This window comes from Nocardiopsis akebiae (assembly GCF_018316795.1).
GTDB lineage: Bacteria > Actinomycetota > Actinomycetes > Streptosporangiales > Streptosporangiaceae > Nocardiopsis > Nocardiopsis dassonvillei.
This window is the reverse complement of the sequence record NZ_CP074132.1, coordinates 3,610,336-3,724,954: the sequence shown is the minus strand read 5'-3', so window position 1 is coordinate 3,724,954 and position 114,619 is coordinate 3,610,336. Positions and strand designations below refer to the sequence as shown.

Genomic DNA, 114,619 nt, shown 5'->3' with positions numbered 1-114,619 from the left:
TCCCCGCGAGGAATCAGGAAATGAGAATTGCTACGGACCTGCTGGATTCTGGCTTCCCGCCGGACAGGGTCGCGTTCCCCGGAAAAAACCCGATTACTGGAGAAGACCTTGACGTGGCTGTGAGAGGAGATGACGGTAGGGTTGAGTATGGTTACCAGGCGAAGGTAGTCGAAAATCCGGAGGGAATCAGGAGTGCGCTCCGGAAGATCAGGAAGCAATTCCCGGCGACGACCGAGGCGTCCCACCGGGGCGGAATCATTGAGGCTAACTTCGAGATGAATGAACTCCTAGACAGGGACCTGAGGAGCCTTCATGAAGCAGCCAAGGCTGAGAACATATCCTTCCATGTCCATTTCCAGGACGGAACTCTCGATTTCCCGCCTGGCGCTCCCCTCTACCCGACAAAATAGGGAGAACTGATGTCAAAACTCCTGCGTGCACCCAGCGAAGTCGGATCATGGCTGTGGTATATCGAAGCACCAGAGAAGCCCGACATCAGCGACAGTCTCACGGTCGTCGCGAAGTTGGCAGGCGTTCTGGGAAAGCACGAACTTCTCAAGTCGGATATTATGGAAGTCTGCTGGAGTCAATACGGAAAAGGAAAAATTGGGATCTGGACGAGGATCTCCCCGGGGGTCGCCTTCGCTGATTCCCGGTATGCGGACTTCGTGCAGCAGAGTCGACCCTCTGGTTTTCCTGACGCGTATGCCGCTCATATCGAAACAGTGAGTACCGGGATATGGATCGACGCGGACGGCAGGAGGCATCGGGAGCGCCAACTTGTCAGCCTGGTAGTCTCTCCGGAGCCTGGCGAGATCCAGGTAGAAATCAGTGTTCACCATGATATCTGGTCTTGGTATGACTTCGCAGGCCATCCTCACCCCGAGATTTACGACCAGAACGCACCACGCCTGGCTGCGGCCCTTGAAAATGTGGAGAAAGTGCTCCAAGTCGAGACTGAGAACGGGGAGGGTACGTATTTCGGTGTCTCGGAGGGTTTCTGGATTAAGCGCCCGGATGCTGAGGACCTTGTGGACGGCCTAGCCATGGACTCCACTGACAGGTTGTGATCCCCCTCGAAAACGCTGACTTGCGAAGCGCAACCTTCAGGGGCTGATCACGACCTTGGTGATCAACGACGATGAAAGGGAGCATGTCCCTGTTGATGAGGTCGCCGAAGGCCACCGCCACATGGACGTGGGTGGTTGAGCACGACGAAGGCTTGAACGGTCTGGAGTCGGGCTGTACGACGGCGATGACGGTGGCAAAGGCCCTGCAGGAGCACGATCTGCTGTACCTCGACAGCGTCGATGTGGACTGGTTCCAGTACGCATCCGGCCACACCGGCTTCCGATCCCGGGTTTTGCACTGCCGTGGCCTCACAACCGCTGCCCTGGCGAACCGGGTTCGCGACTCGCGGCCAGCAGGCCGACCAGAAGCCTACCCGGAGACGCTGTTTCTCATCGGCCCCGGAAACTGGATCGCGCCCGGCGGACGAAAGAGAGGCGAGCCCGAGCTCGTCGGTGTTTCCGTTGATATCGCCGCCGAGGACACGATGGTCGAGGTGAGCGTCTACCACGACATCTGGGCGGAGAACGACTTCTTCGGCCGCCCTCATTCGGAGGTTCATGACGGCAACGCCCCTCGCCTGAGCCAGGCTCTGAGAGGACTTGCGGCGGTGCTGGGGGGTGAGGCCGAGGCGGGCGAGCCCACCTACTTCGGTACGGCCATCAACTACGGCGTGGCGGCGCCTCGTGGCGGGGTGGCCGATGGAGGACTCGACGTGACTGATCGTCTCTAGAACGAGAGTTGGCTCATGTCGTGTGTGAGGGAGGCTGGGGAGTGCCGGGGGCCTCTTCCATGTATCCGGTAATCCTCAGGACTGCTGAGGGAGTGGTTCGACCAGCTCTGTTCCGCGCTGGCTGCTCCTGAGCTCCTCTCGGGGAAGACTGGTTTCAGGGGTGTTGGTCATGCCTGGATCGGGTTCGGTGTACAAGCGGTGCGGGTGCCGCGGCACCAAGGGGGCGAAGGCCGAAGAAGGTCGGTGTCCTGGGCTGCGGCGGCGGGGGCATGGGAGCTGGTATTTCTCTGTGGAGATGGAGCACGCTCCGGGCGGGAGGCACCGGGTGCGTCGGGGTGGGTTCGCCTCCCGGGGCGCCGCTCGTGAAGGGTTGCGTCAGGCTCGGGAGCTGGACGGAGCCGGGGTGGATCCGTCGACGGTGACGGTGTGGTTGGAGCGCTGGCTGGCCACCCGGACCCGGCTGCGTCCCTTGACCCGGATCAGCTACGCCGAGCACATCCACCGCTACCTCATCCCCTACCTGGGCGATGTGCCGTTGGAGGAGTTGACCCCCGCCCGGGTACGGGAGGTCTTCGAGCACACCTCTCAGCACACGGCGTCCACTGGGGCGCCGTTGTCTGTGGCGACGGTGCAGCGGATCCGCGCCACCCTGCGAGCGGCCCTGAACACCGCTGTGAGTGAGCGGTTGCTGCCCGCCAACCCGGCCCAGGGGCTGCGGTTGGAGAGCGGCCGGAGTGCGCGGCCGGTGGTGTGGACCGACCAGGCGGTGGCCGAATGGGCCCACAGCGGTGTGCGGCCGGCGGTGGCGGTGTGGACGGTGGAGCAGACCCGCCACTTCCTGGACTTCGTCTCCGACCACCGGCTGTACGCCCTGTTCCACCTGCTGGTGATGACGGGGCTGCGCCGTGGTGAGGTGGTGGCCCTGCGGTGGCCCGACCTCGACCTGGTCCAGGGCACCGTGCGCGTCACCCGCCAGCTCCAGGCCCACCGGGGTGGGTTGGTGGAGTTGGCGCCCAAGAGCGCGGCGAGCCGCCGCATGCTCGTGCTGGACCACACCACCACCGGGGTGTTGCGCCGCCATCAGTGGTACCAGCAGAAGGAAGCTGAATCTCATGGCCGGGTGTGGGATACGCGCGGGTTCGTGTTCACCGCCGTGCGGGGCGGTCCGCTGGCTCCTCAACGGTTGTCCCGGCTGTTCCGGAAACTGAACACGGAGAGTGGGTTGCCGCCGGTGCGGTTGCACGATCTGCGCCACGGGGCGGCAACGTTGGCGCTGGCGGCGGGAGTGGAGCTGAAAGTGGTGCAGGCGATGCTGGGCCATGCCAGCATCGTGCTCACCGCGGATACCTATTCCAGCGTGTTGCCGCAGGTCGCGCGGGAGGCGGCCGAGCGGACCGCGTGGCTGGTGCTACGTGACTCCGGTAAGACGCACCAGCGAGGATGGGCGCGAAGGGGGAACGCGAGGCTGGTCCCATCTCGGTCCCACTCTGGTCCCATCAGTGCGGCGGCTCCTCGGAGATGAGGTGACGTACCCCGTCTGACCTGGGGTTTTGTGGCGCACCCGGCAGGATTCGAACCTGCGACCATCGGATTAGAAGGTGTCAGTCCATAACTGCGGAGCACGAACGGAGCACGAACCGGGGACAGGTGGCATCCGGTGGCACCTCGCGAGGTCCTCTCGCGTTGCCAACAGCGCGGTATCAGCTCTCGGGGCTACCGTCACCCTTACGTGGCCGAGGTGCACGCGAGACATCCCGCACGCTACCTGGCTCAACGAGGATCATTTTCGCACGAGAGCCGTCTGAGCTGTGCTGCTTTACACGATGCCTTTTCCCGACTTACTGTGTCCGTGCCCGTATCCCCCACATCCAAGGGCGTCCATGCGACACGGCCGTGCTCGAACTAATCCCCGTCCATTTCGCGCGCAGATCGCTCCGATCACGGCTTTGTCGATGATCTTCGCGCTTCTATCGGTTCCGGTTCCGGTGCTGGCCGAGCAAGGCACTGAATCCGAGTCTCCCGGTCTGGGTGATCATGCTGAGGAATTCTTCGCGGAGAACCCACCCTCTCCCGATGCGGTCACGCCCGACTTCGGTGATGCCGACAAAGTGGTTCCAGCCTGGAAAAACGGAGACATCAGCGTTGACGAGCTGGTGAGATACGGATACCTCACCGTCTTCGACCCCGATGAGCTGCCACCGGAGTACGCGCCCGAGGAAGACGGGGAACTGGACGTCGGGTCGTACGTGCCGTTCGTGCTGAGCCATGTCGACGAGGCGTCCGAGGAGACACGGGCGTGGCTGCACACCGAGTTGGACCCTGCCGTGTCCGACGATGCCTAGGAGGACGGGCTGACCTCGCGCAGCGCCGAGAGCGACTGCGGTGAAAACGAGGAGGTCGGCGGGAACTTCTTCGCTTGCGCGACTGTGAGTGATAACTTCACGGTTTGGTACAACATCGGATGGGGCGAAGGCGTCCCGGACGAGGATTCCGATGGCAATGGTCGACCGGACGCGATCGACACCGTGGTCGACGCGAGAGAGCCTTCCCTCGGGAGACGGCGCCACCGACTACGCGCACGCCGTGGAGGATTTCCTCGACCACCCGGAACTGGCGATCAACGACTACGAATCATTGGGCGGTGGCCGGCAGTACGGGGCCTTCGTCGTCGCCGCCTACTTCTCAGAGGCGGTCTCCGGCAACTTCGTCCTGGACACCTGGCGGACGCTGAAGCAGGAGTCCGTCACGCCGATCGAGGCCGTTCAGCAGGTGGTCGATTTCTATGGGCGGGATATGGGCGACCTCCTGCTCGGCTTCGCGGTCGCCAACCACCGCTTGGACGTGCCTTCCGACGCCACGTTCTTCCTCGGTGCCCGGGACGGCTACGACGAGCCCCACGCCCGGACCACGTGGCAGAGCAGCCTCGCGGGTCGGCGTCCTCCCCGGGCCGAGCACAACATCAGTCCGTCCACGTCCAGGTCGGGCCTGCCCGAGGTCACCCAGGGTGGCGCCACCTACGTGGAGCTGCGGCCCAGCGGGTCCGGCGGCCGTTTGGACATCGAGTTGGACGCACTGGTGGGCGACTACCAGTACGCGCTGCTGACCTGGTCCGACGGAGTGGTCCGCCCGGACATGGAGCCCATCGACATGGCACGGGGCTCCAACCGCTCCGCACGCGTCACCGAACTCACCGCCTCCCTGCGTCCGGGAGAGGTGGCTACGCTCGTGATCGCCCGCACGGACGTCAGCACGAACCCTCACGCCGACCCGATCCAGTGGAACGCGTCCCTGCGCGCGTCGGGCGATGGCCCCAAGATCATGGTGGTCGGCGACTCCATCACCCACGGGAACGAGGGCTCCCACAGTTGGCGCTACGTCCTCGACCAGCACCTGAACGACAACGGTGTCGCCGCCGATTTCGTGGGGCCGCGTACCGGCGCCTACGACATCCACACCGACATCCGCAACCGCGCGATCCTCGACGGACTGGAGCCGCCGCCCCAGGAGTACTACCCCGGCCCCAGCACCGCGCGCTACTACGACAACGGCTTCGACCGCGACCACAACGCCATGTGGGGCTGGACCTTCGCCGACGCCAACAACACCATCGAGCGGGACGTGAACGAACACGATCCCGACTACCTCCTTATAGCGCTCGGCTTCAACGACATCACCTGGGGCTACAGCGACGCTCCCGGCACCGTCGCCTCGGCGCGGACGATGATCGATGAGGCACGCGCGGCCAACCCGGACATCAGGATCCTCATCTCCAACGTGGTGACCAGGACCCTCCTACCGGAATTCGAGTGGCTCAACCCGGAGATCCGGGAGTACGCGGGGCTGCTGGAGTCCGAGGTCGCATCCCTGTCCACCGACCGATCGCCCGTGCACCTGGTGGACATCTCCAGCGGCTACGACCCGGTGAGCCACGCCTGGGACGGTCTGCATCCCAATGCGCGCGGCGACTACTTCATCGGCTCGCATTTCGCCGACGCGCTGCATGGGGAATTCGGCGTCGGTGCGCCCTACGGGCCCGTGCCAAGCGACCCGCCGGACGTGAGCTTGGACAAGCCCGCCTGGATCAAGGTGGAGACCACCGACCAGGGCTTCCGGGTCGGGTGGGCACGGGTGTTCGGCGCTGCCGGTTACCACGTGTGGACCCGGAACGTGACGGAGAACCAGGACTGGCTCCTGCTGCCGCTGCCCGTGCCAGGTGACTACTTCTACTCGACCTGGGTTCGCGATGGCGACACCTACGAGTTCCGGGTCGCTCCGGCCAGGGGCGACGACCACGTCGGTCCGGTGAGTGACACCGCCTCGGCCGTGGCCTCCCCCCGTACCCTGCCGGGGCCGCCGAACGTCACCGCCCAGGTCGATGGCACCGAGGTGGTCGTGCGGTGGGACTCGCGCACCGGCGCGCAGGGCTACCGGATCTACTGGATCGAGGCGCTGGGCAACTACCCCGTCATGCGCAACGCCTATGTCGACAACGACGACGGTAACTCCTACCGCATCACGGGTCTGGAACCGGGTATGCGCTACGACGTGGGAGTGTCATCGGTCAACGGCTATGGTGCTGGGATTCCGAGCGGGACCTTGAACCAGGTCGTCGTCCCCGGCGTCACTGCCACCGGCGAGGAGCGCTCCGAGCTCGCGTGGGAGGCCAGGGACGAGGCGCTGACTGCTACGGAGGAGCTCTGGGAGGGGTATCCAGAGGGAACGGCGCCGATCATCGAGGGCGCCTTGCCAACGGGCCCGATCAGCGGCGCCGACGAATGACGGGAGGTCGACGGATGAGGATGAGGGGCGTCGCCCGTCTCATACTGGCGGCCCTGCTCATGCTCACCCTGGGCGGGTGTACGCGGGACACACAGGAGTTCGTGGTCAGGAACGAGCTCGATGTGCCCATCCTGACGGTCCTCGGTGAGAACTCGGATGCACAGACGGGCTTCAGGCCCGAGGAGTTCGAAGACGTGGGCATCGGCCCTGGTGAGTGGGAGAAGGTGGGGCTGGGCCTGGAGGAACCCGGTTTTCCGTGGAACGTGTGGCCGTTCACCCGGTGGGCGGAGACTCCGTGCCGCGATGACTTGTACCTCATTGTGGAGTCCCAGGACGGGCGCAGGTTCGTCCACGATCCTCCGCTGTGCATCGATGGCGACTGGACGATCTCTATCTGACCCTGGAACGACCGAGGTCGGTTTCGCCTTCTCGGCACAGTTTCAATCCGGGCCCGTCCGTGATCGGTACGGTTCTGACGCCGCCAGGCGTAGACGGTCTCGGTGCTGATGCCCAAGGCCGCGCGTCACGTCCGCGACGTTAACCCCTGGACTCGACCAGGTGGTGTGCGCTGTGTCTTTCAGAGTCGAGTTTTTGGACTCCTCGGTGTGTGTCGGGATCGCCTCCCGTCACCCGGCTCGTGACCTGCGCTTGGGGTGGGACCTACGGCTTGTGCGTCACAGGGTTCGGTGTCCACTCGTCGTCCAGGATCGAGTGGACGATGGAGTCGCGCCAGGCGTCCCGGGTCCACAGGTGCCGCCGGATCCGTCCCTCCTCTACCATCCCGGCCCGGAGCATGACGTGCTCGGAGGCCCGGTTCTCCGGAGAGCGGGCACCCCATATCCGCTTGAGCCCCAGCTCGTCGAAGCCGAACCGGAGCAGGAGCTGGACGAGTTCACTACCGAACCCCTGCCCCCACAGGTCCGGACGCAGGGCGAACCCGATCTGCGCGCTGTGCGGGCGCTCGTCCACGGCCAGGCGCGCGGCGCCGACAAGCTCCTCCTGCCGCGCGACAGCGAGCATGTAGACGCCCCTGCCCTCCTGCTCGGCGTCGGCGATCGCGGCCTCCACGATCGCCGCGCACTGCTGCCTGGTGCGCGGTGTGAAGGACAAGTGCCGCACCGCCTCCGCGTCTCCGTAGACCCGGAGCAGGTCGGCGACGTCGGTGGGGCGCAGTTCCCGAAGGCTGAGCCTGGCGCTGGAGAGTTCGACTGGGTGCATGTCCGGCAGGCTAGCGCCCCGAGGTCAGCGCCGAGGCGGGAGTGCGGCTGTAGGACTCGATCTCCTGGCGGAGCCGGGCTACGGCCTTGCTTCCGGTGTAGTCCGGGCCGCGTAGGGCCCCGTGCACGCGCATGACGCTGTTCACCACGCCGGACACCCGCTTCGTGGCGGGCAGGCCCAGGACCGGTTCAAGGGCCTGCGCGGCACCTTCGATCTCTCCCAGGGAGACCCGGGCGTAGCTGAGGTCGGCGCGTGCCCCGGCCTCGTCCTGGTAGGCCCAGTCGTCCGATCCTTCCGCGGCGGCGGTCTCGTAGAGACCTACGGCCTCCTGCGCGACCTGCTGGGCCTGTTCCTCACGTCCAGGAATCCAGATCTGCGTCTCGGCTCCGTAGTAGAGCTGGCGGCAGTGCGCGAAGCGCATCAGACCGCCGAGCTCGTCCAGGTCGTCGCCGCGCAGTCCTTCGCGCAGGGCCGTGGCCGCCTGGAGGTCGTCGAGCGCGCGCTCCGCGCTGCCCAGTGAGGCCCACGTGCGGGCGCTTTGGGACATTAGCCAGATGGCGGCCGTGCCGGTGCGCTCGGTGGCCAGATCACGAGCCAGTTCCGCGTACCGGGCGGCTTCGGTAGGCCACCCCGCCCAGTAGGCCATCAGGCTCTGCTGGGCGCGCACCCGGACGCGCAGCCCGTCGTGGTCGGCGTTGTCGGCGCAGATGAACGCGGTCCGGGCCTGCTTCATCGCGGCGTGCGGATCACCGAGGTCATGACTGGCCTTGGCGAGCATGATGCTCAACAGGCCGCTCAGGAGATACAGGTCCCTGGTCTGGTTGGGACGCTGCCGCCCCTCCAACAACATGAACGCCACGTCTTGGGCCTCGACCAGGTCTCCCAGAACCTCGTGGAGGGGAGCACGGGGATAGGCCTTCGCCAGCCTGGACACCTCCGCGAAGAGCTCCTGGATGGTCTCCACTCCCACGTTCGTCCCCTCCGCCATCGCTCCGAACCTCATCGCGCGTTTCGCGGCCATCTCGATCTGCCTTTCTGGCGGTAGCGTTCTGGTTTCTTCGCTGACGGGGAAATATGCCTGTTCCGTGCTTGTCTGGGTTGTTTCAGTGGGAGTGAGCTGGTTTCCGATCCTTTTGAGGACATTGCGCTCGTGCTCGCTCAGTTTGTCGAACCCCTCGGGGGACAGCAGTCTCCGTGGGGAGGTGCCGTAGAGCGTCGCCAGAGCGATGACCTGTGTCGCCTGTGGTGCTCGCCCGCCCACCTCGGGCCAGAGCTCCAAGCGGCTGAGTCCCGCCTGGTCCAGCGGCAACCCGCCAGCGGAACCGCGATACCGCTCGGTCGCCTCGGCCTGGCTCCACCCGCGCATGTGGCGATAAGCGGCCAACGGCGAGCACCCGCAGCGGATACGGATTTCGTCGGCGATCTCATCGTTCGTGCGATCCTGCTCGCGCATTTGCTCGCGCAGTTTCCGGAGCTGGGCTTTCGTCCACTTCATGCAGCTCTCCTCAGGCGTCGGTATCCAGATTGCCCGAAACCGCTAAGCCTGCAACCGGCACTTCGTCGCGCGCACTCACCGGTCTGACATGGAAACGCGCTTCTCATCGGGAAAACGCCAGTTCAGGGGCGTCGCGGGTGGCATAGAAACCATGTCCGTACACCCCGTGACCTGTGGTTGCTCTCAGTGTTCGATGGGAGGTGCAGGCAGGGAGCACCCCAGGACTCGTGCGGTACGGGTCAGAAGATCGAGGCGCGGATGACGACCGCAACACGGATGAACACCATGAACGCACCCATACAGGACGGCTGCGCGGATGCCGAGGTGACACCGGCGCTGCCCCACCGGGTGCCCGGGTACTCCACGATGCCCCGATTGGGCGAAATCCACCGCCGTCACGCCGCCAGATTCGGGCACACACCGCCGCAGGTCCGTGAGGCCCGCCGCTGGGCGAGGACGGTCACCGGTCTCTCGCAGGAGGAAGCCGACGTCATCGAACTGGTGCTCTCCGAACTGGTGACCAACGCTCTGAGGCACACGGCATCGGGCCAGAACGGCCACTTCACGGTCACGATCGCCTACCTCGACAGTGATGTGATCCGCCTCGCCGTCGAGGACGCCGGCCCCCGGCATGGTGCGGTCCCTTCCGTTCCCCGCGTGAGTCCGATGGATCCCGGCCTGGAGAACGGGCGTGGCCTCGCCTTGGTGGAGCGGCTCAGCCGCCGTTGGGGATTCCTGGGCGTCCAGGGGTCACCCCTCACGGTGTGGGCCGCCATCTCGCGATCGGCGCTGCGGTGAGAGCGACAAGCGGTGGGCCGAACACCTGCCGGTGACAACAAGACACCCCCTGCCCCACAGCTCTGGACGGCGGCCCTGGTACGGCCGCGGCCCAGTCCAACACCCCTTCCACAAAGAACCCTGAGAGAGGAACCACTCCATGTCCGTCAAGCTGGCCCCGACGAGCCTGAGCATCCCCGGCCACAACTTCGACCCCCGCTGGAACCGCGTCGCAGGAATGTCGGTCGAGGACGACACGGTCACCATCGACCCCGAGGCGTACTTCTTCCGCCTGGAGTCCGACACCTGGACCGTCATCGACTGGGACAAGGTCGCCGCCGAACTCCTTCCCGTCGAGGAGACCTCGGAGTCGGCCATCGAACAGATCGCCCTGGACTACATCGCCCGCAACTCCCGCACCACCCACGATCCGGCCGAGGTCCTGCACATCGCCTGGCAGGTCTACAGCCACCTCTTCCGCGAGGAACACCTGACCTCGCTGGGTATCGACGGGGTCGCCGCGGACCACCTGCGGATGCTCGCGGAGGTCTCCACCTTCACCGCCCTGAACAAGGTCGAGGACGACGGCCACATCAGTGTCGTCGGCCCCACCTGGTTCTTCGCCGACACCGCACAGGTCGTCTACGACCTGGACGAGCCCACCACCGAGCTCTTGGACGAGGTCTTCCACGGCGCCTGGTTCAACGAGTACCGGCGCATCGAGGGAGTCAAGGCCCACGCCGCCCTGGGTGGGCGCCTGGTGCACGGTTGCCAGTCCGCCCCCGACCGCAGGGGCGGAGTCGTGGCCCCCTACGGCACTGACATGAAGCGCTTCCGCGACGAGTTGGACGCCTTCCGGGACACCTGGCTCACCACGGTCCGCTCCTACAGCGACCGCTCCTGACCATCTCTGACCTCCAGGGGCTCTCCGTTCGTTCGCGGAGAGCCCCTCCTCGACACGAGGAGCCACACGTGTACCAACCCGACATCGACCGGATGCGCGACGAGGTACTCGCCGCCGCCGACATGGTCGACAAACTCGCCGAAGCCAAGCCACTGCACAGCTGGGAACTCTCACACGTGGAGCGCCTGACCCTGACGGACGGGTCCACCGTCGTCTTCAAGTGCGCCACCGAACCCTTCACACACGAACACGAAGCACTCACCAGCGCCCGGCAGGCGGGCGTCAGCGTTCCCCACCTCATCGCATCCCTGCGCTCGGGCACCACCCTGGCGATGCTGATGGAGGACCTGGGCGAACCCGACCGAGAGGCCACGAACCGCGACGGCGTCGCGGCGGCGGTCCAACTCCACAGCGCGGCGGCCCCGCCCCACCTTCCACTGGCCGACAGCACATGGCTGGCCTCGCTCCCGCGCAGGGCGATGCGCACCCTGGACCTGCTGAACGCCCAGGGACGCTGGTCCGACGCCGACGACATCATGCAGACACTGCGCGATATCGATCGAGCCGCCTGCGCACGAGCCGAGGGCACCACGACCGCGCCCTACGGATGGGTCCACTCGGAGTTCCACCCCGAGAGCCTGCACATCCGCGACGGACGCGTCCGTCTCTACGACCTGGCCCGAGCCTTCCACGGTCCGGGCCTGCTCGACCTCGCCTCCTGGCACGGGACAGTGGAGCCCCCCGACCCCGACCGGACCCGGGCGTTCCTGGAGTCCTACGTGGAAGCCGGAGGCAGCGCCGGAGTGCTCACCCGACGCGCAGGCCTGCCGCCACAGGACTGGGCGCTCGGCTGGCACCGGGTGTGGGCCCTGGAGTGGTTCCTCGCCCAGTCCCTGGTCTGGATCGGTGACACCGCCGCCGATCCCGCCTACACGAACGTGGTGCGGCGCCACACCCACGACGCGGCCCGTCTCCTCGATGTCTGAGCCCTGGAGGGTGAACCCATGGCAGCCGTCCCCCCGTACCTGCTGATCGACGTCGACGGAGTCCTCAACCCGTTCCCCGGCCCGGGCGGTTCCGTGCCACCGGAGTACCTTCCCCACCGTGTCGACTTCAGGGGGCACCGAGGCGTGCCGATCTGGCTCAACCCGAACCACGGTGCGACGGTCAACGCACTGTGTTCCACCGGCCTCGTCCAACCGTGCTGGGCGACGAGCTGGGGAGACGAGGCGAACCTTCTGATCGCGCCACGCGTGGGCATGCCCCACTTCCCGCACGTCGATCTGGGCACGCCCGACATCTCGACCCGGCACCCGCGCGGCTACCTCTGGAAACGCGACCCGGTAGCCGACCGGCTCGGGAACGCGCCTGTCGCCTGGATCGACGACGACTTCGCGCCACCGGACTACGACTGGGCCGCGGAGCGAACCCGGCGGGGCGCACCCACTCTGCTGATCCAGCCGGACCCGTATGCGGGGCTGGGCCGCCACCATATAGCGGCCATCCGGCTCTGGGCAGCCTCCCTCACGCAGGCCCACGACACCGCTGGGAACCACCATGAGCGTCCCCTTGAAGACCCACGAGATCCAGCTGCTCGAGGCACCCAGTGGAGTGCGTGTCCCGATCGACCGTGAACTCGTCCCGCTCGTCCTCCGCCTGTGGTCCCTCGGCATGAACACCAGGGCCAGTTGCCAGAACTTCGGCGAATCCCTGAAGGGCTCGGGGCCGGGGATGCCTCCGGGAGACCCGCGGTGGAGCGCCTTCTACACCGACCGGGTGTGGCTCAAACTGCGACCCGCCCCCGCCGAACACCTGATCACCCTCCTCGGAGCGGATCGGGACATCTGCATCGCCATGAACGAGTGGGGAAGAGCGGAGTCCTGGCTCTGCGTACGCCCCGTCGTGCCGGACGTCTACGGCGGACCGGCACGCACCAGGGACACGCACCTCTTCTTCCCCCGGGAACACCTCGACCACGTGCTCGAGGTACTCGGCAGGCCGGAGTCTGTCCCGTTTCGGCCATATGCCGTCAGGAGCATGTGAGTCGGGCTCCGGCTTCTGCGAATATCCGGGACCGAATGTCCTATTTATCCGAACTATCGGCCTTGGATGGAACGGCGGGGTGGTTTTTCTGGCGCAACGGGTTGAAAAACCTCGCGAGTCCAAGCGAACATCAACCACCCCTGGGAAGCGATGCGCTTTTCCAGGGGCGGATCTCTGCGTATTTTCGCGCGGTTCAATTGGGAAGCGCAGTTTCAGAGGCGTACGCCTCCGGGGCCATTGACACCCATGCCGCAACCGCACGCGGAGGGAAAAGACCGCGGCCATGAGGTCGCTGGCAAGAGAAAAGGGTGCCCCGAGCCGGTGCTGAGAACACCGGTCCGGGGCGTGATTCCCACCTGATGACAGCAGGAGGAGATCGTGGAGAAGCATAGCGGGCGGCACCGCAAGCGCCGCCAGGGCTGGGCGGAGCGCCTGTGCTGGATGCTCGGAGCGCTGCTGGCGCTCGTGTTCTGCAGCCCACTCGGCCGGGGCGCGGACCCGGCGTCCCCCACCATGACGAAACCACTGCCGCCCAAAGGTGTCGGTGCGGGCCCGGCAGGCATTCCGGAGCCTTCTCGTCGGGCCTCAGGTGGCCCTGAGGTTCTCCGGCCTCGCCAGAGCCGTTCCGGCGGTGGCACGATCGCTGTGCCCCGCCCGCGCGAACCCCGTCCTGAGGAGCGGGGGTGGTGTGTGGATGATGACGGGGTGCGTGGGGTTCGCCCGTATGTGTTCAAGGTCCCGCAGGCGCAGGGCAACACGTGTGGCCCTGGAGCAGGACCGCTGCCATCCGGCGCTGATGAGAGCGGAGAGTTCGCCGAGCTGGCCTCTGCGGTGCGTATCTGGCTGGATATGAGGGCTTAGTTTCGCGGCTGGCAAGAGGCTGTGGTGGGGCGTCCTGGAAGCGCAGGGCGCCCTCTTCTCGTGGAGAGTGCGGTCAAGGTGGCCTCACTCGCGCAGCCTGTCCGTTAGTGCGGGAGAGAGTGTTCCATCCCCGCGTCATGCCGGGCGGGGGCCGTTGGAGGGCCTGTGACTCCGCCGGTGACGGGGCCTTTCCGGGGGCCTGTGACTCCGCCTGTGCCTCCGCCCGTGGGTGGGCCGCTGTGATCGGCCCGCCTCGCGCGCGTTATCAGTGCAGGTGGGAGCCGCTGCGGGTGGGCCGTTGGGAAGCCAGACTTATACCCAGTGGGTAGTCCCCTTCACGTAGGCGGGCGGCCCCGCCCCGACAAGCGGGGGCGGAACCGCCCGCCTACGTCTACCGTGGCCCTCGCCCACCTGTGCCTGCCCCCACCCCTCCGCTGTGTCCCTTCCCTGATCGCCTCGTCTACCCTCTCTTCCTCTAGAGCCAGACCAGGGGCGTGCAAGTCCGCTCACCTGCCACGCGCGGACTTCTCCTGGTTGAGAAGCCATGGAAAAAGGATCTTCTCCTCTCGGGTGACATTCGCGTTCTCTTTCCATGGAGAGTTGATCTAATGTAGTCGAGGTGGGCGGAGTGCTCTCGCCTGCCGAGTTGTAAAGTGCGGGTTGCTGCTCCTGCGAGAAGTGCATGCGCGCTTTTCCTCCGACTTCCTTGGAAGCGTGAAGGTGGGGTGCGAACCTCCACTGAACCCGAAGTGAACCCCTGGCCAGCGCATGGGCCACCGACTGGGCCAACGGGTGGGCCACTCTTAACTGGCCCACCCCTACTCGTGCTGCTGCGCAGGTCAACGCCACTGTGGGTAGGCCAACGGCCGTCCAGACTTATACCCAAGTGGGTAGTTCTCCTCACGTAGGCGGGCGGGGCGCCCTCGCTCACGGGCGAGCGCGCCCGCCCCGCCCGCCTCCACGAGCGCTCTGCTCGCGCAGTATCCCTTCTTTCTTCGCCTCTTTCTCAGCGAAAGTCTTTCGCCTTCATCGTGAGAGATAAAGCTGATCCCTTACTCCTGCGCAGAGCCCAAAATCGACCAGCCCCGGGCGCTGCATCGCATCGTTCCCTGTTGATCCCTGCCACGTGCTTTTTTGTTGTCTCACGTCGTGTTTCGCGCGGCCTCGTCTGCCAGCGGTACGCGGTGGCGGAGGCCCAGCCGCGTGAGGTTCTGAGGTTGGGTGTCGCATCTTCAGTTGACGCGTCTTCATAGGGGTTCATCAGGGCGAAAAGGCCCACGGCAACGAGGAGAGAGGCGGAGGCGCGATGGCGAGGAGAAGCGTCGCTCGGGAACGGGGTGGTTCGCGGCGGGTTCCAGGCCCATGGGGTGGCCCCGGGACGCGGGCGGGCGGTGTGGGGCTGTCAGCGCCCCCACGTCGGCCCCACCGCGGGGCAGGGTCCCAGGCGTCCTGGGGCGGGGCGGTCGGCGCGGACGGGTCGTGTGGCGGGCTCGGTGGGCCCCGCGTCGTTGACCCCTGGAACGGCCCTGATCAGGGCGGTGGCCGGAACGGGGCGCTGCCGGGCGTATCGGATGGGCGGGCGGGGGCGTGTGCCCATCGGACGACGTTCCTGCTGAATCCGCTTGACCACCTCTACGAGGTCGAGCGTGGATGCGTGGTGCCCCGCCACACGCGGGGCCGTACGCCGTATCCGCACAGCTCAGAGGTGGTAGCGAAGTGGGTCGTGTGGGCGTGAGTACTCCGGTCATGGCGGCCGAGGTCGGTTTGCTGTCGGTGGTTGGCGGGTGTGGTGTGCGTGGTGAGCGAGACGAAGGTGAGGCCGTGTATGGCCGCGCGTGAGGGGTCCACGTTCAAGCGGTGCGGATGCCGCGACGAGAGCACCGGTAGGGCGTTGGGGGTCAGGTGTCCGCAGCTCAAACGCCGGACCGGGAGCTGGAACCCGGCCCATGGGGCGTGGGCGTTCCAGTACGAACTTCCCCCGACCAGTCAGGGTGGGCGCCGCCAAGCCCGCCGCGTCGGATTGACCTCTCAGGAGCAGGCCCGGAAAGGACTGGAACACGTTAAGGCGCTCATCGCCCTGGCGGAGAAGGACCCCGCGGTCGAGATACAGATCGCTGACCTGGTCCAGGCGGCGTTGAAGCAACGCCGCCCACTCCCCGACCTGGAAGAGGTACGCAAGCGGGTGGCGATGGCGGTGGACGTGCGCACCGAACCACCCACCCTCGCCGCGTGGTTGGGGGAGTGGTTGAAGGGCAAGCCCGATCTGGCCGCGGGAACCCGAGCCTCCTACGCCGGGCACATCCGCACCTACCTCGCCCCCCACCTGGGCCAACTCAGGCTGGACAAGCTCCAGGCCCGCCACGTCGAGACCATGTTCGCGGCTATCGAGGAGACCAACGCTCACATCCTGGAGTGCCGCGAGTCCGACGATGTGAAGGTGCGGGCCTCGGTCAGGGGGCGCCGGGTGATCTCGCTGTCCACCAAGCACCGCATCCGCGCCACCTTGCGCAGTGCGTTGTCCGAAGCCGTCAGGCGTCCGGACCTGCCGGTGTCGGTGAACATCGCCTCGCACGTACGCCTGCCCTCCTATCCCAGGAAGCGTCCGCTGGTGTGGACACCCGACCGGGTGCGCCACTGGGCCAAAGACGGGACCGTGCCGGGGGAGGTCATGGTGTGGACCCCGGAGCAGACCCGCGCCTTCCTGGTGCACGCGAGGAGGTATCCGTGGCTGTATCCGATGTTCCACCTGATCGCGGTCAAAGGCCTACGCCGAGGAGAAGCAGTCGGCTTGCCCTAGGCTAACATACGGCTGACGGACGGGCAGATCGACATCCGCGTCCAGGTAGTCCAGTTGGCCTGGGAGACGATCACCTCCACCCCCAAGAGCGCGGCCGGGCAGCGCACCATCACTCTGGACACCGACACCATCAAGGTGCTGCGGGCCTGGAAGCGGTTCCAGAACGAGGCCCGTCTCAAGGCCGGAGCGGCGTGGGTGGACAGTAGCCTGGCCTTCACCAAGGAGAATGGCGCAGGCTGGCATCCGGGTCAGGTCAGTGACTGGTTCCTGCGCATCGCCAGGGCAGCGGGGCTGCCGCCGATCACGTTGCACGGGCTCCGCCACGGCGCAGCCTCGCTGGCGTTGGCGGCCGGGACGGACGTGAAAGTCGTGTCCAGCGAGTCGGGGCACGCGACCACGCACTTCACCCAGGACACTTACCAGTCGGTGTTCCCGGATGTAGCGAAGGCGGCGGCCGAGGCCACCGCCGCGCTGCTGCGCGGCTCGGCTCCGGTGAGGGCCGGGTAGCCGAACCGGCGAGCACACCCCGAGCCATACGGCGTCACCGACCCCAGGCCAGTGCACGGGTTCACCCCGACTGGCCTGGGGTTTCCTCGCGCTCGGGGCCGATAGCCGATCGGATCAAAGGTTCCCTGGAGGTTGCTTCAGGGAAGTGCCCACTCCGGTGAGCATCACGCCTTTCCCGCCATTTTGTCGCCTGGCAACTGTTGTCGTCGGGGCCGGTTTCGGCCACCGAGCCCAGTGGGACTCAGGGACGGCATCTGGCGAAGGCAGCGCTCCGTTTCCGCGGGCGTGCGTGTTCACGTGCGTGAACGCGGTCACTTTCCGTTGCACCCGTGGTCAAACTTGCCGAAGGTCCCTCTCACCCAGGGTCACGCTCTTCACCCTGGGCTCATGGTGCTCGCGGGGTGGGGTTTCGTAACGTACCGGGTGCCTGAGCCCCCGGAGACGGTCCCCGCACCCCAGGGCCGTCATGTTCGGGTAGCACCCGTGCACGTCCCTACCCTGGGAGCGATTCCCCTCGTGAGAAGACACATCCCCTGGTCTTTGGCGGCCTGTACGGCCGCCTCTACCCTCCTTTTGGGGCTGCTGTCCGCGCCCCCGGCCCTGGCCGATACCGACCCCCACTCGCCTCGTGATCGCACCGTCGCCATCCCCGATACCTGGGAACCCGGTGAGGCCTCCACCGAGGCAGTGGGCCAGGACCCGCCCGCCGAGCCCTGGACACCGCCCGGAACCGACGACGGTGGGGCCGAGAACCGGCGCAGCCCGGACTGGTCCTGCTCCTCGGGCGGGGAGAACCTGGGTCTGGCCTCGTGGTATCCGATGGAGCGCCACCAGATCAGCGATCGCCTGGACGTGGACATCAACCTGGACAGCGGCAACGCTGTCATCCGCCACCGCGACATGACCATCCGCGGCACCGGTGTGCACATGGGTCTCAACAGCGTCTACAACTCCCGCGACCTCAACACCCAGTGGAAGCTCTCCTACGGGCGCGACATCGGGCTCAAGTTCGAGTCCGACCGGGTCGCCTTCCACGGCCCCACCGGATCGTGCGATGAGTTCATGGAGAACGGGGACGGTGAGTTCGACACCCCCGCCGGACTCAACGCCACCTTGACCGAGCTGTCCAACGGCCACTACGCGCTGACCTACACCCGTGGTGAATTCGCCGACGAGGTCTGGCACTTCGACGCTAACGGGTGGGCCATCACCCACGCCGACCGCAACGGCAACACCAACGACTTCCGCTACACCACCAATGGTGACCTGGCCGCGGTGAACGACTCCCAGGGCCGCACCACCTCCCTGTCCTGGGACGAGCACCGACCCACCCAGGTCACCGACCCCACCGGCGAGACCGCGGTGGCCTACACCTACGCCGACGACTCCACCCGCCACCCCAGCGGCCTGACCGACCGGGCCGGCAACGAGATCGCCTTCGGCTACACCGGCGGCTACCTCACCTCCATCACCGACGCCGAAGGCGCCACCTGGAAGCTGTCCTACGACGCCCAGGGCCGGGTGACCTCCTTCACCGAACCCCACGGCGAGAACGGCGCGACCTGGTCCTACGACCACGAAGACGGCCAGACCACCGTCACCGACCCGGGCGGCGGCGAGTCCACCCTGGAATTCGACGACTCCGGCCGCCAAACCTCGGCGACCGACCAGGTCGACAACACCCGCTCCCAAACCTGGACGGCCAACTCCGACATCGCCACCACCACCGACGCGTTGGAAGCCTCAGTCACCTACGACTACGACGACGCCAACAACCTCATCGGCACCGAACTGCCCACCGGAGCTTCAACGTCGGTCGGCTACGGCGACGCCATCAACCCGGCCAAACCCACCTCCTTCACCGGCCCGGACGGCAACGAGCTCTCCCTCACCTACGACGAGGCCGGGAACATGGTGCGGGCCCGCTCCGAGGCCGAGGACATCACGGTCGCCGCGATGAACTACCACCACAACGGCACCGTCTCCTCGGCCACCGACGCACGCGGCAACCGCACCACCTACTCCTACGACGACGTGGGCAACATGACCGGCATGTCCGAGCCGGGTCCCGTGGGTGAGACGTCCTACACCTACGACTCGCTGTCGCGCCTCACCTCGGTCACCGACGGCAACGGTGTGAGGTTGGAGTACGGCTACGACCGCCTGGACCGGGTCGTGTCCATCTCCCACGACGGCGATGTGTTGCAGGCCATCGAATACGACGGCAATGGCCGCCAGGTGGCGACCCACACCGACCAGGTCAGTGTGGAGTTCGCCTACGACGGCCGCGGCGACCTGCTCCAGAGCGTGCGCACCGACTCCAGCGGAAGCGAGACCACCGCCTACGCCTACGACACGGTCGGCAACCTGACCGCGTTCACCGAACACGGCAAGACCACGACCTACACCTACGACGCCGCGTTCCGGCTGACCTCACTGACCGACCACACCGGTGCCGAGACCACCTTCGACCACGACGAGAACAACCAGCGCACCAACACCACCCATCCCGACGGGGCCAGCGAGGACCGCGCCTACGACGACTCCGGGCGCCTGACCGCGATCACCACCACCGGCGCGGCCGAGCAGACCCTGTTGGAGGCCTCCTACTCCTGGACGACCAGCGAGGGCTCCGACAGCGACCAGTTGCAGTCCCGCACCATCGACGGTGAGACCGAGACCTTCACCTACGACGGCCTGGACCGCCTGACCAGCAACGGCCAGACCGACTACGCCTACGACGACGCCGGGAACCTGACCAGCGCGGACGGGGAGGACCTGGCCTACAACGACGCCGACCAGGTCACCGACGCCCGCGGCGAAGAGGTGGGCCACGACGAGGCCGGGAACATGACCTCCCGGGGCGGCCGGGTGCTGGAGTACAGCCTCACCAACCAGTTCCTGACCGCGGACGATGACGCGGACCTGGCCACCAGCATCAGCTACGACACCACCAACCAGACCCAGATGCGCGGCATCACCGACGTGCACGAGGGCGAGCGGGTCGACCGTCAGTTGTCCAACACCGCGCTCGGGGTCACCAACGTCGCCTCCGAGGGTGAGCGCACCAGCTTCGTGCGCGACGCCAACGGTGAGCTGATCTCGATGGTGGCCTGGGACGGACAGGAGCGGTTCCACTTCACCACCGACCACCAGAACACGGTGCTCGCCATCACCGCCGAGGGTTCCGAAGCCGAGAGCCCGGACGTGGTCTATGACTACACACCCTTCGGTGAGCGGTCCGTGGAAGCTTCCGGTCAGAGCGGGGCGGCGTCGTTGAACCCGTTCGGGTTCACGGGCGCCTACCAGTTCCAGGACGGGACGGTGCATCTGGGATACCGGTTCTATGACACGAACACGCTCAACTTCACCCAGCCGGATCCGTCCCGGCAGGAGATGAACAACTACGCCTACGGCATGGGCGACCCGATCAACAACACCGACCCACTCGGACTGATGTCGGCGGCGGCAGCCGGGGAACTCGGGTCACTTGCGGTGGGCTTCGCTGGAGCATCAGTGTTCGCAGCAGCATGTGCAGCGTCAGCAGGTGTGGCATGTGTTGTTGGAGGTGTGGTGTCAGGCGCTGTCTTTGGTGCTGTCGGAGGGGGAGTGGGCGCGCTAGCGGCGGGAGGTTCGCCAAGCCAAATTCGTAATTCCACACTCTCGGGAATGGCTGGTGGTGCTCTCACTGGCCCCTTGGCTCCTGGGCAGGGGCTTGTGGCCGGATCGGTCATGATGGTTTTCTGAGTCTTCCCTTGGGTTGCGTGACCTTGCTTTTGTGCTTCCCGGAAGGTTTGATGATCACTGCTTCGGGAAGCATGAAGCAAGAAATGGGGTTTCCAAGAATCCACTGCTTGGAAAATTTGAGCGCAAGGTGGTTTATTGTATGTCGCGTGAGTCGAAAGAAGATTTCATCTCTCGAGTTGCCAAAAGTGGCGCACTTCTTCCGATAGGGTATAAAAGTTTTCCCGAAAACCCCACGCGATCCGACTGGTGGGCGTTTATTGGAGGGCTTTCGATTCCCTTTTTGGGATTTTTGGCCATTGCGACATGGAGGGCTTGCTCGGGTGATATGGGCAGTGCGGTAGGGGCCGCTGTCGCTGGTGTTATATTCTTTCTGGTTTTCGTGGCCCCCAAAATAATTCTCCTGGTCCGCATCAAGAAAAAAGGAACGTGATGCGTCAAATCCCCCTATGTAATCGCAGAGCTGCTGTGATGCTCTCCTGCGCTGCACTCGTGGTTCCTCTGTCGGTCGGTGCTGCTCAGGCCAGCACCGCTCTTCCCAATGACGTGGACGGGGATGGTTACGCGGACCTGCTCGTCGGTGCCCCGGAAGGAGTGGGCGGCAACGGTGTACGCGGTGGCTACGTCGCGGTGGTCCCCGGTGGGTCGGGCGGTGTGGACACCGGTGCGGGCTCCCAAGTCGACCAGGACTCGACCGGTGTCCCCGGCACCCCGGAAGCGGGGGACCGGTTCGGTGAGGTGGTGCGCTCCGCCGACGTGGACGGGGACGGTTACGCCGACCTGATCGTGGCCGCCCCGGACGAGGACGTGGAGGAGCACACCGACGCCGGCCTGGTCCAGGTCGTCTTCGGCTCCGCGGACGGGCTGTCCGAGACCGCGATCGGTTTGCACTCGCCCCGCCAGGAGCGGGGCGACACCGGCTTCGGCCACGCTCTGGCGGTCGGTGACCTCGACGGCGACGGCTACGCCGACGCGGCCATCAGCGCCCGGGACCACATCGTGGTCCTGTCGGGCCGCGCCGACCTGAGCGAGGCCGACGACCCGTCGGTGAGCGCGTTCTCGGCCACTCCCAGCCCCGGCGACACCGTCCAGGCGCTGGAAGTCGCCGACATCGACGGCGACGGACATCTGGACCTGGTGGTCTCCAGCTCCCGCCAGAGCGAGGACGGGGCCGGGGACGTGTCGGTGTTCTCCGGTTCGGCCGACGGCCTGACCCCCCGACCGCTCAACGAGCCCCTCACCCTGGAGGACTCCACCGCAGTGATCGCGTCCGGAGACGTCAACGGTGACGGCTACGCCGACGTGGTGGCCGTCCCCGGTAGCGGTCATACCACCCAGGTCCTGGCGGGCTCGGTCGCTGGCCTGACCGAACGGGGCGCCGAACTGGACGAGGAACTGGGGTCGGACTCGGTCGCGGTGGGTGATATCGACAACGACGGCTACGCCGACATCGTGCTGGGCGATGCCACCGTGCAGGCCTCTGACGGCGGCGCTGACGCGGGCGGAGTAGGTGTGCTCTACGGCGGCCCCAACTGGTTGGACGGGCGCGAGTGGTCCCTGACCCAGGACTCCCCGGACGTGGCGGGGGTCTCCGAGGCCGGGGATGAGATGGGCGCGCAGGTGACCCTGATCGACGTCAACGGTGACGGGTACCGGGACCTGGTGGCGGGGGCGCCGGGGGAGAATGACGGCAACGGCGCCATCACCCTGCTCTACGCCAACGCCGACGGCCTGACCGGACAGGGCTCGCTGACCTTCGGCGGCGCCACCCTGGGCCTGGACGGGACCGAGGCTGAGTTCGGTCGGGGTCTGTCCCGGTAGGTGTCCATCGTCGGTGTGCGGTGGGCCGTGGTCCCGAACAGGGCCCGGCCCACCGCGCTAGTCGTGGTGGGTCGGAGGTACGCGAACACGCCCTTGACAGGGGGACCAAGGTCACGGGACGGCAAAGTGCTCCGCGAGGTGGGCGCCCACCTGAACTGGACCCTGCACTGGGGAGCACACGGGGAGCATTTCAGGCCCCGAACCAGACCCGACGCCTCGCCTGTTCGACTCACGCACCGCGTCTGAACTGGGGTTTTGTGGCGCACCCGGCAGGATTCGAACCTGCGACCATCGGATTAGAAGTCCGATTTTTTCGTGCCTCTACGTGCCACACGGTGCCATTTCATCCCTATCCATCCGATCACCGCCATCGTTTCGTGTCAAGAGGTGCCGCCCGGTGCCGTGTCAGTGCGGAACCGCGGAGCATAATCGGAGCACACATCGGCCCCTGGTGGCGTCCGATGGCACCTCGCGAGGACCTCGGTCGTCCATCGGCTTTCTCTGGCTGGCTGCTCCGAGGCGGCGTGAGTGCCCTCGTCGTTGCTTCATCCCGAGCAGCAACTCCGCCGGTGAGCCATGGGTTGGGCCTTCAAACTCAAGGTCAACCCCGGGCAGGTCCGCATCAAGCGTCTGCCTGGCAAGTGGGGTTCATACGCGCCGGACGGCCTCGTCACGCCCGCGGGCGACCTCACCGCCGAGGCCGAGGGGTTCTAGGACTACGTCATCGTCCACAAGCTTTTACACTTGCGGTACCGCAACCACGGTAAACAGTTCAAGGCCATGATGACCGCTCTGGTGCCGAACTGGCGTGAGTTCGACAAGCAGAGACAGCATGTGACGGAGAACGTCGGTCAGGGGCGACAAGAGATGGAAGGCTGACATGGCGTTTCAGGGCAAGACCAAGCGAGCGGTTCAGCAGTTTTCGTCACCGGAGGAGCTGTACCTCAGCGGGACGCTGCCGCGCACCACGGCCGCCGTTGACTCGCTGTGGTTGCACCAGGGCGACGTCGTCCGTGCTTACGCTGAGAACCACCAGAACACTCCCGACCTGGCACTCGAATTGCCGACGGGCACAGGCAAGACGTTGCCTGGTTTGCTCATCGGGGAGTGGGTGCGGCGTAAGGCAGAAGGCCCGGTCCTCTACGCCACGCCGACCAAGCAGCTCGCACGCCAGGTGGCGGCGACTGCCGAGCGTGAAGGAGTTCCGGTTGCTCTTCTTATTGGCAGCGCCAAGTACTGGGATGCCGCGGACGAGGCGTCAGTCGAGGGCGCCGAGGCGATCGGAATCACGACCTACAGCGCGATTTTCAACAGCAGCCCCAAGCTCCCCGAGCCTCGTCTCCTGATCTTCGATGACGCCCATGCTGGTGAGCAGTTCGTTGGCAATGAGTACGGCATCAACATCCGGCGCTACAAGGATGAGGAGGCCTACCTCAGCGTTCTCGAGGTGCTGAAGCCGTTCCTTTCGGAACTCCTCATCCAGCGACTCGAAGGCGAGCCCGACCCTGGCGCTCACCACCAGGTCCGCCTGATCCTACCCGCCGTTGACCCGGCAGCACTCACCAAGTTCGACGCGGCTCTGGCTGACTTGCCCATTCCCTACTCGTACAAGCTCGCCATGATCCGCTCGGGACTGGCGGGCTGCTGTGTCTACCTGTCGTACGGCGGGATCCAGATCCGTCCAATGATCCCGCCGACCTACGAGAACCACGTGTTCGCCCGCGCCAGGCAGCGCATCTACCTGTCGGCGACCCTCGGCTCGGGCGGCGAGCTGGAGCGAGCCTTCGGCCGGCGTGAGATCGTGCGAATGCCGCTCCCGACCAAGACACCTCCGCGCTCCGGCCGACGGCTGTTTGTCTTCCCGAACTTGGTCAGGGGTGGAGACGCAGCTGGGCTGACTAAGCGGATCATCGGCCTCACGGACAAGGCACTTGTCCTCAGCCAAGAGACGATTGCCAACACCGAGGCGGCGGCCAAGGCACTGGCTGGCGATGATGTCCCGGTCATGGGGCGCGACCACTTGGAGCAACAGGGTCTGGATGCTTTCGCCAAGGCTCCGACCGGTGTCCTCGGTCTGGCCAACCGCTACGACGGACTTGACCTGCCCGGCAACGCCTGTCGCATCGTCGTTCTTGGTGGGAAGCCGGACGCGGTCGGGCTGCAGGAGCGGTTTCTCAGCGAGCGGGCGGAGGCCAGCGCTGCCCTCGCTGAGCGCCTTCGGACCCGCATCGTGCAGGGGGCCGGTCGCTGCACCCGTGGCCCGAACGACTACGCCGTGGTAGTCGTGCTCGGATCAGACATTGTGAAGTACTTCTCTCGGCCTGAGAACCTCAAAGCGCTCGAACCTGAACTCCAGGCTGAGGTGGAGTTCGGTTGGCAAAACAGCAAGGGTGTTGACCCCGACGAGATCATCGAGAACGTCAAGATGTTCCTTGCGCACGACGCCGATTGGCGTGAGCAGGGTGAGCCAATGGTGGCTGAGTTCCGCCAGGAAGCGGTCAAGGCCGAACCTCCGGGTGTAGACGCCCTCGGCAAAGCCGCTGCACTGGAGGTCGAGGCGTGGCAGCTGGCCTTCAGCGGCGACTGGACCGGTGCGAGCGAAAAGCTCCAGAACGCGGTTCCTCACGTCGGCCCGGAGGCGACGCGCGGCTATCGGGGACTGCTGCTCTACATCTCTGGAGTGTGGCTCCACCTTGGGGCTCAGGACGAGACCCAGCGGTCCCGCGCCCGGCAACTCGTCCGGGACGCGGCTCTCGCAGCCAACCGTGGTACCTGGCTCAAGGAGATGCGAGAACTGCCTGGAGCCGAAGAAGTCCCGCTCGTCCCAGTGGACGTCGTCGCAGTGAACGCTATCGTGGCCCGCTTGCGCGGTCAGCTGAAGCCGAATCGCCTGAAGGAGGACCTCAAGGGGATGCAGGAGGCGCTCGCCCAGGGCGAGGCGACCAGGTATGAGCGCGGCCTGACGACGTTGGGGACGTTCCTTGGTGCCGAGGCTTCCAAACCTAAGGGTCAGGGCCGCTGCGACTCGGCCTGGGTGTGGGGTACCGCCATGTGGATGACCATCGAAGCCAAATCGGAGGAGCACGACGACGGCCTACTTCCGCTCAAGGACGTCCGCCAGGCCAATACCCAGCTCGACCAGCTGGCAGCAGACAGGGGGATGGACCATCCGCCAGCAGGTAGCCCGGCGATCATCGTGTCGGACAAGCTGTCGGTGGATCCGCAGCATGCGCCAGTGGCGACCTCGAGCGTCTACCTGACCTCAACAGGAGTCGTGCATGAGATTGCCAGCGACGTCGCCGTGGTCTGGGGAGACCTGCTCGCGACCGCTGCCGGGACCGCTTCCGAGCAGGCCCAGAGGCAGCGCGTCCGCTCGGTCATGACAGAGAACGGCTGCTTGCCGAGCCAGGTGATCGACCGGCTCAGTCAGAATCGGATCCGGCCGGGCGACTGAGTGACCGGAATAATTCAGCGCCCGCTCAGCCCGCAACGTAACCCTAAGCAATCCACTTGCCGTGACACCTCGATTTACATCAACCCGTTCCGTCGCCTTGCAGAGTTGGGTCGCCCTAGAGGAAAACCCATCTGTTTGGCTATCGCTTCGAACATGCGTAGTTCGTTTCGAAAGTCTCGGGGATACTTGAGTGCCAGATAGCGGGATTCCTTGAGGAGCTCTACCACGCGGTCATGTCGTTCTTCGTCTAGCGCTTCATGGATCCATTTCGAGTTGCGTTTAATGTGTGTGTCGACCTTTCCCTTCTTCATTGGAGGCTGGGGCTGGTTGTTCTTGTTTCCGCCAGGCTTGTGTCGAGGTCGGGTGTCCCACGTTGACCCTCCGGAAGTAAGCCGCGCCCTGTGGTTCTTGACCATTTGTAGATTTTCCTGCTCGTTATGGATGTCTGTCAACGATGCTGATGGGCGCCTTGAGCGCCTTGAGCGCCTTGAGCGCCTGGCCGCACTCGTGGCCGGACTGCCACCTTGGCTACTCCTCGGTTCCGGGAGGCCGAGCAGATCATGGTGCGGTGAACGATGAACCGTGAGAGGGACGACGTCCGGGGCGCTTTGCGGCTGCTGACCTGGGGCAGGGACATCGCACCGGGAACGCAGAATCTGAACGGGCTGGGCCTGCTGGTTGGCACCATTAGCCCTCCCGATGTCGGGATCGTGTTCGTGGGAGGGCTGAACGCGAGCGGAGTCCGGGCTGGGGAGGACCTCAACGACGGCTGAGCGCCTGGCGGTGCGGGCGCGGCGGTCCAGGTGGTCAACAACCACTACCGCGCCCCGTGTGGGGGACGTTGATGCAGGCCGGTCACATACATAGGGACGTGCACCGTGGCCGGGAGCCGGACGGGCGCTGATCGGGGGCAGGCAGCGTGTGCCCGCCCCCGGCCGGAGGAGCTGGGGCTCACCCGGACCCGGCGGAGGTCTCTGGGGGCGGTGGACGAGGCGCAACTCCTCCAACAACTGTCGGCTGCGCTCGTCGATGCGCGCAGTGGCCTACAGTCCTCCGTCCGGGGCGGTCCGCGGTGCGCCGCCGTGACGGCTCCGGTGCTCGGAGTGAGCGTCACGGCCGCGACGCTCACTTTCCTCGCGGCGCGTTCGATTGGTGGTGTCTGGCGCTGGTTTCGGCCAGACTGAAGCCATGGATCTCCGACGTGACACGTACCGTGACATCCGCGAACAGGCCTTCGACGTGATGACTTCAGTGATCTCAAAGATACGCACGTTTCCAGTCGAGGATAATTACTGGTTGCGTGACTTTCCTCATGGCTCGTGCTCCGTGGCATCCTTCGTTGTGGGTTCAATTCTCCGAGAACTCGGGTTTGGTGATTGGACCCTGATCTCGGGAACATGCGATCAGACGGAACCTGATCAAGGTTGGCCACTGACTCATGTTTGGCTAGAATTGCACGAGAATGGCAGAATTCTCTTATCCCTGGACGCGACGGCTGACCAGTTCTCGCAATGGGAGAGAGCGCCGTTCGTGGTTGAAGGTGGGTCGCCGCTAGCACAGCACTTCCGGCTGAATCGCCGGGAAACCTTGGTCAGTCGACCCTGGGAACGGATGGGTGATTCACTCCACCTTCTGCCGCTGGAGCATGTCCGTTGTTCCTTGCTCTCCAACAACGGGGAACACTCGGTGTGACCCTATTCTGGGGTCCGGTTCCCCTGCTCTGCACGACATCCTCCTCTGGTAACGTCACCGATCGCTATCACAGTGATGGTGATAAAACGCTCAATTCGACACTTATTTGGGCAAGGCCATCAATGTCTCGTTATGTTGAGTTGAAGCTCAGTCTCCGTAGGATTGCTCGATGGCCCCAGCATTGATCAGAGCACGTCGCAGGGTCTCGCGTTCAGCGGTCTGGCCAGCCGGGATGTGGGCGAACAGGTCGGCAGCGTGGCGGATGATCTCAGCTCGGCGGAAGCCGTTGATAGGTGCAGCACTAAGGGCGGCAGCGGCGATGCGTCGAGCCGCAGGGGAAGACGGGGAGCGGGCGGCACGTTCGGCTACCCGGTGTGGCGCCTCAAGACTCGTTAGCTGCGTCATGGTCCGGTCAGTCAATTCCAACCAAGTTTCCTCGTCGAGGGTGCTGGCGTAGGCAAAACGGCCAGCACCGCGCAGTGATTCAACGGGGAGGTGGGCGTCGAGAGCGGCGCGCCATACAGCGGCGGCTCGCGCTGGCCACTCGCCTGGCTCGGAGACGCGGATGATGCTCGTGGCAAGCCTGGAGAGCAGTGTGGAGATGGCTCGCGGTCCACGCTGCTGGTCGGCGAGGCCGATGAGGAACTCGTCCGTGGGGCCGAGAGGCTTGGCCTCATCTAGGAGGGCGCAGAAGGCTTTGTCAATGGCACCCCCGGCCTGTGGCACACACATCGCGTTCCACAATCCGATGCGGTCCAGCTGAGCGAGTAGGGCGTTGTCCCTCCGGCCTCGGGTGAGCCAGCTGCGCGCCGGCCGCCACTCAGAATCCAGGGACAGGAGGGCCGCTGCATAGTCAGTCACCCAGTGTGGGTCTGCCTGGTTCATCTGGCTGAGACGGAAACCGATCACGCTCAGCGCCTGATCGTCTGGCTCGCTGTTGAGCAGAGTCTCCAGTGTGGTCGTGACCGGCTCGGGAAGAACCGATCCGCTACGTGCTGACTGCTGAAAGCCCCATGCCATGAGCGAGAGCAGAGCGCTGCCGCCGGGTGTCTCCACAGCGTCGATCACAGGTGAGGTGGAGGACAAGCGAGGAGTGGTCCAATGATGGATAAGAGCGCGGAGCCAATCCACGGCATCCGTATCAACCGTTCCCAACGACCCGCCGGTATCCCATGCTCGGTGGAGGATGTTGCTGATGACACGTTCCAGGTACAACGCTCCGGGCGTCTGGTCCTGCAGTGGTGGCCGTACGGCGAATGCGGCCTTGACCACGGACGGCAGCAGTTCGGAGTTGAGCGAGCCGTTGTTCGCTGCGAGGTGAAGCGCATTGAAGTACGCGGCCTGCAGCATCGGACGGGCAGCGGCCGTCGCCACTGCGCCAGGGAAGGAAGCCCAGTTATCCGGCTCCTGGAAGACCAGTTCGCGTAGCAGGTCAACGCGCGCATCATCAGCATCCTCGTCGGCCCAGGACACGGGGGTGCGAACTAGTTCCTCAACAGCGGCGGTCGGCCCGTCGGCCTCGGCGCGTGCGGCGAAGGCAGAGAGCGACAACTCACCGTGGGCGTCCAGCCAATTCGTTGTCTTGACCACGGGCTCAGGGCGATCTGCAGGCGGCCCGTACTTTTCTTCCAGCACCCCCAACACCTGCTGCCAAGGGGCACACACGGTGTCGGGCAATACTGGGGCCAGGTCTCGAACGCTGCGCCAGGGACTGGGCACCGCTTCGGGGAAGCCCTCGAGCCATGCGCTGATCTCGTCCGTGGTGGGCGGTGTGCCCAGAGTTGCTGTAAGGGCCGCCTTGAGCCTGTCTCGTCGCTCTTCAGGACAGTGGGCGTTCAGGAGGGCAAGGAAGTCGGCGAGATCCTTATTTGGCCGTTTTCCGCCGCCCACCTGCTGTGCGGCAGCGATCGCCGCGTCCCACCATGCGTCCGTGGATACGGGTTGCTGACTGTCACAGGGGAACGATTCGGTCAGGTGCACCGCGACCAGCCGGGCCCGGTACGAGGAATCTGACAGTTTGTTGTATACCGCGCGCAGTCGCTGGTCGATCGGGACGGCGAGCCGGGCTTCGGCCAGAGCGAGATCGAGCACGGCCCGCATCAGCGTCAGCTTGGTGCCATGTGGGGGGTCGCCCAATGAAATCCCCCCTAAGTCATTGGTGACTTCGATGTCCCAGTGCGTTTCCTCACCATCGAGATAGTCGCTAAGGGTTCCTGCCAGAGCGGAGCGGGTGATCACGCCCAGCCGGTCCCCGTCGGTGCGCAGCCGACCGCCGGGATGGGCAGTTTCGATGAGTATTTGGACCAGTTGACTGGTTTCCCACTCCTCCTGCGCTGTGAACTCCCGTATCCGCAGGATGCGTTCAACGACTTGGACCCACTTCCCGGTCCGCTCAGCGAGTGGGATGTCTCGCGCCCAATCCCCAACGCGCAGCAGGACATACCTGTCCGGCTGTCGCCGCATGACCTCTGTCAGGAGTGTGCTCGCCGCCATGCCTGCTTCGCTTATCACAGTGACCACCTGTGACGTCGCGTCGGGCCCCTGCTGACAAATGGCGTCCAGGTGCGTCTCGGACCAGCTGCATATCCGCTCTGGCTGCTCGACCAGCAGACGCCGCAGATACGGTGCAGCCGACCACCGCCGCTCCTCGGGCAGTAGCCGATGCAGCGGCAGCAGCTCTAGCCACTGTTCGCTCACAGCTGCGCGGAAGAAGTATTCCCCCGCTCGGGGATCGGTTATCAGTGCGATCTCGCTTGCATCCTGCTGCGTTGGGGCCTCTAGTTGGGCCAGCTCACGTAGTCGGTCTGCCCGCTCTGGCAGTCCGAGGAAGAGTTGTTCCATGGCGGCGACTACATAGTTGAACTGGCGGTGTGTATCGTCGGCACTGCTGCTGGAGCCATGCAACACACGGGAAGCGGTGTTGTAGAAGGTGGTCCAGTTACGAGCGGCCTCCGTCTCGGCGAGCCCCATCTCGTGCCGGGTCTGTTCGAGCACCAAATGCCCGATCTGGCGGGTGCGGAACCCGCCCCGATTCTCTTGTTCAGCGCGCAGATTCTCGACCGCACTCACCAGAGCCTCGCGGTCCGCATCCGTCACTTCTGCTTGTTGCCGCCAGGCATCAGCCACGGCACCGGCCGCCTCAGTGACCGTGCGCCGAGCGCTCTGCAGCCCGGGAAAATTCTCCCCTGCGATGCTGAGGACACTGTCCAATGCGCCTCGCAGACACGACTGCGCCACCTCATAGGGAGTGTGGAAGTCAGTGGGACGGTTCAGTATCTGCGCGGCGTCCAGCAGCAGACTTGATGCCCGCTGCCCATTGGGGCCTTGGGCTTCCAAGGTTGAGGCGAGCTCGGGCTGGACAATCCACTGGGCCTTTGGGGCCTTGGTTGCCTCGATGCTGGGTTCAGACACTAGTCAACCCTAACCTCGAAGGTTGATTCGTGTCGGGCGTAATGAAGAGCCTGGTGTGTGCTGGGATCGCCTCCCGGCACTCCCGCGCAACAAGGCGGCTGTCGAAAGTGATGTTGGGTTCGGCCGGCATTGTGTCATCGAAGGTGGCACGGTAGGCGGTGCGGACGGCCTGGCTGGTGCTGCAGGACGTCGGGAGGACCCGGCGGCACGAGCGGGGGAGGGGGCATGAGCAGGGAGCTGGTCCCATCTCGGTCCCACCCTGGTCCCATCAGTGCGGCGGCTCCTCAAAGATGAGGTGACGAACCCCGTCTGACCTGGGTTTTTGTGGCGCACCCGGCAGGATTCGAACCTGCGACCATCGGATTAGAAGCTAGAGGCACGCGACGTCTTCGTCCGGGGCGCATCCCGCGCAGTGCTGTTGCCGCCCCTGGTGGCGTACCCGCGAGCCCTGCGCCGGGGCGTCCTTGTGAGGGACAGGGCAGGATGAGCAGTCCATGGCCTGGCCTGGGGCCAAAGCTGAGGACGGGACCGAGGGAACGCGGCAGACGGTGCGGCGGCGCCCCCCCGGACAACCTCAGCCCTGGACCGCCTCTTCAGAAGCGGCTGCCGGGCCTGGCTACGCTCACGGAGCCGGAGAACCCGCGGGCCGCGTGCAGGGCGCCCTCCTCCCACATGCCGGGGTCGGCGAAGTGGGTAAGGATCAGGTGGTCGACCCCCGCCTCGGCGGCCAGGTCACCAGCCATCGCGGCGGTGAGGTGTCCGTGGCCGGTCAGGGCCTGGTCGTCGGCCTCCAGGTAGGTCGACTCGCACACGAACAGGTCGGCCCCCTCGGCCGCGCGCACGACGGCATTGCAGTACCCCGTGTCGGAGGAGAAGGAGACCACCCTGCCGCCGTCGGGGTCCTCGAACCGCAGCGCCGCCGAGGGGACGCTGTGGTGGGCCCGGAAGGAGCGGAAGGAGGTTCCCGCCGCCTGGTAGCGGGTGGTCCCGTCCATGGCCATCTCCCTGGGCTCGAAGGACTGGGCGATGGGGCTGTTCATCGTGGGCAGCGTCGGGATGCCGAAGACCGCGTCGAAGGCGGACAGGCGCTCGGCCTCCCCCTCCGGGTAGTACAGGGGGATGCGCGGCAGGACCTCGGGGAAGGTCCACCGGTAGGCCCAGGCCATGAGGTCCAGGCTGTGGTCGGCGTGCAGGTGCGTCACCACGATCCCGCGCAGCCGGTCGAGTCCGTAGCGCGAGCGGTAGGCCAGCAGGGACCCCGGCCCGGCGTCGACCAGCAGGACGCCTTCATCGGTGTGCAGCAGGTAGCAGGAGGCGGGGCCCTCCGCGGTGGGCGCCGTGGCGTTGGAGCCGAGGATTTCGAGTTCGAGCATGGGTTCCTCCGTAAGTTGTTAGGCGGCCCAGGAGGGCCGGGTGGTTGCCTCGGGGCGGGGCCGAAGCGGTGCCCTCAGCGGGCGGGGCCGGAACGCCTGGTCTCAGGTCGAGGGGACGAGCAGGGTGGCGCGGCCGGGGACGACCGCCAACGACACGGAACGGCCGATCCGGGCGTCGGGCGGGACCCGAACGCCAAACACGCGGCCGTGCGCGTCGACCGTGAGGCGGACGGCGTCGCCGACGAACTCGGCGTGCGTGACCTGGGCGGTCACCGCGTGGGCGTCGTCGCGGTCGGTGACGGTGAGGCTGTCGTCTCGCAGGAGCAGGCGGGTGCGGCCGTGCCGGGTCGGCCCGGTCCGCAGGTCCGACGCGGGGATCCTCCACCGGCCGCCGAGCACCGCGGCCTCGCCCTGGGAGGGTTCGGCGTCCAGCAGGACCGCGGTGGCCAGGAAGTCAGCGACGAAGGCGTCGGCGGGGTCCTCCCAGAGTTCTCGAGGCGTCCCGAACTGCACCAGGGACCCCTCGCGCATCAGGGCGATCCGCGACCCCAGGGACAGGGCCTCGCGCTGGTCGTGCGTGACGATCAGCGTGGCGCACCCCGAGGAGGAGAGCATGGCGGACAGCTCCCGGCGCAGGCCGCCCCGCAGCTGCGGGTCCAGGGCCGCCAGGGGCTCGTCCAGGAGCAGGACGTCCGGCTCGACGGCCAGTGCCCGGGCCAGGGCCACGCGCTGGCGCTGGCCGCCGGAGAGCTGGTCGGGCCGCCGCTCCGCGAGTTCGGTGAGCTGGGTCAGCTCCAGCATCTCGGCCACCCGGCGGCGCCTGCGGTTGGCCGGGAGCCGCCGGGCGCGCAGGCCGTAGGCGATGTTGCCCGCCACGCTCAGGTGCGGGAACACCGCGTAGTTCTGCGGGACCAGGCCCACGCCCCGGCGGGCCGGGTCCAGGTGCGTGATGTCGCGTCCGCCCAGGCCGATGCCTCCTGCGGCGACCGGGGTGAGTCCGGCGACCGCGCGCAGGGTGCTGCTCTTGCCGCAGCCGGAGGGGCCCACGACGGCTACGGTCTCGTCGGGCAGCACCTCCATGGACACCCCGCGGACGGCCTCAGTGTCGCCGTAGCGGATGGTCAGGTCGGACACGGTGAGGCCGGACGCGCGTGTGGCGGCGTCGGGCGCGGGAGCGGCGGGGTCGGACGCGCGGGTCCCGGGTTCACGGAGATCGGTCACGGAGTGCTCCTCAGGGCGTGCCGCCGGGCCAGCACGATGGCCGTCAGCACCGGGGCGACGAAGGCGATGAAGACGATCGACTGCGCGGACGCGGGTTCGAGCCTCTGGGTGGAGTAGGAGTCGAACAGGGCGAACGGCACGGTGGGTGTGGCGGGCGGGTTGACGAAGAAGGAGATGTTGAACTCGCCGAAGGACAGGGCGAAGACCATCGTCATCGCCTGGGTGAGGGCGATGAGGCAGCCGGGGACGGTCACCGTGGCCAGCACCCTGGCCGGTCCGGCCCCCAGGCTGCGGGCGACCTGCTCGTTGAGGCGCAGGTCGTCGTCGGCCAGCGCGGGCACCAGGGCGGCCAGGGTGAAGGGCAGGGTGAACACGACGTGGCCCATGACCAGCAGGATCCCGCTGGGGCGCAGCGCCGAGTAGGCGCTCACCAGGGCGACGCTCAACGCGATGCCCGGCACGGCCAGGGGCACGTTGACCAGGTACCCCGTCAGCCGGGTCAGCGGCGAGGGGTGACGGGCCACCCACCAGGCCAGCGGACCGCCCAGGGCGAGGTTGAGCACCACCACCAGCGCCGCCACGGCCAGGCTGCGGCCGATGACGGGGGCCAGCGGGGGCCAGGCGTAGGCGAACCAGTCCAGCGTGAAACCGCCGCCCCAGGGGCCCTGGGAGAAGTCGACGCTGGTGGCCACCACCAGGGTCGCCAGGATCGGGACGAGGACGAAGGCGCAGACCGCCCAGGTGACGAGGCGGTTCACGAGGCCACCGCCCGTCCGACCAGGCGGCCCAGACCGCGGCCGAGCACCAGCGCGGCGACGGCCATGGCCGCCAGCAGCACCGCCAGGGTGGAGGAGGCGGCCAGGCGGTAGCCGGTGGTCAGTTCGTTGGCGACGTTGAGCGGGAGCAGGCGGATCCCCTCCGAGAGCGTGGCGACCGTGCCGTACCCGCCCAGGGCGATCGCCGCCGCAGTGCCCCCGGTCTCGATGAGCGCGGGCAGCAGCAGGGGCAGGGTGACCGTGAACAGCACCCGCACCCTGGAGGCGCCCAGGGTGCGGGCGCTCTCGGTGATCGAGGGCGCCAGTCCGGCCGCGGCGGCGCGCAGCGGCCCCAGGACCCGGGGCAGCGAGAAGTAGACGTAGGCCACGAGCAGGCCGGGCAGGGTGTAGGCCAGTCCCGCGAAGCCCTCCCACAGCGGCGCGAGCAGCCCGGTCCTGCCGTTGAGCACGATCGCGAAGAACCCGATGATGATGCCGGGCAGGGCGATCGGCAGGGTGAGCAGGGCGTCGGTGGCGGCCCCGCCGCCCCCGGCGCGCTCCTGCCGAGCCTGGTGCAGGACGACGGGGACGGCGATCACGAGCGTGGCCAGGACCGCCACCCCGGCGACCAGCGCCGACGCGGCCAGCGACTCGCGCACGGCCGCCGAGGACAGGGCGTCGGCGTAGTGCTCCAGGGTGGGGCCCCCGTCGGCCGGTGACCGGCCCAGGCCCAGGGAGTTGGCCGCCAGCACCGCGACCGGGTAGGCGCTGAACAGGCAGACGAGGGCGAGCGCCGGGAGCGCCGCGGACCACGGAGGCGGCGCGGTGCGGCGCACGCGCGCGGTACCGGGGGACACTAGAAGCCGACCTCGCTCTGGTACAGGTCGATGAACTCCTGCTGCCGCTCGCCCTGTTCTAGGTAGTCGATGGTGATCGCGCGCTCGTAGTCGGACTCGGGCAGGACCTGGTCGGCGAGCTCCTCGGGCATTTGGCCGACCACCGGGCGCATGTAGCCGTCCGCGAAGAGGCCCTGGCCCCGCTCGGAGAAGTAGAAGTCCAGCAGTTCCCTGCCGTTCTCGGCGTTGGGGGCGCCCTCGACCAGGCCGACGATGTAGGGGATCTGCAGCGAGCCCTCCTCGGGGATGACCACGCTGACGTCGGCTCCCTCGTCGCGGAGCTTGTAGCCGTTGAAGTCGGTGTCGATGAGGATGGGGATCTCACCTTGTGCGACCTTGGCGGTGGCGGTCTGCGCCGAGGTGGAGGCGCCGTTCTCCTTCAGTTCGTCCAGGTAGTCCAGGCCGGGCTGCCAGTCGGACAGGTCGCCGCCGAGCGCGTGGTTGACCGCCGTCGCGGCGGAGTAGCCCACGGCCGCCTGGGTGGGGTCGAGGTAGCCGACCTTGCCCTCGTAGGCGGGGTCGAGGAGGTCCTCCCAGCTGCTGGGCACGGGCGCGCCGTCCAGGTGGTCCTCGTTGACGATGAAGGCGATGGTGCCGGTGTGGACGGCGGTCCAGTTCCCGTCGGGGTCGCGCAGGTCCTCGGGGACCTCCTCCGCGCCCTCGGGTACGTAGGACTGCAGGACCCCGGCCTCCACGAGCTGTCCGGCGAAGGCGATGCCGGTGTAGGCGACGTCGGCGACGGGCGCGCCCTTCTCGGCCTGGAGCGCGGCCAGGGCCTGGCCGGAGTTCTTCGGGTCGTTGGGGGCCTGGATCCCGGTCCGCTCGGTGAAGGCGGCCAGGACCTCGCCGTAGTTGCCCCACTCGGCGGGGGAGTTGTAGGTGATGACGGTGCCGCCGTCGCCGGTGGCCGCGGTCTGGGGCAGGTCGGCGTTGCCGCAGGCGGTCAGGGCGAGGACGGAGGCGATCGCGGCGGCGCTGAGGACGCCGCGTCCGCGGGTGAGGGTCATGGGGACTCCGGGGTCGGGTCTGCGGTGCCCGCCGGACACCGCTGTGCGGAAGTGCGTGATTAAACGATTAATCAGTGCGGTGACCTGTTGTTTCGCAAACGGTGACCGGAGACCGAACACCGGTGGAACAGCGTCCCGCGCCATCGACCCGCCGGTGCCCGCCCCGAACGGGCGCACGGTACTTTCGAGTCCACGGCCACAGTCCCCCGAGGAGAGCCATGCCGGAACCGACCAAGCGCGCGACCCTGCGGGACGTCGCGGCCGGTGCGGGCGTCTCGGTCGCCCAGGCCAGCTTCGCCCTCAACGGCACCGGCCGCGTGGCCGCCGCGACCGCAGAGCGGGTCCGCCGGATCGCCGCGGAACTCGACTACCAGGCCGACGGCCGGGCCCGGGCGCTGCGCACCGGCCGCCGTTCCGCCTACGGCGTGGTGATCCGCAACATGCGCAACCCCTTCTTCCTGGACGTGCTGCGCGGCATGGAGACCGTCGCGCACCGCGAGGGGGCGCTCCTGCTGATCATGAGCTCGGACTACGACCGGGAGCGGGAGAGCGCCGCGCTGCGCAGGCTCGCCGCCGAGGCGGTCGCCGGGATCGCCATCGCGCCCATCGGGCGGCGAGACCGCCTCCTGGAGTGGATGGACCGCCACTCCCACGTCCCGGTGGTGGCCTTCAACTGCACACCCGAACCCGACCGGGAGGGCACCGCCGGCCGCCTGTCCACGGTCGGCCCCGACGACGAGGAGGCCGTCGCCCGGGCCGTGGCGCACCTGGCGGAGCGGGGCCACCGCGAGGCCGTGCTCCTGATGGCCCCCGAGCACCTGGCCGCCGACTGGGGGCGCGAGGAGGCCTTCCACCGCCACTGCGCTCAGCACGGGATGACCGCGTCGGTGGCGCGCGGCCCCCTGGACTACGAGGCGGTGGCCCGCAGGTCCGCGGAGATGATGGCGCGCCCCGGGCACCGCGCCCTGATCGTCAACTCCGACCACCTGAGCGCCGCCGTCTACGACGCCGCCCGCTCCCTGGGCCTGCGCGTGGGGCGCGACGTCAGCGTGGTCGGCCACGACGACCTGCCCACCTCGGCCCTGCTGGACCCCGGCCTGACCACGATCGCCGTGGAGCGCGAGGTACTGGGGGAGCGGATCATGGGCCTGCTCGTGGAGGGGCCCGGCACCGCCGTGCGGCTGCCCGTGCGTCTGGTGGAGCGGGGGTCGGTCGCGGTCCTGGCGTGAGGCCGCCGCCCGCGCCCTTCCGACGGCTTCCCGTCCCCCCCGCCGTCCGTGCCCTCCCGACGTCGCCGACCGTCGTTCCCCGGGCGGTGACGGCGTCCGAGGCCTGCCCGGCCGAACGATCGCTCCCGAGGCGGCCGAACTCCCGAAGCTCTCCCGGCCGCGGCTGACAGCGTGGCCGACGCGGTGCCGACAGCCGTGGCGCGCTGTCGGGGAAGGACCCTGCCAGCCGGGGGGAGGGCCGCTGTTCGCCGTGTTCAGGGTGTTCGGCGGGTGTTCGCCAGGGTGTTCGGCTAAGCGTGCGAACAGGGTGGGCGGCGCTGACAGGGCAGGTCAGGGACGGTTTCGGGTGTTCGTTCTGACTCCCCGACGCAGAGCGTTTCTCCGTCCGCTGTCCGTGCGGGTGAGGGGGTGGGGATCACGGCCCGAGGCGTTCCCTCCGGTGGACGAGACCGGTCCCTCCGAAGGTGAGGCCCACGTCGTCGGACGCACGCGACGCGAAGCGGCTTCCCGCACCCCTCCGCGGTCCTGCGGCACAGTGGAGGAAGCGGACACCGTGAAATCCGTCGGAAAAAGTCGCCGCGGGATGTCGAGAACCCGCGCGCGGCTCCGTCCCCGGAGTGAACACGGCCCGCGACGGGCCGCACCGCACCCGGCCCGCACGGGCCACGAGAGCGATCCACGGAGGACATCATGGCCAAGTACCTGCTGCTCAAGCACTACCGGGGCGCACCCGCACCGGTCAACGACGTGCCCATGGACCAGTGGACGCCGGAGGAGGTCTCGGCCCACGTGCGCTACATGCGGGACTTCGCCGACCGGCTGGAGGGCACCGGCGAGTTCGTCGACGGCCAGGCGCTCTCCCCGGAGGGCGCGTTCGTCCGCTACGACGGCGAGGGGCGGCCGCCGGTCACCGACGGCCCGTTCGCCGAGACCAAGGACCTGATCGCCGGCTGGATGGTGATCGACGTCGAGAACTACGAGCGGGCGGTCGAACTGGCCGGGGAGCTGTCGGCGGCGCCCGGGGCGGGCGGGAAGCCGATCCACGAGTGGCTGGAGGTGCGCCCGTTCCTGACCGCGCCCCCGACCATCACGGAGTGACACACCATGGATGAGGCCCTTCTGCGGACCCTCACCCCCACCGTGATCGCCGTCCTCGGCCGCCGCGGAGCGGACTTCGCCGCGGCCGAGGACGCCGTGCAGGAAGCCCTGGTCGAGGCCGTGCGCGTGTGGCCGGACCACCCGCCGCACGATCCCCGGGGCTGGCTGGTCACGGTGGCCTGGCGCAAGTTCCTCGACGCCGCCCGCGCCGACACCTCCCGACGGCACCGCGAGGTACGCGTCGAGGCCGAACCCGCGCCCGGTCCGGGCGAGGCGGTGGACGATACGCTCCGGCTGTACTTCCTGTGCGCGCACCCGTCCCTGACACCGGCCTCGGCCGTGGCGCTCACGCTGCGCGCGGTCGGCGGCCTGACCACGCGTCAGATCGCGCGGGCCTACCTCGTGCCGGAGGCGACCATGGCCCAGCGCATCAGCAGGGCCAAGCGGACCGTCTCGGGCGTCCGGTTCGACCGGCCCGGCGACGTCGCCACCGTGCTGCGGGTGCTCTACCTGGTCTTCAACGAGGGCTACTCCGGAGACGTCGACCTCGCCGGTGAGGCGATCCGGCTCACCCGCCAGCTGGCGGCCGGAACCGACCACGAGGAGGTCGCGGGACTGCTCGCGCTCATGCTTTCGCACCACGCCCGGCGCCCGGCGCGGACCGGACCCGACGGCGGGCTGGTGCCCCTCGCCGAGCAGGACCGCGGCCTGTGGGACACCCGCATGATCGCCGAGGGCGTCGGCGTGCTCCAGGCGGCCCTGGCCCGCGACCGCTTGGGCGAGTACCAGGCCCAGGCCGCGATCGCCGCCCTGCACGCCGACGCCCGGACGGCCGAGGAGACCGACTGGGCGCAGATCGTCGAGTGGTACGACGAGCTGGTGCGCCTCACCGACAGCCCCGTGGCCCGCCTCAACCGGGCCGTCGCGGTCGGTGAGGCGGACGGTCCGCGGGCGGGTCTGGCCGCCCTGGCGGAGGTGGACCCCTCCGTGCCCCGGCACAGCGCCGCCGCCGCGTACCTGCACGAGCGCGACGGCGACCAGGCCGGTGCGGCGCGGCTCTACGCCGAGGCCGCCCGGTCGGCGCCCAACCTGCCCGAACGCGACCACCTCACGCGGCAGGCCGCACGGCTCAACGCGCGGCTGCGCGGTTGAGCGCGGACCGGGGCATGCTGGGGCGTGTACCGACCGGGCGGGGAGGCCCGCCCAACCCGCCGATCGGTCGGCCGGACTACCGTGCGAAGGCGGTGGTCAGTCCAGCAGCCGTTTCCGGAGGGCGGTCAGGTCCTCCTCCGCGACCCCCGCCGACAACAGGTAGGCGTGTGCGTCCAGCCCGCGCAGGGCGTCCAGGACGGTCTCGCGCAGGGTCAGGCCGCGCTCGGACAGCACGGCCTCGATCACGGGGCCCTGGTCCGGTCGCCCCATCGCGGCGAAGAGCGGGACGAGCTCGGTCGTGGACAGCTCGTAGTCGTCGGCGATCGCGTCGGCTCCGACGTCGGCCAGGGCGAGCAGCAGCAGGGCGACCAGGCCGGTGCGGTCGCGTCCGGCTCCGCAGTGGAACAGGACGCCGCCCGGCCCGGCCTGGGCCAGGGCGGTGACCACCGCGGCGCAGCGTTCGGCCTTGCGGTCCAGGAAGGGGCGGTAGTAGAGCGGGCTCCCGTTCAGCCGTCGGCGGTTGACCTCCTGCCAGAACCCGACGTCCTCGACGTGGTCCAGGGCCACCTCCAGGCGCGTCATCCCCGCGGGCAGGGGAGCCGGGTCCTCCTCCGCGGGGAAGGCGGCGGACCCGCCCCGGCTCGTGGGGCCCTCACCCGGAGCCGGACGGATCTCGTCCGGGTTGCGCAGGTCCACGACGGTGCGCACACCCGCGTCGTAGGCGGTACGCCAGCCCCTGTCGGTGACGAAGCGCGGGTCGGCGGAGCGGATGAGGGCGCCCCGGCGGACGCTCCGGCCGTGCCGGTTCGTGAGGCCGCCGAGGTCGCGGGTGTTGAAGAAGCCTTCCCAGGTGATCCTTCTGCTGTCGCTCATGGACGAAGGGGTACTTCACCTGACGGAGGAAGAAAAGTCCCTTGGTCCCTTGCCGGGCGGTGGTCAGGCGGTCGGCGAGGAGGCCCCCGAGACCGCGATGCGGTCAGCGAGCTGCTCGGCGGCGCTGCGGGGCTCGCGGCCGAGCAGTTCGGTCAGCAGCGGGTGGTGTCCCGCGTAGTACCCGTCGCGGGCGGCCCGCGACATCATGAACGTCAGCCCGACCACGTGTTCCGGGACGCCGGGCGCGCCCGGGCGATCATATGAATCTACGGCGTAAAGGCCATGGTCCTCGACACCCAGCTCCATCCGAACCCGGCGTTTCTCAGCCCAGAACGCCGAAGGCCTGCCCGTCCTCGGGCAGCACCTGGCCCCCGTCGACCACGATGCTCTGCCCGGTGATGAAGGAGGCGCCGGGCCCGGCCAGGAACAGGCAGGCCGCGGCGATGTCCTCGACCTCGCCGATGCGGCCGAGGGGGATCACCGCGCGCATGCGCTCCAGGTAGTCCGGCCCCAACTCCTCCAGGCCCTCGGTGCGCACGTTGCCGGGCAGCACCGCGTTGACGGTGATGCCCCGGGGCGCGAGCTCCAGGGCGGCGCTGCGCATGAATCCCAGCTGGGCGGCCTTTGTGGCGCCGTAGTGGGACCAGCCCGCGTATCCGGTCAGCGGTCCGGTGATGGAGGAGGTGATCACCACCCGCCCCCTTCCGGAGGCGGTCAGGGCCTCCACCGCGGCGCGCACCGTCAGCACGGTGCCCTTGAGGTTGGTGTCCACGACCCGGTCGAGTTCGCCGGGCTCCATCGACACCAGCGGGGACGAGGGGAAGATCCCGGCGTTGGCGCAGACCACGTCCAGGCCGCCGGTGCGCCGTACGGCCTGCTCCACGACGCGTTCGCAGTCGTCGGCCCTGGCCACGTCGCCGACCACCCACTCCGCCCCCGGGACGCCCCGGGCGGCCTCGCGCGTCCGGGCCTCGTCGCGGCCGACGATCACCACCCGGTCCCCGGCCTCGGCGAATCCTCGGGCGATACCGAGCCCGATGCCCCGGGTCCCGCCGGTCACCAGAACTGATCTGTCCACGGTCGGCTCCCGCCCTTCGGTCGAACGCTGCTCCGTCCCGTCCAGGATTCCGTACGGGGGCGCGCTCTCACCCGGTTTTCCGGTGATCGGACGAGGGCTGTGCGCTGATCTCCTTCGGCGGGGGCCTGGCGCTTGCGGAGGCGCCCCGCCGTTAGGGCTGGTGGACCCGGCCGGTGAACGCCGGGCAGCCGGACCCCGCGTCAGCCGCGTGCCGCTCGCGGCGGCGCGAGGGAGTCGGTGATGCGCACCTCTGTGGGCAGCCTGCGCCCCCGCGGGCGGGCCCCCGCGGGCCCGTCGACCAGCTCGACCAGGGCCGACACCGCCGCACGGCCCAGCTCGTCCGCCGGTGCCAGCACCGCCGAGATCGGCGGTCCCGGCAGGTCGGCCAGGGCGATGTCGTCGGCCGCGGCCACACTGATGTCCTCGGGCACCCGCACCCCCATGCGGCCGAACTCGAACATCGCTCCCAGCAGCAACAGGCTGTTGTAGACCAGCATCGCCGTGCAGCCCGAGTCCACGATCTCCCGCGCCGCCGCGGCCCCCTCGGCGAAGGCCGGTCGCACGGGCCCGAAGACCCGCACCCGCAGCCGGGACCGGGCGGCGTGCTCCACCAGTTCCTCGCGCCTGCGCCGGTCCATCCACGAACTGGGCGGCCCCGCCAGGTAGGCGACGTCGCGGTGACCCAGCTCCACCAGGCGGTCGTAGACGGTGCCCAGGCCGCCGGGGGTGTCCACCGTGAACGAGGTCAGTCCGGGTACGCGGCGGTTGATGACCACCAGAGGCTTGCGCCGGTGCGCCTCCTTCAGGTCGGCGGCCGAACCCACCGGTGACTGGAGCGCGAACCCGTCCACCTGGCTCTCCAGCTCGCCGAGCACCTCGGCCTCGCGGGCCGCGTCGCCCCCGGTGACGGCGATGATCACCCGGCGCCCGCTCCTGCCCGCCAGCTCCTGCGCGGCGGTGGCGGTGGTGGAGTAGAAGGGGTTGTCCAGGTCGGGGACGAGCAGGGCGAAGAAACCGCTGCGGCCCGTGGTCAGCGCCCGCGCGGCCGGGTTGGCCCGAAACCCCAGCCTTTCCGCGGCGGCGCGCACCCTGAGCAGGGTGGGCTCGGAGACCATGGACGGCCGCGACAGGGCCCGCGAAACGGTGGACGCCGACACGCCGGCCTCCCTGGCCACGTCGTCCAGACTCGCCATTGCAGCTCCTCACACCCCGTGGTGCCCCCTGTCACACTCGCGACCCGGGGGTTGGCTCATGTCCCCGACACAGGCTACGGTGTGCAAGCGCTTGTGCAAGCGCTTGCAGATGTTTCCGCAGATGAGCCGCTGTTCGAATCAAGCATCGTGCAGACGAATCCTCGCGCAGACACGGCACCGCGCAGCTCAGGCGCCGTGCCGAACCCAGACCGTCCCCTCGACAGCGACCGGGAGTGGAATTGCCCCGCCCGTCACCCACCGTCGGCGCCGACGCGGCCGCTCCGCGCCGCGGCCGCCTCCCACGACCACCCGTCACGGTCCTGCTGGTCCCGGGGCTGGCCGTGGTCCTGTTCGCCTTCTGCTACCCGGTCGTGGCCACCCTGGCCTGGCCGCCCGACGGCGACCCCGCCACGGTCGCGCGTGAGACGGGCGGCCTGCTCACCGACCCCTACCTGCTGCCCGTGGTCGCCCGCACGGTCCGCGTCGCCGTGGTGACCACCGCGCTGTGCCTGCTCATGGGCTTCCCGGTGGCCTACCTCATCTCCCGGGCGCCCGGCCGATGGCCCGGCCGCCTCCTGGCCCTGGCCATCTTCCCGCTGCTGCTCAACACCGTCGTGCGCACCTACGGCTGGATCATGGTCCTGGGCGGCAACGGCCTCATCAGCGGGATCAGCGAGGCCCTGGGCATGGGCCGGGTCCAACTGCTCTACACCGAGACCGCCATCGTGCTCGGCCTGGTCCAGCTGTTCCTGCCGCTGATGATCCTGTCCTCCTACTCCAGCCTCGCCCAGCAGGACCACCGTCTGGAGGACGCCGCCCGCGGCCTGGGCGCCTCGCCCGGCCGGGCCTTCCGCACCGTGGTCTTCCCGCTCGCCCTGCCCGGCGTGCTCGTGGGCTGCACGCTCGTCTTCGCGGGCGCGGTCACCGCCTTCACCACGCCACAGCTGCTCGGCGGGCCGCGCGAACGCCTTCTGTCCACCCTGCTCTACAGCCGGGTCAACGTCAGCCTCGACTGGCCCTCCGCCAGCGCCGTCGCCCTGGTGATGACGGTGCTGGTGCTCGCGGTCAGCGCGCTGTCCGGTCGGCTCGGCAAGATCGGGAGCACCACCTCATGATCCTGAGACGCCCCTTCCTGTCGCTGCTCGCGGCGGCGGCCTTCGTCCTCATGCTCGGCCCCGTGGTGATCCTGGTCGGTGTCGCCTTCACCGCCGGGAGCACCCTGGCCTTCCCGCCCGAGGGCCTGTCCCTGCGCTGGTTCGCCGCCGCCCTGGACTACGGGCCCTTCATCGACTCCTTCGGCACCAGCGTCGCCGTGGCGCTTGCCTCCACCGCCATCGCCCTGCTCCTGGGCGTTCCGGCCACCCTGGCGCTGCACCGGGGCAACCCGCGCGGGCGCAGGCTGATGGAGAACCTCTTCTTCGCCCCGATCGTGGTCCCCGAACTGGTCCTGAGCCTGGCCCTGTTCCAGCAGCTCATGGTGGGCATGCGCGTCACCGCGCTGGGCGCGCTGATCGTCGGCCACACCGTCCTGCTGCTGCCCTACACCGTCCGCGTCGTGGGCGCCTCGCTGTCGCTGGCCGACGCGCGCCTGGAGGAGGCCGCACGGGGGCTGGGCGCCGGGCCGGTGCGGGCCTTCTTCACCGTGACCCTGCCGGTCATGGCGCCGGGCATCCTGTCCGCCACCATCCTGGCCTTCATCACCTCCCTGAACAACGTTCCCCTGTCCCTGCTGCTCACCGGCCCGGGCGTGGCGACGCTGCCGGTGGAGATGCTCAACTACGTCCAGTCCTCGTTCGACCCGGTGGTCGCGGCGGTCAGCGTGCTGCTCCTGGTGCTCAGCGTCGCGGTCGCCTTCGCCACCGAACGCATGGTCGGTTTCACGAAGGTCTTCGGCCGCTAACCGGGAAGAAGGACACACCACTTGACTTCCTCTCCTGCCTGAAGGCAGAAGAATCCGGAACCACCTAACGGCGGTTCGAGGCCAACGCCTCGTCACGGGTCGCCCCGTGGCCTTCCTGCTTCACCGCCGGTCGCCCCGTCCGGGAGGACTCCCGTTGAGGTCTCACACCAGCTCCACAGGCAACAACCGCCAGCCCGGCGGCTTCGAGATTGAGCGCCGCGTTCACATCCCGGTCATGAGCCACCCCACAACCGGGACACGTCCACTCCCGTACACGCAGCGACAACGACGCATTGAGGTACCCGCACCCGGGCGTCGAGCACAACTTGGAGGAGGGAAAGAACCGGTCCACCACGACCAGGTCCCGCCCATACCAAGCGCACTTGTACTCCAACATGCTGCGCAGCTCACGCCAGGCCACATCGGAGATCGCCCGGGAAAGCCGACGGTTCTTGACCATGTTGCGCACCGACAGGTCCTCGATCACGACCACTTGGTTCTCGCGGACGAGTCGAGTGGAGAGCTTGTGCAAAAAGTCCCGACGCCGGTCGGTGATACGGGCGCACACCCGCGCCACCCTGCGACGCGCCTTGTCCCGGTTCGTGCTGCCCCTGGCCTTACGCGACAGCGCCCGCTGAGCCCGGGCCAGCTTCGCCCGGTCGCGTTGCTCGTGGCGGGGGTTGGCCACCTTCTCCCCCGTGGACAAGGTCACCACGGAGGTGATTCCGGCATCGACACCGACCGCGTTGTTGACGGCCGGGGCCGACGTGATGGTGTCCTCGCACAGGAGCGAGACGAACCAGCGCCCGGCCGCGTCCCGCGAGACCGTGACCGTGGAGGGGCGTGCTCCTTCGGGCAGGGGACGCGACCACACGATGGCCAGGGGTTCGGCCATCTTGGCCAATGTCAGACGGCCGTCGCGGTAGCGAAAGGCCGACCGGGTGTACTCCGCCGAGGCCCGGGACGTCTTCTTGGACTTGAACCGCGGGTACTGCGCGCGGCGGTCGAAGAAGTTGCCGAAGGCGGTGTGCAGGTGGCGCAGCGTCTGTTGCAGCGGGACGCAGGAGACCTCGGTGAGGAAGGACAGCTCCTCAGTGCTCTTCCAGGCGGTGAGCATCGCCGAGGTGTGGGGGTAGCCCACCCGTTCGCGGCGCTGGTGCCAGGCGGTGGTGCGTTCGGCCAGGGCGCGGTTGTAGACCAGGCGCACGCACCCGAACGTGCGCGACAGCTCAGCCGCCTGCGCATCAGTGGGATAGAAGCGGTACCGAAACGCCCGCTTCACGCTCTTCCTGGCCATGGCACACACCGTAGCGACCGCACTGCGATCGCGTGAGGCGAATCCAACAGAAAGTCACGAGAAGGGAGAGGGCGTTTCCTCCCCGCCCTGAAGGACGGGGTATCCACGCCCAACAAACAGATGACACCCGTCGTCGAACTCGACCGCGTCACCCACCGCTTCGGCGGACGCAAGGGCAAGGACGGCCCCGCCGCCGTCGCCGATTTGGACCTGGCCGTGCAGCGCGGCAGGTTCACCACCCTGCTTGGCCCCAGCGGCTGCGGTAAGACCACCACCCTGCGCATGATCGCCGGGTTCCTCCAGCCCACCTCCGGCAGGATCCTGCTGGAGGGCGAGGACGCCACCCGCACCCCGCCGGAGAAGCGCAACATCGGCATGGTCTTCCAGTCCTACGCGCTCTTCCCGCACATGACCCTGCGCGACAACGTCGGCTACGGGCTGCGCACCCGCGGGATCGCCGCCCAGGAGGTGACCAGGCGCGCCGGTGAGGCGCTGGACCTGGTGGGCCTGGCCCACCTGGCCGATCGCAAGCCCGCCGAGCTGTCCGGCGGCCAGCAGCAGCGCGTGGCCCTGGCCCGCGCCGTGGCCATCCGCCCCTCGGTGCTGCTGCTGGACGAGCCGCTCTCCAACCTCGACGCCCAGCTGCGCGTGCAGATGCGCCGCGAGCTGCTGCGGGTCCAGCGCGAGACCGGGCTGACCGCCGTCCTGGTCACCCACGACCAGGACGAGGCACTGGAGCTGTCCGACACCATGGTCATCCTCAACGAGGGACGCCTGGAGCAGCAGGGCGCGCCCCGGGAGGTCTTCCCCGCGCCCGCCAACCGCTTCGTCGCGGAGTTCCTGGGCTATGACAACTTCCCGCGCGTGCCCGGGCACGGAGCCGTCACCATCCGGCCCGAGCACGTGCGCCTGCTGCCCGCCGGAACCCGCGAGGGCGAGGGCGAGACCGGCTTGGAGGGCACCGTCGGCGAGGTCACCTTCCAGGGCAGCAACTGCCTGGTCGAGGCCCGCATCGACGGAGTGGAGGGGCCCGGGGCGGTCCTGCGCTCCCTGCACCCGGCCGACGACCTGCGCCCCGGCGACCCCGTGCGTATCGCCCTGCCCCACCGCCACCTGGTGGAACTCGCCGAGGAGACCGGATGAGCCGCCCCGCACGCACGCGCCGCGTGCTCGCCGCGCTCGCCGGGACGGCGGCGCTGGCCCTGGTGAGCACCTCCTGCGCACCGGTGCGCGAGGACGACCCCCACACGCTGGTGGTGAGCACCTTCGCGTTCGCCACCGAGGAGTTCACCGAGGTGGTGGCCGACCCCTTCGAGGCCGAGACCGGGATCCGGGTGGTCCTGGACACCGGCAACAACGCAGGGCGGCTCACCAAGCTCAGGATCAACGCCGAGACGCCCGACACCGACGTCGTGCTCATCTCCGACTACTACGCCCAGATCGGCAAGGACATGGGGCTGTTCGCCCCCGTCGACCCCGCCGACGTGCCCAACCTCGACGCCATCCAGCCCTGGGCGGTGGACCCGGACGGGTACGGCCCCGCCTACACCTTCCAGCTCCTGGGTCTGCTCTACCGCACCGACCTGGTCGAGGAGGCCCCCGACTCCTGGGACGACCTGTGGGCCGAGCCCGAGGCGGGGTACGTGCTGCCCGACATCTCGGTCTCGGCCGGTCCGATGTTCGTCCTGGCCGCGGGCGAGCACTTCGGCTCTGGCCCATCCGACCCCGACGCCGGGTTCGAGGCGATGGGCCGCATCGGCTCCGACGCGCTCCAGTTCTACACCGGCTCCACCGAGCTCACCAGCCTGCTCGAACGCGGTGAGATCGCCATGGCGCCCGGGCTGGACAACTTCGCCATGGGCTCGGTGGAGGCCGGGCAGCCGATCGGCTTCGCCGCGCCCGAACAGGGCCGGGTGATGACCGCCAACACCGTCCAGGTCGTCGACGGGGCGCCCAACGAGGCCGGGGCCCTGGCCTTCGTCGACTTCCTGCTGCGCCCCGAGGTCCAGGAGGGGATGGCCGAGGCCCTCTACGACAAGCCCGTGGCGCTGGAGGCCGACCCCACCCCGCTCATGGAGCGGGTGTCGGGGCAGGCCGCCTCCTCCCCGTCCGACAGCGGCTACCACCAGGGCGACCTGGCCCTCATCGCGCAGGAGCGCTCCACCTGGCTGGACCGCTTCACCGAGGAGGTGGCGCGGTGAGCGTGCCCATCGTGATCGACTGCGACCCCGGCGTCGACGACGCCCTCGCCCTGCTGCTCGCGCTGGCCTCACCGGAGCTGGAGGTGCGGGGGGTGACCACGGTGGCCGGGAACGCCTCCCTCGCCGACGTGGACCGCAACGCCGCGCACGTGCTGGACCTGGCCGGAGCCCCGGCCGACCTGCCGCTGGTGTCGGGGCTGGCCGGGCCGATCTCCCGGACCGCGCGCCTGCGCGACGAACCCATGCACGGGGCCGGCGGCCTGGGCGGGCTCGTCCCCGCCTCGCCGCCCCGGGCGTTCGGCCCCGGCCACGCGGTCGACTGGCTGGCGGAGCAGGCCCTGGGATCACCGGGGGAGCTGACCCTGGTGGCGATCGGCCCGCTGTCCAACGTGGCCGCCCTGCTCGCCCGCCACCCGCGGGCCGGAGCGGCGCTGCGCGAGATCGTCGTCATGGGCGGCGCCGCCTTCGCCCAGGGCAACATCACCCCGGCGGCGGAGTTCAACTTCCACGCCGACCCCGAGGCCGCCCGCTACGTCCTGGAGTCGGGGCTGCCCGTGCGGATCGTGGGCCTGGACGTCACCCGCGCCGCCCTGTACCCGTTGAGCCGGGCCGAGCAGCTGGCCGCGCTGCCCGGCACCGCCGGGATCGCCGGAGCACTGCTGCGCGACTACGCCCTGCGCTACCTGGACCGCTTCGGCGTCGCCGCCGTGCCGGTGCACGACGCCCTGGCGGTGGCCGCCGTCGCCCACCCCGAGCTGCTGGGCTGGGAGGAGGGCACCGCCTCGGTGGAGTGCGCCGGGGAACTCACCCGCGGCGCCCTCGTGGCCGACCTGCGCACCCCCGGCCGCGCACGCCACGTGCGCGTGGCCCGCACCGTGGACGCCGACGGGTTCGCCGCCCGCCTCACCGAGGGCATCGCCGCCTACGCCGCAGAACCGAACGACAGCGCGCGGACGCCGTGAACCGCGACCGCGCACCGGAAGGGGAACCGACTCCGATGCTCACCGCAGACCTGCTCATCCGCGGCGGAGACGTCGTCTCCGTCCACACCGGCCAGGTGTGGCGGGCCGACGTCGCCGTGGTCGGCGACGCGATCCGCGCGGTGCTGCCGCCGGGAACCCCGGTCGAGGCCCGCCGGACCGTCGACGCCGACGGGCTCGTGGTCGCGCCCGGGTACGTGGACGCGCACATGCACATCGAGAGCTCCCTGCTGGCCCCGGCCGAGTTCGCCCGGGTCACGCTCGCGCGCGGCACCACGACCGTGCTCGCCGACGCCCACGAGATCGTCAACGTCGCCGGGCGCGAGGGGCAGGCGTGGATGATCGCGCAGGGCGAGGCCACCGGGCAGACCATGCGCTGGGCGGTTCCCTCGTGCGTGCCCGCGCTCGACGGGTTCGAGACGGCCGGGGCCCGCCTGGACGCCGACGACGTCGCCGAGATGCTGGACTGGGAGGGGGTCACCACCCTCGGCGAGGTGATGGACTACCGCGCGGTGGTCTCCGGCGACCCCAGGATGGGCGCCATCATCGCCGCCGCCCGCAGCCGGGGCGTGCGCCTGGACGGGCACTGCCCCAACCTGTCCGGTGCCGAGCTGGGCGAGTACCTGTGGGCCGGGATCGACTCCGACCACTGCAAGAACACCGCCGAGGTGGCGGTGGAGAAGGCCCGCCTGGGCATGCTGCTGATGCTCCAGGAGAAGTGCCTGACCCCCGAGGTCGTGCGGGCGCTGCTGGAGCTGCCGCACCTGCCCGACTTCTGCCTGGTCACCGACGACATCGTCGTGGACGCGATCGTGAGCACCGGCCACCTGGACCGGGTGGGGGCGGTGGCCCTCGAACGCGGACTGCCGCCGCTGGCGGTGCTGCGGGCGCTCACACTCCAGCCCGCGCGCAGGCTCGGCCTCGACGACCGGGGGACCGTCACCCCGGGCAAGCGCGCCGACCTGGTCCTGCTGCGCTCGCTCACCGAGCTGACCCCCGTGGTCGCGATCGCGGGCGGCGCGGTCGTGGGCCGCGACGGCGCCCCGCTCACCGGCCCCGGTCCCGCTCCGGACCACCCGTTCGGCGGCACGGTGCGGATCGGCGCGCCCGACGCGCAGGCGGCCCGCTGGCGGGTGGACCTGCCCGACGGCGACCACGCCTTCCGTGCGCTGCGGGTGAACCCGGTGGACACCTACACCGAGCCGGACGAGGTCGTGCTGCCCGTGCGCGGGGGAGTGGTGCACTGGCAGGGCCGGACCGCGGTGGTGGCGGTCTTCGAGCGCCACACCGGGGCGGGCGGGGTGGCGTTCGCGCCGGTCACCGGGCAGGAACTGGGCGCGGGGGCCTTCGCCACCACCTACGCCCACGACAGCCACAACCTCACCGTCGTGGCCACGAGCGAGGAGGCGCTGCGCGCGGCCGCCGCGCGGGTGGTGTCCTGGGGCGGCGGCATGAGCCTGGTCCGCGAGGGCGGCGAGGGCGCCGGGATCGCCCTGCCCGTCGGCGGGGTCATGTCCGAGCGGCCCGCCGACGAGGTGGCCCGAGCCACCCGGGAGCTGCGCGCGGAGCTGGCGGCGTGGGGCTGGGACAACCGCAACGCCTTCATGAGCCTGTCCACCCTGACCCTGGCGGTGTCCCCGAGCGTGAAGATCACCGACCGGGGCCTGGTGCGCGTGGTCGAGCGCGCCTGGGAACCGGCGACGGTGGGCTGACGCCGGGCAGCGGAGCCGCGCCCCGGGCAGGGGCGCGGCTGCGCGGGTGAGGCTTTCCCCCACAGGCGGGGATCGGGACGGCGGCCGTCGCGCGGCCCGCCTTGCGCCGCGCTTCGCCCGACCCGCGAGCCGCGTCGTCCTACCGACCGCGCTCAGCCTTCGTCCCCGCCCGCGCCGCGGGGCGGAACTGTCAGGCGCGACTGCCCCACCGCGAGATAGAAGGGGGAGGGCACGACCGGGCGCCTGCCACGTAGCAGGCGGCGCACGTTGAACTCGGCCCACTTCGGGGCGTCCCTGGTCGCGGTGTACATCAGTACCGCCTCACCTGCTCTCTCCAGCGCGTGCAGTGCGGGCCCGTACACACCACGCGCCATCCACTCCGGCGTATCCGCGTGATCGGTGTCCAGCACCCGCACCGGGGCCGTCCACCCCGACCGTTCCGGGACGAGTTCGGCGGCCGTGGTGATCCACAGGCCCTGGTCGGGAAAGTGCGGTGTGCCGTGCAGGTTCGATCCCCGGGCCAGCACCATGACCCACCGGTCGTCCACGCGGTGGACGGCGTTGTCGAAGAATCCCTCCTCGGGCCCCGCGAAGACCTTCGGCGCCGACCACGACAGGCCGTCGGTGCTCTCGGTGACCCGGAGTTCGTAGTCGGGCAGCTCGCCCGGTCCGATCTCGTGCGGGTTCGCCTGGAACCACATCAGGTAGCGGCCCCGGTCGTGGACCACGAGAGGTTCCAGCACACTCATGCGGGGCGCGCTGCCGCGCAGGACGGGCTCCGCGCGGCGCTCCCACCGTCCCCCGCGGTACTCCAGGACCCCGATCGCGTAGCTGCTGCGGCTCCCGTAGTGCCGGAGCGAGGCGCGCCCGGTGTAGTAGAGGCGCGGCGGGTGGCCGTCGACGCCGGGCACGAACGAGGGCGTGTGCATCCCCGCGCGGTCCCATCCGTCACGGGGAGGGTCAACGACCAGCGGCCTCACCCGGCCGCGCGCGTCGGTGTCGAACACCCACCGTCCGCTGTCCAGCGCCTGACCGGGTGCCAGACGCGCACGGTAGAGACGGTTGCGGAACGTCGTGGAGAAGCCGCCCAGGTACATCGTCGGGACGCCGTCGATCACGTGTACATCGGGGTCGCCGGCGCCCAGCAGCCCGCGCGGCATCGGCCCGTCGACCATGTCCCACAGTGCCGTGGACTGAGCTGGGGCTTTGATCGAGAACATGCCTGCCTCCGGGGATCGGGCACGCCGAACGGCGCGGACTCCCCTGGGGGCCAGGTAGGTCGTTGCCCCGACGGTAACAGCGTCCACGCGAGAAGGCCAGAGGTGTTCCCCTCCCCGCCGCCACCGCTCCGGGTGCCATGAGGTCCGGGCTGCGGCTTCCCGCCGCCGCCCGGGGAGTGCCGTCTGGAAACCGCGCGGTCCCGCGACCTCAGCCGGTGCGGCCGCCCGGGGCCCTCCCGGCCGGGTCGGCGGGCCGGGACCCTCCGGGGGCTTGCGCCTCCCGGTGCCCCAGGGCGCGCAGCAGGTAGGGCAGGAGCCGGTCGGCCATGTCGTGGCCCGGGGAGGCGCCGGGCGCGGGCGGTACCAGGAACGTGTGGCTGACCATCGGGCCGATCACCATCTCCGCCACCACCAGCGGGTCCTGCACCGGCGGGATCTCCCCGCGCGCGACGGCGCGCTCCACCACCGCCAGCACCCGCTCCTGGAGCGGCACCACGAAGTCGCCGAAGAGCGCGTCGGCGAGCGCCTGGTTGTGCGCCGCCTCGCCCAGCACCGCGCGCAGCAGCCTTCCGGAGGACCCCTCCAGGGCCGCGGCCTTGTCGTGCAGGAGCCGGTACAGGTCCGAGCGCAGCGCGCCCGTGTCCAGGTCGGGCCCCAGGTTCTCCGCCCAGTCCCGGGCGGCTCCCAGCACCAGGTCCTCCTTGGAGCGCCAGCGGCGGTAGAGGGTGGCGGTGGAGACACCGGCCCGCCGGGCGACGGCGGCCGTGGTCAGACCGCCGTACCCGCGCAGTTCGAGTTCGGCGAGGGTGGCGTCCATCAGCGCGCGGTCCCGGGAGGCGTCGCGCGGTCGGCCCCGTTGGGGGGCGCGCGAGGCGTCGGGCAGATGGTCGGTGGTCATGCCCTGAATCCTATGCGAGTGAGGCCTAGGGAAACGAAAGCGTTTCGTTTAGTATCGCTCCATGACCGAGACCCAAGGCGCTCCCGCCGCCGAGGCCGCCCCCCGGCCCCCCGCCGAGCCGCTCACCCTGACCACCGAGATCCCGCCGGTGGTCGCCCGCCTGCGCGCCGCCTTCGCCTCCGGCCGCACCAAGCCGGTCGCCTGGCGCCGCGCCCAGCTGCGCGCGCTGCGCCGCATGCTCACCGAGGAGCGTACGGCGTTCGAACGCGCGCTCGGGGCCGACCTCGGCAAGAGCCCCATCGAGTCCCACACCACCGAGATCGGCTTCGTGGTCAACGAGATCGACCACACCCTCAGACACCTGGCCTCCTGGCTGCGTCCGCAGCGGGTGCCGGTGCCCGTCGCCCTGGCCCCGGCCAGGGCCCGCCGCGTGCGCGAGCCGCTGGGCACCGTGCTGATCATCGCCCCGTGGAACTACCCGGTGAACCTGTCCCTGGCGCCCCTGGTCGGCGCCCTCGCCGCGGGCAACGCCGCCCTGGTCAAGCCCAGCGAACTGGCCCCGGCCACCTCCGCCGCCCTGGCCGAGCTGCTGCCCCGCTACCTGGACACCGAGGCGGTCGCGGTCGTGGAGGGCGGCATCCCCGAGAGCACCGCCCTGCTGGACGAGCGCTTCGACCACATCTTCTACACCGGCAACGGCGCCGTGGCCCGCATCGTCATGGCCGCCGCCGCCAAGCACCTGACCCCCGTCACCCTGGAGCTGGGCGGCAAGAGCCCCGCCATCGTCGAACCCGGCGTGGACCTGGCCACCACCGCCCGCCGCCTGGCCTGGGGCAAGTTCACCAACACCGGTCAGACCTGCGTGGCCCCCGACTACGTGCTCGCCGTCGGCGACACCGCCGAGCCGCTCCAGCGGGAGCTGGCCGCCGCCATCACCGAGATGTTCGGCGAGGACCCCTCGCGCAGCGCCGACTACGGGCGCATCGTCGACGAGCGCCACTTCGCCCGGGTCACCGCCCTGCTGGGCAGCGGCACCGTGGTCACCGGCGGACAGCACGACATCGACCGCCTCTACGTCGCCCCCACCGTCCTGGGCGACGTGGCCCCCGACTCCCCGGTGATGGCGGAGGAGGTCTTCGGCCCCGTCCTGCCGGTCCTGCGGGTCCCCGACCTGGACGCGGCGATCGCCTTCGTCAACGAGCGCGACAAGCCGCTGGCCCTGTACGGCTTCACCGACTCCGAGGAGACCAAGCGCCGCCTGACCACCGAGACCTCCTCGGGCGGGCTGGCCTTCGGCCTGCCGGTCGCCCACCTGGCCGTCCCCGGCCTGCCCTTCGGCGGGGTGGGTGACAGCGGCATGGGCGCCTACCACTCCGCGGCATCCCTGGACACCTTCTCGCACACCAAGTCGGTGCTGGACAAGTCGCTGTTCATGGACACGATGCGCATCGCCTACGCGCCCGTCACCGACCTCAAGCAGAAGCTGCTGCGCCGGTTCCTCTGAGCGGGGGAGCGGGGGCGGGCCGCCCCCGCCCCGCCCGCGCGGGTCAGCGCCTCGGGGCGGCCTCCCCGCGCCCGGCCTCGTCCAGGGCGCGCGCCGCCACGTGCGGGTGGTTCAGGTCGAACGCGGGACGCTCGGAGCGGATCCGCGGCAGCGACGTGAAGTTGTGCCGCGGCGGCGGGCAGGACGTGGCCCACTCCAGCGAGCAGCCGTAGCCCCACGGGTCGTCCACCCCCACCTGTGGGGCGTTGCGCGCGGTCACGAAGACGTTCCAGAAGAAGATCAGCGTCGAGGCCGCCAGCACGAACGAGGACACCGAGGAGATCTGGTTCAGCTCGGTGAAGCCGTCACCGGGCAGGTAGTCGGCGTAGCGGCGCGGGAAGCCGGCGGCGCCCAGCCAGTGCTGCACCAGGAACGTGCCGTGGAAGCCCAGGAACAGCAGCCAGAAGTGGAACTTGCCCAGACCCTCGTGGAGCATCGTCCCGGTGAACTTGGGCCACCAGAAGTAGAAGCCCGCGAACATCGCGAACACCACCGTGCCGAAGACCACGTAGTGGAAGTGGGCCACCACGAAGTAGGAGTCGGTGACGTGGAAGTCGATCGGCGGGGAGGCCAGCAGCACACCGGTCAGACCGCCGAACAGGAAGGTCACCAGGAACCCGATCGAGAACAGCATCGGCGTCTCGAAGCTGATCTGGCCCCGCCACATCGTGCCGATCCAGTTGAAGAACTTCACACCGGTCGGCACCGCGATGAGGAAGCTCATGAACGAGAAGAACGGCAGCAGCACCGCACCCGTCGGGAACATGTGGTGCGCCCACACCGTCACCGACAGGCCGGTGATGGCGATGGTCGCCGCGACCAGCCCCTTGTAGCCGAAGATCGGCTTGCGGCTGAACACCGGCAGGATCTCGGTCACGATGCCGAAGAACGGCAGCGCGATGATGTACACCTCGGGGTGGCCGAAGAACCAGAACAGGTGCTGCCACAGGATGGCACCGCCGTGCTCGGCGTTGAACACCTGGGTGCCGACCATGCGGTCCGCGCCCAGCGCGATCAGGGCCGCCGTCAGCACGGGGAACGCGATGAGCACCAGCACACTGGTCAGGATGATGTTCCAGGTGAAGATCGGCATGCGGAACATCGTCATACCGGGCGCGCGCATGCACAGGGCGGTCGTGATGAAGTTGACCGCGCCCAGGATGGTGCCCAGACCCGAGACCACCAGCCCCATGATCCACAGGTCGCCCCCCACCCCCGGTGAGTGGACCGCCGAGGACAGGGGTGTGTAGGCGAACCAGCCGAAGCTGGCCGCGCCGCCCGGGGTCAGGAACCCGGCCGAGACGATCAGCCCGCCGAACAGGAACAGGTAGTAGCCGAACAGGTTCATCCTCGGGAACGCCACGTCGGGCGCGCCGATCTGCAACGGCATGATCACGTTGCCGAAACCCACGAACAGCGGGGTCGCGAAGAGCAGCAGCATGATCGTGCCGTGCATGGTGAACAGCTGGTTGTACTCGTCGTTGGACATGACCTGCATGCCCGGAAGGAACAGTTCGGCGCGGATGAGCACCGCCAGGATTCCGCCGAATACGAAGAAGGCGAAGGCGGTGATGATGTACATGTACCCGATGACCTTGTGGTCGGTCGAGGTCAGCCAGCTCACGATGATCGACCCCTTGCGGGTCTTCACGGAGGACTCCTCTGCCTCGGTCTTGGCTGGTGCCACTGCTCGTGCCTCCGTGCGGAAGATGGGTGCGGGCGAATGGGAAAAACGAGGCTTTTCCTTTTTGGGAGTGATTCGGGAAGGGAATGTCCCGGGCCTCGGAAACGCAACCTAGCCCATCGGGTCCACCGGAACCGGTGATCGCCACCAGCGTTTTCCCGAACGGACGGAGAATGTCCTCCTTGCTGGCGAAAGGGGCCGCGGGGACGTCCCCCCGCCAGCGCCCTCCCGGCTGCCGGCCGCGGTCCTCCGGGCGCCGCCCCGGGCGCGGCGGGCGCCCCTTCACTGCCCCGCGGGCGCACTCTCCCCGCGCGGACCGCCGCCTCGCGGTCCCCGGCCGGGACCTCCTTCCGGCCGGGGACCCGCCGCCGCGCGGGCGCGGGGCCTACGACAGCCGCGCGTCGGTGTACACGTCGCCCGACTCCATGCCCTGGTAGCCGAAGATGTCGGTGACCGTCACGAAGTGGTAGCCCCGCCGGTGCAGTCCCGCCAGCACGTCCGGGATCGCCTCCACGGAGGTCTCGTGGATGTCGTGGAAGAGCACCACGCTCCCCTGCACGGTGTTGTCCAGCGCCGCCGCGCTGACCTCCTCGGTGTCGCGGCTCTTCCAGTCCAGCGTGTCCACGTCCCAAAGGACCAGGGGCTGTTCCACCGTCTTGCGCACCGTCCCGTTCAGCGACCCGTAGGGCGGCCGGATGGTCGGCGGCTCCGCCCCGGTCACCTCGCGCACGGCCGCGTTGGTGCGTTCGATGTCCTTGCGGATCTCGTCGGCCGACATCTGGGCCAGGTCGTCGTGCTTCCAGGTGTGGTTGCCCAGTTCGTGACCCTCCTCGGCCATGCGCTCCACCGGTGCCGGGAACTCGTCCACGAGCGAACCCAGCACGTAGAACGTGGCGCGGGCGTCGTACTCGGCCAGGCTGTCCAGCAACTGGTCGGTGTGCTCGCCCGGCCCGTCGTCGAAGGTCAGGGCCACGCACTTGAGGCGGGCGCAGTCCAGGGTGTGCCCCTGGGCGCTCAGGCCCCCCTCGTCCCGCGAGAGGTCATCGCCCAGGCCGTCCCCGTCCAGGGCCGCCTCCCGGGCCAGATAGCCCAGTTCGGACAACAGCCCCTCGACGTCGGCGGCCTCCACCGGGACCAGCACCTCGCCGACCCGGCCCGCGCTGGACACCGCGTCGGGGTCCATGCGCACGGCCAGGCCGCCCGCCGTGCTGAAGGCCAGGTCGCCCAGCGGCGAGCCCGCCCAGCGCTCGGCGGCCTCCCGCGCCTGGTCGGGCTCGGACAGGTCGAGCGGCTCCAAGCCCCCGTCCGCCTCCCCGCCGCCGGGTTCCCCGGCCGCCCCACCGTTGGTCGTCCCGCTCCGCCCTCCGGCGGACGCTCCGCCCTCCGGCGCCGACCGCTCGCCCGAGGCGACCTCGCCGACCAGCCCGGGCAGCTGGCGCTCGGGCAGGTTGTACCCCTCCTCCAGGACCTCGGCCAGGGCCAGGTGGGCCCGCTCGATCGCCTCCTCGTCCCGGAACAGCGAGGTCCAGGGCAACACCTCCCCGCTGTCGGCGTCGTACCACAGGGTGTCGGCCTCGAAGGTCTCGTCCCCGCCCGCGGAGGCGGTCGCGGTCAGCCGCGCGCCCACCACCTCCGGCGAGGCGGCGAGGATGGCCGTGTCCTGGTGCAGCTCGGGGGAGCCGCCCTCCGGCAGGTCCTCCAGGAAGGCGGTCTGGCGCGCGGCCATGGCGGTGCGCGCCTCGACCGTCAGCGGGTGGCCGCCGCCCAGCCGCGGGTAGCGGTAGCTCACCGCGCTGTCGTCGGTGGTCACCGACACGGTGCTCGCCTCCATCCCCGCCAGGTCGTCGGGCGAGGAGCGGACCGGCTCGGCGTAGGGCGGCTCCTGTTCCACGGCGTGGCAGCCGGGGACCAGGAGCAGACCCACGGCCGCGCTGACGGAGAGTTTGCGTCGTAGTGAGGTGACAGCCACGAGGGGGACCATATCCGAGCCGCTCACCTCAGCGTGAATCGCCTCGCAGACGTGCGCGTACTCAGCGTGTCCGGCGTGCGGTCACGCTCCGTTCACCCGACCCGCCTCAGGCGGACCGCATGCCGCCTCCGGGAAGGCCCGTGGGAAGGGTCGCGCAGCCGTGTCCCCGGTGGACCCGGGGTCCGGCTCCGGGCCCCTGGTCCGGGGCTTTGCGGCCACCTGCCCGCACTGTCCGAAACCCGGTGCGGGCGCGGGTGCGACGGTCCCCGGCGGGCCCGCGTTCCGGCCATACTGATCACGAAGGGGCGTACACGGTGTTCCCCCGCGAATCCGGATGCCGGTGACACGCCCTCCCCCGTCGGAGCTCCCGCTCCGTCCACCACTGAAAGGCGCCCATGAGTTACGGTCCCGGAACCGGCGGCTACTTCCCCCCGAGCGGGGGAAGCGGTGGCCACCAGCCCCCTCCCGGAGGAGGCGGAGGCTATCCGCCTCCCGGCGGCGGCCTCCCCCCGCCCCCCGGAGGCTGGTACGGCGGCCCCGGCTTCCAGCCGCCGCCCCCGCCCGCGAGCCAGGGCTCGGCCATCGGCGCGCTCATCGCCAACGTCTTCGGCCTGTGCCTGTGCTGGACGCTGTCGATCGTGGGCCTCATCCTGGCCATCGTCGCGCTGACCATGACCGCCACCAACCCCCAGTCGGCCAGGACCTGCACCATCATCTCCTGGGTGCTCTTCGGAGTCGGGACCGCGCTGTACGCCGTCCTGTTCTTCGTCTACGGGGCTGCGGGGCTCATGAGCGTCTTCGCGGCCGATCCGTCCTACTGAGACGGGCGGGAGCGCCCCGACAGGGCGGGGGGAGGGGGTCAGCCCTCCCCCGGCTCCCGTCGGGGCCCGGCCGCGTCGGCGGCCACGGCCGCCACGATCCGCCGGACCTGCGCCAGGACCGCGGCGTTCTCCCGCGGGGAGTCCACCTTGGGCAGGTGCACGTGCCCGGCGGCGATCCGCCGCCCCGCCCGGTCCCGCAGCAGCGTGTTGCGGTAGGCGATCTCGTTGGACAGGTAGTCCCCGCCGCCCCCGCGGCGCGCCGCCGACCCCTCCGTGGGACCGTCCGGGCGCACCACCACCCCGCGCCCGTCCGGCGCTGCCTCGGCCACCTCGGTGTTGACCACCACGGGGTAGCGGTCCTCCCGCACCGCCGCCAGGATCCGCTCGTGGGGCAGTGAGGAGAGCGTCCACTCCGGGGCGCCGGGGCCGGGCACCGGCGCCCGGCCGGTGCGCGACACCCGCAGGTTGTCCTCGCCCCCGCCGCGCCAGACGCCGTTCCACACCTCCAGGTCGAAGCGGCCCGCGCGCCCGCGGCTGAGAGTGACCACCGCGTCCGCCCGCCGGTGCTGATCGGCCAGCGCCTCCTCCACCAGCCCGGCGTCGAAGTCCGCCCAGCGCACCGGGAACACCGCGGTGCGCACCACTGCCGTGCGCCCGCCCACGGGGAAGGTCCACCCGTTCAGGTCCAGCGCCGCCGCGCCGGAGGGGTTGGAGCACGCCGGGTCCTCGTCCAGGCGGAAGGGGTCGAAGCCGGTCACGACCACCCGCACCCACCGGTCGCCCGGCGGGAAGTCGAGGTCGGCGATGCCGCGCGAACCCGTCTCCAGCAGGTGCAGCAGGTCGGCGCGTTCGGCGTCGGACACTGCGAAGCCCGGCCGCCATGAGCGCAGCCGGGCCGAGAGCACCAGCCGTGCCCAGTACAGGGGCCGGTCGTCGGCGCCGTCGCGGGCGGCCTCCGTCCACAGCCGGGAGGCGTTCGCGGCGACCGCCTCCCGGGCCTGGGCGAGGTCGGCGCTCGCCCGCAGGTCGGCGCTGAACAGGGGCTCGGCCGCGCCGAAGCCGGAGCGGGTCAGGACCAGGCGGGGCTCGGCGAGAGCGGCGCGGTCCTCTTCGGGAGTGGTGTGGTGGTGCACGGGGGTCGCTGTCCGTCTCAGGGGCGTCGGGAGGGCCGCCGGGGGAGGGGCCAGCCGAGTCTAACGCCGCCCGGGACCGCCCCGGGGACGGGGCGTGCGGCGCGTCCGGCCGACCAGACACGGGGGCTGGACCGGCGGGGTCGGACTTGGCAGGGTGTGAGGTGACCGCCCGTTCCTCTCAACGGAGAGAGCAGCACATGCCGACTTCCGCCCTCCCCACCACCGCCTCCCTCGCCGACCGCGCGCGGGCCGCCCTGGACCGGTGCCGCGTCGCCGCGCCCCGGGAACCGGCCGGATCCGGCGGCGCGGCCAGGTCGCCCATCACCGGCCAGGACCTCTTCGCCCTGGGCCACGATTCCGCCGCCGACGTCGAGCGGGCGGTCACCACGGCCCGGGAGGCCTTCGCCGCCTGGCGCGACACCCCCGCACCGGTGCGCGGTCAGCTCGTCCACAGGCTCGGTGAGCTGCTGCGCGAGCACAAGGCCGACCTGGCCGAGCTGGTGACCGTCGAGGCGGGCAAGATCCGCTCCGAGGCGCTGGGCGAGGTCCAGGAGATGATCGACATCTGCGACCTGGCCGTGGGAATGTCCCGGCAGCTGTACGGGCGCACCATGCCCTCCGAGCGGCCCGGACACCGGCTCATGGAGACCTGGCACCCGCTGGGGGTGGTCGGCGTGATCACCGCCTTCAACTTCCCGGTGGCGGTGTGGTCGTGGAACACGTGCGTGGCCCTGGTGTGCGGCAACACCGTGGTCTGGAAGCCCTCGGAGCTGACCCCGCTCACCGCGCTGGCCTGCCACGGTCTGCTCATGCGCGCGGCCCGGGAGGTCGGCGCGCCCGCCGAGGGCCTGCACCGGGTCGTGCTGGGCGGCCGCGAGATCGGCCGGGCCCTGGCCGACGACCCCCGGGTGGCCCTGCTCTCGGCCACCGGCTCGACCGCAATGGGCCGCGAGGTGGCGCCCCGGGTGGCCGCCCGCATGGGCCGCTACCTGCTGGAACTCGGCGGCAACAACGCGGCCGTGGTGGCACCCTCCGCCGACCTCGACCTGGTGGTGCGAGGCAGCGTCTTCTCCGCCGCGGGTACCGCGGGCCAGCGCTGCACGACGCTGCGCCGCCTCATCGTGCACGAGGACGTGGCCGAGGAGGTCACCCGGCGGATCGTGGACGCCTACAAGCAGCTGCGCGACCGCGTCGGCGACCCCTTCGCGGAGTCGACGCTGGTGGGTCCGCTTGTGGGTGAGCGCGGGTACGCCGCGATGCGCTCGGCGCTGGAGCGCGCCGCGGCCGAGGGCGGCCAGGTGCTGGTCGGCGGAGGCCGCGTCCTGGAGGAGGATGCCGCCGACGCCTACTACGTCGAGCCCGCGGTGGTGCGCATGCCCGGCCAGACCGCCGTCGTGCGCGAGGAGACCTTCGCGCCGATCCTGTACGTGATGCCCTACCGCACGCTGGAGGAGGCGGTGGAGCTGCACAACGGCGTGCCCCAGGGGCTGTCGTCGTCGATCTTCACCCAGGACCAGTCCGAGGCCGAGCGGTTCCTGTCCGCGGCCGGTTCCGACTGCGGCATCGTCAACGTCAACATCGGCACCTCCGGTGCGGAGATCGGCGGCGCCTTCGGCGGGGAGAAGGACACCGGCGGCGGCCGGGAGTCGGGTTCGGACTCCTGGAAGGCCTACATGCGCCGGGCGACCAACACGGTCAACTACGGCGGTGAGCTGCCGCTGGCCCAGGGCGTGAGCTTCCTCTGAGGTCCCCGGTGCCCGCGTCCGGCCGGACGCGGGCACCCGCGACGCACCAAAAAAGTTGCGCGCGATCATGTTGCGCGCAATTGAATTCTGTTACCGTGGTGCCCACCGAACGGTTCCGCACGCGCAGGAGGGAAAACCGTGGCCGACGAGCAAGGGGAGAACCCCCTCGCCCTGGACAACCAGCTGTGCTTCTCCCTCTACGCGGCCTCCCGGGCCATGACCGGTCTCTACCGGGAACTGCTGGGCGACCTGGAACTGACCTATCCCCAGTACCTGGTCATGCTCGTGCTCTGGGAGCGCGGAACGCTCACCGTCAAGGAGCTCAGCCGGGCCCTGCACCTGGACTCGGGCACGCTCTCGCCGCTGCTGCGCCGCCTGGAGTCCGCCGGGCTCCTGAACCGCGAACGCAGTTCCACCGACGAGCGCGTCGTCGAGGTCTCGGCCACCCCGAAGGGCGACGCGCTGCGCGCACGCGCCGAGGAGGTCCCCGAACGGGTCATGTGCTCGGCCGGACTGCCCCGGGAACGGGCACGGGATTTGCAGGAGGCGCTCGGGCTGCTCACGCGTTCGGTGGAGACCGCCTCCCGCAGGCACAGCCCGTGCTGAACGGGGCCGCGGGCCCCATCCGTGCCGCCACACCGATCACCGACCACGAAGGAAAGAGGCAACCATGGCCTACGACGTGATGTACACCGCCAACGCCACCGTCACCGGAGAGGGGCGCAAGGGCAACGGCCGCACCGACGACGGCCGCCTGGAGGTCGACCTGTCCGTGCCCAAGGGCATGGGCGGCGACGACGGCCCCGGCACCAACCCCGAGCAGCTCTTCGCGGTCGGCTACGGCGCCTGCTTCCACGGCGCCCTCAAGGCCGTCGCCCGCAAGGAGAAGGTCGACGTCGACGGCTCCACCGTCGATGCCCAGGTCAGCCTGGGCAAGGCCGACGACGGCATGACCCTGGCCGTGGCGCTCACCGTCACCATCCCGGGCGTGGACCAGGCCAAGGCCGAGGAGCTGGTCGAGGGCGCGCACCAGATGTGCCCCTACTCCCGCGCCACCCGCGGCAACATCGAGGTGACCCTGACGGCCAAGACCGCCTAGCGACACCTGCGCGGAGCCCCCGGGAACCCCCACCCGGGGGCTCCGCCTCGTCCGGGCCCGGAGGCGCCGGAACCGGGGGGAGGGCGCGCACCGCGCCCTCCCCCCTCCGCGCGCCCGCGCGTCCCGGCCTCTGGGAGCCGGCCCCGCACACACGAGGGGCCGGGAGGGGCAGATCCCCTCCCGGCCCCTCCCGGCCTCACGGCCCCGCTCAGGCGGCCGTGTCCAGCAGCAGCAGGCGGTCCAGGATGTCCTGGAGGGTGACCAGGCCGATCACCTCGCCGTCCGACTCCACCAGGGACAGGTGGCTGCGGCTCTCCCGCATGATGCCCATCGCCGCGTACATCGGCGTCTCCGAGGCCAGGGTGAGCACCGGCCGCATCAGGTCGGCCGCGGTGGTCCCTTCCGGACTCGTCAGCGCCTCGCGCACGTGCAGCACGCCCACGGGCTCGGCGCCGTCCATCACCACCAGGCGCAGGTGCGTGGAATCCCGCGACACCTGCTTGATGTCGTCCACCGTCGAGTTCGGGGACACCGACGCGATCTCCTCGCGCGGCGTCACGATCTCGCTCAGCGGGCGGGAGTTGACCTCCAGCGCCGTGGCCAGCTGGGCGCGGCGCTCGGGGTCGAGCGCACCGGCCTTGGCCGAGTGCTCCACCAGCTCGCGCACGTCGTCGGGACCGTGCCCGGCCGACATCTCGTCCACCGCCTCCACACCCAGCCGGTGCAGGCACCAGTTGGCCATGCCGTTGAGCATCAGCAGCAGCGGACGGGTGAACCACATGAACGCCCGCATCGGCACGGCCAGCATGATCGCCGACTTCTCCGGGTGCGAGATCGCCCAGGACTTGGGCGCCATCTCACCCACCACTAGGTGCAGGAAGGTCACGACGACCAGTGACAGCACGAACGAGACCACGTAGCCCACCGCCGTCGGCAGACCGCCGAACAGCGGCTCCAGCATGTGGTGGACGGCGGGCTTGGAGATCGCGCCCAGCGCCAGGGCGCACAGGGTGATCCCCAGCTGCGAACCGGCCAGCAGCAGCGACAGGTCTCGGGCGCTCCTGACCGCGGCCCGTGCCGAGAAACTGGACTCGGCGGCCTCCTCCAGACGGTAGCGGCGCGCCGCCACCAGGGCGAACTCGATCGCCACGAAGAAGGCGCTCAGCGCGATGATCACCGCGGTCAGCGCGAGCGCCACCCACACGTTCATGTCACTCATGCCGACGCCTCCTGCGACTCGTTGCCCTGGACCTCGTGCAGGCGCAGCTCCACGGTGTGCGGAACGTGCCTCTGCACCGCGCTGACGACCATGGTCAGCCCCATGTCGGGGTCCTCGTCGTGCGCGCTGGGCGGCCTGGGCAGGGCGATGGAGACACTGTCACCGGCCTCGGGGAGCCGGTGCAGCTCGTGCACCACCAGACCGCCCAGGGTCTCGTAGTCCCCCTCGGGCAGGTCGTGGCCGAGCAGCCGCTCGACCTCGTCGATGTGCAGCGCGCCCGGGACCAGGTAGGAGCCCTCGCCCTCCAGGTAGGAGGGAGACTCCTCAGCGGGGCTGTGCTCGTCGGCGATCTCGCCGACCAGCTCCTCGGCCAGGTCCTCGGTCGTGATGACCCCGGCCAGGCCGCCGTACTCGTCCACCACGCAGGCGAACTCCTCGCCCGCCTCACGCAGCTGGCCCAGCGCGGAGGGCAGCGGCAGCGACGCGGGAAGCATCACGGTGCGCCGTGCCACCTCGCTGACCTTGGTGTTGGCCAGGTCCCGGTCGCCCAGCGCGAGCACGTCGCGCAGGCAGATGACGCCGACGATGTCGTCCACGCCGTCGCCCAGCACCGGGAAGCGCGAGTGGTCGGAGGCCATCAGCTCCACGACCCGGCTGACCGGGTCGCCCTCCTCCACGGTGGCCACCTCCGGTCGCGGGATCATCGCGTGCCCGGCGGTGCGCTCGTGGAAGTCCAGGGTGCGGTCCAGCAGGGTGGACAGCTCCGGCGGCAGGTCGCCGCTGGCCTTGGACTCGGCGATGATGCTCTCCAGGTCGCGCGCGGTCGCCGCGTGCTGGACGTCCTCGACCGGTTCGATCCGCACCGCCTTGAGCAGCAGGATCGCCGCCTGGTCGAACAGCCAGATGACGGGTCCGAAGATCTTCAGGTAGATCCCCGTGGACAGCGCCAGCCAGCGCGCCACCGGCTCGGGCCGGGCGATGGCCAGGTTCTTGGGGAAGAGCTCTCCGAAGACCATCTGCACGACGGTGGAGAACAGCAGGGCCAGGACGGTGCCGACGGCCACGCCCGTCCCCGTGGGGATTCCGGCGAGGCCGAGAAGCTCACCGACGCCCTCGCCGATCATGGGCTCGGCCACGTAACCCACCAGCAGGGCGGTCACGGTGATGCCCAGCTGGGCACCGGAGAGCATGAAGGACGTCCGGTTGGTGATGCCCAGGGCCCTCTGGGCCCCGGCGTCGCCGGCCGCCGCCTTCGCTCGCAGTCGCGAGCGGTCCACGGCCATGTAACCGAACTCCTGGGCGACGAAGTAACCCGTCGCCACGGTGATCAGGAAGACCACCACGATCCCGAAGGCGATACTGAGGATGGTGCTCATCATCGGGCACGCACCGCCTGGTTCCGCTTCGGGTTCGGACTCCTACGAGGGTGCGCACCCTTCGTAGAAGGGGGCTCGTCGTCTGTGTCGCAGCGTCCACTCAGGACGCTGCCGGTACTTCGGGACGGGTCCACTGTTCCTCTCTCTGCGCCTGTTGCGCTTTGTGGTGATATGTGACTAGCAGGGATAAAGACGATCGGCCTGGGGCGATTGTTCCCCGGCGGTCGGTGTCTCCCGGGCGGTCAGCTCCCGGCGGGGGCGTCGGCCTCCCCGCCCAGCCCGGCCCACTCCCGGCGGCGGGCCTCGGCGAGCGCGATCGCGGTGGCCACGGCCACGTTGAGCGATCCCACCCGTCCGACCTGGGGAACGTAGGTGACGGCGTCCGCGCCCGCCAGCAGGGCGGGGGAGCAGCCGTGGTCCTCGGCCCCCACGGCCAGGCACACGTCCGGCTCCAGGGGAGCCGCGTGCAGCGGCAGCGCGCCGGAGGCCAGCTCGACCGCGACCACCCGGTACCCGTCCGCGCGCGCGGCGGCCAGGGCGTCCGCGGTGGAGGCCATCCGGGTGTGCTCAACCTTGGCGGCGGTGCCCAGGGCGGTCTTGCCGACCTTGGGATCGTCGGGGTCGGCGCTGTTGCCGGTCAACCAGAGCTGGTCGACGCCGAAGGTCGCAGCCGTGCGCAGGATCGAGCCCAGGTTGTAGGGCTGGGTGACCGATTCGACGAGAAGGGCGAGTCGCCCCTCGGTGCGCCTGCGCCACTGGCGGTTCAGGCGTTTGACGTCCGTGGGACGCAACTGCGTGCTCAACTGCGGTGTTTTCCTCGGCGGGTGTTCCCGGGCTGGTCCCGGAGGCCATCTGTTCGCCACAGAGTACAGGTCACCGTGCGTGGGCGCACGCATGACCTGTGACACACCGCGGCAAAAGCCGCGTCAAGCCACGGAACGGCGCACCGCGAGCACCCGGAAACCCGCCCGGGAGGACACCCGTTCGGCGGGCAGGCCCTGCTCGTCCAGCCACTTCTGCAACGAGTCCGAGCCCAAGTGGCGCTGGACCACGAGGTGGGCGACGCCCTCGGGGGTGAGCCGCCCCAGCCACGTGCGCAGCATGGAGTGCAGCACGCCCTTGCCGACCCGGATGGGCGGGTTGGACCACACCGCGTCGAAGGGGCCCAGCAGGTCCCGGGAGGCCGCCTCCTCCCGCGCCGGCGCGTCCTCCCCGGACGCGCCCCGCTCCACCGACAGCCCCCCTTCGGGACCCACCACCGCGAACCGCGCGTTGTCCAGCCCGTGCTCGGCGGCGTTGCGCCGCGCCAGCCCCACCGCACGCGCGTTGACGTCCACGCCCAGCACCCGCGCCCCCGGCGCGCGCGAGGCCATCGTCAGGGCGATGGGCCCGTAGCCGCAGCCCAGGTCGAGCAGGCGCCCGCCCTCGGGCGGCGCCGGGACCGACTCCAGCAGCACGCGCGTGCCGAGGTCGACCTTGTCCGGGGAGAACACGCCACGGTCGGTGCGCAGCCGCAGGTGCAGGTCCGGCAGGACCAGGTCGGCGGTGGAGGGGCGGCTGGCCGCGCCCGGATCGGAGTCGAAGTAGTGCTGAGCCACGCCGTGACGCTACCAGGGGCGGCCCTGACCGCGGCACACGGCAAAAACCTCCCAGCCCCGCGCCAACAAAGGCCCAACCCCGGCGCCGAGCGGCTCCGGGGTGCCGAAGATGGAGGTATCCGACGTTTGCGGGGGAACCCATGCGAGCACACGTAGGAGACCAGCTGGTGGTCGAGAGCCCGCGCGCCGACGCCCACCGCAGGACGGGCGTCGTCACCGGCGTCGGGGGGTCCGACGGGGAGCCCCCCTACCGGGTCCACTGGGCCGGTGCCGAACAGGGCCACGACGACCTGGTCTACCCGGGTCCGGACGCGCACATCGAACACCCGCCCGGCTGCACGGGCGCCAACGCAGAGGGGGCCGATGCCATGCAGACGACCAAGCGCTGGAACGTCGACGTCGTCGTCGCCGAGGAGAACGAGGGCGACAGCGCGCGCACCTGGGCCGAGGTCGGCCTGGTCGCCGACGACGGGACGGCGCTGCGGGGACACGGGATGGCCCGCAAGCACCCCACGGACCTGGACGTTCCCGAGATCGGTGAGGAGCTCGCGGTATCGCGCGCCCTGTCCGACCTCTCACGCCAGCTCCGCCAGGTCGCGGCGGAGGACATCACCGACAACACCGGAACGCCCTGGCGCCCCACCTGAACCGGTGGCGGCCCCGCGGCCGAACGCGGGGGACGGGAGCGGGCGCGGGCCCGGACCGGCGAGGGCCGGTCCGGGCCCGCCGCGCTGCGCCGGGGCGGCCCGCGCCACCGCGCGGACACCGTACGGACCGGTACCGGCCACCTCCGGCATGGCGGGACTGCTCCCGGTGGTCACCGGAATCGGGCACACTCGGAAGTCGGACACGACCGCCGCCCCGGCGGCGCGGCCGAGCCCCGGCCCCGAAGCGCCGGAACCTCGCGTCGTGTCCGGTCAGGCCGCGACGGGGGAGGGTGCGCCAGCCGGGCACACGAGGTCCGCCGTCACGTCCCGAGGTACCGCTGTGCTTTACCGGAGGCGTCCGGGGAAGGGAGCGTTGCCGCCCGGCGCGAGCCGGGAGTACTCACGCAAGGGAGACCCCGTTGACCACCTCCTCCTCCGGCCCCCAGGCCAGACCCGCCCGCGTCCTGGGCACGGTCGACGCCGTCGCGATCGGCGCGGGCGCGATGCTCGGCGCCGGGGTGTTCACCGTCTTCGCCCCGGCCGCGCTCGGCGCGGGCGCCTGGCTGCCCGTGGCCATCCTCATCGCGGGGATCGTCGCCTACTGCAACGCCGTCTCCTCGGCCAGGCTCGCCGCCCGCCACCCCGAGTCCGGCGGCGCCTACGTCTACGGCCGCGAGCGCCTGGGCGAGCTGTGGGGCTACCTGGCGGGCTGGTCCTTCGTGGTCGGCAAGACCGCCTCCTGCGCGGCCATGGCGCTGACCTTCGGCGCCTATCTCCTTCCCGGCTGGGAGAAGGCCTTGGCGGCGGCCACCGTGGTAGCGCTCACCGCGCTCAACTACCGCGGCATCCAGCGCTCCACGATGGTGATCAAGATCCTGCTGGCCGCGGTTCTGGCCGTCCTGGCCGCCGTGTGCGCGGCCATGCTCCTCAGCGGGCGCCTGGCCGCCGTCGCCCAGGTGGAGGGACTGGGGCCATGGCCCGGGTCCTTCGGCGTGCTCGGCGCCGCCGGGATGATCTTCTTCGCCTTCGCCGGCTACGCCAGGGTTGCCACCCTGGGCGGCGAGGTGCGCGACCCCCGGACCACGATCCCCCGCGCCGTCAACATCGCCCTGGCCGGCGTACTGGTGCTCTACCTGGTCATCGGCACCGGGCTGCTGATCGTGTTGGGCCGCGAGCGCCTGTCCACCACCGACACCCCGGTGGTCGACGCAGTCCGGGTGGCCGGGTTCGACTGGCTGGCCCCCGTGGTGGTCGCGGGCGCGGCCGTGGCCAGCCTGGGCGCCCTGCTCTCCCTCATCCTCGGGGTCTCGCGCACCACCGCCGCGATGGCCGCCGACGGGCACCTGCCCCGCTCCCTGGCCTCGGTCCACGAGCGCCACGGGGTGCCCCACCGCGCCGAGCTGCTGGTCGGCGCGGTCGTCATCGCCCTGGTCCTGGTCACCGACCTGCGCGGCGCGATCGCCTTCTCCGCCTTCGGCGTGCTGGTGTACTACGCCATCACCAACGCCTCGGCGCTGCGCCTGGGCCCCGACGAGCCCCGCCCGCCGCTGCTGGTGCCGCTGACCGGGCTGGGCGGCTGCGTCGTGCTGGCGTGCAGCCTGCCGCTGCCCACGGTCATCACCGGCATGGCGGTCCTGGCGGCGGGAGCCGGGCTGTGGTGGCTGCGCGAGCGCTTCGGCCTGCGCTTCTAGGGGCGGTAGGGGGCACGCCACCAGGCCGACCAACCCGCGGGCGTGCCGGTGCACGGGGTTCAGGCGCCGTCGCGGCTGGTGCCGCCTTCGCCGACGGCGCCCGCGCACGCGGGACCGTCGGACAGCCCGGGCAGGTGGAGCGCGCGTTCCTCCACGGTGAAGTCGCGGCCGAAGGCACCGCAGATCCGCGCCGCGGCCTCCTCCGCGTCCGGGAGGTCCACGTCCCAGACCCGTACTCCGTCGTCCGTGCCCGTGGAGGTGGCCAGACGGGTTCCGTCGGGACTGAACGCCAGGAGCTCCACGAATCCATCGGAGGAGTCGGGGAAGGTCCGGCGCAGCGCTCCGGTGGCCGTGTCCCACAGGTGTGTGGCGCCCGCGCTGCCGGTGCCGGTGGCGAGGAGCGTGCCGTCGGGGCTGAACTCCATGGACGACACCGAGCCCTCATCGAGGGACAGGGTGTGGAGCCTCTCGCCGGTGGCCGCGTCCCACAGGTACACGAACTCGGAACCGGTTTCGGTGGCGAGGAGGGAGCCGTCGGGGCTGAACTCCAGTACCGACACGTCCTCGTCGTAGCCGGTCAGGGTGTGGAGCCTCTCGCCGGTGGCCGCGTTCCACAGCCGGACCACGCTCTGTCCGTGGTCCCTGCGTTGAACCGTCGCGAGTGTCTCCCCGTCCGCGCTGAGCGCCGTGTGCGCCACCGGCTCCTCGCCGAGGACGAAGGTGTGGATTTGTTCGCCGGTGGCCGTGTCCCACAGCCAGACGGCACCGTACTCGTGGATGAGGGCGAGGGCGGAGCCGTCAGGGCTGAAAGCCTGGTGAAGGACGTCGTCGTCGGAGCTGAAGGCCGGGTCGAACACCTCGTTGCCGCGGGCGGAGAAGGTGTGGCGCCTCTCGCCGGTGGCCGCGTCCCACAGATGGACGGTGAGCTCGCCGACGTTCTCGGTGGTGACGAGGGTCGAGCCGTCGACACCGGTGAAGAAGATCCCGTCGAGTTCGTAGCCCGTGAGGGTGCGGTGCTCCTCGCCGGTCGACGCGTCCCAGAAACGCACGGTGCTCATCCAGCGGGACTCCCGGGTGCCGGTCTCGTCCCAGGTGCCGTCCCAGCTGGCGTCCCGGATCGCGGTCGTGGTGAGGTAGGTGCCGTCTGGACCGAAGGCGACATCGTCCCAACCGGTCTCCCCGGCGTCGAGGACGTGGCGTCGCGCGTCGAAGGCCGCGTCCCACAGGTGGACGGTACCGTCATCGAGACCGCCCGTCGCGAGACTGGTCCCGTCGGGGCTGAAGGCCAGGTCGAACACCGGGTCGCGGCCGTTGACGAGGGTTCGGGGCGACGCGGTGCCGCCGGTGTCCCACAGCCGTACCCTGCCGTCGGTCAGGCCGTAGGCGAGGGTGGCGCCGTCGGGACTGACCGTCACCGTGTCGACCAGGGGGCGGCCGGTGGTGGTCAGGGTCTGGACCTGCGAGCCGTTGCGCGTGTCCCACAACGACACGGCTGTGGTCGTGTTGGTCACCAGGACGTCGCCGTCGGAGCCGAAGAGCACGTCGTACACCGGGAGGTCGCCGCCGGGATCGATGGCGCGCCGCTCCTCGTGGTCGGCGGTGTCCCACAGCCGTGCCGTGCCGTCTTCGCTGCCCGTGGCGAGGGTGGCGCCGTCCGGGCTGAACTCGACGTCGAACACCTCCCCGAGGCCGTCGGAGAGGACCTGGAGCTGTTCGCCGGTGGCGGTGTCCCACAGCCGTGCCGTGCCGTCCGCGCTCCCCGTGGCGAGGGTGGCGCCGTCCGGGCTGAACGCCACGGCGTTCACCCAGCTCCCATGTCCGGTGAGGTCATGGAGCAGGTCGCCGGTGGTGTCCCACAGGTGTACGACGCCTTCCTCGTCGCCCGTCGCGAGCGTGGCGCCGTCAGGGCTGAACGAGGCGTCGATGACCGTGTCGTAGCCGTAGAACGTGTTGATCATTTCGCCGGTGGCCGCGTCCCACAGGTGGACGTCGCCGCTGATGCCGCCGGCGGTACTGGTGGCCAGGGTGGTGCCGTCGGGGCTGAAGGCCACCGAAGCCACTCCGTCGGAGTCGTTGTCGAAGCTGCCTTCGAGGCCTGTGTCCGCGGCGTTGTAGAGGCTGGCGGTGGCCTCCCGGGTGGGGCTGGTGCGGTACGCCTGGACGGCCAGCAGCGAGGCGAGTTCGAGGTCGGAGTCGAACACCGCCCTGGACTGGGCGGCCAGTTGGCGGGACTGCGCGGCCCGCTGGTCTGACCGTGCGGTGAGCACGGACTGGCGCTGCCACACGGCCAGCCCGGTCGCGATGAGGGTGAGGGCGACCAGCCCGGCCAGGACGGCGTTGAAACGCCCGGGGCGGTGCACGGACTGCCGCTCCCGCCTCTTCCCGGCGGCGAGGAACACGGCGGCACCGCCGATCCGCGTGTAGGCGTCCCGGGTGAGACGGCCGTCCACGCGACGTTCCCAAAGCCGGTTCAACACCAGCGCCAACGGCGGCAGAAGAGTCGCGGACACCTGCCCGTCCGCAGCGGAGGCCCGGTGCAGGTCCTCGACGACCTCCTCCGCCAACCCCTCCTCGACCCGGGCGCCCGCGGTCTGCGCGGGCCGGGTGATGACGTCCCTCAGCTCGGTGTCGGTGAGGGTGGCGGGCATGTTGACGAGCCCGGGGATCGCGGCGCCCAACAGCTCCGGGCAGCGGGCCGCCAGGCGCGGATACGCGTCGTCGCGCATGACCAGGAGAAGACGCGTCGCCGGATGAGCGCTCGTCAGCGCCGCCAGTTCGGCGGCGATGCCCTCAGCCGTGGGGTGGGAGGGGAACTCCTCGAACTGGTCGATGACCAGCAGCAGGTGGTCGTGGTCGGGTGCGTCCGCGAGGCGCTGTTCGGCCGCGCGGCCGATGCCCTCGCTCGCGGTTCCGGGAAGGCCGCCCCGTTCCAGCTCCGCCGCCAGGTCCCGGCCCGGCCGGACCAGGACGGGCAGCCAGCGCTCGCCGCCCGGTAGGGAGCCGTCCGCGAGGGCCGGTAGTACCCCGGCCCGGACCAGGGACGACTTGCCGCTGCCCGACGGGCCGAGCAGCAGCACCAGCCGCTGGCCGCGTAACGCCGCCAGCACACAGTCCACCGCGGCTTCCCTGCCGTGGAAACGAGCCGCGTCCTCCTCGGTGAACGGATGCGGCCCCGGGTACGGAGACGATGCCTGGGCGTTCGGCCCCTCTTCGTCGTCTCGGTCCGCCGCCTGGTGTTGCACGTCGTCGCTCATGAGAACCTCTCTCGGTCACACGGGAAACGCCTTCGAGGGCACCGGGAACGCGTCGGACAGGAACCGGCCCACGGGATCGCTCCCGGCCTCGCCAGCGCCCCGCGCCAGAGGTCACCGATCGGGCGACCGCCGCCGGGTCCGGCCCGCCCGTCCGGGCGCACGGTCGTCTCCTCCGTCCCCCGAAAGCCGGAACGAGGAGGCGGGTTCGGGGGTGCGGATCCTTCGACGCGGATTCTCCTTCCGCGGATCCGGTCAGGCCCTGTCCGCTTACGGCCATCTCCTGTAGCGGAGAGCCGCGGCTCACTACTGTCGTTCTCGCACACCTCTCAGGGGAGACCGAGGCGCCGCTATGGCAAGTCGAAGGAAGAAGCGTCCACCGAAGAAGAGGAGCGGGCCCGGCCCCGCGGCCTCCTCCCGTGGCCACGAGGTGGGCCCGAGCGATCGTTCCCGGTCCGGGCACCGCCCGTGGGGGCCGCTCCTGCGCTGGCTGCGCGGCCCCCGACGCGCGACGCGCCCGGACCGGAAGCGGCCGCGGAGCGAGGTTCGACAAGAGGCTGACGAACCGACCACCCTCGATGTCCTGCAGGCGCGGTTCTTCCCCGAGGGCCGAGGGGCGTCGCCCAGGGTCCGAGTCCGGGCCTGGGCGATCTCCGCCGTGATCGCTCTGCTGGTCACCGCGGGAGGCTTCGCGGGCACCTACGCCTACGACCTGTGGTCCGCGGAGGCTCGTCTACGCGGGGAGCGGACCGCCCAGACCACGATCGACCAGGGAAGCCCCCCGTTCACCAACGCGGTCGCCTACGACACCTCGCTCCCGGAAAGCTTCCGGGTGGTCCTGGACCGTCCCTTGACCACGGAGCAGGCCGAGGAGCTGGGAACCCTCGACCGCGTCGAGGCCTGGGACCTCCTGGAGGCGTTGGGAGGACGCCTGATCCCGGGCACCTTCACCACGGTGCACCTCACTCCGCCGGGCGGGTGGTCCTGGGAAGAACCGGGGACGTCCCCCCGGGTCGGCGCGGCCGTGTTCACCATGACCCTCATGTCGGCGCGCAGCTCCCAGGTGAGCATCGTGGACATGGAACCCGCCAACATCTCCTGCGCGGAACCGGCGGCCACGACCGTCGTGGACTTCCCGACGGCCGGTGAGGCCACCTACCCCGGCGTGGTCGTCGACCTCACCCACGACGATCCGCTGCTGTTGATCTCCGACGAAGGACTCGAACAGGGCCAGCCCTACTTCAGCCGCCGACGTATCGACGTCGGAGGAGGGCTCGAACCGGGCGGGCTCCGCGTGGAGGCTCTCACCGCGGGACAGACCTGTGAGTGGGAGATCCGGGCGCACCACGTCGACGCCCGGGAGAACTCCGGCGAGGTCGTCCTGCGCGACGGGGACGAGCCCTTCCGTGTGGAGGCTCCCCCCGAGAACCCCGAACAGTACTGGGCCATGTCGATAGGGCCGCGGCCTGTCAGAGTCGTGGCCTGCCACGAGACACCCGAAGCGGTGGAATGCCCGAACCACGGGTGAGGCGACGACCATGCGGGCGGCCCCCGCGCTCGACGGCGCCGTTGCCCTCCGAGCCCACTCCGACTGGTTGCCGGGGTCTCATCCGCGTTCGCGCAGGTACGCCTCCAGCTCGGCGGCCCCGGCCAGCATCGCCCGCCCGCGCGCGGACAGCCGGGCCCGCCAGTCGCGGAGCGCGCCCTCCAACGGCTCCAGCCCGCCGGCCGAGCGCACCTGGGCGATCAGCGGGCCGATCTGCTCCAGCAGGTAACCGCCCCGCCTGAGCTGGTGGACCAGCAGGGCGTCGCGCACGTCGGCCCCGCCGTAGACGCGGTACCCCGTACGAGGGTCGCGGCGCGGGCGCACCAGCCCGGCGCGCTCCCAGGCGCGCAGCGTCGCGGGCCGCACGCCGAGCCTGTCCGCCAGCGGCCCGATGAACGTGGCGCCCGGCTCCGCCGCCCCGGCCGCCCCGGGCTCCTCGTCCGCTCGTGGGGGCGCCGTCGCCCCGGCCCGCCCGCCGGAGCCGGTCCGTCCACCGGACGCGGCCGGGCCGGCGGACCGTGCCCGCGCGCCGCCCTCCAGACCGCGCAGGGCCTCCTCCACGGCCCGCAGGGTCAGCCGGTCCTCCAGGAGCTGCGCGTGGCCCTCGTCGATCAGGCGCAGCGCCTCCTCGGTCCGGCCCCCGTTCACCGCCCGCATGACCGAGGCCGCCCCCTGGTGGCCGTGGCCGGATACCAGCGCCACGAACGCGCTCAGCGCCCGGGCGTGCAGCGGGGTGTAGGTGCGGTAGCCGTGGCGCGTGCGGTCGGCCTCCGGGAGGATCCCGTCCTCCTCGTAGTTCCTGACCGCCTGCGTGGACAGACCGTGCCCGCGCGCCAGGTCGATCGGCCTGAGCCGATCACCGCTTTGAAGGTTCTTAGCCATATCCCCGCCGCTGTACCGAAAAAGTCTCAACCGTTACTTCAACGATACCGTTGAGGGTATGGACACTGTCACCAGGGACACCGCACACACCTTCGGGGCAGCCGCCGTCATGGGGCTGCTCCCGGCCCGGCCGCGACTGCTCGCCCTGGGCGAGCCCACCCACGGAGAGGACGCTCTGCTGGACCTGCGCAACGAGCTCTTCCGCCATCTCGTCGAACGGGAGGGCTACCGGACGATCGCCGTCGAGAGCGACTGCCTGGCGGGCCTGGCCGTGGACGAGTACGTCACCTCGGGGACGGGCACCCTCGACCAGGCCGTGGAGCACGGGTTCAGCCACGGGTTCGGCGCGTCGGCGGCCAACCGCGAACTCGTGCGCTGGATGCGCGCCCGCAACGACGGCAGGCCCGCCGCGGAACAGGTGCGCTTCGCCGGTTTCGACGGCCCGCTGGAGATGACCGGCGCCCAGAGCCCCCGGCGGGCCCTGACCGCCCTCCACGGCTACCTCGCGCGCTGGGTGGAGGCGGACCAGCTCCCGTGCGACGCGCGGACGCTGGACCGCCTGACGGGCGAGGACGCGCGGTGGACCAACCCCGACGCGATGCTGGACCCGGCCGAGTCCGTGGGGCGCTCGGACGAGGTCCGGGAGCTGCGCATGCTCGCCGACGACCTGGCGGCGCTGCTCGACGCGCACACGCCGCGCCTGGTCTCGGCGACCTCGCGCGAGGAATGGGACCGGGCGCGCCTGTACGCGCGCACCGCCACCGGCCTGCTGCGCTACCACTTCTGGATGGCCGACACCTCCTCGCGGCGCATGACGCGGCTGGAGGACGCGGGGATGACGGTCGACACCTCGCCGAGCCGGATGACGCGGCTGCTGGGCCTGCGCGACCAGATGATGGCCGACAACCTCTTCGCCCTCGCCGAGCGGGGCCCGGTACTGGTCCACGCCCACAACGCCCACCTCCAGCGCGGCGAGAGCACGATGCGGATGGGCGGGCCGCCGCTGCGCTGGTGGGGCGCCGGGGCGATCGTGGGCGCCCGCCTGGGGCCCGAGTACGCCTTCCTGGCCACGGCCCTGGGCACCGTCCGGCACCGGGGCGTGGGCACCCCGCCCCCGGACACCGTCGAGGGCCTCCTGTACGGCCTCGGGGAGGAGCGCTGCGTGGTCGACGCGCCCCGGCTGGCCGCGGACCTGGGCGGCGCGCGTCCCGCGCCCCGCGTGTCCGCCTGGTTCGGCTACGCCCCGCTCGACCCCTCCCGCCTGGCCGACAGCGACGGGATCGTGTTCGTCAGGGACCTGCCGCGGAGCTGACGGCCCGTCCCGGGCGTCACCGGTGTGACGCACCGGAGCCGGTGCCGGGCCGCGGGCTCAGGACGTGCCGGAAAGGCCCAGGTAGGCCAGGCCGCGCCGGGCCGTGGTGGACAGCCGCAGCCCGGCGACCTCACCGGGGGCGAACCAGCGCGCGTCGGCGGTCGAGCCGTTCTCCTCCAGCACCCGGGCGGGGCCCGGGTCGCAGACCAGGACGCGGAAGAACGCCCACACCGCGTAGATGTCGTAGCCGCCCGAGCCCCCACGGCGGTGGCTGGACACGGTGACCAGCTCCCCGACCAGGCCGTCCTGGCCGGTCTCCTCGACCACCTCGCGGCGCAGCGCGGCCCGCACGTCCTCGCCCGCGTCCACGCCGCCGCCCGGCAGGTGCCAGGTCCCGGCGCCGGGGAACCCCTCGGCGATCAGGCTCAGCAGCACGTTCCCGCGGGGGTCGGTGACGATCCCGTAGGAGGCGAACCGGCGCAGCGGCGTCAGCCCGTTGCCGGGCGCGGGCTCCTCCCAGGCCAGTTCAGCGGGGGAGGGCCGCAGACCCGCGTCCGCGGCCGAGGGCCAGGAGACGTCCGACCCGGCCTCGGCGAACACCACCCGGTCGATGTGCAGCGGGGCGCCGCCGGGCGCGGACGCCAGTTCGGTGAGCACGTCCAGCGCGCGCAGGGGAGCGTCCGGGGCCAGGCCGCCCAGGCCGCGGACCACGTCCGCGGGGTCCTGGCCGAACAGAACGCGCGCCCCGAGCACCGCGGGCGCGTCGGCGGCGACCAGGTGCGCGGTGACGCGCCGACCCGGAACGCCCGGGGAGGCGGCGGTCACAGCGAGCCGGCGGCGGGGGTCGCGCTGGGCAGGCCCACCAGACGCAGCAGTTCGTCCAGGTTGGCGATGGTGGTCACCGACTCGAAGCGCTGGTGGCCCCGGCGGTCGATCATGACCGGCCGCATGCTCGCGGCGGCGGCGCCCACGCCGTCGGCCTGGATCTGGTCCCCCACGTGCCAGCACGCGGTGGGGTCCACGCCCAGACGCTGGGCGGCGGTGTGGAAGATGCGCGGGTCCGGCTTGCCCGTTCCGACCGTGTCGGTGCACACCACGGCGTGGAAGTAGGGGGCCAGCTCCATGGACTGGAGCTTGGCGTGCTGGAGGGACTCGATGCCGTTGGTCACCACGGCCAGGCGGTATCCGGCCGAGGCCAGCGCGTTCAGCGACGGGATCGCGTCGGGGAAGACCTGCCACGCCGAGCGGTGGGCCTCCAGGTAGATCCGGTACAGCTCGTCGCAGTGCTGGTCGGCGAGGTCTGCGTGGCCGGCCTGGACGGCCAGGGCCCGGATGCGCTCGCGGCGCTGCTGCTCCAGGCTCAGGCGTCCGCGCAGGTAGGAACCGAAGGAGATCTCGGTCTGCACGTCCCACAGACTGCGGGCTGCCCCGAAGTCCGGGTGGCCGAGCCGATCCATGACCGCGCGGAGCCCCGTGGACGACGCGGCGAGATCGTCGATCAGGGTGTCGTCCAGGTCAAAGCAGATCGCCGTCGGCACTGCGGGTGTGTTCGGCATCGTTCCTCATGTGATGGGCAGGACAAAACATGCCAACGCTAACCCGTGGACATAACAGGAACGGTGTAAACCCCACCTAAAGGGATGTGTCCCACGTCACCCGACGCCTGCGCGGGAGGGGGCCCGCAGGCCCACTCCCGTTCACGGGAGCCGCTGGAACCACAGGAGTGACGTCACCGCGGTGGCCATCGCCAGGAGGATCGCCACCAGCACGAAACGTGTGACGATTTCCTCGTGCACCAGCTCGGTGCCCAGGGACGAACCGATGTCCTCGTAGACCTCGTCCAGCTCCGTCTCGCTCTCCGCCTCGTAGAAGTGCCCCCCGGTGTCCGAGGCCAGACCGCGCAGCGCCTCCTTGTCGATGTCGGCGGGCACCTGGTAGCCGTCGATCTCGATCATCGCCGCGCCCGTGCCGAACGCGATCGTGGAGACCGGCACCTCCTGCTCCGCCGCCATCGCCACGGCCTGCGATATGTCGCGGCCACTGGTGTTCTCCCCGTCCGAGAGCAGCACGATCGCCGACGGCGGCGGGTCCACGTCCGCGTCCTCGTCGAAACTGCTGATCGACTCCAGCGAGGCGAACACCCCCTCGCCGATCGCCGTGCCCGGACCCAGCTGGAGGTTCTCGATCGATCCGATCACCGCCTGGTGGTCATGGGTGGGCGAGGAGACCACCGTCGCCGTAGAGGAGAAGGCCACCAGACCCACGTTGAACCGGTCCGGCAGCGTCTCCACGAACCCCTGGGCCGACTTCTTGGCCGCCTCCAGCCGGTTGGGGTCGATGTCGTTGGCCGCCATCGACAGCGACACGTCCACCGCCACCATGATCGTCGCCCGCTCACGCGGCTGCTGCACCGGCATCGCCGGCAGCGCCATCGAGGCGATCAGCACCCCGATCGTCACCGTGAACAGCACCGCGGGCACGTGCCTGCGCACGTCCGGCCGGTGCGGCGCCACCTGGTCCAGCAGCGCCAGGTTGGTGAAGCGCATCGTGTACTCGCGCCGCCGGGTCTGCGCGAACACGTACGCGGCGACCAGTACGACGACGAGGAGCAGCCACCACAACCTCTGGGGCTCCAGGAAGGTCATGACTCAATCCCCCGTGCCTCGGCTCTGTCCCGCGGGTCCGCGCCCGCGCCCTCGTTCGCTTCCTCGGTGCGGCCCGCCGCGCTCACCGGGGCGTTCCCGGGGTGTGGCGGGCCAGGTGGTGCGCGGTACGCCTCTGGTGGATGACGAAGCGTGCCGTATCCAGTACCCAGTCCCGGTCCGTCCGCAGCGTCAGGTGGTGCACCCCGCACCGGCGCAGCGCATCGCGCACCGCGCGGCGCTGCCCCTCGGCCGCCTGGCGGTAGCGCTCGCGCACCGCCCGCGTCAGCCGCACGTCGCGCACCATGCCCGTACGCGGATCGCGCAGCGTCACGTCGCCCACCTCGGGCACGTCCAGCTCGCGCGGGTCGACCACCTCCACCACCAGCACCTGGTGGCGCGCGGCCATCTGGCGCAGGGGCCGCTCCCAGGTCACCCCGCCGCCGAAGGCGGGGGTGTCCAGGAAATCGGAGACCACCACCCGCAGGCCGCGCCTGCGGCGCACCCGCACCAGGTCGCCGATGGCGTCGGCCAGGGTGGCCCGGTGCGGCGAGGGCTCGCGCTCGTCCCCCTTCGGCGCCGCGGCCACCGTGGCCAGCAGGGCCAGCAGGGCCTCCTTGCCCGAACGCGCGGGCCAGCGCCGGATCGCGCCCCGGTGCAGGAAGTGGGCGCCGAAGCGGTCGCCCACCTTCTGGGTGAGGAGGTTGGCCGCGACCATCGCCCCGACCGCCACCTCGTGCTTGGAGCGCAGGCCCGTGCCGAAGTCCATGCTCGGCGACAGGTCCAGCAGGGTCCAGCTCTCCAGCTCGCGGTCGGCGACCAGGTCGCGCACGTGCGGGGTGTCGGTGCGCGCGGTCACCGACCAGTCCATGAGCCGCACGTCGTCCTCGCCCGGCTGGTACAGGCGCGCCTCGGCCGCCTCCGAGCCCGGCCCCAGGCGCAGGCCGAGGTGTTCACCGTGCAGCAGCCCCTCCAGGCGGTGCACGATGCGCAGGTCCAGACGGCGCAGCGCGGCGCGCAGTCGGGGGTCGGTGCCGATGGCGGGTGCGTTCACCGGCTCACCTCGCGGAGGCGAAGGAGGCGGTCTCCCCGCTGGGCGGCTCGTCCCAGATCACCCGCGGCGCCAGCACGGTCGACAGGATGCGGTCCACCACCTGTTCGGCGGTTATCCCGTCGGCCAGGGCGTCGAAGGTCAGCACCAGGCGGTGGGCGATGACGTCGTGGGCGAGCACCCGCACGTCGTCGGGGAGCACGTAGTCGCGCCCGCGCAGCAGGGCCAGGGCCCGCGCGGCCGAGACCAAGCCCAGGGTGGCGCGGGGGCTGGCCCCCATCTCCAGCACCTGGCGCAGGTCCGGCATCTGGTGGTTCTCCGGCTCGCGCGTGGCCATGACCAGCCGCACCACGTAGTCGGCGATGAGCTGGTGGACGTGGACACGCTGGGCGTCGGACTGCAGCTCGCTCAGGGTGACGGGGTCGAGCACCTGGTGCGCGGTGGGCGGGGTGGTCGACATCCGGCGCAGGATCTCCATCTCCTCGTGCGCGCGCGGATGGCGGACGTTGACCTTCATCAGGAACCGGTCGCGCTGGGCCTCGGGCAGCGGGTACACGCCCTCGGACTCGACCGGGTTCTGTGTGGCGATGACGATGAACGGGGAGGGGAGCGGATGGGTGGTCCCGCCGAGGGACACCTGCCGCTCGGCCATGACCTCCAGCAGGGCCGACTGCACCTTGGCCGGGGCCCGGTTGATCTCGTCGGCGAGCACGAAGTTGGCGAAGACCGGCCCCAGCTCCACGTCGAACTGCTCGGTGGAGGGATGGTAGATGCGCGTGCCGACGATGTCGGAGGGCACCAGGTCCGGTGTGAACTGCACCCGGGCGAACGAACCCCCGGTGACCTTGGCCAGGGTGGACACCGCCAGGGTCTTGGCGATGCCGGGCACGCCCTCGATCAGGCAGTGTCCTCCCGCGACCAGGGCGATGAGGGAGCGCTCCACCATGCGCTCCTGGCCCACGATCACCCTGGACACCTCGTGCAGCGCGGCGCGCAGCAGCCGGGTCGGTTCGCCCGGAGTGCTGTCCGGGCCCGCGGAGGGCGTTGAGCCGTTTCCGCTCTCTGCCATGTGCCGCCTTCCTAGCAGGGAGCCCCGACGCGGGGGCACCGGATAGGTTGTGGATCACTCACCTGTGGTGACACTACCCGTTTCGCGGGCACCAGTCCGGTACACAACGCGGCGAAGCGGACGGCCGGAGTGGAGGGCAAGGGGGATGACATGGCGGTTCCCACTATGGGGCTGAACGAGGGTGATCCACGTCAACTGGGCGGTTACCGCCTGCTGGGGCGGGTGCGCGACTCCTCCCTCGGGGTGGTCTACCTGGGCAGGGACGGGTCCGGGAACCAGGTGAGCGTCGCCGTGCTCGACTCCGGCGCCGCGGGTGACGGCGGCGCGCGCGAGCGGTTCGCCGAGGCGGTGCGCCGCAGCCCCGACGTGGTCGCGGCCCGCACGCACGGGCGCTCGGCGTTGTGGGTGGCCCTGGCCCACGACGGGTCGGGCGCGGCCGCGGAGGACTTCCTGAAGGTGGCGGCGCGCTCGGGACGGGCGGCCGTGCGCGGCCCGGTGGTGATGCCGCACTGGGCGGGCTCGCGCGGTCCCGCCTCGGTGCGGTGGGCGCCCTGGGCCGGGCGCAGGGACAGCGCCGTGGCGGCGGGGGAGAGCAACTGGTGGCTGATCGGCGGGCTGGGCCTGGTGCTGGTGCTCATCCTGCTGCTGGTGTCGCTGCTGTACTGGTGGATGCTCCAGTTCCCGCCGCCGGAGATGCCCAGTCCGGCGCAGCCCCCCGAGGCGCAGGAGAGCCCGGAGAGCCCGCAGGGGCCGGGGACGCTCCCAGGCGAGGAGGAGGGGGAGGGCGGGGGAGCGGAGCCGACTCCGGCCGTGCCCACACCGGGGGAGGGTGACGGCGAGTGGGGCGACAACCCCGAGGACAACCTCTAGCAGGGAGCAGGCGGCTCGGGAAAAGCGCACGAAGGGTCCGGTTCCGGCGCCGGACCCCTTCTTTGCGTCCGATATAAATCTACGTCGTACAGGTGGCGGTTCTTTTTCGTAAAAACGAATGAAAACGAGATCGCGCGGCTACGCCGCACCCTCCTAACGATCTCCCTCCCGGAAGCGGTTCGGCGTGTCGCGGCGGTCCTGGGACGTCGCCTAGAACGTGTTCAGGGTCCTTTAGTGGCGCTGGCGGGAGGCGGTTCCGGCGCGGCGAGGGGGCGGGGGCCGCGGCCCCCTGCGTCCGGCTCAGCGGCGGGTCCGTCGCGGCGTCGGTGCGCGAGCGCTCCGCGGGCTGCCTATGCTGGTCCGCGTGCTGAGAAAGGTGGTCGCGACGCGGTACGTGCTGCCGCTGCGCGAAGGAGGTTCGCTCCCGGGGTTGGTCGAGGCCGACGACCTGGGCATGTACGTGGTCAAGTTCCTCGGGGCGGGGCAGGGGCGCAAGACGCTCGTGGCCGAGGTCGTCGCGGGGGAACTGGGCCGCGCCCTGGGCCTGCCCGTTCCGGAGCTGGTCACGACGGAGTTCGACGCGGTGATCGGCCGCAGCGAGCCCGACCCCGAGGTGCAGGAGCTGCTCAAGGCCAGCGGCGGGCTCAACCTGGGGATGGACTTCCTCCCGGGTTCGCTGGGTTTCGATCCGCTGACCTTCGAGGTGGACCGCGGGTTCGCCGGGCGGGTGCTGTGGTTCGACGCCCTGACCGGCAACGTGGACCGGTCCTGGCGCAACCCGAACATGCTGCTGTGGCACGGGCGCCCCTACCTGATCGACCACGGTGCGACGCTGATCTTCCACCACAACTGGGCCAACGCCGAGCGGTTCGTGCACCGTCCCTACGACGCCTCCGACCACGTGCTGTCGGGTGCGTCGCCGGACCTGGCCGCCGCGGACGCGGACCTGGCGCCCTTGGTGGACGAGGGTCTGCTGCGCCGTGTGGTGGAGCTGGTGCCGGACGAGTGGCTGGTGGACGAGCCCGGGTTCGACGGTCCCGGGGATGTGCGTGAGGCGTATGTGCGGTACCTGCTGGCCCGGGTGGCCGAGCGCTCCTGGCTGCCGGAGGTGACGGTATGAGCGCCCCGAGGCGTTACAGCGACGCGGTGACGACCGGTCGTGTGGGTGAGCGGCGTGAGCGTGCGGTGTTCGAGTACGCGCTGTTGCGGGTGGTGCCGCGGTTGGAGCGCGGTGAGTGCGTGAACGCCGGGGTGATCGTGTACTGCCAGGAGCGGGGGTTCCTGGGGGCTCGTTCGGCGTTGGACGAGCGGCGGTTGCTGGCGGTGGACGCTGAGGCGGACGTGGCGGGTGTGCGGCGTGCGCTGGAGGCGGTGGAGGTGATGTGCCGTGGTGGCGCGGGGGCGGGTGCGGCCGGTCGTGAGCGCCCCGGTCAGCGGTTCCGGTGGTTGACTGCTCCGCGGAGCACGATTGTGCAGCCGGGGCCGATCCACGGTGGTCTGACGGAGGATCCGGAGGGCGAGGTCGTGCGGTTGCTGGACCGGCTCGTAAGGTAACCGTCCGGGTCGTAACGGACATCACAGGCGTTCTGGGGGATAAAGAGGAGGCGATCCGCGGGGTCGGGATGTTGGTATGGGAGTGTCCGTCGTCGGCGGGGCTCCTCCTTCCGGCGCTTTTCCCGTTCCTGAACTGGAGTGCCTGTGCAGTCCCCGAACTCCCCCTCCGCGGTCCCTGACCGGGAGGCGGTCGAGAGGTCCTCTTCCCCTGTCCCGGTTTCTTCCCCCGCCCCCGTGCCGGAGGCGGGTGCGCGCTGGACGCCCTCGCGCAAGTCGGTGGCGCTGCTGGTGCTGGTCCTGGGTGTGCTGACGGCGACCGGGCCGTTGGCCACCGACATGTACCTCCCGGCGTTCCCTCAGATCACGCGGGATCTGGGGACGAGCGAGGCGCAGATCCAGCTGACGCTGACGGCGATGATGCTGGGCCTGGCCGTGGGCCAGCTGGTGATCGGGCCGTTGAGTGACGCGGTGGGCCGTCGTGGTCCGCTGTTGGTGGGCGTGGCCCTGTTCACGGTGACGTCGGTGCTGTGCGTGTTCGTGCCGGACGTGACGTTGTTCATCGCGCTGCGGTTCGTGCAGGGTGTGGCCGGTGCGGCGGGTGCGGTGATCGGTCGTGCGGTGGTGCGTGACCTGTTCGCGGGTGATGACGCGGTGCGGTTCTTCTCGCGTCTGGCGCTGGTGATGATGCTGGCTCCGCTGTTGGCTCCGTTGGCGGGTGCTCAGTTGTTGCTGGTGGGTCCGTGGCAGTTGAGTTTTTGGGTCCTGGCGGTGATGTCGGCGCTGAGCTTTGTGCTGGTGTTGGTGTGGTTGCCGGAGAGCCTGCCTGTTGAGGACCGTCGTCGGCAGGGTCCTCGTCAGTTGGTGACGACGGTGGGTGGTCTGCTGCGTCAGCCGCGTTTCGTGGGTCCCGTGCTGACGATGGGGCTCAGTTTCGGGATGTTGTTCACGTACGTGTCGGCGTTCTCGTTCGTGTCGCAGACGGAGTTCGGTGTCTCGCCGCAGTTGTACGCGGGGCTGTTCGCGGTGAACGCGCTGGGGATGATGGCGGGTACGCAGCTGAACGGTTTCCTGGTGGGTCGTGTGGAGACGCTGCGGCGCCTGGGGATGGGGCTGGTGCTGGCTCTGTCCTCGGTGGGTGTGCTGGCGGTGTTGGCGGTGCTGGGTGTGGCCCAGTTGTGGATGGTCGTGGCGCTGCTCGCGTTGATGATGCTCAGCGTCGGGTTCATCATGCCGAACGCGACGGTGACGGCTCTGGACGGGCAGCCTGCGGCTGTGGCGGGTACTGCTTCGGCGTTGATGGGTGCGTTGCAGTTCGCGCTGGGCGGTGGTGTGGCGTCGTTGGCGGGGTTGACGGAGACGGGTGAGCCGTCGTTGGTGAGTATGGCGGTGGTGATGGTGTCGGTGGCGGTGCTGTCGTTGCTGGCGTATGTGTGGTCGGTGCGTACGAAGGTGCGGTGAGCGTTTTTCGTTGGTGTGGGCCCGGGTGCCGTGGGTGGGGGTGTGTCGGGCCCTGGGGGTGCGGTGCCGGGGCGGGTGGGTTGTGGTCGCGGTGTGGGCTGGGGCGTTGCGGGTCTGCGTTCGGGGTTGCCGTGTGGTGGGGAAATGGGCACAGTAGGTCGCAATCCCCTGATTGAGGTGGGCCTGTCCGGCCTGTCTTCCGATGCGGCAAGAGGATGAGTGGGTATGGGCGGTCCGAGTGTCACTCCCGGTATGTGGGCTCGGGGTCTTTCCGGGTTGAGCGACCTGATGTACGGGGTGGCCACGGAGGAGGCCCATGCGGAGGTGTTCTCCGTGCGCGGTGAGCGCGGCCGGTGGGAGCGGGTGAAGGCCGGCGGGTTCGCCACGGAGGTGACGGCGGTCGCCAAGGGTCTGGTGGCGGCCGGTGTGGGTGAGGGCGACCGGGTCGTGGTGGTGTCGGGGTCGCACCAGGACTGGGTGCGGTTGGCGTTCGCCGTGTGGTCGGTGCGTGCGGTGCTGGTGCCGTTGCCGGAGTCGGTGTCGGCGGAGCGTTTGACGCACGTGGTGCGGCAGACGCGTCCGGCGGCCGCGGTGGTGCAGGGCGAGCGGTCGTTGCGTACGGTGTCGGGCTTGCAGCGTGAGTTGCCGGACCTGGGCAGGGTGTGGCGGATGGACGCTGGTCTGCCGGGTGTGGTGTCGCTGGGTGCGTACATGGACGCGTCGTCGGTGCGGTTTCGTCGGGACGGGGCTGTGGCCGAGGACGTGGCGGTGGTGCTGTATCCGGTGAGTACGGTGTCGCGGTTGACGCGGGGTGTGGTGTTGTCGCACGGGGCGTTGTTGTCGGCGGCGGCGGATGTGGTGGACCGGATGTGGCCGCGGTTGTCGGAGTTGCCTGAGGGTCGGGCGAGCACGTTGTTGGATCTGCCGTTGTCGCAGATCTCGGGGTTGGCCGCGTTGGTGGCGTGCATGGTGGGGCGTGTGCGTGTGGGGTTGGCGGGCCCGACGGGGTTGATGCGGCAGGTGGAGGCGTTCAAGCCGACCGTGCTGGTGTGTTCGGCCCGGGTGTTGGAGGGTGTCTTCGACGTCGAGCGGGGGAGTGCGCGTTCGACGGGGTGGGACTCCTTGGGCACGTTCAACGCGGCGGTGGAGTCGGCGGTGCAGTTCGACCGGTCGCCGCGCAGGAGTGCGTGGCAGCGGTTGTCGCGGTCGATGTATGACTGGCAGTTCTCGCGGGTGCGGGAGTTGTTCGGTGGCCGGGTGCATCTGGCGGTGTGCTGGGGTGGCGGGTTGTCGGACCGGTTGGACTCCTTCTTCGGCGGTGTGGGGATTCCGGTGGTGCAGGCGTTCGGTACGCCCGAGGCGGCGGGTGTGTTCACGGCCGGTGCTGTGGGGGACCGGGTTCCGGGGACGGTGGGGCGTGCCCTGGAGGGTCGTGAGGTGTGGGTGTCGCGTGAGGGCGAGATCCATGTGCGCGGCGGTGCGGTGTTCTCGGGGTACTGGGGTGAGGGCAAGGCCTCGCGGAGTGCGTTCCGTGAGGGGTGGTTGGCGACCGGGTACGCGGGTGAGGTGGACGCGGACGGGGTCGTGAGTGTGGCGGGCCGGTTGCGGGTGCAGGCGGCGACGGAGGAGTTGGCTGGGCGGTTCGTGGCGCGCGGTGTGGATGAGGCGCCCGCGTTGGAGGGCCGTGTGCTGGAGGGGCCTGAGGAGCGTGCGCTGGAGGGGCGGCCGGTGCGGGAGCGGCGTGCCCCTGAGGAGGGTGTGCGTCGGCGGGAGGCGCCCGCGTTGGAGGCCGCGGCGGAGCAGGAGTCCGGTGCGGCCTCGGGTGAGGGTTCGGGGGAGATGTTGGCGGTGACGGCCGCCTTCGCCGCGGTGGATCCGGCCGGGGGCGGTGAGCCCGCGGCGGGGGAGGCGCGGGAGCAGCGTGTGGAGCGGGGGGACGCGGAGCTGGTGGCGGAGTTCGAGGCGCGGTTGCGTGCTCATCCGTTGATCAGTCAGGTGTTGGTGATCGTGGAGGGGCGGCCGTTCGCGAGTGCGTTGGTGACGTTGGTGCGTGACCAGTTGGAGTACTGGCGGTTGGTGAACGGTCGGCCGTTGGCGATGGCGCCGGAGGAGATCGCGGGGGATCGTGATCTGCTGCGTGAGGTGCAGGGGTTGGTGTACGAGGCCAATCGGAGTGTGCCGCGTCATCTGGCGGTGCGGTCGTTTCATGTGTTGGCGGAGGAGTTCACGGTGCAGTCGGGGTTGGTGCACGCGTCGGGGGAGTTGCGGCGTGAGGCGGTGCTGCGGGCGTTCGCGGAGGAGATCGACGGGTTGTACCGGGTGCGTCGTGAGCAGCAGTAGGGGGTAGTGGGCGGCGGTGTCGGGGCCGCGGTTCGGATCGGGTGGTCTGGGCCGCGGCCTTTGGTGTGTATCGCGGTTGGTGCGGTCACGCCGGTGTGTCCGTGGAGTGTCCGGGTTCAGGGGGCGGGCGCGGTGACCGCCGTGCTGTTGGCGCGGTACCTGGTGTTGACGGCGTTGCCGGGGTGGGTGTGCACGCGTGGTCCGGTCGGGCTGGTTCTGGGTGCCGGGGGTGTGATCGGCGGGTGGTTACTGGCCGTTGAGGAAGGCCAGGACGGCTAGGACGCGGCGGCTGTCGTCGGAGGAGGGCGGCAGGTCGAGTTTGGTGAAGATGTTGTTGATGTGCTTGCTGACGGCTTTTTCGGTGATGTAGAGGCGTGCGGCGATGGCGGAGTTGGAGCGTCCTTCGGCCATTTCGGACAGGACTTCGCGTTCGCGGGGGGTGAGTTGGGCCAGGGGGCCGCTCTGGTCCTGGCGGGCGAGGAGTTGAGAGATGACGGCGGGGTCCATGGCGGTGCCGCCGTCGGCGACGCGGCGGACGGCTTCGATGAACTGGCCGATGTCGAAGACGCGGTCCTTGAGGAGGTAGCCGACGCCGCCGGTGTCGTCGGAGAGCAGTTCGCGGGCGTAGAGCTGTTCGACGTGCTGGGAGAGCACGAGGATGGGCAGGCCGGGGATCTGGGTGCGGGCGGCGATGGCGGCTTGGAGGCCTTCGTCGGTGAAGGTGGGGGGTAGGCGTACGTCGACGACGGCGACGTCGGGTTTGTGTTCGGTGAGGGCGGTGTGCAGGTCGGGGCCGTTGTCGACGGCGGCGACGACGGTGAAGTCGTGTGCCTGGAGGAGGCGGATCAGTCCGTCTCTGAGGAGGGCAAGGTCTTCGGCGAGGACAACACGCACGGGATCTCCAGGGTCACGATGGTGGGGCCGCCCGGTGGGCTGGTGATGTTCATCGTGCCATCAAAGGCGTCCAGGCGTCGGCGGATGCCGGCCAGGCCGCTGCCGGGGGCGGGGGTGGCGCCGCCGGTGCCGTTGTCGGTGGTGGTGATGACGAGGCGGTTGCGGCCGTGGTTGATGTGGATCCAGGCGTGGGTGGCGTGGGCGTGTTTGGCGGTGTTGGTGAGGAGTTCGGCGATGGCGAAGTAGGCGGCGGATTCCACGGGGTCGGCGGGGCGGCCGTGGAGGTCGATGGTGACGGTGATGGGCAGGTGGTGGGTGAGGGCGAGGGCGTGGACGGCGCCGTCGAGGCCGCGTTCGACGAGGACGGGTGGGTGGATGCCGCGGACGAGGTCGCGGAGTTCGGTGAGGGCGTGGCGGGTGGTTTCGCGGGCTTCGGTGAGCATGGCGCGGGCGGTTTCGGGGTCTTTTTCGACGATTTGTTCGGCCATGCCGAGGTTCATGCCCAGGGCGACGAGGCGGGCTTGGGCGCCGTCGTGGAGGTCGCGTTCGATGCGGCGGATCTCTGAGGCCTGGGTGTCGATGGTGTGGGCGCGGCTGGTGGCCAGGTGGGCGACGCGGGCGGTGAGTCGGGCTTTTTCGGAGGGGGAGAGCAGGAGGCGGTTGAAGCGCAGGTAGGTGTCGGCGGCTAGGGGGATGAGGATCCAGCCCAGGGTGATGAGGGCTAGGGCGGGGATGAGGATGATGAGTTGGTTGAGGGTGGTGGTGGGGGTGTAGGTGTCGTAGAGGGTGGGGCCGGTGAGGTTGAGGGCGAAGAGGAGTTGTTCGATGCCGTGGGCGATGAGGGTGAGGGGGATGGCGACGAGGAGGAAGCTGGCGGGTGCGGAGATGAGCCAGAGCAGGTCTCTCCAGGTGGCGGGGTCGGTGATGATGGCGGTGCCGCGGCGGGTGATGCCGGTGGGGGGGATGGGGCGGTAGGCGGAGGCGATGGGGCGGTGTAGGGGGCGGCTGGTGGGGGTGGGTAGGCCGGGGGTGGCGGTGCGTTCTCGGGGGGTTTTGCTGTTTTTGATGAGCAGGTGGCTGAGGGTGCGGCGTTGGCTGTCGGCGAGGGTGCGTAGGAGGAGGGCGGTGAGGATGACGAAGGGCAGGCCGATCCAGGTCAGGGTGAGTACGGCCGCGAGGACGACGAGGGGGAGCAGGAGGAGGGCGGCGATGTTCTGGGAGAGCAGGAGGAAGAGGTAGGCCAGGGTGGTGAGGCGGCCTGCGCGGTGGTGGGGTGCGGTGGCCATGGGTGGTTCTTCCGTTCCTGCGCTCGTGGGTGCTGGTGTCTATTGTGTCCTGTTCGCGGGTGTGGGCGCGGTGGTGCGGGCTCCCCTGTCGCGGGGGTTGGGGGCAGCGGTCAGGAGGGCTCCCGGTCGGTGCGGGAGCCCTCCTGGGCGGTGTGTTCGGGGCTTTCAGGGCCAGCGCATGTCGGTGGCGGGGCCCAGGTCGCTGACGCGGGTGCTGCTGTGGGCGTCCAGTGCCTTCTTGAGCTGGTCCCAGGACTGTTGGGGGGTGTTGTCGGTGTTGTTGCAGGTGCGCTGTTGGCAGGCGGTGTGCTGGGACATGGCTCCGGCGAAGCGCAGGGGGTCGTCGGCGTTGGTGTGGCCCCAGCGGCTGATGTTGGCCCACTGGTCGGCCTGGATGCCGTCGGTGCGGTAGATCTGGGGGATGACGTGGACGCGGGGGTTGCCTCCGCCGGCCATGTGGTGGACGTCGGCCAGGCGCCAGCCGTTGGCGCAGCCGCCCGAGCCGGTGGTGGGGCAGGAGTCGGCGGAGTTGGCGGCGTAGAGCGGTGTGGTGGTGGCCTGGGTGTAGGCGGCGAGCCAGTCGCGGGCCCAGGCGGGGGTGGACCAGGAGGGTTCGGCGTCCAGGGCGGCGGTGATGGTGACGGCCTCGGTGGTGGAGGCGTCTTGGGCGGTGGTGACCAGGTCGGCCCAGCGCTGTCCGGCGTGGGCGCCGGTGACGCCGCCGTCGTCCTTGTTGTTGACGCCCAGGGCCAGGTGGGCGGTGGCCTGGCCGGTGCGGCACTCGGTGAAGCCCTGGGCCCAGTGGTGGGTGTAGGCGGCGGCCTTGCTGTAGGCGGAGCGGGGTGTGGTGGAGTTTCCCGAGGTGCCGGGTTCGCGTAGGGTGTCGCCCTTTTCCTGGGTGCCGAAGAAGAGGATGCGCGGGCCGGTGGCGCCGGTGCGTCCTTCGGTGCATCCGGCTTCGTGGGCCTGGGTGGAGGTGGCGTTGGTGAGGGGGACGTAGCGGCTGGTGGTGTGGCCGGGGTAGGCGGTGGTGGTCGTGGCCTGGGCCGGCGTGCCCAGGGCGGTCAGGGCGGCGGCGAGCGCGGTGGTGGCGAGCATGCGTGCGGTGGAAGCCATGGGGTCATTGTGTGTGATAGTGACCGGTTGTGCACGCATCGTGATATGGGTGGCGTGTTCGGGGTTTGGGGTGGTGCGGCGCCCGCGGGTTCGGGTTTTTGGCGCAACTCGCCGCCGACGATTTCCCGTGGGTTGCCACGACCTGTGATGATCAGGAGTGTGTGGCGTGAACTGATCCTGGAGATGTATCCCGAGGCCGATCTGAGCGATCCGGCCGATGAGGTGACCCTGGCCGAGGTGGAGAAGCACCTGATGCTGCCCCTGCCCTTCGAGCTGGCCTCGTTGCTGCGCGAGACCGACGGGGTGACCAACGAGTACGGGGACGCGGTGGTGTGGAGTGCGCGGCGTCTGGTGGAGGACAACCTGGCGATGCGCCGGGAGCCGGACTATCTGGAGCTGTACGCGCCCTTCGACGAGATGATCTTCTTCGGTGACTCCGATATGGGGCCGCAGTTCGCCTACGTGCACACCGACTACGGTCCGGGGATCGTGGTGTGGGACCATGAGAGTGACCGGCGACGCCTGGTGGTGGTGTCGTTGCGCGACTACCTGGCGCGGTGTCTGATCCAGGGCAACTCCTGGTTTCGTTGAAGTGTGGTGAGAGTAGGACCATGTCGGAGCATGGCGGGGTTGGCGTCGTCGTTCAGGGTCGGGAGGTCGCGGATTTTCCCGAGTGGGCTCCGGAGGCGGCGCGCGGCCGGGTGCGGCGGATCACCGTGACGGGTGAGGAGGTGCTGCACCGGCGTGGTGTGGATGTGGCGCCGCAGATGTTGGGCTCGGCGGAGTTGGCCGCGCTCATCGACGACATGTTCGTGACGATGTACGCGGCCGAGGGTGTGGGGTTGGCGGGCAGTCAGGTGGGTGTGGACCTGCGGGTGTTCGTCTATGACTGCCCTGATGATGACGGTGTGCGTCATGTGGGGCACGTGGTCAACCCGGTGTTGGACGAGCGCGATCCCGATGACGCGGTGGTGGTGGAGTCCGAGGGGTGTTTGTCGGTTCCGGGGCCGCACGCGGATCTGGGGCGGGTCGAGCACGCCACGGTGCGGGGGGTGGATCGCGACGGCGAGCCCGTGGTCGTCAGCGGCAGCGGGTACTTCGCCCGGTGTCTGCAGCACGAGACCGATCACACGCTGGGCCGGTTGTACGTGGACCGGTTGAGTGCGCGTGAGCGCAAGCGGGTGCTGAAGAAGATGAACGAGATGGCCAACGACGTGTTCGCGCGTCGTGAGGAGCGGGCCGAGGAGTTGGCGAGGGAGCTGGCCGGCTGATCTGGGCTGTGTGCGGGGGTGTTCCGGGTGCGGAACGCCCCCTTTTTTTTGTGGTGCGGGGTGGTTGGTTGGGGCGGGTGTGGAGGGTCCTTTGGTCGGGTCGGCGGGCCGAAGTGGCGGGTGTGGGGGCTCCATTGGGGGTGATTGGCTCCTTTTGTGGCCCCGACCTTGGTGGTTGTGGCCTTTTCGTGACCGTGGGGGGCGGTAGATTGCCCGGCATGCGTAACGGGGACGAGGTCGGCCAGGAGCCGACGCAGCGGGTGGTCATCTACACCGACGGGGCGTGCAGCGGCAACCCCGGTCCGGGCGGGTGGGGGGTGTGGCTGCGCTACGGCGGCCACGAGAAGGAGCTGTACGGGGGTGAGGCGCAGACCACCAACAACCGGATGGAGCTGATGGCGGCGATCCGGGCGCTGGAGAGCCTGCGCCAGCCGCTGCCGGTGCTGGTGCACACCGACTCCTCCTACGTGCGCAACGGGATCACCTCGTGGCTGCACGGGTGGAAGCGGCGGGGCTGGCGCACGGCCGACAAGAAGCCGGTCAAGAACGTGGACCTGTGGCAGCGCCTGGACGAGGTCGCCTCGCGCTATGAGGTGGAGTGGCGCTGGGTGCGCGGGCACAGCGGGGACGAGGGCAACGAGCGCGCCGACGCGTTGGCGCGGCGCGGACGCGACGAGGCCGCCGGGGTGTAGGGGGGCGGTGCGGGCGGGGCGGCGAACGCGGGTGTTCGCCGCCCCGCCCGTGTGTTCAGCCGCTCTCGCGGGCCAGGGCGTTGACCATCAGGCGGCGCGGGCCGGGGCCGGCGGAGGCCAGGGCGTCGTCGGGGTTGGACAGGGTGCAGGTGTCCAGGGACAGGCAGCCGCAGCCGATGCAGTTGGTCAGGTCGTCGCGCAGGCGGATGAGTTGGCTTATGCGGGCGTCGAGTTCGGTGCGCCACTGCTGGGACAGGCGGGCCCAGTCGTCACGGGTGGGGGTGCGGTTGTCGGGCAGGGTGTCCAGGGCCTGGCGGATGCGTGCCAGGGGCATGCCCACGCGTTGGGAGATGCGGATGAAGGAGACCCGGCGCAGGGTGTCGCGGCGGTAGCGGCGCTGGTTGCCGGCGGTGCGGCGGCTGTGGATCAGGCCCTGGCGTTCGTAGAAGTGCAGGGCTGAGACGGCGACTCCGGCGCGTTCGGCCACTTGGCCGACGGTGAGTTCCTTGACGATGGGTGCCACGTGTTCATCCTAGGGCGTGGCCGGTGGTGCGGTGGGTGCCGGTGAGGGCGTACAGGCGTGCGTAGGCGCCGCCGCGGACCAGGAGTTGGTGGTGGGTTCCGGTTTCGGTGACGCGTCCCTTGTACAGGAGCAGGATGCGGTCGGCGGTGCGGGCGAGGGCGGGTTGGCGGGTGAGGGTGAGCAGGCCGGTGTCGGGGCTGGTGGGCGGGTGGGCCTGGTCGTGGGCGGGTGGGGCGGTGAGCACGAGCAGGCGGGTGTTGGTGCGTTGGGCGTAGAGGGCGCGGGCCTGGTGGACGCGGGGGAGCAGGGCGGGGGGCAGGGCGTCCAGGGGTGTGGGCAGGCGGTGTGGTTCCAGGCGGGTGCGGGTCAGGGCGTGGGCCAGGTGGGGGTCGTCGGCTTGGGGTGAGTTCTGGCCGGTGATGGTGTGGGCCAGGGTGGGGCGGGGGGTGAGGAGGTGGGGGCGGGTGTGGGCGGCCAGGCGTCCGTGGGTGGGGGTGGTCTGGCCGGTGAGCAGGCGGGTCAGTGCGGTGGTGGCCTCGTCGGTCAGGCCGACCAGGGCCACGTGTTCGCCGGGGTGCAGGGTCAGGTCGAGGTGGTCCAGGTGGGGGGCGAGGGACACGTCGTGGAACTCCACCAGGGGTGGCAGGGGGGTGGTGCTGGGGTGGGTGGTGCCGCGGAGCTTGCCTCGGGTGGAGATCCTCACGGGTGTCCGTTCGTGTGGTGTGGTCGTCACCAGCCTGGGATTGTCCTGCGCGGGTGAGAGTTCTCGTGATCTGTTCGTGTCCTTGGTCTCGCTGGGTGGAACGGCTGGTGGGGCTGGTTGGTTCCCGGTGGCGGCAGGAAGGGTGGGGGTCGGGTGGACACGCGCTGCCGTGTGGGGCGGGCGCGTCTTCGGCGCCGGGGTGAGCGCGCTCACGGGGCGGCGGGTGCGGGGGCGGGGTAGGAACACCGCACCTGTTCCCCCGAGGTGAAGGAGCGTGTGGTCGTGGAGCATGTCGCCGCCGTGGACGCGAGCGTGCGCAGCATCGTGAGGCAGTACCGGGGTTTCGCGGACGGCTACGCCCAGGACGCGGCTCCGGGGTACGCGCGTATCGCCCGGGCCCTGGCCGGGGACGAGCGGGTGCTGGAGTTGGTGGCCTCCCTTCCCGCGGGCAACAAGCGCCAGCCCAACCTGTTGCTGGGCGCGGTGCGGTTCCTGGGCGGGCCGGTGGGTGGGTGGGCGGAGTTTCGCGCCTGGCTCCTGGAGCACTGGGAGGCGGTGCGGGCGGTGGTGCTGGAGCGCTACACCCAGACCAACGAGGTGCGCCGGTGCGCGACCCTGCTGCCCGTCCTGTCCTTGTTGGAGGGGCCGTTGGCGCTGGTGGAGGTGGGGGCGTCGGCGGGGTTGTGCCTGTATCCGGACCGGTACCGCTACTCCTTCGACGGCGGGGCGCCCATCGGTCCGGAGCGCAGCCCGGTGCTGCTTGAGTGTGCGACCTCGGGTGCGGTTCCGGTGCCCGAGCGGGTGCCGCGGGTGGTGTGGCGGGCGGGGATCGATCTGAACCCGTTGGACGTGCGCCGCGAGGAGGACGTGCGGTGGTTGGAGGCGCTGATCTGGCCGGGGCCGTATGAGGCCGAGCGGCGGGAGCGGTTGCGGGCGGCGGCGCGGGTGGCGGCGGCCGAGCCGCCCGCGCTGGTGGCCGGTGACCTGGTGCGGGAGTTGGAGGCGGTGGCGGGGCGGGTGCCGGCGGGGGCGCGGTTGGTGGTGATGCACAGCGCGGTGCTGGCCTACCTGGACGAGGCTTCGCGGGACGCGTTCGTGGAGGCGGTGCGGGGGTTGGACGGGCACTGGGTGTCGAACGAGGGTGCGCGGGTGCTGCCCGCGCTGGAGGGTCCGCGCCCGGGGGTGGGGACCGACTTCGCGTTGGCGTTGGACGGGCGGGTGGTGGCCTTCGCCGGTGAGCACGGGCAGCGGTTGACCTGGGCGGTTTGAGGTGGCCGGTGTGTGGCCCCATCCCCGGGCGCCGGGGGTGGGGCCACGTGCTTACCAGGGGTGGGGGTGGGCGTCGACCTCGGCGATGAGCTGGGCCTTGCGTTCGGGGGGCAGGAAGGAGGCGGTGAAGGAGTTGCGGGCCAGTTGGCGCAGTTGGTCGGCGTTCAGGCCCAGGTGGGTGTGCAGGGCCTGGTAGTTGTCGTGGACGTAGCCGCCGAAGTAGGAGGGGTCGTCGGAGTTGACGGTCACCAGCAGTCCGGCCTCCATCAGGGCGGGCAGCGGGTGCTGGTCCAGGGCGGGTACGGCGCGCAGGCGCACGTTGGACAGCGGGCACACGGTCAGCGGGGTCTGGGTGGCGGCCAGGTGGGAGACCAGGCCGGGGTCCTCCAGGCAGCGGATGCCGTGGTCGATGCGTTCGGCGCCCAGGAGGGTGAGGGCCTGCCAGACGTAGGAGGCGGGGCCCTCCTCCCCGGCGTGGGCGACGCGGCGCAGGCCCAGGTCGCGGGCTGCGGCGAAGACCTCGGTGAACTTCTCGGGCGGGTGGCCGACCTCGGCCGAGTCCAGGCCGACGGCGCTGATGTGTTCCAGGTGGGGTCGGGCCTGGTGGAGGGTGTCCAGGGCTTCGGCGGCGGGGCGGTCGCGAAGGAAGCACAGGATGAGTGTGGTGCTGATGTTGTGGGTGTGTTCGCTGTTCTTGAGGGCGGCCGTGATGCCGTTGACGACCGTGTCCAGGGCGATGCCGCGGCCGGTGTGGGCCTGGGGGTCGAAGAAGATCTCGGCGTGGCGTACGCCCTGGGCGGCGGCGCGGTCGAGGTAGGCGCTGGCCAGGTCGGTGAAGTCGGCTTCGGTGCGCAGGACGTCCATGAGGGCGTAGTACAGGTCCAGGAAGGACTGCAGGTCGGTGAAGGAGTAGGCGCGGCGCAGGGAGTCGACGTCGGGGTGGGGCGGGGTCAGGCCGTTGCGTCGGGCCAGGGCGAAGGCCAGTTCGGGTTCCAGGGTGCCTTCGATGTGGACGTGGAGTTCGGCCTTGGGGATGGGCATGGTGGTGCTCGCGCCTTCGTGGTCGGGTGGTGTGTTGGCCATTGTGGCTGATGGGCGGGGGTGCCCCGGCCGGATGGGTGTGGGGTGTGGAGCACACGTGGGGCCCGGCCGCGCGGGGTGCGCGGTCGGGCCGGGTGGGTGTGCGGGGTTATTTTCGGCCGGGGCGGTCCTCGCGGCCGGGAGTCCAGTTCAGGGCACTGGCGCGTTCCATGAACTCCTCCACGGTCAGGTCGCCGCGGGCGAAGCGGTCGGCGAGGGTGCGGCGGGCCTCCTCCTCGGGTGAGGCGGGGCGCGGCGCCCAGGGCGGGCGGTGGCCGCGTCGGGCCAGGGCGAAGGCCAGGGCGCCGAGCAGGACGAGGGTGAGCAGAAGGAACATCAGGGCTCCGGGAAGGACGAAGGCGGGCGGTCCCTGCCCCCAGTGGGGGTGGGCTGCCAGGGCGGTTGCCGCGGTGAGGGTGTTCATGGGTTCACTGTGTCCGGGGCGGGGGGTCGCGGTCGTCCCCCCGCGGGCGGCACCTGTGCTGCGCCCGGGTGCGTAGGGCGCCTACGCCTGTGGTGCCACGACAGGGCGGGGGCGGGCGGCCTAGGGTCGTGGTGTGAGTGGTGACAGGCGGATGCGCCGGGTGGTCGGGGATCTGGCGCTGAGTGTGGTGCTGGGCGCGGTGGCGGTGGGGTTCGTGCGCGGCCAGGTGGTGTGGCAGCGGCGCGGCGTGGGCGGGCACGGCCCGTGGCGGGGCGGGCCGCCTGCGGGGTGGGACGTGGACTGGGGTGCGGTGGTGGTGCCCTGGTCGGTGTGGGTGGGTGTGGGGGTGTTGGTGTGCGCGGTGGCGGTGCGCCGTGTGTGGCCGGTGGCGGCGTTGGTGGTGGCCGCGGCGGGCGCGGCGGTGTTCGTGGGGGCGGGTCACCCGGTGGGGCCGGTGCTGGTGTTGCCCGCGCTGGTGGTCTTCTCGGCCGCGATCCGGTTGGGCGCGGGGGTGTTCTTGGCGTGGACGGCGCCGTTGGTGGTGGCGGTGGGGTTGCTCTCGCGGGTGGATGAGCCCTGGTGGGGGTTGGTTGACGGGGGCGCGCTGGTGGGGGTGGTGTTCGCGGTGGGGGTGATGGCCTTTCCCGCGGGCGGTGGGGTGTTCGTGCGTGCGCGGCGTGAGGCGCGCCGGCGCCAGCGCCAGGAGGAGGTGGAGCGGCACCGCTACGAGGAGCGGTTGCGTATCGCCCGTGAGGTGCACGATCTGGTGGGGCACAGCCTGTCGGTGATCAGCATGCAGGCGTCGGTGGCCCTGCACGTGGTGGATCGTCGGCCCGAGCAGGCATCGGTGGCGTTGGCCGCGATCCGGGACAGCAGCCGGTCGGCCCTGGAGGAGTTGCGGGGCACCCTGGCGGTGTTTCGGGGCGGGGCGGAGGTGGCGGGTCGGGGTCCGTTGCCGGGGCTGGGGCGTGTGGAGGCGTTGGTGGGGGAGTTGCGTGGGGCGGGACGTCGGGTGGAGGTGGTGTGGGAGGGGGAGGCGGTGCGGGTGCCCGCGGCGGTGGACCACGCGGCGTTTCGGATCGTGCAGGAGGCGTTGACGAACGTGGTGCGCCATGGCGGTGAGGGGGCCTCGGCGCGGGTGCGGGTGGTGTACGGGGCCCAGGAGGTGCGGGTGTGGGTGGTGGATGAGGGAGTGGGTGTGGTGGGGCCGGTGCGTGAGGGGTCGGGGATCGCGGGGATGCGTGAGCGCGCCCGGGCGGTGGGCGGGTCGGTGACGGTGGGGCCTGGTGAGGGCGGCGGTTTCGTGGTGGGGGCGTCGTTGCCGTTGGGTGGTGAGCGGTGAGCGTGCGGGTGGTGGTGGCCGATGACCAGGCGCTGGTGCGGATGGGGTTGCGGGTGCTGCTGGAGGGTGAGGCGGACCTGGAGTTGGTGGGCGAGGCCGGTGATGGCGGGCAGGCGGTGGAGCTGGTGCGTCGGCTGCGTCCGGATGTGGTGTTGATGGACGTGCGGATGCCGGTGGTGGACGGGTTGGAGGCGTTGCGGCGCATCGCGGGGGAGGAGGCGCTGGCGCACACCCGGGTGGTGGTGTTGACGACGTTCGAACTGGACGAGTACGTGTTCGAGGCGTTGCGCGCGGGGGCGTCGGGGTTCTTGATCAAGGACAGCGACCCGCAGGAGATGTTGGCCGCGGTGCGGGCGGCGGCGCGGGGTGAGGCGTTGCTGTCGCCGTCGGTGACGCGGCGGGTGGTGGCGGCGTTCGTCTCGCGTGAGCCGGGCGGGGGTCGGGTGTCGCGGCTGGAGGTGCTGACCGAGCGTGAGCGCGAGGTGGTGGGGCTGGTGGGTGAGGGGTTGAACAACGAGGAGATCGCGGCCCGCTTGGTGGTCTCCCCGGCGACGGCGCGCACGCACGTGAGCCGGGCGATGGTCAAGCTCGGGGCGCGGGACCGGGCGCAGCTGGTGGTGTTCGCCTTCCGGGCCGGGCTGGTGCGCTGAAGGGGAGGCCGGGTAGGTTCGGCGGCGACCGTGTCGGGTGCGTCGAAGGGGTTGGCCGGATGGGCGTGGATGTGGCTGCGGTGCGGGCGGACACCTGTGGGGTTGGGCAGGCGGCGCACCTGGACAACGCGGGGTCGTCGCTGCCGCCGGACGTGGTGGTGGAGGCGGTGGTGGATCACCTGCGTCTGGAGGCGCGGGTGGGGGGTTACGCGGCGGCCGAGCGGGCGCAGGCGGGGGTGGAGGGGTTCTACACCGCCGTGGCGCGGTTGGTGGGTGCGCGCCCCGAGGAGATCGCGTTCGCCGAGAGTGCGACGCGGGCGTGGGAGTTGGCGTTCGGGTCGGTGGTCTTCGCCGAGGGGGAGCGGGTGCTGACCACGGCCAGTGAGTACCCCAGTAACGCGCTCGGGATGGTCAAGGCGGCCCGTGAGCGGGGTGTGCGGGTGCAGGTGGTGCCCGATGACGCCGACGGGGTGATGGACGTGGGGGCGCTGGAGCGGGAGTTGGCGCGGGGCGGGGTGCGGGTGGTGGCGCTCAACCACATGCCCACGCACAACGGGCTGGTCAACCCGGCTGAGCGCATCGGGGCGCTGTGCCGCAGGTTCGGGGTGTTGTTCGTGTTGGACGCGTGCCAGTCGGCGGGCCAGTGGGATCTGGACGTGGAGCGGCTGGGGTGTGACGTGTTGGCGGTGACGGGGCGCAAGTTCCTGCGCGGGCCGCGGGGGACGGGGTTCGTGTACGCGCGGTCGGGGGCGGACCTGGGGGAGCCGCCGGTGGTGGACGTGACGTCGGCGCACTGGGAGGGGCGCGGGTACCGGGTGCGTGAGGACGCGCGTCGTTTTGAGAGTTTTGAGCGCAACGTGGCCGGTCAGATCGGGTTGGGTGTGGCCGTGGACTACGCGTTGGCGGTGGGGATGGAGCCCATCCGGGAGCGGGTGGGCGCGTTGGCCGAGCAGGCCCGGGACCGGTTGGGGCGTCTGGCGGGGGTGCGGGTGCTGGACCGGGGGAGGGTGCGGTCGGGGATCGTGACGTTCGCGGTGGAGGGTGTGGCGGCCGAGGGGGTGCGTGCGGCGCTGGGGGAGGCCGGGGTGCGGGTGAGCGTGTCGCGGTTGTGGAACCAGGTGTGGGAGCCCGGTGTGGGGGTGGACGAGGCGGTGCGTGCCTCGGTGCACTACTTCAACACCGAGGCCGAGGTGGAGGCGTTGGCGGACGCGGTCAAGGGGTTGTAGGCGCGCCGGGGCCGCGGTCTTCGCCGCGCGCGGGTCGGTGTGGCGGGCCGGGTGGCGGGTGGTCCGGTCGTGGGCGCCGGGCGTTCGGGACGCGAGCGGGTGTTGACGGCGCCCTTGGGGCAGGGGCCACACTCGCATCCATGAGTACCCCACCGCCCCGCGAGGCGCTTTCCCGGGGGAGTTCGCCCGTGCGAGCGGGCTCTACCCCAAGGCGTTGCGGTTGTATGAGCGCTCGCGTCTGCTGGTGCCCCACCTGGTGGGGGCGGCGGGCACCGCGTCTACCTCGTCGCCCAGGTGGAGCGGGCCCGGAGCATCCGCCTGCTGCGTCAGATGGGCATGCCCCTGGCGGTGGTGGCCGGGAGGTGATGGCCCAGGAGGGCGGGCAGGCCCTGGAGCGGGCCGAGGCGTGCTGGCGGGGCTGGGTCGGGTGCTGCGCGGGGTGGTGACCCACTACCGGGGCGGCGGGCAGGTGTTCACCGGGGCGCGGTTGGCCGAGGTCGACCACCGGTGGGTGGAGGCGATGCTGGCCGCCGACCAGGCCCGCTGCCCGGGGCCGTGGCCGCGGCCCCGGGCAGCGGCCTCTGGTGGGGTGCTGTCGTGACTTCGCGCTGGTGACGGTGGCGGCGCGTACCCGGGTGGGGTTCGCCTCCTACCTGCACGAGGGGTTTGGGACCGACCACGTGGTGAGCGAGTACTGGGACGGCGGTCGGTGGGTGTGGGCGGACACCCAGCTGGACCCGGCGGGTTCGTGGCCGGTGGATGTCCTGGACCTTTCGCGTGCGCCCGCCGCGCGGGGCGCGGTCTTCGCCAGCGCGGCGCAGGTGTGGCTGGCCCACCGGGCGGGGGAGGTGAACACCGACCGCTACGGGGTGCACCCGGACCTGCCGTGGCGGGGTGCGGGGTTCGTGCGCGCCTACGTGTTGTTGGAGTTGGCGCACCGTCAGGGCGAGGAGGTGTTGTTGTGGGACACCTGGGAGGCCATGCAGGCTGAGGACGACGGGGTGTTCGACGAGGTGGCGCGCTTGCTGGTGGCCGCGGACGGCGGGGACGGGGCCGCCGAGCGGGAGTTGGCGTGCCGGTACGCCCGTGGGGGCGGTTGGACCCGGGAGGGCGGGTGCTGTGCGCGTCGCCGTCGGGGTTCGTGGGGTGGGTGGACCTGGAGCGGCGGGTGGTCGAGCCCGGGTGAGCGGGTGCGGGCCGCCGGGGCGGGGGCGGCGCGGTTCACACCGGCAGGAGGATCAGCAGGGTCGGCAGTGCCAGGAGGAGCATGAGGCATCCTCCGGCGGCGGGGGTGGTGGCTCGGGGTGCGGTGGCCTCCATGTCCGCGATCATGTGCTGTTGGGCCGGGCAGCCCGGGGTCACGACGTCCTCACGGCTGAACACGCGGCAGGGTAGCCCCGTCATGAACTCGGCGTCGTACTGGCGCCCGCACAGGGAGCAGCGGGGGTCGTTCGGCTTCACGGTCGTGGTCCCTCTCGTCGGAGTCCGGTCCGTGCCGGGCGTCCCTGGCGTCGGCCCCCGGGCCTGGTGGTGGGGGCGTGGCCGACCGGTGCGGGCGCACGGCGCGGCTTCACGTTCCTCTCGGACAGGAGGGTGCCGGGGCGGCCCCGGCGGTTCGTGTGAGCGCGGCCCCCGTCGTCGGTGCGGCGGGTTCTGCCGGTCGCTCCGGGCAGGCCGCGGTTCTCCCCGGCCGGGGGTGGGCCCGTCGCCGCGTCAGGGGCCGCGGTGGACACGGTCGAACGCGTGCCACGGGGGGTCAGTCGCGGACGGTCAAGGGGGTGTGTTCGCGTACGGCGGGGGTGGGCTTGCCGGTGAGCGCCCCCGCCAGCAGGCGGCTCGCCCCGGGCAGGCCGGTCAGGCGCAGGGCCAGGCGGCGCAGGAGCAGTTGGGCGCGGGTGGGGGGCAGGAACCAGCGGGCGGTGCGGCGGGCGGCGCGCTGGCGCTGTTCGACCTCGGGGCGCCACTGGTGCTCGTAGCGGCTCAGTCCCTCCTCGAGGGTGGGGGCCGAGGCCAGGTGTTCGGCCAGGACGAACGCGCCGCCCACCGCCAGGGAGGCGCCCTGGCCCGCGAGCAGGGAGACCGCGCCGCAGGCGTCGCCGAGCAGGACGGTGCGTCCCCGGCTCCAGCGGGGCACCACGCTCTGGGAGACCTGGTCGTAGTAGACGTGTTCGGGGTCGGGGCAGTGCTGGAGGGCGCGGGGCACCAGCCAGCCCAGGTCGGCGTGGGTGCGGCGCAGTTCGGCGCGCGGGTCGGCGGGCCGGTCGGGGGTGGGGCTGCGGTGCACGGTGAAGGCGGCCACGCGGCCGTCGCGCAGCCCGTACAGGCCCATCTGGGCGCCGGTGGTGTCGGTGAGGTGGAAACCGCCGTCGACGCGGGCGTGGATGTCGGGGTCGGCGAAGACGAAGGCGGCGGTGTGGAAGCCCAGGTAGCGCAGGTGGTCGGTTTCGGAGCCGAAGACCTGGGCGCGCACGGTGGAGTGGATGCCGTCGGCGCCCACGAGCAGGTCGCCGGTCAGGGTGCGGCCTCCCGTGAGGGTGACCTGGACGGTGTCGCCGTGGTCCTGGACGCGCTCCAGGGCCGCTTCGTAGCGCACCGGCACGTCGGGGGGCAGGGTTTCGCGCAGGGCGCGTTCGAGGTCGGGGCGCATGAGGGAGACCACGCCCAGGTGGGAGAACTGTTGGATGCCCAGCCTGGCGCGGGGGGCGCCGTCGCGGTCGACGAAGGTGGCGTGGTCGATGCCGTAGCCGAGTTCGCGCAGGCGGGGCAGGAGGCCCATGAGTTCGGCGGCCCGGTAGCCGGGGCCGAAGAAGTCGATCATGTAGCCCTGGGTGCGTGGGTGGGGGGCCTGTTCGAGGACGGTGACCTGCCAGCCGTGGGTGTGCAGGCGGTGGGCCGCGGCCAGTCCGGCGATTCCGGCTCCGCAGACGATCGCTCTCATGGGTGTGCTCCTGGGGTGTGGTGGGTGAGCAGGCGGCGCAGGACGGGTTCGATCTCGGTGGAGGTCAGGTCCGGGGTCAGGGCGCGGTGCAGCAGGACGCCGTCCAGGGTCGCGGCCAGGACGGTGGCGGTCTGTCGGGGTTGGGGGACGCCGGCGTGGGCGAGCCAGTCGGTGAGGTGGCGGCGCATCAGGTCCAGGACGCCGGTGACGGCCTGGCGCAGGCGGGGGTCGCGGGTGGCGGCCAGGTAGGTCTCGGTGACCAGGTGGGAGGCGGGGTCGTCGCCGGGGTAGCGGTCCAGCTCGCGCAGGATCAGCGCGAGTCCCTGGTGGGGTGTGGTGGTGGGGCCCAGCAGGTGGACGGCCTCCTCGACGATGGCGGTGATGGCCTGGGTGGCGGCCTGGGTGAGCAGGGCCTGGAGGGAGGGGAAGTGGTAGTGGACCAGGCCGGGGCCCACCCCCGCGCGGTCGGCGAGCGTGCGGGTGCTGACCGCTGACCAGCCGCGTTCGCTGATGAGTTCGGCCGCTGCCCGGAGCAGGCGGCCTTTGACGTCCTCGCCGCGTGGTGCCATGTGCGTCCCGCTTCTTGGTCGATCGCCTTGGGCGAACGTATTGGTCAATCGCCCAATTCCGAGGATGGCACAGCGCCCGCCCCGGGGCAAGGCCCGGGTCGGGCGCACGAAGAAGGGGGTGTGAGGTCCCCCGTGGTCCTCACACCCCCTGTTGGTTCTGCCGGGTCAGGCGGTGGCGCCGCCCTGGCCCAGGAGGATCTTGCGCGGCTGGGCCTTGGCGGCGACCGGGACGCGCAGGGTCAGGACGCCGTCGGTGTGGTCGGCCTCGATGTGCTCGGTGTCCAGGTCCTGGCCCAGGCGCAGGCGGCGGGTGACGGCGCCGGTGGGCCGCTCGCCGACCAGGACGCGGCCCTCCTCGGTCCGCTCGGGACGCTGGGCGCGGACGGTGAGCACCGAGCCCTCCACCTCCAGGTCGATGCCGTCGGCGGGCACGCCGGGCAGGTCGATCCGGACCACGAGGGCGTCCTGGGTGCGCACCGCGTCCATGGCGGCGTTGCGCGCGGCGGGAGCGGTGGAGGCGGTGACGTCGAAGGGGATGGTGCGGGTGAGAAGCATGGAAGAACCCCCGAAAAACCTCGGCTTGATGCTGATGGACTCAATTTTATTGACGACTTTGGGCGCGTCAAGGCGGTGTGGGGCACCCCACACGACGACGCCCCAGGCCCCGTGTGCGTCGGGGTCTGGGGCGTGGAACGCGTGGTCAGCGGGTTCGGGCCAGGGTGATGATCTCGGGGCTGGACGCGGTCAGGGGCGAGCGGTCCCAGTCCCCGAACCGCTCGACGGCCCGCAGCCCGGACCGCTCCAGCAGCAGGTCCAGGTGGTCGGCCTCCACGAAGTGCAGGGTGCTCACGGTGCGCAAGGGGAGGGAGGAGTCGGATCGGGTGGTGGTGCTGGTGAAGGTCACCAGTCCTTCGGGCGTAGGCGCGGCGGCGTCGTGGACGTCGCTCACGCGCACTCCGCCGGCGGTGGTGACCTGGTGCGGCTGGGCGGGGGACCACCTCTGCCAGGCGCGCGCGGCCGGGTTGCGGGTTTCGAAGGCCACCAGGCCCCCCGGGGCCAGGGCCCGGCGCATCGCCCGCAGCGCGGCGCCGATCTCCTCGTCGGTGCGCAGTTCCTGGAAGGCGTGGCCGGTCATGGTGACCAGGTCGAACTCCTCGTTCCAGGTGTGGGCGGCCAGGTCATCACGCACCCAGGAGACGGCGTCGGTGCGCCCGCGGGCCACCTCCAGCATGGCCCGCGCCGGGTCCAGACCCACCAGGTGTCCGGTGTGGCCGCGGGTGCGGGCGCGGTGGAGCAGACGGCCGGTGCCGCACCCCGCGTCCAGCACGCGCGGGGCGGCCATGACCAGGCCCAGGTAGAAGTTGTCGCCGGGCCCCATGGGCTGAGGACGTCGTAGAGGGCGGCGACGTCGGGGGAGTCGTACGGGTTGTGGGTCATCGCGTCAGTGTGGCAGCGGTGCCGGGGGGCGACCACCGGGTTTTCAGTCGGCCCGACCGGCGCGGGACGCGGTCCCGGAAGGCCGGGGCGCCCACCGTGGGCACGCGCGTGCACGCACCCGTCCGCGTGTGCGGCGCGCCCTGCCCCGTCGGGGAAAGCGGCGGACCGCGACGGTGGCGGGCCCCCGCGCCGGTGGGGGCGCCGGGGTCCGTACTGGAAGCCGCGCGCTAGGGCTGGAGCAGGGCCTTGGCGGCGCGCTCGGCGTCGTCGAGGGTGTTGTACAGGTGGAAGGACAGGCGGGTGCGGCCCCCGCGTTCGGTGGTCACCACCCCGGCCCGGGCCAGGCGCTCGGAGGCACCGGGCAGGTCGACGCTGGTGATGGCCGAGTGGGCGGGCTCCTGCCCCAGCGCCGCGCGGAAGTGGTCGGTCAGGGCGGTGTTGTGGGCGCGCACCCTCTCCAGGCCCGCCTCCAGCAGGACCCGGCTGGAGGCGGCGGCCGCCACGGCCGCGAACCAGTTGGGCGAGGTGTCGAAGGCGCGCGCGGTCGGCGCCGGGTCCATCCGGGCGGCGTACATGGCCGAGGCGGTGTCGCGTGCGGCGGCCGGACCGGCGTTGTTGGGGCGCAGCCGCGCACGCAGGTCGGGGGACAGGTAGGCCAGGGCCAGACCGCGCGGTGCCATGAGCCACTTGTAGGCCGAGGCGATCAGGGCGTCGAAGACGGTGGCGTCCAGGGGCGTCCACCCGGCGGCCTGGGTGGCGTCGGCCACGACCAGGGCGCCGTGGGCGCGGGCGGCCGCGACGATGTCGCCGGTGGGGGCCAGGCGTCCGTTCGCCGAGTGCACCGTGCTGAAGGCGACCAGGTGCGTGCGCGCGTCCACGGCATGGGCCAGGCGGTCGAGGGGGACGGCCTCCACGGTGACGCCGCGGTCGGCCTGGGCCTGCCAGGGGAAGACGATCGAGGCGAAGTCCCCCTCGGGGACCAGCACGCGGGCGCCGTCGGGCTGGCTGGCGGCGATGGTTCCGGCGATCTGGGCGGTGCTGGCTCCCAGGGTGAGGTTGTCGGCGGGCGCGCCCACCAGGGCGGCCAGGTTGACGCGGGCCTGTTCGAGCTCGCGCCCCCAGGCGCCGGGGTCCCCGGTGGCGGTGTGCCAGGAGCGTACGGCGTCGGCCAGGGCCTGGTGGGCGGGCCGGGGCGGGATGCCGTACTGGGCGGTGTTGAGCCAGACGGTGTCGGTGCTCCACAGACCGGTGATGGTGTCGTCCATGGGCACCGAGTGTGTCAGGCGGTGGTGGCCAGCGCGATGTGGAGGCTGTGCTCGACGATGCCGAGCATGAGGGCGCGGTCGGGGTAGCCGCCGTCGAGCAGGCGCAGGGGACCGGCGACCAGGGACAGGTGCAGGGCCAGGTCGTACAGGGCGGTGCGGGCCGGGTCCAGGGTGCGGGTGGCCAGGCGCGGGTGGTGGGCGCCGAAGCGCAGGCGCAGGAAGGCGTGTTCCCACTCCACGTCGAAGAACATCAGTCCCTCGATGTCGATCAGGACGGGGGCGCCCTGGGAGTCGACCAGGACGTGGTCGGGGCCGAGTTCGCCGTGGATGAGCGCGTGTTCGCGGCGGGGTTCCACGCGCGCGGCCAGGGTGTGCAGGGTGGCGGTGAGGCGTTCGCGGCCCCGGCGCACGCGCGGGTCGCGGTGGGCGGCCTCGTCCAGGTCGGTCAGGGCCCGCTCCAGGACCAGCTGGTGGCAGGAGTGGGTGCCGGCGGCGCTGGCGCCCAGGTGGGCGACCTTGCCGAAGGCGGTGTCGGTGCTCGCGTGCATGGTGCGCAGGTCGCGGCCCAGGCGGTCCAGGACCGGGCGTGCGGCGCGGGGGTCGCGGTGCAGGAGTTCTTCGAGGGTGGGGCCGGGGACGTCCTCGAGCACGGCCAGGCAGCCGGGGTGGTGGGCGCCGCTGGTGTCCAGGGCGTACAGGCGGGGGACGCGCACGCCCAGGTCGGTCAGGGCGCGGTGGGCGGCGGTGAACAGGTCTGCGCCCGAGGCGTGGGAGAAGGGGTCGGCCGGGTCGGCGCCGTGCGCGGTGGCGGGCCAGTAGTCCTCGCTGTCGTGCCACAGGTAGGCGATGACGGTGGTCTGGTCCAGGGCCAGGCGGTAGACGCCCTTCTTGGAACCGCCGCGCAGGCGTTGGACGGCGCGGGCGGGGCCGGGGCGTTCGAGCAGTTCGGGGACGGCGCGGGCGAGGTGGGCGGCGGGCCCGCTCATGGCACTCCTGAGGGGTGTGGTGGGGTGGGCGGCCATCCTCGCACGGCACCGGCGGGGTGCGCCCGTGGTTTTGGCGCCGACCGGTCGCGGCGGGTCGGCGCTGCGAGCCCGGCTCAGTCGACGCGGCCGTCTCGGCCAGCGGCGGGTGGGACCGCGCGCCGCTGGCGCTCGTCGGCGCGGGGCTCAGGCGCGGTCGATGGGGGCCAGGACGCGGGAGAGCAGGTCGGCCAGCTGGGCGCGTTCGTCACCGGTCAGGGGGCGCAGGAGGTCGGCCTCGCGGTCGAGCTGCGCGGCGAAGAGGGTGTCGGCCAGGGCCTGTCCGCGTTCGGTCAGGCGGACCTGGACCTCGCGGCGGTCGCGTTCGAGGGGGGTGCGGGTGATGAGCCCGGCGGCCTCCAGGCGGGTGAGGCGTTTGGTGGTGGCGGCGCCCGAGGAGATGGTCTCGCGGGTGAGCTGGCGGGGGCGCAGTCCGTGGGGGGAGCGGCGCAGGGCGGCCAGGACCTCGAACTCGGGGCGGGTGACCTCGGCGTCGGCGAGTCCGTCCTCGGTGGCGTTGTTCATCAGGGCGGCCAGGCGAAGGACGCGGCCCATGGCGGCCATGCTGGTCAGGTCCAGGTCGGGGCGCAGGCGCGACCAGCTGTCGAGGAAGCGGGAGACGGCGTCGCTCATGGTGTCCTTCGCGTGTGCGGCGGGGCCGGTCGCCGGGTGCGGGCGGGCGTGCCCGTGGGCGGGGCGCCGGGCGGAGTGGGCGGTCTCTCCCCCCGTGGGGGTGCGTACGGCCCACGGAACATCCTAAGATAATTTACTTGTGAATTACTTTTATAGTCTGTGGGGTGCGCTGGGCCGCACCCTCACCATCCGCGGGGCCTTCGCGCCCAGGCCCGTACGCGGCAACGTCGCCGTCACCGCGCTGCGCGCCGGAGCGTGCGTGGCCCTGCCCCTGCTGGCGCTCTACGCCGCGGGGCGCACCGACCTGGCGCCCTACGCCGCCATGGGCTGCTTCACCGCCCTGTACGCGCGCGACGACACCTACGCCCGCCGCGCCCGGCTCCTGGCCGTGGTCGGCGCGGCCCTGACCCTGGCCGTGGGCCTGGGTGCGCTGACCTCGGCCGCGCTCCCCCACCCCCTGGCCGCCATCACGGTCGTGGCCCTGGTCGCCGGCGGGGCCAAGTACCTCTCCGACGCCCTGGAGTTCGGCGCCCCGGCCGGGCTGATGTTCGTCTTCGCCGCCGGGGTGGCCGCCTACAACCCCCAGACCCTGAGCGCGCTGCCGGTGGTCGTGACCACCACCGCGGCCGCGGCCGCCCTGTGCTGGACACTGGCCCTGGTCGGCGCCCTGGCCCACCCCACCGCCCCCGAACGCCTGGCGGTCGCCCGCGCCCTGCACGCGCTCGCCCGCCACCTGCGCCACCCCGCACCCGCCGCCCGCACCGCGGCCGAGACCGCCCTCCACCACGCCTGGCAGGTCCTGCTCTCCCGCCCCGGCCGCACCCCGGCCCGCCAGGGACTGGAGGTCCTCACCGCCCGCGCCGAAACCCTGCTCACCGGAACCGGAGACCGCCTCACCGACGCCCGCGCCGCCGCCGAGATGAGCGAACTGGCACGCCGCCTGCGCACCGAACGCGCCGTCGAACCCCTGGTCGGCGCCGACGAGCACGCCGCCCTGTCCCAAACCGCCGCACACCTGCGCCGCCACCACACACCCGCGCCCGGTCCGGGCCGGCGCCTGCGCGCCGCACTGCTCGCGCCCTCGCCCACCCCGGTGTCGGTGCTGCGCATCGTCCTGGCCTGCCTGCTGGCCGGAGCCCTGGCCTGGGCGCTGGGCATGGGACACGGCTACTGGGCGGCAGTCTCGGCCGGATCGGTCCTGCAGGCCGTCAACGTCACCACCACCTGGCACCGCGCCCTGCAACGCGGTGCGGGCACGGTCGTGGGCGTGGCGCTGGCCGCCGCGCTCTTCAGCCTGGACTACTCCCCGCTGGGCGTGATCGCGCTGGTGGTGGCGTGCCAGATGGCGGCCGAACTGGTGGTGACCACCAACTACTCCTACGCCATCGTGTTCGTCACCCCGCTCACCCTGGCCCTGTCGGGCCTGGCCCACGCCGACCCGGGCGCGGGCGGGCTGGCGGCCGAGCGGCTGTGGGCCACCGCGCTGGGCGCCGCGGTCGGACTCCTGGTGTGCGCGGCGGTCGCCAACCGCCGCGCCGGGGAGCACCTGAGCCGGGCCCTGGCCGCGTGCGAACGCGAACTCGCCCGGGTGCGGGAGTGCGCGGGCACCGACGCGGCCGCGCGCCGACGCCTGGCGCGCAGCCTGGTGGCGCTGCGCGCCTCCCACGCCCTGGCCGCGGGGGAGCCGTGGTCGGCGCGGGCGTGCGCGCAGGAGGTCCGGGACGTGGAACGCCGCGCCCGCGCCCTGCTGGACGGGTCCGCCCTCCCGGGCGGGGCGGTCGGCGCAGCCACGGGCTGAGACGGGGACCGGAACCTTCAGCGGGGTGTCGGGCAGCAACGTGCCCAGCAGACGTCGACCCGGGCAGCCTGGAGGAGTACCGCACCCGGGCCCAGAGCGCCTACGAGCACGTCCGGCAGATCCGCGACCCCTTCGGCTACCGCGAGTCCTCCGCAGGGGAGGAGGACCTGCGCGCCTACCCCGCGGCCCGGTTCTGAGCCGGTGAAGAAGGCCCCCGCGCCCTGTTCGACCGGTCCGTGCTCCACCTGCTCGAACACCAGGTCCTGCTGCCCGTCCCGACCGTGCTCTCCCGCCTGGTGAGCGGGGTGCGCAAGGCGGAGAACGCCCGCCTGCACCAGGTCGTGGCCCAGCGCATCCCGCACCCGGTGCGCGGTCGGAGGTCTACCGCTGAATCCTGTAGCAATCCTCCTCGACACCACTGCCTCGCGTCCTGAACCCCGGACAGCACGAAGCCCCCACCGAGGCGTCGGATTCTCCGCGACAGCTACGAGGCCCCCTGCCGGTCGGCGGCCCGCCCCGGATTCGGGCGCCCCAGGCCGGCGATGAGGAGCCCGACCAGGCGGCGCGCATCGTAGCGCGCGTTGGCGCCTGCCCCGGCGCACAGGCCGCCCACACCGAGCATCAGCTCGTAGGCGTCCAGGTCCGAGCGGATCTCGCCCGCGTCGGCCGCGGCGTCGAGAAGCCGGGTGCACACAGGTACGAGCCGCTCCAGGAAGTAGGAGTGCAGGGGGTCGTAGCAGGGGTCGTCGGATTGCAGGACGGCGGCGAGTCCCTGCTTGGTGACCACGAAGTCGACGAAGTGGTCGATCCAGAGGCCGAGAGCGGTGTAGGGGGTCGCGCTGGACTCCAGCAGGGCCGGACCGGCGTCCGCGAGGAACTCCACTTGGTGCCGGTAGACGACGACGATGAGGTCCGCCCGCGTCGGGAAGTGCCGGTAGATCGTCGCCGTGCCCACGCCCGCCTTCGCCGCGATGTCGCGGATGGGCGCTTCGACCCCCGAGGCGGCGAAGACCGCGGCGGCCGCCTCCAGTAGTGCCTCCTCATTGCGCCGGGCGTCCGCCCGCTTGGGCCGCTGTGCACTCCGCGCCCGCTCGCTGCCGTTCACAACCGCACCACCCCTGTATCGCCGCCGTTGTCAAGCGGGACGTTGTCCCGTATATTCAATCCGGGACAACGTCCCGCTTATCTATCATGCCAGACCGGTGCGACGGCCCCAAGCCGGGTGCCCTTCCCGGTCCTTTCGGGGACCTGCCGCCAACAGTTGCGAGGAAGAACTCTCCATGACCGCATCAACCACTGCCGCGCCGGACGCGGCCCTCAGCACACCCGCCCCGGTCGTCTCGGTGAAGCCGGTGACGCTGAAAGCGCCGGAGCGTGGTGCGGACCTGCGCGTGCGGGTGTCGGCGCCTGCGTCCGGGAGCGCCTTGCCGATCATCGTCTTCTCACACGGCTTCGGGTCGTCGCTGGAGGCCTACGGGCCGCTGACCGACTTCTGGGCCGCGCACGGCTTCGCGGTGATCCAGCCGACCCACCTCGACTCGCGGACGGTCGGCCTGGCCCAGGGCGATCCCCGCTCACCGCGGCTCTGGCGCCTGCGCGTGGACGACATGAAGCGCATCCTCGACCATCTCGACCTGCTGGAAGCCGCCGTTCCCGGCCTGTCCGGGCGCCTCGACCGCGGCCGCATCGCTGCGGTCGGCCACTCCTTCGGCGGCCAGACCGCCGCAATCCTGCTGGGGCTGCGTGTCACCGACCCCGAGACCGGGACCGCCGAAGACCTGTCCGACCCGCGGGTGAGGGCGGGCGTCCTAATGGCGACGGCGGGGGAGGGCGGCGACCACCTCACCCCCTACGCTGCCGAGAACCTCCCCTGGCTGCGGGGGGTGGACTTCTCCCACCTCACCCCGCCAGCCCTGGTGGTCGCCGGTGACGAGGACGAGCTCCCGGTGACCACCAGGGGGCCGGAGTGGATCACCGAGCCTTACACCCTCAGCCCGGGCCGCAAGAGCCTGCTCACCGTGTTCGGCGGGGAGCACTCCCTCGGCGGGATCGCCGGCTACGAGGCCAAGGAGACCACCGACGAGAACCCGGACCGCCTGTCCCTGGTCCGGCGGACCACCTGGGCCTACCTCCGCCACGCGCTCGGCGTCGAGGACGCCTCGTGGGGCTCGGTGCAGCGCTCCCTCGCGCAGGGCACCGACCGGTTGGGCCGGATCGAGTCCAAGTGAGGCCCAGGCGCTGAGCTGTCGACCCCCGTCCTGGATCACGGCGGGCTCAGGAGTGTCCCCGCGCCACGATGCGTCGCGCGGGGACACTCCCGCGCCCGCATCCGTCGAATGGGATTGACGCGCCCCCGATGAGAGCAGTTACCGGAGCCCAGAACCGTGCGATACCGGCACGAACCACGCCGGAGTGCTAGACCACTCGAAAGCTCCGGACCGGTCTACCTCCTGAACTGCGGGAACACTAGGCCATCGCCCCTTTCCGGCGTACCCGGTTCGTCCCCCTGAACCGGTGGACGCGGTGCTGGTGGCCGGGCTGATGGGCCACGCCGACCCCAACACCACCCGCCGCTACACGTTGCCCAGCGAGGCCGATCAGACCCGCGCGTTGGAGGCGCTCACCACCGACCGGTGAGCCTCGGCACGGATTCCTGTTCCGATGTTCCTCAAACCCCGGCTCGCCAACGCCACTGGCCGTTCGGTCGCTGTTCGAGCCCCGCTACTGGACTCGCTGGATCCTCGTGGTGCGGTGAGCATCGGTGGTCACCCGTATGGAGGAGTAGCCGTTGCCCTGCGAGCGGTACCGAAACCCGGTCTTGGAGAGAAGCGCCGCTTCTTGTACCCCAGGACGCGCCGTGCACGGTGCGGCGGCGACCGGATCGTGGCGCGCGGCCGGTCCGGAGGAACCGGTAGGCCGGAAGAGGGGCAGTGCTCCCGCCCGCGGGTAGGTAGGGGGAAGAGGTCACGCCCATGGACACCGGGCCCACAGGAGTGACACATCCAACCCGGCCCCGCGACGAAGCCTCACAAGCAGCCGCGCACCGCCGTACCCGAACGCAGCAACCTCGTCGCCTCCAGGAGGAACCCCGTGAGCACCACCTCGATCACCACCACCGTCAAGCTCTCCATAAGCCAGCCCAACGCCGAGGACGTCAAGGTGTTCTGGCGCCGGGACCACCCCGAACTCCTGGCCCTGGCCCTGGTCGACGTGGCGCCCGGAGTGACCCTGCACCTGCATGACGACAGCGGGGACCGCCCCTACCTGGACAAGCTGATCGAGACCCTGACCCAGGTACGCGACCGGATGTCCGAGAGGTCCGCCGACCAGGACACCTGACAGCCGTGCCCGGGCGGGCCGCGGCGGCGGTCCACCCGGGAGGGCGAACAACGTCGCCCTGGACCGTTTGGTGGAGGCCTCCCCCGAACTACCGGGGTTCTCCACCCTGGACGGGGTGGCCACCCGCATCCGCGCCGAGGTCGACACCGCGGTCTTCACCCGCATCGCCGAGCGGATGGGCGAGCAGGGCCGGGCCCGTCTCCAGGCGCTGCTGAGCGTGGCTGAGCTGGACGCGTTCTCGATGTTCCACCGGCTCAAGAAACCGGCGCAGCGGGCATCGTGGTCGCGGTTCAAGGCCCAGGTGGACGAGATCGGCGACACCGACGCCTGGCTGGAGGGTGTGGCGCCGACCAAGGTCGCGAACTCCGCGGGGGCGCTGCTGCGCTTTTTGAACGACCCGGCGCTGCGCTCACGGATCACCGCGACCACCAACAAGGTCGAGTCCTACAACGCCTTCTCGGCGTGGCTGCGGTTCGGCAACGGCGGGGTGCCGGCCTACAACGACCCCGTCGAGCAGGAGAAGCTCATCAAGCTCAACACCCTGCTGGCCGACCCGGCCATCTTCCACAACGCCCTGGACATCGCCGACATCGTCCGCGCCCTGACCGCCGAGGGGCGGACCGTCACCGCCGAGGACCTGGCCGGGCCTTCGCCCTACCTGAGCGCCCGCATCCGCCGGTTCGGCCATCACCACGGCGTCCTGGGAGCGGAAGCCCTCCAACGGTTCGCGCATGAGCGTGGCAGCGATCATGTAGTTCAGGGCGTGCAGGTGGTTGGCGTCGGGGCCGAAGACCAGGCGGCGCACGGTCGAGCGCATCCCGTCCGCGCCCACGACCAGGTCGAAGGCCTCGGTGGTCTCGGTGCCGGAGGCGGTCTCGCGCAGGGTCACGTGCGCGGCCCCGGCGTCCTGGCGGATGTGCGCGGGCACAGTGGCGTAGCGGATCCGCACGTCCTGGGGCAGGGCCCCGAACAGGGCGTTCTCGATGTCGCCGCGCAGCACCAGGCGCGGCTGACCGGGCAGATCGAAGACGGCGTCGCCCTGATGACCGAGCTGGGGCGGTGGCCCGGCGGCCGGTGAGGTGCCCCCCGCCTGCCACGGTCGTGCGGCGAGCTACATGGTGTTGCCCCGAAGAGGTTCGTGGAGGGCATTCAGCGTGATTGCGGCTTGAGCGGGGTCCCGCCGGTCGTCGACGGGGGCGGGGGTTTCGAGGGCGAAGAGGACTGAGCGGCCGGGGCAGCCGGAAGGGTTGATCAG

General features: G+C 70.7%; 101 protein-coding genes, 1 tRNA gene and 3 pseudogenes (2 of these 105 running past the window's edge). 58 read left to right on the top strand and 47 right to left on the bottom strand.

Annotated elements, in window-relative coordinates; all coding sequences use genetic code 11:
* The 7 genes from KGD83_RS16135 to KGD83_RS16105 form a co-directional block, all read left to right on the top strand.
* On the top strand, positions 1-410 hold the 3' end of the coding sequence (locus KGD83_RS16135; RefSeq protein WP_212639987.1) for a hypothetical protein. 2,146 nt of this gene lie to the left of the window's left edge; the window shows 410 of its 2,556 coding nt (coding positions 2,147-2,556); the start codon falls outside the window, past its left edge; it ends in the stop codon at positions 408-410.
* A 9-nt stretch (positions 411-419) separates the two neighbouring features.
* Positions 420-1,070: a hypothetical protein gene (locus KGD83_RS16130; protein WP_156910854.1), complete on the top strand. Its 651-nt coding sequence runs from the start codon at positions 420-422 to the stop codon at positions 1,068-1,070.
* An 83-nt stretch (positions 1,071-1,153) separates the two neighbouring features.
* Positions 1,154-1,801 carry a hypothetical protein gene (locus tag KGD83_RS16125; RefSeq protein WP_212639986.1) on the top strand — a complete coding sequence of 216 codons (648 nt, stop codon included), beginning with the start codon at positions 1,154-1,156 and terminating at the stop codon, positions 1,799-1,801.
* Between the two features lie 403 nt (positions 1,802-2,204).
* A complete protein-coding gene (locus KGD83_RS16120) occupies positions 2,205-3,323 on the top strand; it encodes a tyrosine-type recombinase/integrase (protein ID WP_249351892.1) in 1,119 nt (372 codons plus the stop codon).
* A gap of 424 nt (positions 3,324-3,747) precedes the next feature.
* Positions 3,748-4,143 (top strand): hypothetical protein, encoded by a 396-nt coding sequence (locus KGD83_RS16115; RefSeq protein ID WP_212639984.1) that lies wholly within the window; start codon positions 3,748-3,750, stop codon positions 4,141-4,143.
* 151 nt (positions 4,144-4,294) lie between these two features.
* Positions 4,295-6,580: a GDSL-type esterase/lipase family protein gene (locus KGD83_RS16110; RefSeq protein WP_212639983.1), complete on the top strand. Its 2,286-nt coding sequence runs from the start codon at positions 4,295-4,297 to the stop codon at positions 6,578-6,580.
* A gap of 14 nt (positions 6,581-6,594) precedes the next feature.
* Positions 6,595-6,978, top strand: coding sequence for a hypothetical protein (locus KGD83_RS16105; RefSeq protein WP_130394808.1), 384 nt, complete (start codon positions 6,595-6,597; stop codon positions 6,976-6,978).
* 262 nt (positions 6,979-7,240) lie between these two features.
* Here KGD83_RS16105 and KGD83_RS16100 read toward each other — a convergent pair whose 3' ends face one another.
* Positions 7,241-7,798: a GNAT family N-acetyltransferase gene (locus KGD83_RS16100; RefSeq protein ID WP_094804305.1), complete on the bottom strand. Its 558-nt coding sequence runs from the start codon at positions 7,796-7,798 to the stop codon at positions 7,241-7,243.
* Between the two features lie 10 nt (positions 7,799-7,808).
* A complete protein-coding gene (locus KGD83_RS16095; protein WP_212639982.1) occupies positions 7,809-8,819 on the bottom strand; it encodes a hypothetical protein in 1,011 nt (336 codons plus the stop codon).
* A gap of 750 nt (positions 8,820-9,569) precedes the next feature.
* Here KGD83_RS16095 and KGD83_RS16090 point away from each other — a divergent pair.
* From KGD83_RS16090 to KGD83_RS16055, 8 genes and pseudogenes are all read left to right on the top strand, one after another.
* Positions 9,570-10,091: an ATP-binding protein gene (locus tag KGD83_RS16090; RefSeq protein WP_232532358.1), complete on the top strand. Its 522-nt coding sequence runs from the start codon at positions 9,570-9,572 to the stop codon at positions 10,089-10,091.
* A gap of 139 nt (positions 10,092-10,230) precedes the next feature.
* On the top strand, positions 10,231-10,974 hold the full coding sequence (locus KGD83_RS16085) for a hypothetical protein (protein WP_212639981.1): 744 nt from the start codon (positions 10,231-10,233) through the stop codon (positions 10,972-10,974).
* A 68-nt stretch (positions 10,975-11,042) separates the two neighbouring features.
* Positions 11,043-11,960 (top strand): protein kinase family protein, encoded by a 918-nt coding sequence (locus KGD83_RS16080; RefSeq protein WP_197044309.1) that lies wholly within the window; start codon positions 11,043-11,045, stop codon positions 11,958-11,960.
* 571 nt (positions 11,961-12,531) lie between these two features.
* Positions 12,532-13,017: a hypothetical protein gene (locus KGD83_RS16075; protein ID WP_156095251.1), complete on the top strand. Its 486-nt coding sequence runs from the start codon at positions 12,532-12,534 to the stop codon at positions 13,015-13,017.
* Positions 13,018-15,703: 2,686 nt separating this feature from the next.
* Positions 15,704-17,182, top strand: a pseudogene (locus tag KGD83_RS16070) (tyrosine-type recombinase/integrase).
* 573 nt (positions 17,183-17,755) lie between these two features.
* The gene (locus tag KGD83_RS28975; protein WP_256448782.1) at positions 17,756-20,929 is read left to right on the top strand and encodes an RHS repeat-associated core domain-containing protein; all 3,174 of its coding nucleotides are present in this window, start codon (positions 17,756-17,758) and stop codon (positions 20,927-20,929) included.
* 13 nt (positions 20,930-20,942) lie between these two features.
* Positions 20,943-21,359: a hypothetical protein gene (locus KGD83_RS16060; protein ID WP_212639979.1), complete on the top strand. Its 417-nt coding sequence runs from the start codon at positions 20,943-20,945 to the stop codon at positions 21,357-21,359.
* 59 nt (positions 21,360-21,418) lie between these two features.
* Positions 21,419-22,747 carry an FG-GAP-like repeat-containing protein gene (locus tag KGD83_RS16055; RefSeq protein ID WP_212639978.1) on the top strand — a complete coding sequence of 443 codons (1,329 nt, stop codon included), beginning with the start codon at positions 21,419-21,421 and terminating at the stop codon, positions 22,745-22,747.
* 258 nt (positions 22,748-23,005) lie between these two features.
* On the opposite strand, the gene KGD83_RS16050 is transcribed toward KGD83_RS16055, so the two are convergent.
* Positions 23,006-23,086: transfer RNA gene (locus KGD83_RS16050), tRNA-OTHER, on the bottom strand.
* Positions 23,087-23,323: 237 nt separating this feature from the next.
* Between KGD83_RS16050 and KGD83_RS16045 the strand changes: the two genes are divergently transcribed.
* The 3 genes from KGD83_RS16045 to KGD83_RS16035 are packed head-to-tail and all read left to right on the top strand — an operon-like array spanning position 23,324 to position 26,201.
* Positions 23,324-23,461, top strand: coding sequence for a hypothetical protein (locus tag KGD83_RS16045; RefSeq protein WP_212639977.1), 138 nt, complete (start codon positions 23,324-23,326; stop codon positions 23,459-23,461).
* A gap of 9 nt (positions 23,462-23,470) precedes the next feature.
* Positions 23,471-23,626 (top strand): YgjP-like metallopeptidase domain-containing protein, encoded by a 156-nt coding sequence (locus KGD83_RS29255; protein ID WP_394358118.1) that lies wholly within the window; start codon positions 23,471-23,473, stop codon positions 23,624-23,626.
* 1 nt (position 23,627) lies between these two features.
* Complete coding sequence (locus tag KGD83_RS16035) at positions 23,628-26,201, top strand: DEAD/DEAH box helicase (protein WP_212639975.1); 2,574 nt, start codon at positions 23,628-23,630, stop codon at positions 26,199-26,201.
* 1,839 nt (positions 26,202-28,040) lie between these two features.
* Here the strand turns inward: KGD83_RS16035 and KGD83_RS16030 are convergent.
* The 6 genes from KGD83_RS16030 to KGD83_RS16005 all read right to left on the bottom strand — a co-directional run bounded on the left by KGD83_RS16030 (position 28,041) and on the right by KGD83_RS16005 (position 36,556).
* The gene (locus KGD83_RS16030; protein ID WP_212639974.1) at positions 28,041-31,304 is read right to left on the bottom strand and encodes a hypothetical protein; all 3,264 of its coding nucleotides are present in this window, start codon (positions 31,302-31,304) and stop codon (positions 28,041-28,043) included.
* Positions 31,305-31,897: 593 nt separating this feature from the next.
* The gene (locus KGD83_RS16025; protein WP_212639973.1) at positions 31,898-32,677 is read right to left on the bottom strand and encodes an MBL fold metallo-hydrolase; all 780 of its coding nucleotides are present in this window, start codon (positions 32,675-32,677) and stop codon (positions 31,898-31,900) included.
* 102 nt (positions 32,678-32,779) lie between these two features.
* On the bottom strand, positions 32,780-33,898 hold the full coding sequence (locus tag KGD83_RS16020) for an ABC transporter ATP-binding protein (protein ID WP_212639972.1): 1,119 nt from the start codon (positions 33,896-33,898) through the stop codon (positions 32,780-32,782).
* A complete protein-coding gene (locus KGD83_RS16015; protein WP_212639971.1) occupies positions 33,895-34,656 on the bottom strand; it encodes an ABC transporter permease in 762 nt (253 codons plus the stop codon). The genes KGD83_RS16020 and KGD83_RS16015 overlap by 4 nt, the downstream gene beginning before the upstream one ends.
* Positions 34,653-35,510, bottom strand: a complete 858-nt coding sequence (locus tag KGD83_RS16010; protein ID WP_212639970.1) for an ABC transporter permease subunit — start codon at positions 35,508-35,510, stop codon at positions 34,653-34,655. The genes KGD83_RS16015 and KGD83_RS16010 overlap by 4 nt, the downstream gene beginning before the upstream one ends.
* Positions 35,510-36,556 (bottom strand): ABC transporter substrate-binding protein, encoded by a 1,047-nt coding sequence (locus tag KGD83_RS16005; RefSeq protein ID WP_212639969.1) that lies wholly within the window; start codon positions 36,554-36,556, stop codon positions 35,510-35,512. Before KGD83_RS16005 ends, KGD83_RS16010 begins: the two co-directional genes overlap by 1 nt.
* A 218-nt stretch (positions 36,557-36,774) precedes the next feature.
* On the opposite strand from KGD83_RS16005, the gene KGD83_RS16000 reads away from it, so the two are divergent.
* The 3 genes from KGD83_RS16000 to KGD83_RS15990 all read left to right on the top strand — a co-directional run bounded on the left by KGD83_RS16000 (position 36,775) and on the right by KGD83_RS15990 (position 40,035).
* Positions 36,775-37,785: a LacI family DNA-binding transcriptional regulator gene (locus KGD83_RS16000; protein WP_212639968.1), complete on the top strand. Its 1,011-nt coding sequence runs from the start codon at positions 36,775-36,777 to the stop codon at positions 37,783-37,785.
* 690 nt (positions 37,786-38,475) lie between these two features.
* On the top strand, positions 38,476-38,883 hold the full coding sequence (locus tag KGD83_RS15995; protein WP_212639967.1) for a YciI family protein: 408 nt from the start codon (positions 38,476-38,478) through the stop codon (positions 38,881-38,883).
* A 6-nt stretch (positions 38,884-38,889) separates the two neighbouring features.
* A complete protein-coding gene (locus KGD83_RS15990; RefSeq protein WP_212639966.1) occupies positions 38,890-40,035 on the top strand; it encodes an RNA polymerase sigma factor in 1,146 nt (381 codons plus the stop codon).
* 96 nt (positions 40,036-40,131) lie between these two features.
* Here the strand turns inward: KGD83_RS15990 and KGD83_RS15985 are convergent, their stop codons facing one another.
* From KGD83_RS15985 to KGD83_RS15970, 4 genes are all read right to left on the bottom strand, one after another.
* Positions 40,132-40,908 carry a tyrosine-protein phosphatase gene (locus KGD83_RS15985; RefSeq protein ID WP_212639965.1) on the bottom strand — a complete coding sequence of 259 codons (777 nt, stop codon included), beginning with the start codon at positions 40,906-40,908 and terminating at the stop codon, positions 40,132-40,134.
* Positions 40,909-40,971: 63 nt separating this feature from the next.
* A complete protein-coding gene (locus KGD83_RS15980) occupies positions 40,972-41,133 on the bottom strand; it encodes a hypothetical protein (protein WP_394358076.1) in 162 nt (53 codons plus the stop codon).
* Positions 41,134-41,230: 97 nt separating this feature from the next.
* Entirely contained in the window at positions 41,231-41,986 is a 756-nt protein-coding gene (gene fabG / locus KGD83_RS15975; RefSeq protein WP_212639964.1) for a 3-oxoacyl-ACP reductase FabG, read from the bottom strand.
* A 200-nt stretch (positions 41,987-42,186) separates the two neighbouring features.
* On the bottom strand, positions 42,187-43,179 hold the full coding sequence (locus KGD83_RS15970; protein WP_212639963.1) for a LacI family DNA-binding transcriptional regulator: 993 nt from the start codon (positions 43,177-43,179) through the stop codon (positions 42,187-42,189).
* Between the two features lie 233 nt (positions 43,180-43,412).
* On the opposite strand from KGD83_RS15970, the gene KGD83_RS15965 reads away from it, so the two are divergent.
* Positions 43,413-44,294 carry an ABC transporter permease gene (locus KGD83_RS15965; protein WP_232051660.1) on the top strand — a complete coding sequence of 294 codons (882 nt, stop codon included), beginning with the start codon at positions 43,413-43,415 and terminating at the stop codon, positions 44,292-44,294.
* Complete coding sequence (locus tag KGD83_RS15960; RefSeq protein ID WP_212639962.1) at positions 44,291-45,079, top strand: ABC transporter permease; 789 nt, start codon at positions 44,291-44,293, stop codon at positions 45,077-45,079. Before KGD83_RS15965 ends, KGD83_RS15960 begins: the two co-directional genes overlap by 4 nt.
* Before the next feature lie 64 nt (positions 45,080-45,143).
* On the opposite strand, the gene KGD83_RS15955 is transcribed toward KGD83_RS15960, so the two are convergent.
* Positions 45,144-46,376 (bottom strand): RNA-guided endonuclease InsQ/TnpB family protein, encoded by a 1,233-nt coding sequence (locus KGD83_RS15955; protein WP_212639961.1) that lies wholly within the window; start codon positions 46,374-46,376, stop codon positions 45,144-45,146.
* 120 nt (positions 46,377-46,496) lie between these two features.
* Here KGD83_RS15955 and KGD83_RS15950 point away from each other — a divergent pair, with 120 nt between their 5' ends.
* Genes KGD83_RS15950 through KGD83_RS15935 form a run of 4 tightly spaced genes read left to right on the top strand, consistent with a single transcriptional unit; the run spans position 46,497 to position 51,269 of the window.
* Positions 46,497-47,519 carry an ABC transporter ATP-binding protein gene (locus KGD83_RS15950; protein ID WP_212639960.1) on the top strand — a complete coding sequence of 341 codons (1,023 nt, stop codon included), beginning with the start codon at positions 46,497-46,499 and terminating at the stop codon, positions 47,517-47,519.
* Positions 47,516-48,577, top strand: a complete 1,062-nt coding sequence (locus tag KGD83_RS15945; protein WP_212639959.1) for an ABC transporter substrate-binding protein — start codon at positions 47,516-47,518, stop codon at positions 48,575-48,577. Before KGD83_RS15950 ends, KGD83_RS15945 begins: the two co-directional genes overlap by 4 nt.
* Positions 48,574-49,539: a nucleoside hydrolase gene (locus KGD83_RS15940; RefSeq protein WP_212639958.1), complete on the top strand. Its 966-nt coding sequence runs from the start codon at positions 48,574-48,576 to the stop codon at positions 49,537-49,539. The genes KGD83_RS15945 and KGD83_RS15940 overlap by 4 nt, the downstream gene beginning before the upstream one ends.
* Positions 49,540-49,574: 35 nt before the next feature.
* Complete coding sequence (locus KGD83_RS15935) at positions 49,575-51,269, top strand: adenine deaminase C-terminal domain-containing protein (protein WP_212639957.1); 1,695 nt, start codon at positions 49,575-49,577, stop codon at positions 51,267-51,269.
* A 152-nt stretch (positions 51,270-51,421) separates the two neighbouring features.
* Here the strand turns inward: KGD83_RS15935 and KGD83_RS15930 are convergent, their stop codons facing one another.
* Complete coding sequence (locus KGD83_RS15930; protein ID WP_212639956.1) at positions 51,422-52,489, bottom strand: hypothetical protein; 1,068 nt, start codon at positions 52,487-52,489, stop codon at positions 51,422-51,424.
* Positions 52,490-52,697: 208 nt separating this feature from the next.
* A complete protein-coding gene (locus KGD83_RS15925; RefSeq protein WP_212639955.1) occupies positions 52,698-53,387 on the bottom strand; it encodes a TetR/AcrR family transcriptional regulator in 690 nt (229 codons plus the stop codon).
* A gap of 61 nt (positions 53,388-53,448) precedes the next feature.
* Here KGD83_RS15925 and KGD83_RS15920 point away from each other — a divergent pair, with 61 nt between their 5' ends.
* Positions 53,449-54,891, top strand: coding sequence for an aldehyde dehydrogenase family protein (locus KGD83_RS15920; protein WP_212639954.1), 1,443 nt, complete (start codon positions 53,449-53,451; stop codon positions 54,889-54,891).
* 43 nt (positions 54,892-54,934) lie between these two features.
* Here KGD83_RS15920 and ctaD read toward each other — a convergent pair whose 3' ends face one another.
* Both ctaD and KGD83_RS15910 read right to left on the bottom strand, forming a co-directional pair.
* Positions 54,935-56,581, bottom strand: coding sequence for an aa3-type cytochrome oxidase subunit I (gene ctaD, locus KGD83_RS15915; protein ID WP_256448781.1), 1,647 nt, complete (start codon positions 56,579-56,581; stop codon positions 54,935-54,937).
* Between the two features lie 418 nt (positions 56,582-56,999).
* Positions 57,000-58,595, bottom strand: a complete 1,596-nt coding sequence (locus KGD83_RS15910) for a polysaccharide deacetylase family protein (protein WP_212644453.1) — start codon at positions 58,593-58,595, stop codon at positions 57,000-57,002.
* A 383-nt stretch (positions 58,596-58,978) separates the two neighbouring features.
* On the opposite strand from KGD83_RS15910, the gene KGD83_RS15905 reads away from it, so the two are divergent.
* Complete coding sequence (locus KGD83_RS15905; protein ID WP_212639952.1) at positions 58,979-59,404, top strand: hypothetical protein; 426 nt, start codon at positions 58,979-58,981, stop codon at positions 59,402-59,404.
* A gap of 38 nt (positions 59,405-59,442) precedes the next feature.
* Here KGD83_RS15905 and KGD83_RS15900 read toward each other — a convergent pair whose 3' ends face one another.
* Positions 59,443-60,537 carry a C15 family peptidase gene (locus tag KGD83_RS15900; RefSeq protein ID WP_212639951.1) on the bottom strand — a complete coding sequence of 365 codons (1,095 nt, stop codon included), beginning with the start codon at positions 60,535-60,537 and terminating at the stop codon, positions 59,443-59,445.
* 197 nt (positions 60,538-60,734) lie between these two features.
* Here KGD83_RS15900 and amaB point away from each other — a divergent pair, with 197 nt between their 5' ends.
* The 3 genes from amaB (at position 60,735) to KGD83_RS15885 (ending at position 63,381) form a co-directional block, all read left to right on the top strand.
* Positions 60,735-62,282, top strand: coding sequence for an L-piperidine-6-carboxylate dehydrogenase (gene amaB, locus KGD83_RS15895; protein WP_212639950.1), 1,548 nt, complete (start codon positions 60,735-60,737; stop codon positions 62,280-62,282).
* A gap of 138 nt (positions 62,283-62,420) precedes the next feature.
* Entirely contained in the window at positions 62,421-62,888 is a 468-nt protein-coding gene (locus KGD83_RS15890) for a MarR family winged helix-turn-helix transcriptional regulator (protein WP_212639949.1), read from the top strand.
* Positions 62,889-62,952: 64 nt separating this feature from the next.
* Positions 62,953-63,381: an organic hydroperoxide resistance protein gene (locus KGD83_RS15885; RefSeq protein WP_212639948.1), complete on the top strand. Its 429-nt coding sequence runs from the start codon at positions 62,953-62,955 to the stop codon at positions 63,379-63,381.
* Between the two features lie 208 nt (positions 63,382-63,589).
* Here the strand turns inward: KGD83_RS15885 and KGD83_RS15880 are convergent, their stop codons facing one another.
* The 4 genes from KGD83_RS15880 to KGD83_RS15865 all read right to left on the bottom strand — a co-directional run bounded on the left by KGD83_RS15880 (position 63,590) and on the right by KGD83_RS15865 (position 67,574).
* Positions 63,590-64,600 (bottom strand): hemolysin family protein, encoded by a 1,011-nt coding sequence (locus KGD83_RS15880; protein WP_212639947.1) that lies wholly within the window; start codon positions 64,598-64,600, stop codon positions 63,590-63,592.
* Positions 64,597-65,979, bottom strand: a complete 1,383-nt coding sequence (locus KGD83_RS15875; RefSeq protein ID WP_212639946.1) for a hemolysin family protein — start codon at positions 65,977-65,979, stop codon at positions 64,597-64,599. The genes KGD83_RS15880 and KGD83_RS15875 overlap by 4 nt, the downstream gene beginning before the upstream one ends.
* Before the next feature lie 239 nt (positions 65,980-66,218).
* Positions 66,219-66,779, bottom strand: coding sequence for a TrmH family RNA methyltransferase (locus KGD83_RS15870; RefSeq protein ID WP_212639945.1), 561 nt, complete (start codon positions 66,777-66,779; stop codon positions 66,219-66,221).
* 123 nt (positions 66,780-66,902) lie between these two features.
* Positions 66,903-67,574 (bottom strand): class I SAM-dependent methyltransferase, encoded by a 672-nt coding sequence (locus tag KGD83_RS15865; protein ID WP_212639944.1) that lies wholly within the window; start codon positions 67,572-67,574, stop codon positions 66,903-66,905.
* Between the two features lie 140 nt (positions 67,575-67,714).
* On the opposite strand from KGD83_RS15865, the gene KGD83_RS15860 reads away from it, so the two are divergent.
* Both KGD83_RS15860 and KGD83_RS15855 read left to right on the top strand, forming a co-directional pair.
* On the top strand, positions 67,715-68,221 hold the full coding sequence (locus tag KGD83_RS15860) for a dsRBD fold-containing protein (protein WP_013152978.1): 507 nt from the start codon (positions 67,715-67,717) through the stop codon (positions 68,219-68,221).
* Between the two features lie 419 nt (positions 68,222-68,640).
* Complete coding sequence (locus KGD83_RS15855; RefSeq protein WP_212639943.1) at positions 68,641-69,912, top strand: APC family permease; 1,272 nt, start codon at positions 68,641-68,643, stop codon at positions 69,910-69,912.
* Positions 69,913-69,971: 59 nt separating this feature from the next.
* Here the strand turns inward: KGD83_RS15855 and KGD83_RS15850 are convergent, their stop codons facing one another.
* Complete coding sequence (locus KGD83_RS15850; RefSeq protein ID WP_249351891.1) at positions 69,972-73,166, bottom strand: nSTAND1 domain-containing NTPase; 3,195 nt, start codon at positions 73,164-73,166, stop codon at positions 69,972-69,974.
* A 655-nt stretch (positions 73,167-73,821) separates the two neighbouring features.
* Here KGD83_RS15850 and KGD83_RS15845 point away from each other — a divergent pair.
* Entirely contained in the window at positions 73,822-74,691 is an 870-nt protein-coding gene (locus KGD83_RS15845) for a hypothetical protein (protein WP_212639942.1), read from the top strand.
* A 78-nt stretch (positions 74,692-74,769) separates the two neighbouring features.
* Here the strand turns inward: KGD83_RS15845 and KGD83_RS15840 are convergent, their stop codons facing one another.
* The gene (locus tag KGD83_RS15840) at positions 74,770-75,591 is read right to left on the bottom strand and encodes a TioE family transcriptional regulator (RefSeq protein ID WP_212639941.1); all 822 of its coding nucleotides are present in this window, start codon (positions 75,589-75,591) and stop codon (positions 74,770-74,772) included.
* Positions 75,592-75,649: 58 nt separating this feature from the next.
* Here KGD83_RS15840 and KGD83_RS15835 point away from each other — a divergent pair, with 58 nt between their 5' ends.
* Positions 75,650-76,903 (top strand): erythromycin esterase family protein, encoded by a 1,254-nt coding sequence (locus KGD83_RS15835; RefSeq protein ID WP_212639940.1) that lies wholly within the window; start codon positions 75,650-75,652, stop codon positions 76,901-76,903.
* A gap of 57 nt (positions 76,904-76,960) precedes the next feature.
* Here the strand turns inward: KGD83_RS15835 and KGD83_RS15830 are convergent, their stop codons facing one another.
* From KGD83_RS15830 to KGD83_RS15810, 5 genes are all read right to left on the bottom strand, one after another.
* Positions 76,961-77,728 (bottom strand): NUDIX hydrolase, encoded by a 768-nt coding sequence (locus KGD83_RS15830; RefSeq protein WP_212639939.1) that lies wholly within the window; start codon positions 77,726-77,728, stop codon positions 76,961-76,963.
* On the bottom strand, positions 77,725-78,459 hold the full coding sequence (locus KGD83_RS15825) for an HAD family hydrolase (protein WP_212639938.1): 735 nt from the start codon (positions 78,457-78,459) through the stop codon (positions 77,725-77,727). Before KGD83_RS15825 ends, KGD83_RS15830 begins: the two co-directional genes overlap by 4 nt.
* 141 nt (positions 78,460-78,600) lie before the next feature.
* Positions 78,601-79,548 carry a VWA domain-containing protein gene (locus tag KGD83_RS15820; protein ID WP_212639937.1) on the bottom strand — a complete coding sequence of 316 codons (948 nt, stop codon included), beginning with the start codon at positions 79,546-79,548 and terminating at the stop codon, positions 78,601-78,603.
* Positions 79,549-79,630: 82 nt separating this feature from the next.
* Positions 79,631-80,599 carry a DUF58 domain-containing protein gene (locus tag KGD83_RS15815; RefSeq protein WP_212639936.1) on the bottom strand — a complete coding sequence of 323 codons (969 nt, stop codon included), beginning with the start codon at positions 80,597-80,599 and terminating at the stop codon, positions 79,631-79,633.
* A gap of 4 nt (positions 80,600-80,603) precedes the next feature.
* Positions 80,604-81,665, bottom strand: a complete 1,062-nt coding sequence (locus KGD83_RS15810; RefSeq protein ID WP_212639935.1) for an AAA family ATPase — start codon at positions 81,663-81,665, stop codon at positions 80,604-80,606.
* A gap of 150 nt (positions 81,666-81,815) precedes the next feature.
* On the opposite strand from KGD83_RS15810, the gene KGD83_RS15805 reads away from it, so the two are divergent.
* The 5 genes from KGD83_RS15805 to KGD83_RS15785 all read left to right on the top strand — a co-directional run bounded on the left by KGD83_RS15805 (position 81,816) and on the right by KGD83_RS15785 (position 87,887).
* Positions 81,816-82,535: a protein kinase family protein gene (locus tag KGD83_RS15805; protein WP_212639934.1), complete on the top strand. Its 720-nt coding sequence runs from the start codon at positions 81,816-81,818 to the stop codon at positions 82,533-82,535.
* A 352-nt stretch (positions 82,536-82,887) separates the two neighbouring features.
* Positions 82,888-83,655 (top strand): HipA family kinase, encoded by a 768-nt coding sequence (locus KGD83_RS15800; protein WP_212639933.1) that lies wholly within the window; start codon positions 82,888-82,890, stop codon positions 83,653-83,655.
* Positions 83,652-84,089, top strand: a complete 438-nt coding sequence (locus KGD83_RS15795; RefSeq protein WP_013152991.1) for a DUF3037 domain-containing protein — start codon at positions 83,652-83,654, stop codon at positions 84,087-84,089. The genes KGD83_RS15800 and KGD83_RS15795 overlap by 4 nt, the downstream gene beginning before the upstream one ends.
* 144 nt (positions 84,090-84,233) lie before the next feature.
* A complete protein-coding gene (locus KGD83_RS15790) occupies positions 84,234-85,547 on the top strand; it encodes a multidrug effflux MFS transporter (RefSeq protein ID WP_212639932.1) in 1,314 nt (437 codons plus the stop codon).
* A gap of 252 nt (positions 85,548-85,799) precedes the next feature.
* Positions 85,800-87,887, top strand: a complete 2,088-nt coding sequence (locus tag KGD83_RS15785; protein WP_212644451.1) for an AMP-binding protein — start codon at positions 85,800-85,802, stop codon at positions 87,885-87,887.
* Between the two features lie 246 nt (positions 87,888-88,133).
* On the opposite strand, the gene KGD83_RS15780 is transcribed toward KGD83_RS15785, so the two are convergent.
* From KGD83_RS15780 to KGD83_RS15770, 3 genes are all read right to left on the bottom strand, one after another.
* Positions 88,134-88,781, bottom strand: a complete 648-nt coding sequence (locus KGD83_RS15780) for a LuxR C-terminal-related transcriptional regulator (RefSeq protein WP_212639931.1) — start codon at positions 88,779-88,781, stop codon at positions 88,134-88,136.
* Positions 88,733-90,067, bottom strand: coding sequence for a sensor histidine kinase (locus KGD83_RS15775; protein WP_212639930.1), 1,335 nt, complete (start codon positions 90,065-90,067; stop codon positions 88,733-88,735). Before KGD83_RS15775 ends, KGD83_RS15780 begins: the two co-directional genes overlap by 49 nt.
* Before the next feature lie 165 nt (positions 90,068-90,232).
* Positions 90,233-91,165: a hypothetical protein gene (locus KGD83_RS15770; protein ID WP_212644450.1), complete on the bottom strand. Its 933-nt coding sequence runs from the start codon at positions 91,163-91,165 to the stop codon at positions 90,233-90,235.
* A gap of 165 nt (positions 91,166-91,330) precedes the next feature.
* Here KGD83_RS15770 and KGD83_RS15765 point away from each other — a divergent pair, with 165 nt between their 5' ends.
* The 3 genes from KGD83_RS15765 (at position 91,331) to rnhA (ending at position 93,146) form a co-directional block, all read left to right on the top strand.
* Complete coding sequence (locus tag KGD83_RS15765) at positions 91,331-91,774, top strand: SMI1/KNR4 family protein (RefSeq protein WP_013152997.1); 444 nt, start codon at positions 91,331-91,333, stop codon at positions 91,772-91,774.
* Positions 91,775-91,794: 20 nt separating this feature from the next.
* Positions 91,795-92,454, top strand: a complete 660-nt coding sequence (gene def / locus KGD83_RS15760; RefSeq protein ID WP_212639929.1) for a peptide deformylase — start codon at positions 91,795-91,797, stop codon at positions 92,452-92,454.
* 218 nt (positions 92,455-92,672) lie between these two features.
* Positions 92,673-93,146: a ribonuclease HI gene (gene rnhA, locus KGD83_RS15755; protein WP_019607377.1), complete on the top strand. Its 474-nt coding sequence runs from the start codon at positions 92,673-92,675 to the stop codon at positions 93,144-93,146.
* A gap of 55 nt (positions 93,147-93,201) precedes the next feature.
* On the opposite strand, the gene soxR is transcribed toward rnhA, so the two are convergent.
* A complete protein-coding gene (gene soxR / locus KGD83_RS15750; RefSeq protein ID WP_047872170.1) occupies positions 93,202-93,669 on the bottom strand; it encodes a redox-sensitive transcriptional activator SoxR in 468 nt (155 codons plus the stop codon).
* Between the two features lie 4 nt (positions 93,670-93,673).
* Complete coding sequence (locus KGD83_RS15745; RefSeq protein WP_212639928.1) at positions 93,674-94,372, bottom strand: ABC transporter ATP-binding protein; 699 nt, start codon at positions 94,370-94,372, stop codon at positions 93,674-93,676.
* Between the two features lie 282 nt (positions 94,373-94,654).
* Between KGD83_RS15745 and KGD83_RS15740 the strand changes: the two genes are divergently transcribed.
* Entirely contained in the window at positions 94,655-95,641 is a 987-nt protein-coding gene (locus tag KGD83_RS15740) for a DUF2332 domain-containing protein (RefSeq protein WP_212639927.1), read from the top strand.
* A gap of 51 nt (positions 95,642-95,692) precedes the next feature.
* Here KGD83_RS15740 and KGD83_RS15735 read toward each other — a convergent pair whose 3' ends face one another.
* Together KGD83_RS15735 and KGD83_RS15730 are read right to left on the bottom strand one after the other, a co-directional pair.
* On the bottom strand, positions 95,693-96,682 hold the full coding sequence (locus KGD83_RS15735) for an adenosine deaminase (RefSeq protein WP_212644449.1): 990 nt from the start codon (positions 96,680-96,682) through the stop codon (positions 95,693-95,695).
* Between the two features lie 148 nt (positions 96,683-96,830).
* The gene (locus KGD83_RS15730; RefSeq protein WP_212639926.1) at positions 96,831-97,145 is read right to left on the bottom strand and encodes an SHOCT domain-containing protein; all 315 of its coding nucleotides are present in this window, start codon (positions 97,143-97,145) and stop codon (positions 96,831-96,833) included.
* A 151-nt stretch (positions 97,146-97,296) separates the two neighbouring features.
* Here KGD83_RS15730 and KGD83_RS28970 point away from each other — a divergent pair, with 151 nt between their 5' ends.
* From KGD83_RS28970 to KGD83_RS15705, 6 genes are all read left to right on the top strand, one after another.
* Positions 97,297-98,487, top strand: a complete 1,191-nt coding sequence (locus KGD83_RS28970) for a sensor histidine kinase (protein ID WP_212644448.1) — start codon at positions 97,297-97,299, stop codon at positions 98,485-98,487.
* The gene (locus KGD83_RS15720; RefSeq protein WP_212639925.1) at positions 98,484-99,137 is read left to right on the top strand and encodes a response regulator; all 654 of its coding nucleotides are present in this window, start codon (positions 98,484-98,486) and stop codon (positions 99,135-99,137) included. Before KGD83_RS28970 ends, KGD83_RS15720 begins: the two co-directional genes overlap by 4 nt.
* A 59-nt stretch (positions 99,138-99,196) precedes the next feature.
* On the top strand, positions 99,197-100,363 hold the full coding sequence (locus KGD83_RS15715) for an aminotransferase class V-fold PLP-dependent enzyme (RefSeq protein WP_212639924.1): 1,167 nt from the start codon (positions 99,197-99,199) through the stop codon (positions 100,361-100,363).
* A gap of 294 nt (positions 100,364-100,657) precedes the next feature.
* Positions 100,658-100,729, top strand: coding sequence for a hypothetical protein (locus KGD83_RS29250; RefSeq protein WP_394358117.1), 72 nt, complete (start codon positions 100,658-100,660; stop codon positions 100,727-100,729).
* A 40-nt stretch (positions 100,730-100,769) separates the two neighbouring features.
* Positions 100,770-100,964, top strand: a complete 195-nt coding sequence (locus KGD83_RS28685) for a hypothetical protein (RefSeq protein WP_249351889.1) — start codon at positions 100,770-100,772, stop codon at positions 100,962-100,964.
* Positions 100,965-100,980: 16 nt separating this feature from the next.
* Complete coding sequence (locus tag KGD83_RS15705) at positions 100,981-101,634, top strand: transglutaminase (protein ID WP_249351888.1); 654 nt, start codon at positions 100,981-100,983, stop codon at positions 101,632-101,634.
* Here KGD83_RS15705 and KGD83_RS15700 read toward each other — a convergent pair.
* The 8 genes from KGD83_RS15700 to KGD83_RS15665 form a co-directional block, all read right to left on the bottom strand.
* Positions 101,585-101,824, bottom strand: coding sequence for a hypothetical protein (locus tag KGD83_RS15700; protein ID WP_013153010.1), 240 nt, complete (start codon positions 101,822-101,824; stop codon positions 101,585-101,587). The genes KGD83_RS15705 and KGD83_RS15700 overlap by 50 nt on opposite strands.
* A 295-nt stretch (positions 101,825-102,119) precedes the next feature.
* Positions 102,120-103,301, bottom strand: a complete 1,182-nt coding sequence (locus tag KGD83_RS15695; protein ID WP_212639923.1) for an FAD-dependent oxidoreductase — start codon at positions 103,299-103,301, stop codon at positions 102,120-102,122.
* Positions 103,298-103,870: a TetR/AcrR family transcriptional regulator gene (locus KGD83_RS15690; RefSeq protein WP_212639922.1), complete on the bottom strand. Its 573-nt coding sequence runs from the start codon at positions 103,868-103,870 to the stop codon at positions 103,298-103,300. The genes KGD83_RS15695 and KGD83_RS15690 overlap by 4 nt, the downstream gene beginning before the upstream one ends.
* 165 nt (positions 103,871-104,035) lie before the next feature.
* Positions 104,036-104,425, bottom strand: coding sequence for an Hsp20/alpha crystallin family protein (locus tag KGD83_RS15685; RefSeq protein ID WP_212639921.1), 390 nt, complete (start codon positions 104,423-104,425; stop codon positions 104,036-104,038).
* Positions 104,426-104,570: 145 nt separating this feature from the next.
* Complete coding sequence (locus tag KGD83_RS15680) at positions 104,571-105,248, bottom strand: class I SAM-dependent methyltransferase (RefSeq protein WP_338036906.1); 678 nt, start codon at positions 105,246-105,248, stop codon at positions 104,571-104,573.
* A 286-nt stretch (positions 105,249-105,534) separates the two neighbouring features.
* A complete protein-coding gene (locus KGD83_RS15675; RefSeq protein ID WP_212639920.1) occupies positions 105,535-106,572 on the bottom strand; it encodes an aminotransferase class V-fold PLP-dependent enzyme in 1,038 nt (345 codons plus the stop codon).
* Between the two features lie 14 nt (positions 106,573-106,586).
* The gene (locus tag KGD83_RS15670; protein ID WP_212639919.1) at positions 106,587-107,558 is read right to left on the bottom strand and encodes a phosphotransferase family protein; all 972 of its coding nucleotides are present in this window, start codon (positions 107,556-107,558) and stop codon (positions 106,587-106,589) included.
* 183 nt (positions 107,559-107,741) lie between these two features.
* Positions 107,742-108,227 (bottom strand): MarR family winged helix-turn-helix transcriptional regulator, encoded by a 486-nt coding sequence (locus tag KGD83_RS15665; RefSeq protein WP_212639918.1) that lies wholly within the window; start codon positions 108,225-108,227, stop codon positions 107,742-107,744.
* 139 nt (positions 108,228-108,366) lie between these two features.
* Here KGD83_RS15665 and KGD83_RS15660 point away from each other — a divergent pair, with 139 nt between their 5' ends.
* Together KGD83_RS15660 and KGD83_RS15655 are read left to right on the top strand one after the other, a co-directional pair.
* Positions 108,367-110,025 carry an FUSC family protein gene (locus KGD83_RS15660; RefSeq protein WP_249351887.1) on the top strand — a complete coding sequence of 553 codons (1,659 nt, stop codon included), beginning with the start codon at positions 108,367-108,369 and terminating at the stop codon, positions 110,023-110,025.
* 236 nt (positions 110,026-110,261) lie between these two features.
* The gene (locus KGD83_RS15655; protein ID WP_212639917.1) at positions 110,262-110,459 is read left to right on the top strand and encodes a hypothetical protein; all 198 of its coding nucleotides are present in this window, start codon (positions 110,262-110,264) and stop codon (positions 110,457-110,459) included.
* A gap of 50 nt (positions 110,460-110,509) precedes the next feature.
* Here the strand turns inward: KGD83_RS15655 and KGD83_RS15650 are convergent, their stop codons facing one another.
* A complete protein-coding gene (locus KGD83_RS15650; protein WP_212639916.1) occupies positions 110,510-111,130 on the bottom strand; it encodes a TetR/AcrR family transcriptional regulator in 621 nt (206 codons plus the stop codon).
* A gap of 175 nt (positions 111,131-111,305) precedes the next feature.
* On the opposite strand from KGD83_RS15650, the gene KGD83_RS15645 reads away from it, so the two are divergent.
* From KGD83_RS15645 to KGD83_RS29285, 5 genes and pseudogenes are all read left to right on the top strand, one after another.
* Positions 111,306-112,253, top strand: a complete 948-nt coding sequence (locus KGD83_RS15645; RefSeq protein WP_212639915.1) for an alpha/beta hydrolase family protein — start codon at positions 111,306-111,308, stop codon at positions 112,251-112,253.
* A gap of 286 nt (positions 112,254-112,539) precedes the next feature.
* Positions 112,540-112,662 (top strand): hypothetical protein, encoded by a 123-nt coding sequence (locus KGD83_RS28965; RefSeq protein ID WP_256448779.1) that lies wholly within the window; start codon positions 112,540-112,542, stop codon positions 112,660-112,662.
* Positions 112,663-113,115: 453 nt separating this feature from the next.
* Positions 113,116-113,364 carry a hypothetical protein gene (locus KGD83_RS15640; protein WP_212639914.1) on the top strand — a complete coding sequence of 83 codons (249 nt, stop codon included), beginning with the start codon at positions 113,116-113,118 and terminating at the stop codon, positions 113,362-113,364.
* 49 nt (positions 113,365-113,413) lie between these two features.
* Positions 113,414-113,737, top strand: a pseudogene (locus tag KGD83_RS29290) (Tn3 family transposase); the annotation flags it as partial.
* Positions 113,738-114,049: pseudogene (locus tag KGD83_RS29285) on the top strand (Tn3 family transposase); the annotation flags it as partial. It lies immediately after the preceding pseudogene.
* A 566-nt stretch (positions 114,050-114,615) separates the two neighbouring features.
* Here the strand turns inward: KGD83_RS29285 and KGD83_RS15630 are convergent.
* A protein-coding gene (locus KGD83_RS15630; protein WP_212639913.1) for a hypothetical protein crosses the window boundary here: on the bottom strand, positions 114,616-114,619 show its 3' end. Its footprint extends 683 nt past the window's final position; the window shows 4 of its 687 coding nt (coding positions 684-687); the start codon falls outside the window, past its right edge — the gene reads right to left on this strand; its stop codon occupies positions 114,616-114,618.

Coding starts and splice junctions, on each gene's coding strand:
- KGD83_RS16130 (WP_156910854.1), top strand. CDS start 420: ATGTCAAAACTCCTGCGTGCACCCAGCGAAGTCGGATCATGGCTGTGG.
- KGD83_RS16125 (WP_212639986.1), top strand. CDS start 1,154: ATGTCCCTGTTGATGAGGTCGCCGAAGGCCACCGCCACATGGACGTGG.
- KGD83_RS16110 (WP_212639983.1), top strand. CDS start 4,295: ATGGCAATGGTCGACCGGACGCGATCGACACCGTGGTCGACGCGAGAG.
- KGD83_RS16105 (WP_130394808.1), top strand. CDS start 6,595: ATGAGGATGAGGGGCGTCGCCCGTCTCATACTGGCGGCCCTGCTCATG.
- KGD83_RS16100 (WP_094804305.1), bottom strand. CDS start 7,798: ATGCACCCAGTCGAACTCTCCAGCGCCAGGCTCAGCCTTCGGGAACTG.
- KGD83_RS16095 (WP_212639982.1), bottom strand. CDS start 8,819: ATGGCCGCGAAACGCGCGATGAGGTTCGGAGCGATGGCGGAGGGGACG.
- KGD83_RS16090 (WP_232532358.1), top strand. CDS start 9,570: ATGAACACCATGAACGCACCCATACAGGACGGCTGCGCGGATGCCGAG.
- KGD83_RS16085 (WP_212639981.1), top strand. CDS start 10,231: ATGTCCGTCAAGCTGGCCCCGACGAGCCTGAGCATCCCCGGCCACAAC.
- KGD83_RS16075 (WP_156095251.1), top strand. CDS start 12,532: ATGAGCGTCCCCTTGAAGACCCACGAGATCCAGCTGCTCGAGGCACCC.
- KGD83_RS16045 (WP_212639977.1), top strand. CDS start 23,324: ATGGGTTGGGCCTTCAAACTCAAGGTCAACCCCGGGCAGGTCCGCATC.
- KGD83_RS16035 (WP_212639975.1), top strand. CDS start 23,628: ATGGCGTTTCAGGGCAAGACCAAGCGAGCGGTTCAGCAGTTTTCGTCA.
- KGD83_RS16025 (WP_212639973.1), bottom strand. CDS start 32,677: ATGCTCGAACTCGAAATCCTCGGCTCCAACGCCACGGCGCCCACCGCG.
- KGD83_RS16005 (WP_212639969.1), bottom strand. CDS start 36,556: ATGACCCTCACCCGCGGACGCGGCGTCCTCAGCGCCGCCGCGATCGCC.
- KGD83_RS16000 (WP_212639968.1), top strand. CDS start 36,775: ATGCCGGAACCGACCAAGCGCGCGACCCTGCGGGACGTCGCGGCCGGT.
- KGD83_RS15995 (WP_212639967.1), top strand. CDS start 38,476: ATGGCCAAGTACCTGCTGCTCAAGCACTACCGGGGCGCACCCGCACCG.
- KGD83_RS15990 (WP_212639966.1), top strand. CDS start 38,890: ATGGATGAGGCCCTTCTGCGGACCCTCACCCCCACCGTGATCGCCGTC.
- KGD83_RS15985 (WP_212639965.1), bottom strand. CDS start 40,908: ATGAGCGACAGCAGAAGGATCACCTGGGAAGGCTTCTTCAACACCCGC.
- KGD83_RS15970 (WP_212639963.1), bottom strand. CDS start 43,179: ATGGCGAGTCTGGACGACGTGGCCAGGGAGGCCGGCGTGTCGGCGTCC.
- KGD83_RS15960 (WP_212639962.1), top strand. CDS start 44,291: ATGATCCTGAGACGCCCCTTCCTGTCGCTGCTCGCGGCGGCGGCCTTC.
- KGD83_RS15955 (WP_212639961.1), bottom strand. CDS start 46,376: ATGGCCAGGAAGAGCGTGAAGCGGGCGTTTCGGTACCGCTTCTATCCC.
- KGD83_RS15950 (WP_212639960.1), top strand. CDS start 46,497: ATGACACCCGTCGTCGAACTCGACCGCGTCACCCACCGCTTCGGCGGA.
- KGD83_RS15945 (WP_212639959.1), top strand. CDS start 47,516: ATGAGCCGCCCCGCACGCACGCGCCGCGTGCTCGCCGCGCTCGCCGGG.
- KGD83_RS15935 (WP_212639957.1), top strand. CDS start 49,575: ATGCTCACCGCAGACCTGCTCATCCGCGGCGGAGACGTCGTCTCCGTC.
- KGD83_RS15930 (WP_212639956.1), bottom strand. CDS start 52,489: ATGTTCTCGATCAAAGCCCCAGCTCAGTCCACGGCACTGTGGGACATG.
- KGD83_RS15925 (WP_212639955.1), bottom strand. CDS start 53,387: ATGACCACCGACCATCTGCCCGACGCCTCGCGCGCCCCCCAACGGGGC.
- KGD83_RS15920 (WP_212639954.1), top strand. CDS start 53,449: ATGACCGAGACCCAAGGCGCTCCCGCCGCCGAGGCCGCCCCCCGGCCC.
- KGD83_RS15910 (WP_212644453.1), bottom strand. CDS start 58,595: ATGGTCCCCCTCGTGGCTGTCACCTCACTACGACGCAAACTCTCCGTC.
- KGD83_RS15905 (WP_212639952.1), top strand. CDS start 58,979: ATGAGTTACGGTCCCGGAACCGGCGGCTACTTCCCCCCGAGCGGGGGA.
- amaB (WP_212639950.1), top strand. CDS start 60,735: ATGCCGACTTCCGCCCTCCCCACCACCGCCTCCCTCGCCGACCGCGCG.
- KGD83_RS15885 (WP_212639948.1), top strand. CDS start 62,953: ATGGCCTACGACGTGATGTACACCGCCAACGCCACCGTCACCGGAGAG.
- KGD83_RS15880 (WP_212639947.1), bottom strand. CDS start 64,600: ATGAGTGACATGAACGTGTGGGTGGCGCTCGCGCTGACCGCGGTGATC.
- KGD83_RS15875 (WP_212639946.1), bottom strand. CDS start 65,979: ATGATGAGCACCATCCTCAGTATCGCCTTCGGGATCGTGGTGGTCTTC.
- KGD83_RS15860 (WP_013152978.1), top strand. CDS start 67,715: ATGCGAGCACACGTAGGAGACCAGCTGGTGGTCGAGAGCCCGCGCGCC.
- KGD83_RS15850 (WP_249351891.1), bottom strand. CDS start 73,166: ATGAGCGACGACGTGCAACACCAGGCGGCGGACCGAGACGACGAAGAG.
- KGD83_RS15840 (WP_212639941.1), bottom strand. CDS start 75,591: ATGGCTAAGAACCTTCAAAGCGGTGATCGGCTCAGGCCGATCGACCTG.
- KGD83_RS15835 (WP_212639940.1), top strand. CDS start 75,650: ATGGACACTGTCACCAGGGACACCGCACACACCTTCGGGGCAGCCGCC.
- KGD83_RS15825 (WP_212639938.1), bottom strand. CDS start 78,459: ATGCCGAACACACCCGCAGTGCCGACGGCGATCTGCTTTGACCTGGAC.
- KGD83_RS15820 (WP_212639937.1), bottom strand. CDS start 79,548: ATGACCTTCCTGGAGCCCCAGAGGTTGTGGTGGCTGCTCCTCGTCGTC.
- KGD83_RS15810 (WP_212639935.1), bottom strand. CDS start 81,665: ATGGCAGAGAGCGGAAACGGCTCAACGCCCTCCGCGGGCCCGGACAGC.
- KGD83_RS15805 (WP_212639934.1), top strand. CDS start 81,816: ATGGCGGTTCCCACTATGGGGCTGAACGAGGGTGATCCACGTCAACTG.
- KGD83_RS15800 (WP_212639933.1), top strand. CDS start 82,888: ATGCTGGTCCGCGTGCTGAGAAAGGTGGTCGCGACGCGGTACGTGCTG.
- KGD83_RS15795 (WP_013152991.1), top strand. CDS start 83,652: ATGAGCGCCCCGAGGCGTTACAGCGACGCGGTGACGACCGGTCGTGTG.
- KGD83_RS15785 (WP_212644451.1), top strand. CDS start 85,800: ATGTGGGCTCGGGGTCTTTCCGGGTTGAGCGACCTGATGTACGGGGTG.
- KGD83_RS15775 (WP_212639930.1), bottom strand. CDS start 90,067: ATGGCCACCGCACCCCACCACCGCGCAGGCCGCCTCACCACCCTGGCC.
- KGD83_RS15770 (WP_212644450.1), bottom strand. CDS start 91,165: ATGCTCGCCACCACCGCGCTCGCCGCCGCCCTGACCGCCCTGGGCACG.
- KGD83_RS15765 (WP_013152997.1), top strand. CDS start 91,331: ATGATCAGGAGTGTGTGGCGTGAACTGATCCTGGAGATGTATCCCGAG.
- def (WP_212639929.1), top strand. CDS start 91,795: ATGTCGGAGCATGGCGGGGTTGGCGTCGTCGTTCAGGGTCGGGAGGTC.
- rnhA (WP_019607377.1), top strand. CDS start 92,673: ATGCGTAACGGGGACGAGGTCGGCCAGGAGCCGACGCAGCGGGTGGTC.
- KGD83_RS15735 (WP_212644449.1), bottom strand. CDS start 96,682: ATGCCCATCCCCAAGGCCGAACTCCACGTCCACATCGAAGGCACCCTG.
- KGD83_RS15730 (WP_212639926.1), bottom strand. CDS start 97,145: ATGAACACCCTCACCGCGGCAACCGCCCTGGCAGCCCACCCCCACTGG.
- KGD83_RS28970 (WP_212644448.1), top strand. CDS start 97,297: ATGCGCCGGGTGGTCGGGGATCTGGCGCTGAGTGTGGTGCTGGGCGCG.
- KGD83_RS15715 (WP_212639924.1), top strand. CDS start 99,197: ATGGGCGTGGATGTGGCTGCGGTGCGGGCGGACACCTGTGGGGTTGGG.
- KGD83_RS15695 (WP_212639923.1), bottom strand. CDS start 103,301: ATGAGAGCGATCGTCTGCGGAGCCGGAATCGCCGGACTGGCCGCGGCC.
- KGD83_RS15690 (WP_212639922.1), bottom strand. CDS start 103,870: ATGGCACCACGCGGCGAGGACGTCAAAGGCCGCCTGCTCCGGGCAGCG.
- KGD83_RS15685 (WP_212639921.1), bottom strand. CDS start 104,425: ATGCTTCTCACCCGCACCATCCCCTTCGACGTCACCGCCTCCACCGCT.
- KGD83_RS15680 (WP_338036906.1), bottom strand. CDS start 105,248: ATGGGGCCCGGCGACAACTTCTACCTGGGCCTGGTCATGGCCGCCCCG.
- KGD83_RS15675 (WP_212639920.1), bottom strand. CDS start 106,572: ATGGACGACACCATCACCGGTCTGTGGAGCACCGACACCGTCTGGCTC.
- KGD83_RS15670 (WP_212639919.1), bottom strand. CDS start 107,558: ATGAGCGGGCCCGCCGCCCACCTCGCCCGCGCCGTCCCCGAACTGCTC.
- KGD83_RS15665 (WP_212639918.1), bottom strand. CDS start 108,227: ATGAGCGACGCCGTCTCCCGCTTCCTCGACAGCTGGTCGCGCCTGCGC.
- KGD83_RS15645 (WP_212639915.1), top strand. CDS start 111,306: ATGACCGCATCAACCACTGCCGCGCCGGACGCGGCCCTCAGCACACCC.